This is a genomic window from Cohnella hongkongensis, assembly GCF_042654645.1.
In the GTDB taxonomy this organism is placed as follows: Bacteria; Bacillota; Bacilli; order Paenibacillales; family Paenibacillaceae; genus Cohnella; species Cohnella hongkongensis.
The window spans coordinates 1-99364 of record NZ_JBHSEP010000026.1 but is presented as its reverse complement, the minus strand read 5'-3'; the positions used below and the strand labels follow the sequence as shown (position 1 = coordinate 99364).

The 99364-nt window shown below is 59.2% G+C and carries 80 protein-coding genes, 7 tRNA genes and 1 rRNA gene; 70 read left to right on the top strand and 18 right to left on the bottom strand.

Annotated elements, in window-relative coordinates; translation table 11 throughout:
- From ACFO3S_RS24845 to ACFO3S_RS24685, 33 genes are all read left to right on the top strand, one after another.
- Positions 1 to 228: ribosomal RNA gene (locus ACFO3S_RS24845) — 23S ribosomal RNA — on the top strand; the annotation flags it as partial.
- A 170-nt stretch (positions 229 to 398) separates the two neighbouring features.
- Positions 399 to 475 (top strand) — tRNA-Met (locus ACFO3S_RS24840).
- Between the two features lie 17 nt (positions 476 to 492).
- Positions 493 to 568: transfer RNA gene (locus ACFO3S_RS24835), tRNA-Val, on the top strand.
- Positions 569 to 581: 13 nt separating this feature from the next.
- Positions 582 to 658, top strand: a tRNA-Asp gene (locus tag ACFO3S_RS24830).
- A 47-nt stretch (positions 659 to 705) separates the two neighbouring features.
- Positions 706 to 781 (top strand) — tRNA-Phe (locus tag ACFO3S_RS24825).
- A gap of 62 nt (positions 782 to 843) precedes the next feature.
- Positions 844 to 927: transfer RNA gene (locus ACFO3S_RS24820), tRNA-Tyr, on the top strand.
- Positions 928 to 933: 6 nt separating this feature from the next.
- A tRNA-Lys gene (locus ACFO3S_RS24815) sits at positions 934 to 1009 on the top strand.
- A 178-nt stretch (positions 1010 to 1187) separates the two neighbouring features.
- Positions 1188 to 3806 carry a zinc-binding metallopeptidase family protein gene (locus ACFO3S_RS24810; RefSeq protein WP_378101602.1) on the top strand — a complete coding sequence of 873 codons (2619 nt, stop codon included), beginning with the start codon at positions 1188 to 1190 and terminating at the stop codon, positions 3804 to 3806.
- A gap of 144 nt (positions 3807 to 3950) precedes the next feature.
- Entirely contained in the window at positions 3951 to 4898 is a 948-nt protein-coding gene (locus ACFO3S_RS24805; protein ID WP_378101600.1) for an MraY family glycosyltransferase, read from the top strand.
- A 69-nt stretch (positions 4899 to 4967) separates the two neighbouring features.
- Positions 4968 to 6059 carry a PucR family transcriptional regulator gene (locus ACFO3S_RS24800; protein ID WP_378101597.1) on the top strand — a complete coding sequence of 364 codons (1092 nt, stop codon included), beginning with the start codon at positions 4968 to 4970 and terminating at the stop codon, positions 6057 to 6059.
- 91 nt (positions 6060 to 6150) lie between these two features.
- Complete coding sequence (locus ACFO3S_RS24795; protein ID WP_378101595.1) at positions 6151 to 7272, top strand: ABC transporter ATP-binding protein; 1122 nt, start codon at positions 6151 to 6153, stop codon at positions 7270 to 7272.
- Positions 7273 to 7524: 252 nt separating this feature from the next.
- Complete coding sequence (gene hprK, locus ACFO3S_RS24790; RefSeq protein ID WP_378101592.1) at positions 7525 to 8457, top strand: HPr(Ser) kinase/phosphatase; 933 nt, start codon at positions 7525 to 7527, stop codon at positions 8455 to 8457.
- 17 nt (positions 8458 to 8474) lie between these two features.
- A complete protein-coding gene (gene lgt, locus ACFO3S_RS24785; RefSeq protein WP_378101589.1) occupies positions 8475 to 9512 on the top strand; it encodes a prolipoprotein diacylglyceryl transferase in 1038 nt (345 codons plus the stop codon).
- Positions 9436 to 10143, top strand: a complete 708-nt coding sequence (gene ppaX, locus ACFO3S_RS24780; protein ID WP_378101587.1) for a pyrophosphatase PpaX — start codon at positions 9436 to 9438, stop codon at positions 10141 to 10143. The genes lgt and ppaX overlap by 77 nt, the downstream gene beginning before the upstream one ends.
- Positions 10144 to 10145: 2 nt before the next feature.
- The gene (locus ACFO3S_RS24775; RefSeq protein WP_378101585.1) at positions 10146 to 10619 is read left to right on the top strand and encodes an acyltransferase; all 474 of its coding nucleotides are present in this window, start codon (positions 10146 to 10148) and stop codon (positions 10617 to 10619) included.
- Between the two features lie 253 nt (positions 10620 to 10872).
- Entirely contained in the window at positions 10873 to 12096 is a 1224-nt protein-coding gene (locus tag ACFO3S_RS24770) for an ATP phosphoribosyltransferase regulatory subunit (RefSeq protein WP_378101582.1), read from the top strand.
- 3 nt (positions 12097 to 12099) lie between these two features.
- A complete protein-coding gene (gene hisG / locus ACFO3S_RS24765; RefSeq protein WP_378101580.1) occupies positions 12100 to 12738 on the top strand; it encodes an ATP phosphoribosyltransferase in 639 nt (212 codons plus the stop codon).
- Positions 12739 to 12834: 96 nt separating this feature from the next.
- Entirely contained in the window at positions 12835 to 14124 is a 1290-nt protein-coding gene (gene hisD / locus ACFO3S_RS24760; RefSeq protein WP_378101577.1) for a histidinol dehydrogenase, read from the top strand.
- A complete protein-coding gene (hisB, locus tag ACFO3S_RS24755) occupies positions 14121 to 14729 on the top strand; it encodes an imidazoleglycerol-phosphate dehydratase HisB (protein ID WP_378101575.1) in 609 nt (202 codons plus the stop codon). Before hisD ends, hisB begins: the two co-directional genes overlap by 4 nt.
- On the top strand, positions 14730 to 15356 hold the full coding sequence (hisH, locus tag ACFO3S_RS24750) for an imidazole glycerol phosphate synthase subunit HisH (RefSeq protein ID WP_378101572.1): 627 nt from the start codon (positions 14730 to 14732) through the stop codon (positions 15354 to 15356).
- Complete coding sequence (gene hisA / locus ACFO3S_RS24745; RefSeq protein WP_378101569.1) at positions 15346 to 16113, top strand: phosphoribosylformimino-5-aminoimidazole carboxamide ribotide isomerase; 768 nt, start codon at positions 15346 to 15348, stop codon at positions 16111 to 16113. The genes hisH and hisA overlap by 11 nt, the downstream gene beginning before the upstream one ends.
- Positions 16114 to 16280: 167 nt before the next feature.
- Positions 16281 to 17039, top strand: a complete 759-nt coding sequence (gene hisF / locus ACFO3S_RS24740) for an imidazole glycerol phosphate synthase subunit HisF (RefSeq protein ID WP_378101566.1) — start codon at positions 16281 to 16283, stop codon at positions 17037 to 17039.
- On the top strand, positions 17036 to 17710 hold the full coding sequence (hisIE, locus tag ACFO3S_RS24735; protein ID WP_378101563.1) for a bifunctional phosphoribosyl-AMP cyclohydrolase/phosphoribosyl-ATP diphosphatase HisIE: 675 nt from the start codon (positions 17036 to 17038) through the stop codon (positions 17708 to 17710). The genes hisF and hisIE overlap by 4 nt, the downstream gene beginning before the upstream one ends.
- A gap of 29 nt (positions 17711 to 17739) precedes the next feature.
- Positions 17740 to 18543 (top strand): histidinol-phosphatase HisJ, encoded by an 804-nt coding sequence (gene hisJ / locus ACFO3S_RS24730; RefSeq protein ID WP_378101606.1) that lies wholly within the window; start codon positions 17740 to 17742, stop codon positions 18541 to 18543.
- Between the two features lie 87 nt (positions 18544 to 18630).
- Entirely contained in the window at positions 18631 to 19584 is a 954-nt protein-coding gene (locus tag ACFO3S_RS24725) for a ribose-phosphate diphosphokinase (protein WP_378101560.1), read from the top strand.
- A gap of 163 nt (positions 19585 to 19747) precedes the next feature.
- Positions 19748 to 21478 carry a tetratricopeptide repeat protein gene (locus ACFO3S_RS24720; RefSeq protein ID WP_378101557.1) on the top strand — a complete coding sequence of 577 codons (1731 nt, stop codon included), beginning with the start codon at positions 19748 to 19750 and terminating at the stop codon, positions 21476 to 21478.
- Positions 21479 to 21544: 66 nt separating this feature from the next.
- Positions 21545 to 22492 (top strand): thioredoxin-disulfide reductase, encoded by a 948-nt coding sequence (gene trxB, locus ACFO3S_RS24715; RefSeq protein ID WP_378101554.1) that lies wholly within the window; start codon positions 21545 to 21547, stop codon positions 22490 to 22492.
- Positions 22493 to 22519: 27 nt separating this feature from the next.
- Complete coding sequence (locus ACFO3S_RS24710) at positions 22520 to 23473, top strand: ROK family glucokinase (protein ID WP_378101551.1); 954 nt, start codon at positions 22520 to 22522, stop codon at positions 23471 to 23473.
- A gap of 100 nt (positions 23474 to 23573) precedes the next feature.
- Entirely contained in the window at positions 23574 to 24461 is an 888-nt protein-coding gene (rapZ, locus tag ACFO3S_RS24705) for an RNase adapter RapZ (protein ID WP_378101549.1), read from the top strand.
- Between the two features lie 9 nt (positions 24462 to 24470).
- Entirely contained in the window at positions 24471 to 25457 is a 987-nt protein-coding gene (locus ACFO3S_RS24700; RefSeq protein WP_378101547.1) for a gluconeogenesis factor YvcK family protein, read from the top strand.
- A 7-nt stretch (positions 25458 to 25464) separates the two neighbouring features.
- Positions 25465 to 26400, top strand: a complete 936-nt coding sequence (whiA, locus tag ACFO3S_RS24695; protein WP_378101545.1) for a DNA-binding protein WhiA — start codon at positions 25465 to 25467, stop codon at positions 26398 to 26400.
- A 102-nt stretch (positions 26401 to 26502) separates the two neighbouring features.
- On the top strand, positions 26503 to 26772 hold the full coding sequence (locus tag ACFO3S_RS24690; RefSeq protein ID WP_094042918.1) for an HPr family phosphocarrier protein: 270 nt from the start codon (positions 26503 to 26505) through the stop codon (positions 26770 to 26772).
- A gap of 202 nt (positions 26773 to 26974) precedes the next feature.
- A complete protein-coding gene (locus ACFO3S_RS24685) occupies positions 26975 to 27739 on the top strand; it encodes an SIMPL domain-containing protein (protein ID WP_378101543.1) in 765 nt (254 codons plus the stop codon).
- Between the two features lie 164 nt (positions 27740 to 27903).
- On the opposite strand, the gene sda is transcribed toward ACFO3S_RS24685, so the two are convergent.
- The 3 genes from sda to ACFO3S_RS24670 all read right to left on the bottom strand — a co-directional run bounded on the left by sda (position 27904) and on the right by ACFO3S_RS24670 (position 30198).
- Positions 27904 to 28164: a sporulation histidine kinase inhibitor Sda gene (sda, locus tag ACFO3S_RS24680; protein ID WP_378101539.1), complete on the bottom strand. Its 261-nt coding sequence runs from the start codon at positions 28162 to 28164 to the stop codon at positions 27904 to 27906.
- A 240-nt stretch (positions 28165 to 28404) separates the two neighbouring features.
- Positions 28405 to 28986 carry an ATP-dependent Clp endopeptidase proteolytic subunit ClpP gene (gene clpP, locus ACFO3S_RS24675; protein ID WP_378101537.1) on the bottom strand — a complete coding sequence of 194 codons (582 nt, stop codon included), beginning with the start codon at positions 28984 to 28986 and terminating at the stop codon, positions 28405 to 28407.
- 1137 nt (positions 28987 to 30123) lie between these two features.
- Positions 30124 to 30198 (bottom strand) — tRNA-Arg (locus ACFO3S_RS24670).
- 208 nt (positions 30199 to 30406) lie between these two features.
- Here ACFO3S_RS24670 and ACFO3S_RS24665 point away from each other — a divergent pair.
- The 16 genes from ACFO3S_RS24665 (at position 30407) to eno (ending at position 56294) form a co-directional block, all read left to right on the top strand.
- A complete protein-coding gene (locus ACFO3S_RS24665) occupies positions 30407 to 31342 on the top strand; it encodes an AraC family transcriptional regulator (RefSeq protein ID WP_378101534.1) in 936 nt (311 codons plus the stop codon).
- A 94-nt stretch (positions 31343 to 31436) separates the two neighbouring features.
- Positions 31437 to 34115: a glycosyl hydrolase gene (locus ACFO3S_RS24660; RefSeq protein WP_378101532.1), complete on the top strand. Its 2679-nt coding sequence runs from the start codon at positions 31437 to 31439 to the stop codon at positions 34113 to 34115.
- Complete coding sequence (locus ACFO3S_RS24655) at positions 34112 to 36472, top strand: family 78 glycoside hydrolase catalytic domain (RefSeq protein WP_378101530.1); 2361 nt, start codon at positions 34112 to 34114, stop codon at positions 36470 to 36472. Before ACFO3S_RS24660 ends, ACFO3S_RS24655 begins: the two co-directional genes overlap by 4 nt.
- A gap of 220 nt (positions 36473 to 36692) precedes the next feature.
- Positions 36693 to 38015, top strand: a complete 1323-nt coding sequence (locus tag ACFO3S_RS24650) for an ABC transporter substrate-binding protein (RefSeq protein WP_378101528.1) — start codon at positions 36693 to 36695, stop codon at positions 38013 to 38015.
- Between the two features lie 63 nt (positions 38016 to 38078).
- Positions 38079 to 38963, top strand: a complete 885-nt coding sequence (locus ACFO3S_RS24645) for a carbohydrate ABC transporter permease (RefSeq protein WP_378101526.1) — start codon at positions 38079 to 38081, stop codon at positions 38961 to 38963.
- Positions 38960 to 39784: a carbohydrate ABC transporter permease gene (locus tag ACFO3S_RS24640; protein WP_378101524.1), complete on the top strand. Its 825-nt coding sequence runs from the start codon at positions 38960 to 38962 to the stop codon at positions 39782 to 39784. Before ACFO3S_RS24645 ends, ACFO3S_RS24640 begins: the two co-directional genes overlap by 4 nt.
- Positions 39785 to 39820: 36 nt before the next feature.
- A complete protein-coding gene (locus ACFO3S_RS24635) occupies positions 39821 to 41599 on the top strand; it encodes a cache domain-containing sensor histidine kinase (protein WP_378101522.1) in 1779 nt (592 codons plus the stop codon).
- Positions 41574 to 42809, top strand: a complete 1236-nt coding sequence (locus tag ACFO3S_RS24630) for a response regulator transcription factor (RefSeq protein ID WP_378101520.1) — start codon at positions 41574 to 41576, stop codon at positions 42807 to 42809. The genes ACFO3S_RS24635 and ACFO3S_RS24630 overlap by 26 nt, the downstream gene beginning before the upstream one ends.
- A gap of 83 nt (positions 42810 to 42892) precedes the next feature.
- A complete protein-coding gene (locus ACFO3S_RS24625) occupies positions 42893 to 45580 on the top strand; it encodes a hypothetical protein (protein WP_378101518.1) in 2688 nt (895 codons plus the stop codon).
- Between the two features lie 13 nt (positions 45581 to 45593).
- Positions 45594 to 48242 carry a glycosyl hydrolase gene (locus ACFO3S_RS24620; RefSeq protein ID WP_378101516.1) on the top strand — a complete coding sequence of 883 codons (2649 nt, stop codon included), beginning with the start codon at positions 45594 to 45596 and terminating at the stop codon, positions 48240 to 48242.
- 301 nt (positions 48243 to 48543) lie between these two features.
- Positions 48544 to 49566: a sugar-binding transcriptional regulator gene (locus ACFO3S_RS24615; protein WP_378101514.1), complete on the top strand. Its 1023-nt coding sequence runs from the start codon at positions 48544 to 48546 to the stop codon at positions 49564 to 49566.
- Between the two features lie 116 nt (positions 49567 to 49682).
- Positions 49683 to 50693 carry a type I glyceraldehyde-3-phosphate dehydrogenase gene (gap, locus tag ACFO3S_RS24610; RefSeq protein WP_378101513.1) on the top strand — a complete coding sequence of 337 codons (1011 nt, stop codon included), beginning with the start codon at positions 49683 to 49685 and terminating at the stop codon, positions 50691 to 50693.
- A 783-nt stretch (positions 50694 to 51476) separates the two neighbouring features.
- On the top strand, positions 51477 to 52658 hold the full coding sequence (locus ACFO3S_RS24605; RefSeq protein ID WP_378101511.1) for a phosphoglycerate kinase: 1182 nt from the start codon (positions 51477 to 51479) through the stop codon (positions 52656 to 52658).
- Between the two features lie 11 nt (positions 52659 to 52669).
- Positions 52670 to 53425 (top strand): triose-phosphate isomerase, encoded by a 756-nt coding sequence (tpiA, locus tag ACFO3S_RS24600; RefSeq protein ID WP_378101509.1) that lies wholly within the window; start codon positions 52670 to 52672, stop codon positions 53423 to 53425.
- 1 nt (position 53426) lies between these two features.
- Positions 53427 to 54962, top strand: coding sequence for a 2,3-bisphosphoglycerate-independent phosphoglycerate mutase (gene gpmI / locus ACFO3S_RS24595; RefSeq protein WP_378101507.1), 1536 nt, complete (start codon positions 53427 to 53429; stop codon positions 54960 to 54962).
- A 39-nt stretch (positions 54963 to 55001) separates the two neighbouring features.
- A complete protein-coding gene (gene eno / locus ACFO3S_RS24590; RefSeq protein WP_378101505.1) occupies positions 55002 to 56294 on the top strand; it encodes a phosphopyruvate hydratase in 1293 nt (430 codons plus the stop codon).
- Between the two features lie 155 nt (positions 56295 to 56449).
- Here the strand turns inward: eno and ACFO3S_RS24585 are convergent, their stop codons facing one another.
- Positions 56450 to 58231: an alpha-glycosidase gene (locus tag ACFO3S_RS24585; protein ID WP_378101503.1), complete on the bottom strand. Its 1782-nt coding sequence runs from the start codon at positions 58229 to 58231 to the stop codon at positions 56450 to 56452.
- Between the two features lie 94 nt (positions 58232 to 58325).
- Positions 58326 to 60299 (bottom strand): glycoside hydrolase family 15 protein, encoded by a 1974-nt coding sequence (locus ACFO3S_RS24580; RefSeq protein ID WP_378101501.1) that lies wholly within the window; start codon positions 60297 to 60299, stop codon positions 58326 to 58328.
- 605 nt (positions 60300 to 60904) lie between these two features.
- Between ACFO3S_RS24580 and ACFO3S_RS24575 the strand changes: the two genes are divergently transcribed.
- The 3 genes from ACFO3S_RS24575 (at position 60905) to ACFO3S_RS24565 (ending at position 64434) form a co-directional block, all read left to right on the top strand.
- Positions 60905 to 62206 (top strand): sugar ABC transporter substrate-binding protein, encoded by a 1302-nt coding sequence (locus tag ACFO3S_RS24575; protein WP_378101499.1) that lies wholly within the window; start codon positions 60905 to 60907, stop codon positions 62204 to 62206.
- Between the two features lie 87 nt (positions 62207 to 62293).
- Entirely contained in the window at positions 62294 to 63604 is a 1311-nt protein-coding gene (locus tag ACFO3S_RS24570; protein ID WP_378101497.1) for a carbohydrate ABC transporter permease, read from the top strand.
- Positions 63601 to 64434 carry a sugar ABC transporter permease gene (locus tag ACFO3S_RS24565; protein ID WP_378101495.1) on the top strand — a complete coding sequence of 278 codons (834 nt, stop codon included), beginning with the start codon at positions 63601 to 63603 and terminating at the stop codon, positions 64432 to 64434. The genes ACFO3S_RS24570 and ACFO3S_RS24565 overlap by 4 nt, the downstream gene beginning before the upstream one ends.
- A gap of 119 nt (positions 64435 to 64553) precedes the next feature.
- Here the strand turns inward: ACFO3S_RS24565 and ACFO3S_RS24560 are convergent, their stop codons facing one another.
- Complete coding sequence (locus ACFO3S_RS24560; protein WP_378101493.1) at positions 64554 to 65630, bottom strand: LCP family protein; 1077 nt, start codon at positions 65628 to 65630, stop codon at positions 64554 to 64556.
- Between the two features lie 218 nt (positions 65631 to 65848).
- Between ACFO3S_RS24560 and ACFO3S_RS24555 the strand changes: the two genes are divergently transcribed.
- The 3 genes from ACFO3S_RS24555 (at position 65849) to ACFO3S_RS24545 (ending at position 69473) form a co-directional block, all read left to right on the top strand.
- Positions 65849 to 66613 carry a sugar phosphate isomerase/epimerase family protein gene (locus tag ACFO3S_RS24555; RefSeq protein WP_378101491.1) on the top strand — a complete coding sequence of 255 codons (765 nt, stop codon included), beginning with the start codon at positions 65849 to 65851 and terminating at the stop codon, positions 66611 to 66613.
- A gap of 262 nt (positions 66614 to 66875) precedes the next feature.
- Positions 66876 to 68000, top strand: a complete 1125-nt coding sequence (locus ACFO3S_RS24550; RefSeq protein ID WP_378101489.1) for an NAD(P)/FAD-dependent oxidoreductase — start codon at positions 66876 to 66878, stop codon at positions 67998 to 68000.
- A 279-nt stretch (positions 68001 to 68279) separates the two neighbouring features.
- On the top strand, positions 68280 to 69473 hold the full coding sequence (locus ACFO3S_RS24545) for a GNAT family N-acetyltransferase (RefSeq protein WP_378101487.1): 1194 nt from the start codon (positions 68280 to 68282) through the stop codon (positions 69471 to 69473).
- A 67-nt stretch (positions 69474 to 69540) separates the two neighbouring features.
- Here the strand turns inward: ACFO3S_RS24545 and ACFO3S_RS24540 are convergent, their stop codons facing one another.
- The 10 genes from ACFO3S_RS24540 to ACFO3S_RS24495 all read right to left on the bottom strand — a co-directional run bounded on the left by ACFO3S_RS24540 (position 69541) and on the right by ACFO3S_RS24495 (position 78995).
- The gene (locus tag ACFO3S_RS24540) at positions 69541 to 70425 is read right to left on the bottom strand and encodes a fumarylacetoacetate hydrolase family protein (protein ID WP_378101486.1); all 885 of its coding nucleotides are present in this window, start codon (positions 70423 to 70425) and stop codon (positions 69541 to 69543) included.
- Positions 70426 to 70429: 4 nt separating this feature from the next.
- The gene (locus ACFO3S_RS24535; protein ID WP_378101484.1) at positions 70430 to 70792 is read right to left on the bottom strand and encodes an L-rhamnose mutarotase; all 363 of its coding nucleotides are present in this window, start codon (positions 70790 to 70792) and stop codon (positions 70430 to 70432) included.
- Positions 70793 to 70865: 73 nt separating this feature from the next.
- The gene (locus ACFO3S_RS24530) at positions 70866 to 71678 is read right to left on the bottom strand and encodes an amidohydrolase family protein (protein WP_378101482.1); all 813 of its coding nucleotides are present in this window, start codon (positions 71676 to 71678) and stop codon (positions 70866 to 70868) included.
- The gene (locus ACFO3S_RS24525) at positions 71668 to 72855 is read right to left on the bottom strand and encodes a mandelate racemase/muconate lactonizing enzyme family protein (protein ID WP_378101480.1); all 1188 of its coding nucleotides are present in this window, start codon (positions 72853 to 72855) and stop codon (positions 71668 to 71670) included. The genes ACFO3S_RS24530 and ACFO3S_RS24525 overlap by 11 nt, the downstream gene beginning before the upstream one ends.
- Positions 72856 to 72873: 18 nt before the next feature.
- Positions 72874 to 73857 (bottom strand): Gfo/Idh/MocA family protein, encoded by a 984-nt coding sequence (locus ACFO3S_RS24520; protein ID WP_378101477.1) that lies wholly within the window; start codon positions 73855 to 73857, stop codon positions 72874 to 72876.
- Positions 73858 to 73878: 21 nt separating this feature from the next.
- Positions 73879 to 74796: a dihydrodipicolinate synthase family protein gene (locus ACFO3S_RS24515; protein ID WP_378101476.1), complete on the bottom strand. Its 918-nt coding sequence runs from the start codon at positions 74794 to 74796 to the stop codon at positions 73879 to 73881.
- Positions 74797 to 74811: 15 nt separating this feature from the next.
- Positions 74812 to 75825, bottom strand: a complete 1014-nt coding sequence (locus ACFO3S_RS24510; RefSeq protein WP_378101474.1) for an alcohol dehydrogenase catalytic domain-containing protein — start codon at positions 75823 to 75825, stop codon at positions 74812 to 74814.
- Between the two features lie 18 nt (positions 75826 to 75843).
- Positions 75844 to 76677: a carbohydrate ABC transporter permease gene (locus tag ACFO3S_RS24505; RefSeq protein WP_378101472.1), complete on the bottom strand. Its 834-nt coding sequence runs from the start codon at positions 76675 to 76677 to the stop codon at positions 75844 to 75846.
- Positions 76674 to 77543: a carbohydrate ABC transporter permease gene (locus tag ACFO3S_RS24500; protein WP_378101470.1), complete on the bottom strand. Its 870-nt coding sequence runs from the start codon at positions 77541 to 77543 to the stop codon at positions 76674 to 76676. The genes ACFO3S_RS24505 and ACFO3S_RS24500 overlap by 4 nt, the downstream gene beginning before the upstream one ends.
- A 126-nt stretch (positions 77544 to 77669) precedes the next feature.
- The gene (locus tag ACFO3S_RS24495; RefSeq protein WP_378101468.1) at positions 77670 to 78995 is read right to left on the bottom strand and encodes an ABC transporter substrate-binding protein; all 1326 of its coding nucleotides are present in this window, start codon (positions 78993 to 78995) and stop codon (positions 77670 to 77672) included.
- 139 nt (positions 78996 to 79134) lie between these two features.
- Here ACFO3S_RS24495 and ACFO3S_RS24490 point away from each other — a divergent pair, with 139 nt between their 5' ends.
- From ACFO3S_RS24490 to pyrB, 6 genes are all read left to right on the top strand, one after another.
- On the top strand, positions 79135 to 80898 hold the full coding sequence (locus ACFO3S_RS24490) for a sensor histidine kinase (RefSeq protein ID WP_378101466.1): 1764 nt from the start codon (positions 79135 to 79137) through the stop codon (positions 80896 to 80898).
- Complete coding sequence (locus ACFO3S_RS24485) at positions 80891 to 82495, top strand: response regulator (protein ID WP_378101464.1); 1605 nt, start codon at positions 80891 to 80893, stop codon at positions 82493 to 82495. Before ACFO3S_RS24490 ends, ACFO3S_RS24485 begins: the two co-directional genes overlap by 8 nt.
- A 147-nt stretch (positions 82496 to 82642) precedes the next feature.
- Positions 82643 to 82879 carry a preprotein translocase subunit SecG gene (gene secG, locus ACFO3S_RS24480; protein WP_378101461.1) on the top strand — a complete coding sequence of 79 codons (237 nt, stop codon included), beginning with the start codon at positions 82643 to 82645 and terminating at the stop codon, positions 82877 to 82879.
- A gap of 135 nt (positions 82880 to 83014) precedes the next feature.
- On the top strand, positions 83015 to 85804 hold the full coding sequence (gene rnr, locus ACFO3S_RS24475; protein WP_378101604.1) for a ribonuclease R: 2790 nt from the start codon (positions 83015 to 83017) through the stop codon (positions 85802 to 85804).
- Positions 85805 to 86182: 378 nt separating this feature from the next.
- Positions 86183 to 87058 (top strand): patatin-like phospholipase family protein, encoded by an 876-nt coding sequence (locus tag ACFO3S_RS24470; protein WP_378101460.1) that lies wholly within the window; start codon positions 86183 to 86185, stop codon positions 87056 to 87058.
- 127 nt (positions 87059 to 87185) lie between these two features.
- Positions 87186 to 88121: an aspartate carbamoyltransferase gene (gene pyrB / locus ACFO3S_RS24465; RefSeq protein WP_378101458.1), complete on the top strand. Its 936-nt coding sequence runs from the start codon at positions 87186 to 87188 to the stop codon at positions 88119 to 88121.
- Positions 88122 to 88267: 146 nt separating this feature from the next.
- On the opposite strand, the gene ACFO3S_RS24460 is transcribed toward pyrB, so the two are convergent.
- Entirely contained in the window at positions 88268 to 90049 is a 1782-nt protein-coding gene (locus ACFO3S_RS24460) for a 5'-nucleotidase C-terminal domain-containing protein (protein ID WP_378101456.1), read from the bottom strand.
- 284 nt (positions 90050 to 90333) lie between these two features.
- Here ACFO3S_RS24460 and ACFO3S_RS24455 point away from each other — a divergent pair, with 284 nt between their 5' ends.
- The 9 genes from ACFO3S_RS24455 (at position 90334) to ACFO3S_RS24415 (ending at position 98554) form a co-directional block, all read left to right on the top strand.
- Positions 90334 to 90804 (top strand): hypothetical protein, encoded by a 471-nt coding sequence (locus ACFO3S_RS24455; protein ID WP_378101454.1) that lies wholly within the window; start codon positions 90334 to 90336, stop codon positions 90802 to 90804.
- Complete coding sequence (locus ACFO3S_RS24450) at positions 90801 to 91796, top strand: CehA/McbA family metallohydrolase (protein ID WP_378101452.1); 996 nt, start codon at positions 90801 to 90803, stop codon at positions 91794 to 91796. Before ACFO3S_RS24455 ends, ACFO3S_RS24450 begins: the two co-directional genes overlap by 4 nt.
- A gap of 14 nt (positions 91797 to 91810) precedes the next feature.
- The gene (locus tag ACFO3S_RS24445; protein WP_378101450.1) at positions 91811 to 92551 is read left to right on the top strand and encodes a glycerophosphodiester phosphodiesterase; all 741 of its coding nucleotides are present in this window, start codon (positions 91811 to 91813) and stop codon (positions 92549 to 92551) included.
- Positions 92541 to 93560, top strand: a complete 1020-nt coding sequence (locus tag ACFO3S_RS24440) for a LacI family DNA-binding transcriptional regulator (RefSeq protein WP_378101448.1) — start codon at positions 92541 to 92543, stop codon at positions 93558 to 93560. Before ACFO3S_RS24445 ends, ACFO3S_RS24440 begins: the two co-directional genes overlap by 11 nt.
- A gap of 59 nt (positions 93561 to 93619) precedes the next feature.
- Positions 93620 to 94567, top strand: coding sequence for a hypothetical protein (locus ACFO3S_RS24435; protein WP_378101445.1), 948 nt, complete (start codon positions 93620 to 93622; stop codon positions 94565 to 94567).
- A complete protein-coding gene (locus ACFO3S_RS24430; RefSeq protein ID WP_378101444.1) occupies positions 94564 to 95403 on the top strand; it encodes an ABC transporter permease in 840 nt (279 codons plus the stop codon). The genes ACFO3S_RS24435 and ACFO3S_RS24430 overlap by 4 nt, the downstream gene beginning before the upstream one ends.
- Positions 95404 to 95423: 20 nt before the next feature.
- Positions 95424 to 96395, top strand: a complete 972-nt coding sequence (locus tag ACFO3S_RS24425) for an ABC transporter ATP-binding protein (RefSeq protein WP_378101442.1) — start codon at positions 95424 to 95426, stop codon at positions 96393 to 96395.
- Positions 96396 to 96475: 80 nt separating this feature from the next.
- Positions 96476 to 97621, top strand: coding sequence for an extracellular solute-binding protein (locus tag ACFO3S_RS24420; protein WP_378101440.1), 1146 nt, complete (start codon positions 96476 to 96478; stop codon positions 97619 to 97621).
- Positions 97622 to 97705: 84 nt separating this feature from the next.
- Positions 97706 to 98554 carry an ABC transporter permease gene (locus ACFO3S_RS24415; RefSeq protein ID WP_378101438.1) on the top strand — a complete coding sequence of 283 codons (849 nt, stop codon included), beginning with the start codon at positions 97706 to 97708 and terminating at the stop codon, positions 98552 to 98554.
- A gap of 159 nt (positions 98555 to 98713) precedes the next feature.
- On the opposite strand, the gene ACFO3S_RS24410 is transcribed toward ACFO3S_RS24415, so the two are convergent.
- Positions 98714 to 99031, bottom strand: a complete 318-nt coding sequence (locus tag ACFO3S_RS24410) for a hypothetical protein (protein WP_378101436.1) — start codon at positions 99029 to 99031, stop codon at positions 98714 to 98716.
- Between the last annotated feature and the right edge of the window lie 333 nt (positions 99032 to 99364).

Genomic DNA, 99364 nt, shown 5'->3' with positions numbered 1-99364 from the left:
GACCGGGATGGACGCACCGCTGGTGTACCAGTTGTTCCGCCAGGAGCACCGCTGGGTAGCCAAGTGCGGAAGGGATAAGCGCTGAAAGCATCTAAGCGCGAAGCCTGCCTCAAGATGAGATTTCCCAATTCGTAAGACCCCTGGAAGAACACCAGGTTGATAGGCTCGGGGTGGAAGCGCGGCAACGTGTGGAGCTGACGAGTACTAATCGGTCGAGGGCTTATCCTAAGCGGATTGGCCTAGCAAGGCAATTCACCTTCTTCTTCGCGCGGAGACCGGCTTCTTGGCCGCGTCGACGACAACGTTTGGTTCGCATCCGGTTTTCAAGGCGCAAGCCTTGTCTGCATAATGAGGAATGGATGTCGGTTCTCAGAGCTTTGGAACCGAGCACCCGATATGGCGGCGTAGCTCAGCTGGCTAGAGCATTCGGTTCATACCCGGAGGGTCGGGGGTTCAAGTCCCTTCGCCGCTACCAACTTTATCATGTCCCATGGAGGCTTAGCTCAGCTGGGAGAGCATCTGCCTTACAAGCAGAGGGTCGGGGGTTCGATCCCCTCAGCCTCCACCATTTTATCTCGCGCGGAGCCGTGGTGTAGAGGCCTAACATGCCTGCCTGTCACGCAGGAGACCGCGGGTTCGAATCCCGTCGGCTCCGCCATTTTCATTCCGATTTCGCATCAGATTCCCTTGATCGGGAGCAAGTAAGGCTCGATAGCTCAGCTGGTAGAGCAGAGGACTGAAAATCCTCGTGTCGGCGGTTCGATTCCGTCTCGAGCCACCATTCGTTTTATCCGGTATTGGCAAGCCCATCTCAGGTGCGTGTTCTACCGGCGGGTCATTCATGGAGGGTTAGCGAAGTGGCCAAACGCGGGAGACTGTAAATCTCTTCCTTCGGGTTCGGTGGTTCGAATCCATCACCCTCCACCATTGCCCGAGCCATTAGCTCAGTTGGTAGAGCACCTGACTTTTAATCAGGGTGTCGTAGGTTCGAGTCCTACATGGCTCACCAGTTTTTGAATCGGCAGCAGACGTCTAGGCGTCTGCTTTTTTGATGATTCAGAAAGGATCAAATTCGCTATCCTTATCTGAATCCCCTCCGACATAAACGTTATCCCGCCGATCCTAAGGACGGCGTAAGCCGTTTATGCTTGGGTTCAAATCCGACTTGCGATCATGGAGGAATTCTGATGAGCTTGAAGACGGGCAAGTACGTAATTGCATTCATTTCCTTGACGCTTATCGCCAGTCTGATGAATGCGCTTCCGACAGCGAAGGCGTCCGTTCGCTTGGACAGCTTCAGCGTCATCGAGGAGTGGGCCGGGAAGGCGTATCAGGGCAGGCAGGCGGGAACGCCGGGGTATGCTAAGACCGTCGACGATCTGGAGCAACGAATGCGCGAGGTCGGAATGCTCCCGGTTCTCGATGAGGAGCAATATCGCCAGAGCTACGAGGCGGGCACCGCGACCTTGAAGAAGGAGAAGGTAGCCCTGAACAAGACTTCGCTGAAGCTGATGAAGGATTATATGCCCTATGCCAGATCGGCTTCCGGAGCTTACGCTTTTCGCAGCGCGTTTTACGCAGGGGCTGGCTTGGCCAAGGATTACAAGTCGAAGGTCGAAGGGCTCGTTCTGTTCCGCTGGAACGACAGGGACGGAAAGTTTCCGGAAGGAATTCAGGACCGGATTCAACGGGCGGTGGCGCAAGGAGCGAAAGGCGTCGCGGTCATTGCGGACGGCGAGCTGAAAATCGGCAATTACGAGCATCCGCTGAGTGCCGAACAGCTGAAGGTGCCGGTCATCTACATATCGGAAAAAACGGCCGAACGGGCCGGAGTTCCCAGCGGCTATACTCCGGCCGTACTGAATAAGACGGAGTTTCAAATCGATCTCTCTATCGAACGGTCTGTTACACAGGCCGACAACCTGGTCGGCGTTATCCCGGGCAAGTCCGAAGAGAAGGCCATTCTATGGGTGACCAACATCGACGGCTTCGGCAGCCTCCCGGACGGAACATGGTATGAGAGCGCCAAAGCCGGATCCGCTTCGGCGGCCATGATGCTTGATCTCGCTCGTTATTATAAGGACCATGCGCCCGAGTACACGATGATCTTCGCTTTTGTCGGAAGCAAGTGGAAGGGGCAGGAAGGGATCGAAGCGCTGGCGGACAAGCTCAGCTTTGACCGCATTGCGTGCACGGTCGATCTCTATGCCATGGGAGGAACGGGGCAGCTGGACGAGCTGTACGTCAACTACATGGACCCTTCGTTCGAGGCTTTCGCCAAAGCGGTGACGAGAACCCCGATCCGCAACGTGGATCCGGGCAACGCCTTGTCTTCCGTGCTCCGCAAGAAGACCAATCGGCTTCTTCTCGTCCGGGACCGGGATACGTGGGTGGACGACTCTTCCGCGGATAAGGCCGCGAGCCTTTCACGGGCCCGCTACGCGAGCGGCGTGGAATCGCTCCTCGCTCTGTCCGGGCGCATCGCCCAAAGAATCGGGGAGGAAGAACGGGTTTCTTTCGATTATTCCAAGCTTCCGGTTTCCAAGGCGGCGTTTCAAAATTCGAAGCTGACGCTTCACCGGATCGATACCCGCTATTTTCACGTCTACGCCGACGATGTCTATCTTTCCCGGATCACCGCCGAGGTGCTTGAAGAAATGGACTCCATCTACAGGAGGGTGGCGAAGTATAACTACTATCCCCAACCGCAGGCCAAAGTGAACGCGCTGTTCATGGAGGACGGGAACGCCGCCGCGGTCCTTTCGGGAAGAAAGGATTTGGAGAACCGATCGGAAGAAGCGGGAGGAGGATTCGCCAATCTCAAGGACGGCCAAATGTACATCTACATGAGGAGCGGTCCGATCTACGAGACGATCGCGCACGAGCTGAATCACGCTCTGGCTTCGGCGAACGCCTATGCCGGCGACCGCTTCGAGCTTCAGGAGTGGCAGGGACAAAGCCATTTTGTTCGGTATTCGGAGCCAAGAGGAACGTATTCGAATGATATTCGGGCCACGATCCGCCGCAGCTTCCTGGAGCACCATGAGGTGCCCAAGCTTAGGCAGCTTGTTTCCGATTACAAGACTGCGATCGACTGGTCCTGGTACACGAAGGACGCGCCCAATCCGGACGGCCATCTCTATACCTATTATGTGATGGGCTCGATGTACGCCTTTCTGGAGGACCAGTACGGAGAAAAGGCGGCCCGGCGGGCGATGTATCGAAATTATTTGAACGTGGCCGACATTCAGAACAACCTTGTCAGAGAAACCGGACTGTCGGTGAACGCGTTTATGGACAAATGGAGCGGCTGGATGCTGCATTCGGGGACTTCTGTCGCGGCTGTGGAGCCGATTGTCCGCGAGTCCGGCAATACCGCCTTCGACTATATGCTGCTCTATACGAATCCCGATCGGCGGGAAGACGGGGGCGAAGCCGGCGGCAGCCCGGCAGGCGACGGAGAGACGATCACGAACGGGACGGTCCGCTATGCGCTTAGCGTTCAGAGCGGAGATCTGCACATAACGGCGTTGAATCTGTACAAGACGAAGGACGGGGCGAAGGTGGACATTTCCTATGAAAGCGGGAAAAACCGTTCCGTTAGTCTGTTCGACCCGCCGGACGGAGACCGGATCATGCTGCACCGGGACAAAGCCATCGTGCCCGGGAAAGGCAAAGTCACGATTACGCTGAACGAGGAGCAGGTCCGAATCGTTCGGAGCGCGCAGATTATGACGCTGCGCTTCGGAGAAGGCGAAGACTTTGCGGTGATCGAGGGCGCAGAATTCGAGAAGCTATTGAAATAACTCAACGGAAGAACGAATCGAAGGCGGTTGCCGATCGGTTCGTTCTTTTTTTCTCCGCTTGTCGACAGGCGAACAGGGGGTGTTTTGGACCGGTTTTGGGAAAAGTAAGGGAAACCGCCGATCAACCGATCAGGAGGATTCCCGATGATCTATCTTTACGCGCTTGGTCTGTCCTTTCTCCTCGTTCTCATGACGGTGCCTGCCGTAAGGGCGCTCGCGCTTAAAATCGGGTTCGTGGATCGGCCCTCCAAACGGAAGGTGCATTCGAAGCCCGTCCCGCTCAGCGGAGGATTGGCCATCTACTTGGGAGTCATCGCAGTCGTCTGGGCGTGTCTCGGCGTCGGCCCGCTGCTGGGCGCGCTGGCGCTCGGGGGCGGGCTGCTCGTCGCGATCGGCCTGGTCGACGACGCGTACAAGTCTTACGGCAAGGAGTTTCCGGTCTGGCCCAGACTGATCGCTTACCTCGGCGTGTCGATGATTCCGTCCGCGTTCGGGATCTCGATCGCCGGCATTTCCGTCCCCGCCCGTTCGTCGATGATTTTATTCCCGCCGGGGTGGGCCGTGTTTTTCACGCTGCTGTGGGTGTTCGCTCTTATCAATATGCTGAACTTCATCGACGGAATCGACGGGCTTGCTTCCGGCGTTACCGCGATTTCCTCCATGACGCTGTTCGCCGCTTCGCTGATTTTCTCCCGGGACGACACGGCGATCGTGGCGGTAGCTCTCTCGGGAGCGTGCCTGGCTTTCCTCGCCTATAACTTCCACCCTGCCCGTATTTTCATGGGGGACGCGGGAGCGACTTTTCTAGGGTACTCGCTTGCGGTCACGGCCGTAGACGGCACTCTCAAGGGAGCGACGCTGCTCTCGATATCCGTCCCCATGCTGGCGCTCGGCGTGCCCATTCTGGATACGATGATCGTCTTCTCGCGCAGGCTGCTCGAGGGCAAAGGGCTGCACCGGGCCGATAACCTGCACACCCATCACAGTCTGATGAAGTGGGGACTGACCCAGGTTCAGACGGTAAGCTTCCTATATTTAATCGCGGCGGTGTTCTCGCTGCTGTCTATCGTCGTTCTGCTCCTCCTGCGATGAGTGCTCCTTCAGTGCGTCAAATATGGTACAATGACGCATATCGCTATCTACTGACAAGGGGCTTCAACGATGAACAAAACCAAGCTGCAGGAGCTGAGCAAGCTGCTGAATGCGCCGGTGACCGCGAAGGTGCTGACGGGAGACGAGTGGGAGAAGGCTGGCGGGGCGAAGCATCCCGAAGTCGGAGACGCCATCGAGGCGAATGGCGGATGCTTGGTGATCGCGCGGGTTAACGGGTCCGAGCTGCACGGCGTGGAGATTGCGTCTTCCCTGACCCCGCTCGAGAAGCGGCTTCTCGGCTGGGCGGTCCGGCAGGGGAGCATGAGGCCGGTCTCCGCGGCTTCCGATCTGGAGCGGCAGGCCAGGCGGTTCGGAGAATGGATTCAGCAGTCGGTGGCTGCAGGGGAGTGGCGGGCGGAGGTGCCCGACCGCATGGAGCTGCGCAATCGGTTGTTCGAGGGAATGGTGCCCTTCCTTCTTTCGTGCGAGCAGGAGGAGGACAAGGAGCCGTCGTACAGCGAGCTGGACAAGACGATTCGCACTTATATTTCGGACGAGACCTTGCTCATCCCGCTGCGGGAGCATGAATGGCTGGTGCTGACCAGCGACAGCGTGCTGTCCGAGGCGGACGCGGACGGGGACGAGGAGATCGGGCACGAGGAGACGAAGGAGCTGCTCGCCTCTCTGGCGGAGGGACTGCACGAGCTGATCACGAGCGAATGGGGCGGAGAGTGCCACATCGCCGTGGGCGAGCCGATCGTCCCGTCGGAGAACGTCGTGCGCATCGTGGCCACGCTGAGGGAGACGATCTTCCTCGGACGCAAGTTCCATGTGGGCATGCAGATACACCTGCCGTGGCTCGTGCATCTCGAGAGGCTGCTCAGCGGCATTCCCGAGACGGTGCGCTCGCGGTTCGTCGAAGAGATGATGGGCCGGCCCGATCTGTTCACCGATTCGGAGACGGTCGCGACGCTCGACGCGTTCTTCTCGATGGACTGCAACGTCAGCGAGACCGCCAAGAAATTGTTCATCCACCGCAACACGCTGCTGTACCGGCTGGATAAGATCAAACACGAGGCCGGGCTGGACGTGCGTTCGTTCAACGATGCGGTGCTTGTACGGATTTTATTGCTATTGTACAAAGTCACGAAAAGGAAATGAATTTTTTGTACGCTTTGTGCATAGTCATCCGGCCCGCCCGTAAGGTAAGATAGGAATGTACCTTCAAACGAAGTTTAGGGGGAAATGCACAATGGCAGGCGTACGTTTAGAAAGCGTGTATAAAAAATACCCAGGTTCCGACAAAGCATCGGTTACCGACTTCAATCTGGACATCCAGGACAAAGAGTTTCTCGTTCTCGTAGGTCCTTCCGGCTGCGGGAAATCGACCACGCTGCGGATGATCGCAGGTCTTGAGGAGATTTCCGAAGGCAAGCTGTACATCGGCGATCGCGTCGTGAACGACGTTGCGCCGAAAGATCGCGACATTGCAATGGTTTTCCAATCCTACGCTCTGTATCCTCATATGAACGTGTATCAGAACATGGCGTTCGGTCTGAAGCTGCGTAAGTTCCGTAAGGACGAGATCGACCGTCGCGTCCGCGAAGCGGCGCGCACGCTGGAAATCGAGCACTTGCTCGACCGCAAGCCGAAAGCTCTCTCCGGTGGTCAACGTCAACGGGTTGCCTTGGGCCGCGCAATCGTTCGCGAACCTCAAGTGTTCCTGATGGACGAACCGCTTTCCAACTTGGATGCCAAGCTGCGTACTCAGATGCGCGCTAACATCTCCAAGCTGATGAAACGTCTTGAGACGACTTGTATCTACGTTACCCACGACCAGACGGAAGCGATGACGATGGGCGATCGGATCGTCGTAATGAAGGACGGCTTCATTCAGCAAGCGGCTACGCCGGACGTGCTGTACAACCATCCGATCAACCTGTTCGTTGCCGGCTTCATCGGCGCTCCTGCGATGAACTTCGTTACCGGACAGCTGGTGGAAGAAGGCGGCTCCGTACGGTTCCGCGCAACGGGCTTCAACGTCGAAATTCCGGAAGGCAAAACGAAAGTGCTTCGCGCAAAAGGCTACATCGGCCGTGAAGTTATTCTCGGAGTGCGTCCGGAGGACCTGCACGAAGAGCCGGTATTCATCGAAGCATCCCCGAACTCCGTTGTTAACGCGACGATCGAGGTTGCCGAGAATCTGGGTCACGAGCAGTACCTGTACCTGAACGGTCTGGGCAAAGAAAACGTCATCGCTCGTGTGGACGGACGCTCCGGCCTGCGCGAGAACCAAAACGTTAAGCTCGCGATCGACATGAACAAGATTCACATTTTTGATGTGGAATCCGAACTGAACGTATTCGAGAACTAATATCCGCTTGGGCTCTGACCGCTCGGCCATCGGCCGGGCGGTTTTTTGCGCGTGATGGAGGAAGTATAAGTTCGCTATCCTTATCGGAGTCACCTCCGACCTAAGCGTGATCCCGCCGATCCTTAGGACAGCGTAACCCGTTTATGCTGGATTGAAACCAAGAAATGGGGAACGAGGCGCTGAAAGTATAAATTGATTTGTCCGTTTATTTTCGATACGATAAATAGGGGAATTCAGGAAAGGAGCTGTACGATGGCCAAGAAAGTGAGAGTATCCGAGCTCGTGCAGCAATTTCACCTCGAAATTGTCGCCGGCGAGGACGGATTGCGGCGCACCATTGTTACGGACGATCTCAATCGGCCGGGCCTGGAGATGGCCGGCTATTTCAATTACTATCCCGCGGACCGCGCGCAGATGCTGGGTCGCACGGAGCTTGCGTTCCTAGATACGTTAACTTCGGAAGAACGTCGCGATCGGATGGAGAGATTGTGCCACGAGGAAACGCCATGCATCATCATTACGAGGGGATTGGAAGCTCCGGCGGAATTGGTGGAGATCGCCAACGAGCGCAACTTTCCGGTACTGAGAAGCTCCGTTGCGACGACGATATTGCTTAGCCGGATTACGAATTTTCTGGAGAAAAAGCTGGCGCCTTCCGCGACGATTCACGGCGTTCTCGTCGACGTGTACGGCCTTGGCATGCTCATTACCGGCGGAAGCGGCATCGGCAAGAGCGAGACTGCGCTCGAGCTCGTCAAGCGAGGCCATCGACTGATCGCGGACGATGCGGTCGAAATCCGTCAGACGGCCGACAATCTTCTGTTCGGCTCGTCTCCGGAGCTCATCCGGCATCTGCTTGAAATCCGCGGCCTGGGCATCCTGAACGTCATGACGCTGTTCGGAGCCGGCGCGGTCAAAAATCAGACAAGCATCAGCCTGGTCGTTCGTCTGGAAAACTGGCAGCAAGACAAGCAGTACGATCGTCTGGGGCTGGACGAGGAAACGACCAAGATTATCGAGACCGAGGTTCCCCTCCTTACCGTTCCTGTCCGGCCGGGCCGGAATCTCGCGGTTATTCTGGAAGTGGCGGCGATGAATTATCGCCTGAAGAGAATGGGCTACAACGCAGCTCTGCAATTCACGAATAAGCTCACCGAAGCGATATCCGAGGACGATTACGAATAATCGAGTGGGGGAAAACGATGTTTACGATGTTGCTCAATCCGGTCGCGTTCTCGATTGGAAGCCTTGATGTCCACTGGTATGGCATCATTCTGGGGGCAGCGGCTCTCGCGGGTCTTCTGCTCGCCGTTCAGGAAGGGAAGCGCTTCGGACTGAACGCCGACTTTTTCCTGGATTTGCTGCTGATCGGAGTCCCTTCGTCCATCATTGCGGCCCGCCTGTATTACGTCGCGTTCAAGTGGAGCTATTATCAGCAGCATCCGGTCGAGATTTTCCAAATCTGGAACGGCGGCATCGCCATCTACGGAGCGTTAATCGGCGCGCTGCTCAGCGGCTTCTTCTATATCAGGGCAAAAGGCTACAGCTTCTGGCGAATCGCCGATATTTGCGCCCCCTCCCTGCTGATCGGGCAGATGATCGGGCGGTGGGGCAACTACGTCAATCAGGAAGCCTACGGCGGTGAGGTCGAGGAGTCGTTCTTGCGAGAGACGCTGAACCTCCCGGCTTTTATCGTGAATCAGATGAACGTCGAAGGCGTGTTCCATCATCCGACCTTCCTGTACGAGTCGATGTGGAGCCTTGTCGGCCTCGGGGTTCTGTTCGTGATCAGACGCCGCCGCTTCCTGAAAGCGGGAGAACTGCTGATCACCTATTTTATCTGGTACTCGATTGGACGGTTTTTCATCGAGGCGCTTCGCACCGACAGTCTGGCTTTCCGCGGACCGGAATGGCTGAAGTCGTTCCTGGACGCATTATGGTCGCCGATGACGGCTCTGTTCGAGCAGGGCTACCTGAATCCGGCGGAAGGCAATATTCGCATCTCGCAGCTGCTGGCGCTGCTGCTTGTCGTGGGCGGCATCGTGCTGATCGTCGTGCGGCGCAAGCTGGGGCTGGCTGCCGAGAAGTACGGCGACCCGCTGGTGAACTTCAAGACAGGGAAAACCGCGTCCGAGGCGCATGAAGAAACGGAGAGCAGCAAGAATGACGCCAATTCAAACCAAGCAGACGATGGAGACGGCAAGGACGGGACAGGGGACAATCAGGACCGTTCTGTTTGACCTCGACGGCACGATCATCGATACGAACGAACTGATTATTCAATCCTTCCTGCATTCGCTTAAAGGGCACGTGCCGGAAAGCTTCGGAAGAGCGCAGATCATTCCGTCGATGGGCGAGCCACTTACCGTGCAGATGCAGCATTTCACCGGTCTGGAGGACGTCTCGGCTTTCGTTCGCGCCTACCGGGAATACAACCTCGCCAAGCATGACGAAATGGTGAGCCTGTTCCCCGGGGTCAAGGAAACGATCCGCCTTCTGCGCCGGGAGGGCATTCGGCTCGGCGTCGTCACGACGAAAATGAGGGGAACGACGATTCGAGCGCTGAAGCTTCTGGACATCTATTCGGATATGGATACGCTGGTCACCCTGGACGACGTAGAGCATGCGAAGCCGCATCCCGAGCCGGTCGAGAAGGCGATGGCCGCGCTCGGCGCCCGGCCGTCCGAGACGTTGATGGTCGGAGACAGCTCGGTCGATATGCAGTCGGCGATTCGGGCGGGGGCTGTCCCGGTGGGCGTGGCTTGGTCGCTGAAGGGAGAAGAGCTGCTGCGCAAATCCGGAGCCGTCCATGTCTTGGGGACAATGGACGAGCTGCCGGCTCTGTGCGGAATCGGGAATGAGGGTGCTTAAGGTTGAGGAACGTAGAACGGTATCCGGTGGAAGGGCCGAATGCGTTGTGGCAGGTGTACCGGACGGTATCCCGGTTTAAGGCCGTGCGCAATTTTATTTTTATCCAGCTCGCGCGTTATTGTCCGATTCTGCCGGTCAAAAATTGGATATACAGACGCGTGCTCGGAATGAAGGTGGGACGTCATACGGCGTTCGCGCTCATGGTGATGGTGGACGTCTTCTTCCCCGAACGGATCACGGTCGGAGACAATACGATCATCGGATACAATTCTACGCTTCTGACGCATGAATATTTAATCAAGGAATATCGTCTGGGGGATATTCGAATTGGCGCGAACGTCATGATCGGCGCGAACGTGACGGTGCTGCCCGGAGTGACGATCGGGGACGGCGCCGTGGTCGCGGCCGGCTCGGTCGTTCACAAGGATGTCGCCCCGGGCTCCCGAGTCGGGGGGAATCCTCTTCGCGAGCTCTAAACCCCCTGCGCTTCCAGCCGCTTCGCTACCGGATACGGTACGGGGCGGTTTTTGCCGTTGTGCCGCCGCTTAGCAGGTAAGCCGGTCCAAGCGCGTCATGAGGATTGACGAGGAAGGAAGGCTCATGGTAATATACGACTAATCTCTTTATTTTGGCAGTATGGTAACATGGTAGCACTTTAATGCACAGAAGCAACAGGGACGTCCGCTGTTCCGCTTGATTATAGAGGATAAAATGGAGAAGGTGCGCAGGATGACGAAACCGAAGGTATTCGAAAAGCCAACCGGGGTAAAGGATTACTTGCCGCATGCGGTAGCCAAGCTGAGGAAGATCGAGCACAGCGTGCTGGCCTGCATGCGCTCGTGGGGCTACGAGCAGATCATAACGCCTACGATCGAATATTACGATACGGTCGGGATGGCCAGCTCGACATCGGATCAGAAGCTGTTCAAGCTGCTTAACCGCCGCGGGACGACGATCGTGCTGCGCTCGGACATGACGGCGCCGATCGCGCGCGTCGTCGGATCGCTGCTGAAGGATGAGCCTTTCCCGATCCGCCTCAGCTATCACGGCAACGTCTTTCGGGCATTCGAGGAGGAAGGCGGCCGCGACTCCGAGTTTTATCAGACCGGCGTCGAGCTCGTCGGGGACGCTTCGCCTGAGGCCGATGCGGAGGTGATCGCCTTGGCTGTCGCTTCGCTGAAGGCGGCGGGAGTGCCGGCGTTCAAGATCGCCATGGGTCATGTCGGCTTTCTGAACGGCTTGTTCGAAGAGACGCTGCCGGGGCTGGAGAGCGAGCAGGAAGCGCTGAAGGCTTGTCTGCTGCAGCGCGATCATGTCGGCTATCGGGATGCGATCGGCAGGCTGTCTCTGGATGAAGCGTGGAAGCGGGAGCTGGAGGATATATTGCGTCTGCGCGGCGGCCAGGAGGTGTGCGCGCAGGCGATGGAGCTCAGCAAAAACGAGGGCGCTCGGGCGGCGATCCGGCATCTGTGCGAGGTATGGGACGTGCTGGAGGCTTACGGCATTCAGGAGGACGTGCTGATCGATCTGACGATGATCGGAGATTTCTCTTATTATACGGGCTTGACCTTCGAAGGCTATGCTTCGCATCTGGGCTTCCCAGTGTGCAGCGGCGGACGCTACGACAATCTGCTCGCCCAGTTCGGACGCCCGGCTCGCGCGACGGGCTTCGCGCTGAAGACGACGCGGATTCTCGAGGTCGTGGAGGATGCGGCGGAAGAGAGCAAGCGAACGCTCGTCGCCTATGAGAGGCCGCGGCGGCAGGCGGCTCTGACGAAGGCCAACCGGCTTCGCGAGCAGGGCGAGACCGTCGTGACGGCGCTCGTGTCGTCCGCAGAGCTGCAGGAGCTGCAGGCTTCGGATCTGGAGAGGCACATGGGCAGAGGCCGCCTGCTGTATCGGGGCAAAGCGTACGACAACCTGGTTTCCCTGGAAGCGGAGAAGGAGGAATAGGGCATGACGGATAGCACCGCGTTAAAAGTCGCGATGCCCAAGGGGCGCATCTATAAGCAGGCGAGCAAGCTGTTCCGGCAGGCGGGTCTGCCGATTCCGGAAGATTTCGACGATTCCCGCAAGCTGATCATTCCGGTTCCCGAGGCGAACATGGAGTTCATCATGGCGAAGCCGGTTGACGTGCCGACGTATGTGGAGTACGGCGTAGCCGATATCGGGATCGTGGGCAAGGACGTGCTGATGGAGGAAAACAAGGACGTCTACGAGCTGCTCGATCTCGGCATCGCCAAGTGCCGGATGTCGGTCATCGGACTGCCTGACTGGAAACCGGTGATTAATCCGCGCGTGGCGACGAAGTATGCGAACGTGGCTTCCCAATATTTCCGGGAGCAAGGCCAGCAGGTGGAAGTGATCAAGCTGAACGGCTCGATCGAGCTGGCGCCGCTGATCGGCCTGGCCGACCGAATCGTCGACATGGTGGAGACCGGGCAGACGCTGAAGGAGAACGGGCTTGTCGAGATGGAGACGCTGTTCCAGGTGACGAGCCGGCTGATCGCCAACCGCGTGAGCTACAGGCTGAAAAATACGGCAATCCAGGAGCTGTGCGACAGACTGAGCGCGATGATCGGCGCTGCGGTTTAAGGCGGCGGAGATCCGGGCGAGGCTGCGAGAACGTTGGCGTGGGGTCCCGGGTCGGCGAAGAGCGGGAGAGAACGATTGATGCGAGGAGGGTGCGGGATGTATATAGGCAAAGCGGACGGGTTTCGGCTGGAACGGGAGAGCGAATACGGCTCGCCGGAGCAGAATGAGACGGTTCGGGAAATCGTCGAGGCGGTGCGCAGGGAAGGCGACGAGGCGCTGCTGCGGTATACGGCGGCGTATGACCGAGTGACGTTGACGCCCGAACAGCTTCGGGTGACGGAGGAGGAGATTCAGGGCGCGTACGCCAAGGTGGAGCCGGAGTTTCTGACGGCTCTGCGGCAGGCGGCGGCGAACATTACGGCATTCCACGAGAAGCAGAAGCGCGGGTCGTGGATGGATACGGCGCCCGACGGCACGATGCTGGGCATGGCCATTCGCCCGCTCAGACGGGTCGGGCTGTACGTTCCCGGCGGCAAGGCGGCGTACCCGTCGTCGGTGCTCATGAACGTGCTGCCGGCCAAGGTGGCCGGCGTGCCGGAGATTGCGATGGCGACTCCGCCGGCGACCGGCGGCCGGGAAGGCATCGACCCGTACATCCTGGTGGCGGCCGCGGAAGCGGGCGTGACGGAGATGTACCGGGTCGGGGGAGCGCAGGCGGTGGCTGCGCTCGCTTACGGGACGGCGAGCATTCCCGCCGTCGACAAGATTTGCGGGCCCGGCAACATCTATGTGGCGCTGGCGAAGCGCGCCGTCTACGGCGCGGTCGACATCGACAGCATCGCGGGCCCGAGCGAGATCGTCGTGCTGGCGGACGACAGCGCCGATCCGCGATATGTCGCTGCGGATATGCTGTCTCAGGCGGAGCACGACGAGATGGCTTCGGCGGTGCTGGTGACGCCGTCGCAGGCTTTGGCTTCGGCGGTGCAGGCGGAGCTGGAGCGGCAGGTCGCGGCCCTGCCGCGGGTCGACATCGCCCGCAGCTCGCTGGAGCGGCACGGGGCGATCCTGCTTGTCGACAACCTGGACGAAGGGCTGGACGTCGTCAACATGCTGGCCCCGGAGCATCTGGAAGTGATGACGGAGGAGCCGATGGAACTGCTCGGCCGCATCGAGACGGCGGGGGCGATCTTCATCGGACCGTACAGCTCGGAGCCGGTAGGGGATTATTTTGCGGGACCGAACCACATCCTGCCGACGAACGGTACGGCGCGGTTCTCGTCTCCTCTGAACGTGGACGATTTTCTGAAGAAGTCGAGCTTGATCCGATACAGCAGGCAGGCGCTGCTGAGAGACGCCGCGGGGATCGCGACGCTGGCCCGTCATGAAGGGCTGGAGGGGCACGCCCGCGCGGTGGAAATCCGATTGGAAGGCAGGGAGACGAAGTGAGCGAAGAGAACGTGCAAGGCGGCCGTTCGTCGGCCGTATCCCGCAAGACGAACGAAACGGACATCCAATTGTCCCTGGGAGTGGACGGAAGCGGCGAGGTGTCGATCGAGACCGACGTTCCGTTCCTGAACCACATGCTGGACCTGTTCGCGAAGCACGGCCAGTTCGATTTGAAAGTCGAAGCCCGCGGAGACGTGGACATCGACGACCATCATACGGTCGAGGATATCGGAATCTGCCTGGGACAGGTGCTGCGGGAGGCGTTGGGAGACAAGAAAGGCATCAGGCGCTACGCCAGCGTGTTCGTGCCGATGGACGAGGCGCTCGCGCAGGTCGTCGTCGACATCAGCAACCGGCCGCACTTCGAGCTGCGCGGCGAATTCCCGGCGGCTAACGTGGGCAGCTTCACGGTGGAGCTCGTGCACGAATTTCTGTGGAAGCTGGCGCTGGAGGCGAGGATTACGCTGCACGTCATCGTCCACTACGGACGCAATACGCATCATATGATCGAGGCCGTGTTCAAGGCGCTCGGACGCGCGCTCGACGAAGCGACTTCGATCGATCCGCGCGTGAAGGGCGTGCCTTCCACCAAAGGGGTGTTGTAAGTGATCGCGATTATCGACTACGGCATGGGCAATCTGCACAGCGTCAGCAAAGCCGTCGAGCGGCTCGGCTGCGAGGTGCGGGTCACCTCCGATCCGCGGGAGATTCTCGCCGCGGACGGCGCGATTCTGCCGGGCGTCGGCGCGTTCGGCGATGCGATGGCCAACCTGCGGGAGACCGGCCTGGAGGAAACGACAAAACGGTTCGCGGCTTCCGGAAAGCCGCTTCTCGGCATTTGCCTGGGGATGCAGCTGCTGTTCACGGAGAGCGAGGAGCACGGCGCGCATCGCGGACTCGATCTGCTCCCGGGGCGGGTCGTCCGGTTCCAAGGGGACTACAAGGTTCCTCACATGGGCTGGAACGAGCTGACGTTCAAGCGGGAAAGCCCTCTGTTTGACGGCTTGAAGCCGGGGCACGTGTATTTCGTGCACTCCTACCATGCGCTGCCGGAGCTGGAGACGGATTTGCTGGCGGTGACGGACTACTACCAGCCGGTGAGCGCGATCGTCGGCCGGGGCTCGGTGTACGGCATGCAGTTCCATCCGGAGAAGAGCGGCGAGCTGGGCATGGCGCTGCTCCGCAAGTTCACGGATATGGCGTCGGGAAGGACTGAGAGCTTTGAAGTTTAGACCTTGCATCGATATTCACCAGGGCAAGGTGAAGCAGATCGTCGGGGAAACGCTTCAAGCGGACGCCTCGAAGGTCGTGGAGAACTTCGTCTCCGAACGGGGGGCGGATTACTACGCTTCGCTGTATAAACAAGACGGGTTAACCGGCGGGCATATTATCATGCTCGGCGAAGGCAACCGGGAGGCTGCGTTATCCGCGCTTAGAGCCTATCCCGGCGGTCTGCAGATCGGCGGAGGCATTACGGCGGATAACGCGGCGGCCTACTTAAGCGAAGGGGCTTCGCACGTCATCGTCACTTCTTACGTTTTTCGGGACGGCCGCCTTCAGATGGACAATCTGCGGCGTATCGTTTCGGAGATCGGCCGGGAACGGCTCGTGCTTGACCTCAGCTGCAAGGAACGGGACGGCAAATGGTACGTGGTGACCAACCAGTGGACGAAGTTTAGCGATCTGGAAGTTAACGAAGCCACTGTTCGGGAGCTCGAGAGCTACTGCGCCGAATTTCTGATCCACGCGGTCGATGTCGAAGGGAAGCGGGAGGGCATTCAAGAGAAGCTGGCTGTCAAGCTCTCCGAATGGGCGACGATTCCGGTCACATACGCAGGCGGCGCGCGATCGCTCGCGGATTTGGCCCGATTCCGCGAGTTGACACGCGGCAAGCTGGACATTACGATCGGCAGCGCTCTCGATCTATTCGGAGGGACTCTTCCCTATAGCGAAGTCGTGGCCTATTGCGATCCGTCGCGGGCGTCATAGCGGATAACGCAAGCAAAAGCGCCTTCGACATCCCAGGATGCATACCCGAGCAGTCGGCAGAGCCGACGACCAAGGGCGGACAACGGAGAAGCTTGGCGAAGACGATTCAGACAAGGAGATACGTGAACGTAGACTTTCCGAATCGTTGTGAAAAGGGGGAACGCTGCATGTTAGCTAAAAGAATTATCCCTTGCCTGGACGTGAAGGACGGGCGAGTCGTCAAGGGCGTCAATTTCGTGAATTTGCGCGATGCCGGGGATCCGGTGGAGCTGGCCGCGATCTACGACCGGGAAGGCGCGGACGAGCTGGTGTTTCTGGACATCTCCGCATCGGTGGAAGGCCGGGCGACGATGGTGGACGTGGTGCGGCGGACGGCCGGGGAGATTACGATCCCGTTTACGGTCGGGGGAGGCATCTCGGCGGTGGAGGATATGAAGCGGCTGCTGCGCGCGGGGGCGGACAAAATTGGCATCAATACCGCCGCCATTCGCAATCCGGACCTGATTACGGACGGTTCGCGGACGTTCGGCGCGCAGTGCATCGTAGTGGCGATCGACGCGAAGTTCAACGCGGAGTGGAGCGAGTGGGAAGTATTCACCCACGGCGGGCGCAATGCGACAGGCATTCGCGCGCTGGAGTGGGCGAAGGAGGCGGAGCGCCGGGGAGCGGGAGAGATTCTGCTCACCAGCATGGACGCGGACGGCACGAAGGACGGCTTCGACGTCGCGCTGACCCGAGCGGTGTCGTCGAGCGTGGGCATTCCGGTCATCGCTTCGGGAGGAGCGGGCAACGCCCGGCATTTCGCGGACGTGTTCGCGGAAGGGCAGGCGGACGCGGCGCTGGCGGCGAGCATTTTCCACTACAAGGAAGTAACGGTCCAAGAGGTTAAGCAAATGTTACGCGGCAAAGGAGTGAACGTCAGATGACGCAGCAAGAGCAAGGGCAGTGGCAGGATCAAATCAAATGGAGCCCCGACGGGCTGGTGCCGGCGGTCGTGCAGGACGCCCTAAGCAAAGAGGTGCTCATGCTCGCATATATGAATAAGGAGTCGCTGCAGAAGTCGCTCGAATCCGGGCAAACGTGGTTTTGGAGCCGGTCTCGCGGCGAGCTGTGGAACAAAGGGGCGACCAGCGGCCATACGCAGCAGATCGAATCGCTGCATTACGACTGCGACGGGGATACGCTGCTTGTGAAGGTGCGCCAGAACGGACCGGCGTGCCATACGGGAGCGTACAGCTGCTTCTACCGGGAAGGCGCGTTGAAAGCGGCCGAAGCCGCTCCGAGGCAGGAGGAGGATCGCTTCGGACCGCTCAGCCGGCTGGAGGCGACGATCGCGCAGCGGGACGCGGAGCGTCCGGAAGGCGCCTATACGACGTACCTGTTCGAAAAAGGGCTCGACAAGATTTTGAAGAAGGTCGGGGAGGAAACCGCGGAAGTGATCATCGCCGCGAAAAACCGCGACGGCGAGGAGCTGCGCTGCGAGTCCGCCGATCTCATTTTCCATCTGATGGTGCTTCTCCGCGAGCAGGGAATTCCGTTCGACGACGTGCTGAAGGAACTGGAGTTCCGTCATCGGAAGCCGGTCAAGAAGGATTAGGTGATGCGGCTATGACACAAGCGCCCGGCATGCTCGTCGACTATCATACGCATCATGTTCGCTGCGGCCATGCGGTCGGCAATATGGAGGACTACATTATTAGCGCGATGAAACAGGGCATGGAACAGATCGGCTTGTCCGATCACATGCCCCTGCTTCACGTTCCCCATGAGGACAATCCGGATTCCGCCATGCCGATGGACGAGCTTCCCCGATATGTCGAGGAGGCTCTTGCCCTGAAGGAGAAGTACAAGGGGAGCATCGAGGTGCGCGTCGGTCTGGAGGGCGACTACGTCGAGGGATACGAGGAAAAGATCGAATCGATCGTGAACGGGTACCCTTGGGACTACGTGATCGGCTCGGTTCATTTTCTCGGAACGTGGGATGTAACGGATTATCGCCAGGTCGGCCGCTGGGAGGGCCGGCGGATCATCGACGTCTACGCGCAATATTTCGAAGCGATCGCGAAGGCGGCGGCGACCGGCTTCTACGATTACATCGGCCATATCGACGCGATCAAGCGCTTCGGCTACCGGCCGGAGGAAGACGCGACCGCACTGGAGGACATGGCGCTGCAGGCCGTGCTGAAGCACGATCTCGCGTTCGAGCTGAATGCGGCCGGCTTCTATGCGCCCTGCAAGGAAATGTACCCGTCGATATCCATGCTGGAGCGGGCCGCGGCTCTCGGCATTCCGGTCACGTACGGCTCCGACGCTCATCATCCCGACAAAGTCGGACAAAAAGGGGCAGAGGCGCAAGCGCTGCTGAAAAAAGCCGGATATACGCATCTGGCTACGTTTTCGGAACGTAAACGGGAAATGAAACCTTTTTAAAATCCGTCCGTACTCATGTATAATGGGTGTGACGACTGACGGATTTCGACATATGGAGCGTCGAATTGCCAAAATATGGAGGGGCACATGTACAGCAGCAGTAAGCTTCGTATCTTTTCGGGATCATCCAATCCGCTATTGGCAGGCAAGATCGCTGACAATCTCGGAGTGCCGCTGGGGAAAATCAAGCTTTCCCGATTCAAGAGCGGCGAAGTGTACGTTCACTACGAGGAGACGATTCGCAACTGCGACGTTTTCCTGGTCCAGTCTTTATCTCATCCGATCAACGATTACTTCGTAGAATTGCTGGTCATGATCGATGCCGCCAAGCGGGCCTCGGCACGGACGATCAACGTCGTGCTGCCGTACTACGGCTACGCCAGGCAGGAAAGGAAAGCCGCTCCCCGCGAGCCGATCTCCGCGAAGATGGTGGCCGACGTGCTGACGACGGTCGGCGCGCACCGCATCGTGACGATCGATCTTCACGCTCCCGCCATTCAGGGCTTCTTCGACATCCCGGTCGATCACCTGACCGCGCTGGATCTGATCAGCGATTACCTGAAGTCGAAGAATATCCGCAATCCCGTTGTCGTCTCGCCGGACGCCGGACGAGCCTCGACGGCCGAGAAGCTGGCGAATCAGCTGGACTGCTCCTTCGCCATCATGATTAAGAAGCGCCCCGCGCACAACGAATCCGTCATCACGCACGTCATCGGGGAAGTCGAGGGCTTCACGCCGATCATTATCGAGGATATGATCGATACCGGCACGACGATCGTTAATGTCGTAGAAGGCTTGAAGGAACGCGGCGCGGAGGATCCTTTCGTATGCGCGACGCATCCTCTGTTCTCCGACCCGGCTTTGAAGCGGCTCGACCATCCGAGCATTAAGGAAGTGGTCGTGACCGATTCGATCCTGCTGCCGGAGGAACGATCCGACCGGTTTAAGGTGATCTCGGTCGCGCCGATGCTGGCGGAGGCGACGCGTATCATTATGGAAGGCGGCTCCATCAGCACGCTGTTTAAGACGAAAGGCGTGTAACACGAATAGACGGAAGCTTCGTCCGAAGGACTGTGTCCGGTCGGTCGCGGGCCTTGTTCCGACTCCGGGGGAATCGTTCCCCCGGAGTTTTATTTTATGGATCGCGCAGGCTGTGTTATAATCGTGGGTGACGAGTTCACAGAACAGTAGGAGGTGCCTTGCGATGAACCAGCGAAAACGCGCGGCGAAAAACCGGCGTCCCAAAGTCATCCCGATGAGATTGGATGCGACTTTCTTTTTCGAGCGTGCCGTACAGTCGCTGGACCGGTACCATTACGACAAGGCACTGAAATATTTCCGCCGCGCGGTGGAGTACGAGCCGGAGAATCCGGTCAACCACTGCAACATGGCCGGCATTCTGTCCGAGATGGGACGGTACGAGGAATCGAACGTCATTTTACGCTCGGTGCTGGATCAGATCGATCCGGCGATGACGGAGTGCTACTACTATTTAGCCAACAATTACGCCAATATGGAGCTGTTCGAAGCGGCGGAAGAAGCCCTTGTCCGTTATTTGGAGAACGATACGGAAGGCCAGTTTCTGGAGGAGTCGGACGAACTGCTCGACTTGCTGCACTACGAGCTGAACCGTCCGGCGAAGCTGTCGACGATCAAGGCCAAGGAAAATATTTATGCGCACGACAAAGCCCGGGAGCTGCTGGAGGCCGGCCGGTTCGCCGAGGCGGTCAAAATGCTGGAGGAAATCATCGAGCGTCAGCCGGATTTCCTGGCGGCCAGAAACAATCTGGGGCTGGCTTACTATTACATGGGGCTGTTCGACAAGTCGGTCGCGACGATTACGGAGGTGCTGGAGGCCGAGCCGGGCAATCTGCACGCGCTGTGCAATCTGGCGATATTCTATCAGCATTCGAACCAGCAGGAGCAGCTGCAGGAGCTGATCGCCAAGCTGAACAAGACGGTTCCGTTCCATCCGGAGCACGTGTTCAAGATGGCGACGACGCTGGGCATCGTCGGAGAGCATCGCGAGGCGTATCAGCATTTCCGCCGGCTGCTCCGCACGGGGGAGCTGTCCGGAGAGCCGAGCCTTCATCATTTCGCGGCGATCGCGGCGGTGAACCTGCAGCGCTACGAAGACGCGAGGAAGCACTGGCAGCATGCCGAGCGTCTCGATCCGGCCTCCCAGGTGCCTCCGTTCTACCTGAAGCGGCTGGATCGGGTTCGGACGGGCGAGGAGAGCCCGCCGACGCATTATCATTACCACCTTCCGTTCGAGGAACAGTTCAAGCAGTGGGATAACCGTCCGGGACAGGTGACGGAAGCGCTCAAGAACGATCCGCTCATTCGCTCGTCCTTCTTCTGGGCGCTCAGGCACGGCGATCGGCGCACGAAGGTCCAGGTCATTCAGGCGCTTGGGCTGGTGGCGGACGACGAGGTGGTCGAAGCGCTGAAAGCTTTCCTGATCGATCCGGACGAAGAGGATGAGCTGAAGCGGGTAGCGGTGCTTGTGCTTCGTTCCATCGGCGTGCAGGACGCGTTGACGGTTATCTTCAGCGGCCGAACGCTGACGCTGGAGGCCCGGCGAAAATCGGCGCAGCTTCCGGTCTGGGACAGCGCTTGGCAGACGGTGCTGGAGCAGGCGCTGGAAGGCATGTCGGGACGTTACGACGTCGTGCAGCAGCACGACATGATGACGCTGTGGGTCGATTACTTGTCACGCGTATACCCGGATGTGCCGAAGCTGCACAAGTCGACGGGCTGGGCCGCCGCGCTCGAATACTGGACGGCCAAGATGCATCGCCGGACGGTCACCTATGCCGATCTGGTCAGCCGTTACGGGGTATCCCAGGCAAGTATCAGCCGATATGCGAACCGGATTGATGAAGCATGCGGCATTCGGGAGAAGCTAGACTTGACGAGACCGTCGTTTCACTAAAATGATCTACTATCGCGCCATGACGAACGATCGGGACATCGTTTCGCGCTCGAGGAGGAAGCATCCATGCATAAGACGATCGTAATCGGAACGGGACCCGCTGGACTAACGGCGGCTATCTACCTGGCCAGGGCCAATCTGTCGCCGCTCGTTATCGAAGGACCGGAGCCGGGCGGCCAGCTGACGACAACGACGGAGGTCGAGAACTTCCCCGGATTTCCGGAAGGCATTATGGGGCCGGAGCTGATGGCGAACATGCGCAAGCAGGCCGAACGCTTCGGCGCCGAATTCCGCACGGGCTGGATTAACGAAGCGGATCTGTCCAAACGGCCGTTTACGCTTTCGCTGGAGGGCGGAGAGACGCTGCAGGCGGAGACGCTGATCCTCTCTACGGGAGCGTCGGCCAAATATTTGGGAATTCCGGGAGAGAAGGACAATGTCGGACGCGGCGTCAGCACGTGCGCGACCTGCGACGGCTTCTTCTTCCGCGGCAAGAAAATCGTCGTCGTCGGCGGGGGAGATTCGGCGATGGAGGAGGCGAACTTCCTAACCCGCTTCGCTTCGCAGGTTACGCTCGTTCACCGGCGCGGAGAACTCCGGGCGTCCAAGATCATGCAGGAGCGCGCCCGTCAGAACGGCAAGATCGCATGGGAGCTGAACAAAACTCCGATCGAGGTTATCGCCGGGGAGCAGGGCGTTACCGGACTGAAGGTCCGCAACAATGAAACCGGAGCGGAAGAGATCGTCGAGACGCAGGGGCTGTTCGTAGCGATCGGCCATACGCCGAACACGAAGTTCCTCGGCGGGCAGATCGATACGGACGAACTCGGGTACATCAAGGTCAGCCCGGGCTCGACGGAGACGAACGTGCCCGGCGTGTTCGCTTGCGGAGACGTACAGGATCACAAGTACCGTCAAGCGATTACGGCGGCTGGCAGCGGCTGCATGGCTGCGCTCGATTGCGAGAAGTTCCTTGAGGGCTCGGCTACACACGATTGGAGCCAGTCGCTGTAACTATAATGTTTATGAGGTGTCGGCAATATGTCAGATTCATTGTTCGTAGGCGTTGATTTGGGCGGGACGTCGATCAAAGTCGGCTTGTGCAATGCGGAGGGAGATCTGCTTCGCACCTACGAGGGCGCTACGCAAGGCTCCGAGGGACCGGATACCGTTCTGTCCAATATCGCGGCCTATGTTCGGGAGCTCGTACCTCCGGGAACCGCGGAGTGGGAGGAGGTCGGCGGCATCGGGATCGGTATAGCCGGCTTCCTGAACATTCCCGAAGGAATCATCACCTTCTCTCCCAATCTTCCTTTTCGCGACGTGCAGGTGAAGCGCATCATGGAGGAGAAGCTGGGCAAGCCGGTCAAGATTAATAACGACGCCAACGTAGCCGCGTTGGGCGAAGCCTGGGGCGGAGCGGGCAGAGGGGTGTCGAACGTCGTCTGCTACACGCTCGGAACGGGAGTCGGCGGCGGAATCATCCTGAACGATCGGCTGATCGAAGGCGCTTCCGGCATGGCCGGGGAGCTGGGGCACATCTCGATCGTGGCCGATCTCGAAGCGATCCAGTGCGGCTGCGGCAAGACAGGCTGCCTGGAGACGGTGTCCTCGGCCACAGGGATTATCCGCATGGCGAAGGATGCCGTCGACCGCGGAGACAAGACGTCTCTTGCCCTCGTGGAAGGAGAGCTGACGGCCAAGCACGTCATCGACGCGGCGAAGGAAGGGGACGAAGCGTCGGCGCGCATCGTCAGCCGGGCCGCCTTCTACCTCGGCAAATCGATGGCGGCCGTCGCGGTCGTCGTGAATCCCGAGCGCTTCATTATCGGCGGCGGAGTAAGCAAGGCGGGAGAATTTCTGTTCTCGCAAATTCGCGAGGTTTTCCACAAGCTGACGCCGGCAAGGGCCAGCGAAGGAGTGGAGATCGTGGCGGCCGAGCTGGGCAACAATGCCGGAGTCGTCGGAGCAGCGGGTTTGTTCCTACGAGCATAAGTCAGCAAGCGCTCGGCCCCCGCACGCTCTCAGGCGGTCCGAGCGTTTCGCATTTACAGCCTGACGAGAGCCAACAGGACCGCAGAGAGAGGGGATACGGATGGAGACGATTACGACGCAGCCGAGACTTGTCATCATTACGGGAATGTCGGGCGCAGGCAAGACGATTGCCGTTCAAAGCCTGGAGGACTTGGGCTTTTTCTGCGTCGATAACTTGCCGCCGGTGCTCATTCCGAAGTTCGCAGATTTGATCGACCAGTCGCAAGGAAGAATCGCCAAGGTTGCCCTGGTGATCGATCTGCGCGGGCGCGAATTTTTCACCGCGCTGTCCGAATCGCTTAACCATATTCGCGAGCATAACACGATTCATTACGAAATTCTGTTTCTCGACGCGACCGATTCGGTGCTCGTACAGCGTTATAAGGAGAGCAGGCGCAGGCACCCGTTGGCTCCGGATGGACTGCCGCTGGACGGGATACACTTGGAGCGTAAGCTGCTGGAGGATCTGAAGGGCTGGGCCAATCAAGTCATCGACACGAGCAATCTGAAGCCGGCGGCGCTGAAGGAAAAGATCGTCGCCCGGTTCACTAACCTGGATCAGAACCATATTTCGATCAATGTGACGTCGTTCGGGTTCAAGTACGGCGTGCCTATCGACGCCGATCTCATTTTCGACGTCCGCTTTTTGCCGAACCCGCATTATATCGACACGCTTCGCCCGAAGACGGGCGTCGACCCGGACGTGTACGACTACGTCATGAAGTGGCCGGAGACCCAGGCCTTCTTGACGAAGCTGCTGGACCTGCTGCAGTTTTTGATCCCGATGTACCACAAGGAAGGCAAAAGCCAGGTCGTTATCGGAGTCGGATGCACGGGGGGCAAGCACAGATCGGTGGCGCTGGCCGAATATTTGGGACGAAGACTGGGCTCCAGCGACACGGAGACCGTGAGAGTGAGCCATCGCGATTCCGATCGGGATCGGCATTGAGGTGAAGGAATGAGCAAACCAATCCCCCTCGCCCGCAATCCGCGAATCGTCGTGATCGGCGGGGGCACCGGGCTGTCCGTCATGCTGCGCGGCTTGAAGCGGAAGCCGCTAGACATTACGGCCATTGTGACGGTCGCCGACGACGGCGGAAGCTCCGGCATATTGCGGGAAGAGCTTCAAATCCCGCCTCCCGGCGACATCCGCAACGTGCTGACCGCCTTGGCGAACATGGAGCCGCTGATGACCAAGGTGCTGAAATACCGATTTCAGAACGGGACGGCCCTGGCCGGACACAGCCTCGGCAATCTGATCCTGGCGGCGATGACCGATATTACCGGAGATTTCGTCACGGGCATTACCGAATTGAGCCGCATATTGGCCGTCAGAGGCCGGGTGCTGCCTGCGGCGAACCAGGCGATCGTGCTGAAGGCCGAGATGGAGGACGGCTCGACGGTCGTCGGCGAATCTGCGATTCCGAAGTCGGGCCTCGCCATCCGAAGGGTCCATCTCGAGCCGGCCGACGTCAAGGCGCTCCCGGAAGCGGTGCAGGCGCTTCAGGAAGCGGACGCGATTCTGATCGGACCGGGCAGCCTGTACACGAGCATTATACCGAACCTGCTCGTGCCGGAGCTGGCCGAAGCGATCGTGCAGTCGGATGCGGTCAAGCTGTTCGTCTGCAACGTCATGACTCAGCCCGGGGAGACGGACAACTATTCCGTCAGCGACCATCTGGCCGCCGTTCACGCCCATATCGGCCATCATTTATTCGATTATGTCATCGTGAACGACGGGGAGATTCCTCCGCAGGTGGAGAGCCTTTACGCCGAGCAGGGAGCTAAGGCGGTTCATCTGGACCTGGAAGAGGTCACTCGCAGAGGGTACAAGGTCATCGCGGACAAGCTTGTCCTATTCCGGACCTATCTGCGGCATGACGCCAGGAAGCTAAGCGAGCATATTTATCAGTTGGTCGAGAACTGGATGCTGAGAAAGGGGTGAGAAGGGCATGTCTTTTGCGGCGCAAACGAAGAAGGAGCTCACGATGCTGGAAGGCGACAGCTGCTGCGAAAGGGCGGAGCTGTCGGCGCTCATCCGGATGAACGGCACGATCTCGCTGTCCAACCGCAGGGTCGTACTGGACATCGCTACGGAGAACGCCGCCATATCGCGCCGGATTTACACGCTGCTTAAGCGCCATTTTACCGTCGTGACCGAGCTTCTCGTTCGCAAAAAAATGCGGCTGAAAAAAAACAACGTGTACGTCGTCCGGATTCCGGTCGGAGCCGAGGCGATTCTGAACGATCTGTCCATCGTCTCGGAAGGGTTTCTGTTCCATCCGAGCATCGACAAGGAGCTCGTCCGCAAAGCCTGCTGCAAGAAAGCCTACTTGCGGGGAGCCTTCCTGGCCGGCGGCTCGGTGAACAACCCCGAGGGGTCTTCCTACCATCTGGAGATCTCGTCGATGTATGAGGAGCATTGCAAGGCGCTCGTCGAGCTGGCGAACAAGTTCCATCTGAACGCCCGGTTCATCGAGCGGAAAAAAGGCTTTATCCTGTACATCAAGGAAGGCGAGAAGATCATCGAGTTTCTGAATATTATCGGCGCTCATCAGGCGCTGTTCAAATTCGAGGACGTTCGCATTATGCGGGACATGCGCAATTCCGTGAACCGGATCGTCAATTGCGAGACGGCCAACTTGAATAAAACGATCGGAGCCGCGGTTCGCCAGATCGATAACATCAAGCTGCTCGAGAAGGAGATCGGTCTGCACAACCTGCCCGACAAGCTGCGCGAAGTCGCCGAGGTTCGGCTTCAGCACCCGGACATTAATCTTAAGGAAGTCGGGGATCTGCTGAAGGGACAGGTGAGCAAATCAGGCGTCAACCATCGGCTTCGCAAGCTGGACGAGTTGGCCGAAAAAATCCGAAACGGCGGGGCATAATGCGTATGGCGCATTTGTTCATAACAATGTTATAATAATGAAGAACTGGAGCACGGGAGTCCCGATACGCGGGACGAATTAAAGATAGGGGGTATCCGGTCCATGACGAGACAGCCGGTAGTCGTTCGGCTTAAAACAGGTCTTCACGCCAGACCGGCGGCACTATTCGTGCAAGAGGCCAATAAATTCTCTTCCGACGTCTTCGTGGAAAAGGATGAGAAGAAGGTTAACGCGAAGAGTATCATGGGCATCATGAGCCTGGCGATCAGCTCCGGCACGGAGGTCGCGATCAGTGCGGAAGGTTCGGACGCAGAGCAGGCTGTAACCGCTTTAGTCCAACTCGTGAGCAAAGAAGAACTGGAAAATCAATAAGATTTTTTTGCATGAAGCCCCTCGATCGAAGGGGCTTTTTGCACGTTTCCGATTGTCCTATCCTCACGTGTTCGCGCCGCCGAGCGTGCGGGTTCTCGCCGAAAACGGATATTTGTTGCTTTTTTGTTCCTGGTTGTGAAACATTTGACTGCATGGGAGCGTTATAGAGGACGAAGACAAACCGTTAGAGAGGGGCTTGTTCATGAAAAGAAGCGCTTTGCAGGTGTTGTCGGTCGTGTTGGCGGCAGCGGCGATTGGCTGGTTCGGATTCTCGAAGGGGGAGGGGAATACGGTGTCGGCTGAGTCAGTGGCGGCGGGAACGGCGCCTTACACGATAACGGTGGGGGCAAGCGGCTCGGTGAAGGTGGAGCCCGACGTCGCCTATTTGCATGTAGCGGTCGAGACGCGCGGCTCGAAGGCGACCGACGCGCAGCAATCGAACGCCAAACAGTTTGCGGAAGTCGAGAAGGTGCTGTACGATACGTTCGGCATCGATAAGAAGGACGTCCAGACGACCGGGTTCGACGTTCAGCCGGAGTACAACTACACGGAGAAGGACGGGCGAGTGCTGAAGGGCTATCTGGCGGTGCACTCGATTCAGGTCACCTACCGCAAGCTGCCGGAGATCGGCAAGCTGTTCGACGCGCTGACGGCGTCCGGAGCGAACCGGCTGGACGGCGTGCAGTTCTCTACGGAAAAAAGGGACCAATATGAGCTGGAGGCGCTCAAGAAGGCGATGGCAAACGCGGCTGCCAAAGCCGACGTGTTGGCGACGTCTGCCAACCGTCAGCTGAAGGGTGTCGTGAACATCGTGCAGGGCGAGGTGTCGAACGCCCCGGTTCTGTTCGCCCGCGAGCAGGCGAAGGCCGTCATGGCCGATATGGCGTCCAGCAGCGCATCCTCTTCGGTGCAGTCCGGCCAGATCGAGATTCGTACTCAGGTGACCGTTCAATACGAAATGCAGTAACGAAAAGCAGGGAGAGGCGGTTCTCCGGCGCTGCGGGTTGCTCCAAGCAGCCGGGCGGGCGGACGAACCGCCTCTTTGTTGCGAGGGGAGGCAAAATAAAAACCGCCCGCCAGTACGGCGAGCGGATCAAAGATCGCTGCGGAAACCAAGAGGTCGGTTCTGGGTCAAGCTTCTTTGTAATGGCTTAACTGGCGAATGGAGAGCGCCTCTTCCAGCAGTTCGATAAATTCGTGAGACAAATTCATCTTCTTGGCCTCTCTATAAACTTCCAACAAGTGCTCATCTTTAAGCGGGCGAAGCAAGGATGCTTTATCGCTCAACCGACGAGCTGCAACCATATCTACGGGAGGCGTGTGGGTGCTGCCTGGTACGGAAGCTTCCTCGGACGACGTGGCTACAAGATACGGATAAGATCTTTCAAGCATACATAATTCCTCTCTTCCAAAGTTCCTAAGAGATCGCTAGAATTGGGTCTAAATGGAATTGTTATATATGTAACAGAATATCATGGTTTGGCGGACTAGCAGAGAGGGCATTCAAAGTTTTGAATTTTTGTTGACATAAAAGCGGAATTGTGTTAATAGAAGGGCGAATCGAAAGAGGCCGTTCCCCGTCATCGCGGGATGACAAGGAACAGCCTCTATGGAGCGGCGTCATTCTGCACTTTAAGCTTTCTCGATCACTTTGTCGATCAGGCCGTATTCTCGAGCGACTTCGGCTTCCATGAAGTTGTCGCGATCGGTATCCTTCTCAATTCGCTCCAACGGCTGGCCCGTACGCTCGGCAAGAATGCCGTTCAGCTTATCCCGAAGCTTCAGAATTCGGCGGGCGCGAATCTCGATGTCGCTGGCCTGCCCTTCGGCTCCGCCCAGCGGCTGATGAATCATCACTTCGCTGTTAGGCAGCGCGTAGCGCTTGCCCTTGGCGCCGGCCGCCAGCAGGAATGCGCCCATCGATGCGGCCATGCCGACGCAGATCGTGGAGACGTCCGGCTTGATGAACTGCATCGTATCGTATATGGCCATTCCGGCCGTTATCGAGCCGCCGGGGCTATTGATGTAGAGGTGGATGTCCTTATCCGGATCCTCGGCCGTCAGGAACAGCAGCTGGGCGATGATGGAGTTGGCGACGACGTCATTCACCGGTGTGCCCAGAAAAATGATTCGATCTTTGAGTAAGCGGGAATAAATATCATAAGCCCGTTCTCCTCGATTGGTTTGCTCGACAACCATAGGTACAAAACTCATGCTTGGCGTCCCTCCTCATGTACTGTGGTTTTCTTATCATAGCGAATCCGCGAACAAAAGTCAAAGAAAGTCAAAGAAGGCGCAGAAGATCGGATTGCAGTGGCGGAAACCGGCGTTTCCGAGAAGCGGACGGGGCTTTGTCGCCGGGCCGAACGACGGGACCGGGACGGGGGAGGCTCAATGTTGTCAGGCTAAGCAAACGTTCCGGCGACGGAGTCTCGACGACCATCGCGAACAAAGCCCAACTCGCGCCAACTTGCGCCAACCTACCGCCCCCCCGCTAGCCCACCGACCCACGCCAGCCCATTAACCCACGCCAACTCACCGACCCACATTAGCCGACCAACCGACGTTAGCCCACCCAACCCCTGTTAGCTCACAAACCGACGTTAGCCCACCAACCGACGTTAGCCCACCAACCGACGTTAGCCCACCAACCGACGTTAGCCCACCCAACCCCTGTTAGCTCACCAACCGACGTTAGCCCACCAACCGACGTTAGCCCACCAACCGACGTTAGCCCACCCAACCCCTGTTAGCTCACCAACCGACGTTAGCCCACCAACCTGCGCCAGCCGACCAGCCCGCGCCAGCCCCACCAACCCACGTTAGCCCACCGATCCACGCCAGCTCACCAACCTGCGCCAGCCCACCAACCGACATTAGCCCACCAACCCATGTTAGCCCGACCCACGCCAGCTCACCAACCTGCGCCAGCCCACCAACCGACATTAGCCCACCAACCCATGTTAGCCCGACCCACGCCAGCTCACCAACCTGCGCCAGCCCACCAACGTAACGGTTGCCAGCGACGCTAATCGTGCCGTTTTTGCAGTACGGAGATTGTAACGGTTGCAGCAGCGGCTATTTCAGCCGAAAACGCGCCGTTTCGCTCGATAACCCCAAAATAAGCGCGGTGGCAACCGTTAGCTTTTTCTTTTTCGAGAAAACGATCGATTAAGCGCCACTGTAACCGTTAGAATGTTATCGGCAGGTGCGCGCATATCGATCGCATACCACCGATCGCATACGCCAACCGCTTAACCTGGCAGCATTGGGGGAAGCCTCCCTCTCCCGAGAGTAAGCACACGAAAAAACCGGCCGAGAAACCGGCCGGTTATCAATTGTAGGCGTTAGTGGCGCGCCCGTGAGGAATCGAACCTCAATCTCAGCCTTCGGAGGGCTGCGTCATATCCGTTGGACCACGGGCGCTCGTTAAGTACAGCAAGAGTTATTATAGGGGATGGCGGCCCAAAATGCAAGAGAGTTAGCCACGAATATTTTCATCAAACCGGGACGGGGCGAGAGTAAGGGATGCCGAACGGTCGAAGGCGTCAGGGGAATCGGGAAGGAAATCCGGGCGGATGCTGCGAAAATCTTAAGGAGGACCAATATTCAAACGGTAGGAGAATGAGTGACGATGCTGCCCTTCGTTCAACTGGCGCAATTCAGGGAGATCAGGCCCTATGTGCGCTTCGCTCACTATACAGATTTCCCGTTAAAGGTGCCCTCCCGCTATATTCGCGACCACGAGTTTATTCTGGTCGACAAGGGACGGGGCGTTCTCTATACGGAAAGCGGGTCTCACGCTTACGAGGAAGGGAGTCTGCTGATGATTCCTCCGGGGGTGCTGCACTCCTTCCGGGACGAGCCTGAAGCTTCCGGCTACGCGCACTGGGCCATCCATTTCGACTGGGAGCCTCGTTCGGAGGAGGAGCTGCTGCAGATCGTCGGAGAGGAGGCCGGGCCGATTCGCTCGAGCGACGTCCTGGGAGAAGCGTCAAGGTTGAGTTCTGTCTGGCTGCCTAATCTGGTGAGGATGGACGACGTCGGAGAGGAAATCCGCCAGCGGATCAAGAGCGTCGTCGAAGCGTTCCGCGTGGAGCGGCCCTTTCGCAAGCTTGAGCTGCAGTCTGCCATGCTGCGGCTGCTGCTGGTTCTGGCGGCGGGGCTTCGGGAAGGAAGGTTGACGTACGCGTCGCTGAGCGACAGGAAGACGAAGACGGAAGCGAAGGGCAGGGCGGAAATTACCGATTACGTCTTGAGGATCCACGATGCCGTAAGGGACAACACGGATGCGGGCGAGATCCACAATCGCTGGCGAGAGGAAGTGTTCTTCAGCGCGCCTCATTTCCATCGCCTGTTTAAGGAGCAGACGGGACTTTCGCCGCTGGAGTACGCGACCAAGCTCAGAATGGAGAAAGGGGCGCGGCTGCTGCTCGGAACGGATTTGCCGGTGAAGGAGATCTCTTACGCCTGCGGCTACGAGGACAGCAAGTATTTCAGCCGCCTGTTCCGGCAGCGCGAAGGGATGAGCCCCAGCCAATACCGCGAGCACTTCCTTGCCGGAAGATGATCGTATTGTCCACCTCATCCGATAGCTGCGCCCTCCCGGGTCGAGTCGGCCGACGGTTACAATCGGCTTATGATCGACGAAGGAGGGGATTTTCATGCCATCATCCGAACGGCTGCGAGAGCAATTCGGTTCCGCTGAACCGCCGCGAAGCTTATTTCCGCTGCTGTGGCTGCATGGGGCGTCCGGGGAGACGGAGGAGGCGCTGCGCCGGGAAATCCGGGCGATGGAGGAGGCCGGCTGCGGCGGCTTCGTCATCGAGTCGCGTCCTCATGCGGATTATCTGGGCGACGGCTGGTGGCGAGACGTCGGCATCTGCCTAGACGAAGCGAGAAGGCTCGGCATGGACGTATGGATGTTCGACGAGGAATATTACCCGTCCGGCATTGCCGGGGGCAAAGTGCTGGAGCGAATGCCCGATTACCGAATGCAGGTGCTGACGAAGGCGAGCTTCTTGTGGAGCGTCGAGGGGGAGGAGGAGCCGGAGGCGTTGCCTCTGGACGTGAAGCTGTTCAAAATCGTCTGCGTTCCTGAGGCGAAGGGAGACCGGATTGCATTCGCGCAGTGGCCGGAATGGCAGGCGTGGGCGCGAGAGCGTCGAGAAACGGGCGATACGGGAACGTGGACGATCCACGTTGTCGGAGTCAAGCCCTCCTGGAGCGGGCGCATGTTCGACAAAATGGTCGATTATCTGTCGCCCGAAGTAACGGATTGCTTTATTGAGCTTACCTACGAAGCGACCAAGCGCCGGTTCCCCGAGTATTGGGGCTCGACCTTGAAGGGCTTCTTCGGGGACGAGACCAGCTTCGAAAACTTCGGATCCTACGACGTGCTGTTCGGGGAGGAGACGCCCTGCTTTCCGTGGCCGAGTCGGGTTCGTCAAACCTTCGAGGAGCGATGCGGATACGACTTGTATTCCTGCGTCGAAGCGCTGTGGCTGGATGAAGACGAGGAGAAGAGCGCGAACGTTCGGACCGATTTTATGGATCATCTTACGAAGCTGTTCTCGGAAAATTTCTTTGCCCGCATTCAGCGCTGGTGCCATGCGAACGGCGTGCAGTTCATCGGACACGTCGTCGAGGATAACCGGGCGCATATGAATCACGGCTTCGGCGTCGGGCATTTTTTTCGAGCGACGAAGCATTTCGATATGGGCGGCTATGATTTCGTGCTGCGCCAGGTCGATTCGGAGCAGAAGAGCTCTTCTTACGAGGAGCATTTTCCCCAATTCAAAACGTATCGGGACCGTCCCTACCCGGACTTCTTTCATTATACGTTGGCCAAGCTGGCCCAGTCGGCGGCGCATCTGGAGGTAGGCACGAGTCTGGTCATGTGCGAGAACTTCGGCGCTTACGGCTGGGACCTTGGCCTGAGGGAGATGAAATGGCTGACCGACTGGATGACGGTCCGGGGTACGAATTGGTATGTGCCGCATGCGTTTTCCCCGATTTTTCCGGACCCGGACTGCCCGCCTCATTTCTATGCAGGGGGACGCAATCCGCAGTGGCCTTATTTCAGGCAGTGGGGGAATTATGCGAACCGTTCCTGCCTCATGCTCAGGGAGGCGCGGCATGTCGCTCCGATCGCCGTTCTCTATCCGGCCGAGGCGCATTGGGGAGGAGACGAGAACGAGCTGGACGGGGTGTGCAGGGCGTTGATGCGGAGCCAGTACGACTTCGATATTCTGTCGATGGATCTGCTCGTCGACGAGGAGCGCTGCGAGATTGGGGGAGGAATGCTGAGCATCCGCGACGAGCGCTTCTCCGTCGTCGTGCTTCCGGGAATCGTCCGGCTTTCGGCGCCGGTCCGCAATCGGCTGCGGGCATTTATTTGCTCGGGAGGAAAGGTCGTATCGGTGAATCGGGCCGCCGTGGAAGGCGGGGAGCCCGTTCGGCTGGACGATTTGGCGGAGCGTTTATCCCTCTGGCTGGCGCCCGGCGTCGGAACGACGAAGCCGTTCCCCGAGCTTCGCTTCTGTCATTACGAGAAAAGCGGTCTGCACATTTTTTTCCTCAACAACGAAAGCGTCGAGGAGACTTTCGAGGACATCGTCGAATTTCCGGCCGGCGGAGTGCCTGAGCGCTGGACGCCAATGGATGGAAAAATCGAGGAGCTGCCTCTGTACGAACGCTCGGGTGACCGGGTCCGCGTTCCGATCCGTCTGGGGCCGTACGAATCCTGCTTTATTGTCGTCGATCCGGACCGGGTCGGACGCGGGGAGAGTGCGGCGGAGCTGGAGCTCTCCCCGGAAGAATGGCATCGGGCGCAGCGGTCGGAGGATGGAGGCCTGCGGGTGGCGATGCCGGTCGGGGATCGGCGCGTGCAGGAGTGGCGCGCGGCGGCCGTTCGCAGCTCGCTCCCGGAGTCTCCGGCACCGGACGCGGCTTGCTTGCCCGGGCTAGGGGATTGGGGCCGCATTGAGGGAATGGAGACATTCTGCGGAAGCGTCGATTATGAGGCGTCGTTCGAGCTGGACAGCATGGCGGAGAGCTACTCGCTGGATCTGGGGGAGGTCGGAGAAATCGCCGCGCTCGCGGTTAACGGCCGGGAGCTAACTCCGAGGCTGTGTCCTCCCTATCGCTGGGCGCTTCCAGCCGAGGCTCTCAGACTCGGTGACAACCGGCTCAGGGTAACCGTGACGAACACGCTCGGCCCCTATTTCAGGGAGGATGAGTTTCGCAGGGACGTACCGGCCGCGGCCGGTCTGATCGGCCCGGTGACGCTGACGGCTTGGGAAAGCTGCGCAGCATTCGAAGAGAGGAAGGGATTCGCATGATCGACGTTCCTTGTCTATGGCATCCTGCGCCCAGCCGGCCGCAGAACGTCTACGTGCTTTTTCAGGCGCGAATTTCCGGTCAGGCTGCCGGCGCAGGTCGGCTGCGGCTGCGTGTTTTCGGCGTCAGCTTGTATCGGCTTTACTGGGACGGGGAGGAGATCGGGGAAGGCCCCGCACGCTTCTCCCCGGATCGTCCGGAATACGACGAGCTGGAGTTGGCGCTGGACGGAGGAGAGCACGTCCTCTCCGCCCTTGTCCACGATTACGGCGTGCACACGCGCATTCTGATGGGCGGACTCCCCCCTTTCCTGCAATGCGAGGCGACCGGGCCGAACGGGGCGCTGCCGCTTGAGTGGAGGTGCCAGGAGCTGTCCGCCTTCGAGCCGACCGAGCGTAGGGTGAACGGGCAGCTCGGCTGGATGGAAAGCTGCGATACCCGGCTTCTGCCGGACCTGAGGCAGGCTTTCGAGGGCGCCGGCTGGAGGGAGCCGGTTGTTGTGGAGAGGCCGCTCGGAGAAGCGATATACGGGCTCAAGACAATCGGTGATTGCCTGAGTCTGCCCGTGGAAGCCGAAGAGATCGCCCGGGGAGAGTACGCCGACCGGTTCGGCTATGTCGACGACGATCCTCCGCTGCGCTTTCTTAGCCGCGATCTTCGGCCGGCCGTTCCGTCCGACGGCTTCTGGGTGCGCTACGATCTTGGCCGAATCGGCCTGTACCGGCCGAGTCTCGAGATCGAGGCGCCTGCCGGGGCGATCGTGGAGGCGGGGTACAGCGAGTCGTTAACCGACGGCAGGGTGCACCCCGTCATCACGCTCTCCGCCAGCACCTCCTGCAATATGGACCGCTGGGTCGCCAAGGGAGGGCGGCAGGCGCTGCAGACGTTCGTTCCGAGGGGCTTCCGGTATTTGGAGGTCCACGTCGCCGCTTCTCCGTCCGAAGCTCGGGTGTGGCGGGCGGAAGGAGAGATGCGGACGCTGTACGATCGCCCGGCGGGAAGCTTTCAGTGCGCCGATCCGCTCTTGAACGAAATTTGGAGCATGGGTGAAGCGACTTTGCAGGCCTGCTGCGAAGACGCTCTGATCGATACCCCGACGAGAGAGCGTGGACAGTGGCTGGGAGATGCGGCGGTCGCCGGGATGGAAACGCTGAGCGTCGTCTACGGCAATCTGGAGCTGGTGCGGAGAGGGCTGCTGCAGGCCTCTTACCGCAGAAGGATCGAGGACGGACTGGCGGCAGGGCTGTGTCCGGGGCAGGAGGCGTATTTGACGTCGTACGCGCTGTACTGGATCATCGGCTGCGTTCGTTACAGCCGGTTGACCGGGAGCTTGGAGCTGCTGCGGGAATGCAGCGATACGGCCGAGCGGACGCTCGCTTTCTTTGTCTCGCACATGGGAACTAGAGGCACGTGTCCGCCCCCGGGCACGTGGGACTTTCTCGATTGGGGCCATTCGGTTCCCCCGGGAGAGATCAACGTGAGCTTGAATCTGCTGCTGCTATTGGCGCTGAAAGAGATGGCGGCTTGGGAGCGGGCGCTCGGCAGAGCCGACCGGGCCGAGCTGCGGCTGTCGCAGGCGGAGAAACTGCGGCGGATCGCCGGGGAGAGCTACTCGACGGAGGAAGGGCTGCTCGCCAAGTCGGTTCCGACGGAAGGGGAGAGCGCGCCCGAAGGGCGCAGGGCGGGTTTTCACGCCACGGTTCTCGGCTTGCTGAACGGCTTGTTCGACGAGCGGACGAAGCCTCTTGCAATCGAATTCGTCAAACGGCACATGGCAAGCTGCTTTCCGAACGATCCGCAGGCCCCGAGACTGTCTCATCCGGATGCGGCGAGCGATCGGCTGATTACCCCCAGCTTTGCCCATTTTTCGCTGCAGGCGTTATGGGAGGCCGGGGAGGCCGATTTTGTTCTGGAGCAGTATCGGAGCTGCTGGGGCTGGATGCTGGAGCAGGGCGCAACGACGCTGCTCGAGGTGTTCGACACTCGCTGGAGCCACTGCCACCCTTGGTCAGCGGCTCCGACCTGGCAGCTGTCGAGGTATTTGCTGGGGCTGGTCCCGGAGCCGGACGAGGAGGACGCCCTGCGGTACCGTCTGTTGTTCCAGCCGGGCTCGGTAACGTCCGCTTCCGGCGTATTGCCGCTGCTGACGGACAAGGGGTCGTCGATCTGCATCGAATGGTCGCGAGAGGAAGCGGGCGGCTGGACGTACGCGCTGACGACCGATCGGCCGGTCCGCATCCGGATGGAGAACGGCAACATCGTCCGGCAAGAAATCGACGGAAAGGAGGAGGCGGCAGGAGAGCAGCAGGAGAACGACTGGATCGAAGTGAGCCGGAGCCTGACGCTGTCGTTTGCGTAAGACGACATAACGGGGGGCGGGAATCGCGTGCGTTATCGCGCGGTTTCCGCCCTTTTCAGCATGGTCTGCAGCCGATAACCGCTACCTAAAGCCGACTGTTCGCAAAACTCTAAGCCGATGTCCATCTTTGCCAAGCTGGCGTCCTGTTAGCCGCAGCAAGGCGGGTGATAAAATAAGCAACAGAAAGACCACATAGCACATCTGCGAGGGGGTACACCTGTTGTACAAAAAATCGGCTTATCTCATGACGGTCATTCTTGCCGCCGCGGTTATGGCTTCCGGATGCGGTTCTTCCGGCAATACGGGCGGGCCGAACCCGACTTCAAGCGGCACTCCGGCTGCCTCGCAATCTGCGAGCCCGTCTTCGGAGCCGGACGGGGAAAAGCAAGTTACGCTCAAGGTGCTCAGCTTTAAGTCGGGTCAGGAAATCGGCAATATGGAACAGCTGAACGAGAAATTCGAGCAGGAAAATCCGGGCGTTCAAATCGAGCTGGAGGCAAAGGGGGGGACCGCGTATAGAGAGCTGCTAAAGGCGCGCGCGGCTTCCGGAGAGCTGGCCGACGTCGTGATGGTTCATCCCGGCTATTCCAGCCTGGCGCCGTATGCCGAGGCGGATTATTGGCTGGATCTGTCCGGCGAGCCTTGGGCCGGCGACATTGCGGAAAGCGCGAAGTCGGTCGCGAGCTTCGACGGGAAGCTGTACGCCCTGCCGAACGATTTGGCGGCGCTTGGCGTGTACTACAACAAAGAGGTTTTCGACAAGCTGGGATTGGCCGTTCCGAAAACGTACGACGAGTTTTTGGAAATTTGCGAGAAGATCAAAGCTTCCGGCATGAACGCCATCGCTTTGAATAAAGATTGGCAGATTTTCGATACCTACACGTTCGCGCCCTCATGGATTTATGCCCATCATCCGGATTTCGACGATAAGATGAACGCGGGCGAAGGCACATTTGCCGGAGTGTGGGAAGAGATGTTTCAGGCGTATGAGGAACTCTACAAAAATTATGCGCCGAAGGACGCGCAGGGCTTATCCGGCGATGCGGCGCAAAACAATTTCGCCAACGGCAAAGCCGCAATGATGATTAACGGAAGCTGGGCGTATCCGTCTCTGAAGCAGGCCAATCCGGATTTGCAGTTCGGCATGTTCCCGCTTCCGAACCGGGACGGCGCGATCTGGGCTGCCGCAGCCGTCGGCACGACGTGGGCGATCAACAAGGATTCCGCGCAGCTCGAGGCGGCGAAGAAGTATTTGGAATTTTGGGCGGACCCGGCCAATCAGGCGTCCTGGGCTCAAAGCCAGAATTCGTTCCCGACTCATAAGCAGGCCAAGCTGGATGTGGACGAGGGATTGAAGCCGATCGCCGATGCGATTGCGCAAGGAAACTATTGGAGATTCCTCGATCAGGGGTGGATCAATCCGAATTTGCAGCCGGAATTCCAAACCAACACACAGAAGCTGCTGTACGGACAATTGACGGTCGAGGGCGTTACTCAAGCGCTGGATGCGGAAATGAAGAAGTATGTGGAGCAAAATCGCTAAAGAATCACGTAGCGCGACAGCGGCAATCGTCGCTGTCGCGCTTTTAAGATGGGATGTGCCCGAATGCTGCTAAAGAAAGAAAAAAGGCTGCCGTTCTATGCGGTATTCCTACTGCCCGGATTTGTATTGTTTCTTCTGTTTTTTATGTACCCGAACTTAAGCAGCTTCTACTATTCGCTGACCAATTGGAACGGGTTATCCGCTCCTCAATATATCGGGTTTTCCAACTACAGCTATTTAATCTCGGACGATAAGTTTTTTCCCGCGCTGCTTCACACTTTGCGCTACGCGCTGATCGTGACGTTGGGCTTAAATGCGCTCGGACTGGCGCTGGCATTGGCGCTGGATAGTGGAATTCGGTTTCGCAACGTGCTGCGTACGATTTTCTTCGCTCCGGCCGTGCTGAGCATGCTGGTCGTTTCTTATGTTTGGATACGCATATTCGATCCTGACGGTTCTCTGAATACGTTTCTGCGTTTTCTCGGCCTGGACGGGCTGACGCATTTATGGCTCGGAGATCCCGCGACGGCGCTATATTCGATCACGGCGGTCAATATTTGGCAGTTCGCCGGGAAGTCAATGGTGATCTTTCTGGCCAATCTGCAGACGATTCCCGTCGAGCTGTCGGAGGCCGCGGAGTTGGACGGAGCGACCAAATGGCAGCGTTTCGTTCACGTTACGTTTCCGCTGCTGGCGCCTTCCGTGACGATCACGACCGTACTGACGGCGATCGATTCGATGAAGGTGTTCGATTACGTATATGCGATGACGGAAGGCGGGCCGATCGAGTCGACGACCACGATCACGTATTTCCTGTACATGCAGGGCTTGAAGGCCGGTCAAGTCGGGTATGCTTCCGCCGGGGCGGTCATCAATTTCTTCGTCGTTGCGGCTATTGCGGTTGCGATGCTGGGGTATCTCCGCAGAAGGGAGGGGCGGATGCAGTGAAGCGAAGCTATCGAACGCGCTTAATGGAGCTTGCGATCTGGGCGTTTGCGGCGATCATGTCTTATCCCGTGTTCCTGGTCGTGAACAGCTCGCTTAAGAGCCATCAGGAATTGAGCCTGGAGCCGTTTTCTCTGGTTCGCTCCGTTACCTTCGAGCATTACGAACGAGTGATCCAGGAAGCGAATATCTTTCTTTCATTCGGAAATTCCGTGCTGGTGACCGTGCTGACGATCGCCTTGGCGATTGTATTGAGCGCGATGATCTCCTTCTCGATTTATGCCGGTAACCAAAGGTTTGGGCGAATCGTTTTCATGATTATGATCGCCTCCATTATGATTCCGGGCCAGCTCGGAATGCTCCCGCTCTACAAGCTGGCAAGCTCTCTGCATCTGACCAATACGTACGCCGGGTACTGCTTGATTACGGCCGCGTCGCAACTGCCATTTCTCGTCTTCCTCTACGTCGGCTTCCTCGGGACGATATCCAAGGAAATCGTGGAGGCCGCCGCATTGGACGGCTGCTCGGTGTACCGGCTGTTCGGCCGCATCATAATGCCGCTGCTTAAGCCGATTACGGCCACCGCCGTCATTCTGCTTACTCTCGGCATCTGGAACGATTTTCTGGGCCCGCTGCTGTACTTGCAGGACAGCTCCAAGCAAACGGTAATTTTGATGGTTTTTAACTATGTGCACTTCTATACCAAGGACTGGGCTTCGATCTTCCCGCTGATCGTATTGGTCATGCTGCCTAATCTGGCCGTCTATTTGGCCTTGCAGTCTTATATCGTAAAAGGAATTGCCAGCGGGGCGCTTAAGGGCTAGACTATCAAGGACAATAATGCGGCAGGGGTGGCGCTTTTGCTTCATTCCGTTCTTACTAACGTTTCCTTGCGACAGAAGCTGCTGTTCTCGTTCGTGATTCTCGTTCTTGTTCCGCTAAGCGCGATCAGCTATATCTCCTATCAAATTTTCCGGGCGAGCCTGTTCGACAATATCTCAACCTCGACCGCGGAGGTGCTGCGTCAGACGGGCAACAATATCGATCATTATTTGCGTCAGCTGGCTGAGCTTACGGAAAGGCCGTACTTCGACCCGAACGTGCTGGACATTCTGGCCGAAGCCCGGGACGGGAGGCTGTCGCCCGACAGCGACGCTTATTTGTCCGACTTTTTCAAGCGGATCATGGTTCCTCGCAACGATGCGGAAGGCATCTTTCTCTATCCGATGTCCGGATCGGCGTATTTCGCCGCGCGAAATTCGGCCCATCAGCCGGATTTCGATCCGTCGGAAACGACGTGGTATCGGGAAGCGGTGACAAGAAAAGGACAGATCGTACTTACCCCAACGCACGTCCAAGAGCAAATCGGTTATCAGCCGGCCCGTGTCTTCTCACTGACTCGGGTCATTAACGACTTTTCCACGCGGCAGCCGCTCGGCGTCCTGACCTTTGACTTCAACGATACGGAATTGCAGAAAATTCGCGAAGATGTCGCGCTCTTTACCGACGGCCGTCTTGGTTTCTACACGAAATCCGGCGAAGCGATTCTGTCCGGCGGAGGCGATTCGGACGAGCATGCCGCCGAGTATTTGCGCCTTCCGCATCATAAGTATCGCCTGTTGAACGACTTTTGGATGGCCTCCTATACCACGCCCTATTCAGACTGGATCGTGCTGTATCAAGTGCCCGTTGACGTCCTGAACGAGAAGCTGGAGACGATCAAAACATATATCGTTCTCATAGCGACTTGCGGTTTGCTGCTGGCTTCCGCGTTCTATGGCTGGATTGTCGTCCGCCTGACCGATCCTTTGCTATCGCTGCGCAAAATGATGACACGGGTCGGCGCGGGGGATTTCTCCGTTCAAATGCCGCAGCGGGAAGTGAAGGATGAGATCGGGCAGATTACGGCGCATTTCGTGAAGGTGACGGGAAGACTGCAGGAAACCATCGAGGCGACGCACGTTCTCCAGCTCAAGAGAAAACAAGCTCAGCTGAATGCGCTGCGGACGCAGATCAACCCGCATTTTCTCTACAATACGTTGGAGTCGATCTACATGATGGCGATTATGAACGAGGACGAGGAAACCGCGCGCATGATCGGATTGTTAGGGGACTTCTTCAAAAAAACGCTGCGGCTGAATACGGATTTCGTTACGCTTCGCGAGGAAGTCGATAATTTCAACGTGTACTGGGAGCTCCAGCGGGTTCGCTTCGCCAGACGCATTGAGGTCGCCGTCCATTATCCCGAGGAGTATGCCGACGCCATGATCGTGCCGCTGATCTTGCAGCCGCTGGTTGAAAACGCGATTTCGCACGGACTGAAGGAGAATGTAGGACAGATCTCGATCTTCATTTTCCCGGAAGGACGCCGGTTATGCATTCGGGTGACGGATAGCGGGCAGGAGCTTACGGAGGCGAAGCTGTTGGCCGCCCGGAGCCGGCTGAACGGCGTGGAGGCGGACGAGCCTCATGCCGCGCGTATCGGGCTTCGCAACACCCACGAGCGGATTCGTCTCGTATGCGGCGACGAGTACGGGCTGGAGATCGATCGCGCTCCGGAAGGCGGGCTGATGGCGAAGGCCGTGCTGCCGATCAAGCTGAAGGAGGAGCATGATGCACCGGATTCTGGTCGTAGATGACGAGCCCGTCGTACGCAAGGGAATTGCGTTCATTATCGAGCATTCCGCGCCCGAATGGGTGGAGGTCGCTCAGGCCGAGAGCGCGACGGAAGCGCTGCGGCTGATGCGAAATAGCGAGTTCCATCTGATCGTGACGGACATTCATATGCCGGAGATGGACGGCTTGCAATTTCTTGCCGAGGTTCGGCAGCTCTCGCCGGACATTCGCGGCATTATTATTAGCGGATATAACGACTTCGACTACACCCGTCGCGCCCTTCAATTGAACTGCCTCGATTATTTGGTGAAGCCGGTCAAAAAGGAAGAGCTGGAGGAGATGGTTCGAAAGGTTGTTCGGCTGTGGAAGGAAGAGAGCCGGACGAGGAAAAAACTGGACGAAACGGAGCAACTGGCCGACCAATACCGATTCCTGAGGCTGTTGAACGGCGAATTCGACACGGTCGCCGAAATGTACGATTGCGCTTCGGCAATCGGACTGTATCCGAAAGCGCAGCTGATCGCCATGCTGACCCTCGAGGTCGAAACGCGCTCTTATCAATTGCCGCTGTACTTGTTCGCCGAGGAGCTGTTTCGAGAAAACGACGCCAGCGTATATCGCGTGAACAACGATGAGGTCATCGTGCTGATGCGGCACGACTGCGAGGACGAAGCCGATTTCTGGGCCGACTGCGTGCGGCAGGCGGAGCGCTTGCTCGCTCGTTGGCGTCAGTCCTCCCAAGCCAGATTCCGGGCCTCCCTCTGCCTGCTGCGCGACGTCTCCGAATTTCCTTCCTGTCGGCGCAAAGCGAAGCAGGGGCGGGAGGATCAGACGGAATGGCTGACGCTGCAGCTGCTTGAGGCCGGGCACGACGCGCAGAGCGAGGTCGCGACTCCGGCGATTCGCAAGGCGCTGCGGATGATCGAAGAGCGGTTCGATCAGGAACTGTCGGCTACCGGCGTGGCGAATGCCGTTCATTTGAATCCGGACTATTTTTCGTGGCTGTTCCATAAGGAAGTGGGCAAAACCTACACCGAGCATGTCACCGAGATTCGGATGGAACGAGCGAAGCAGCTGCTAGCGAAAAGAACTATTCCGGCCTATGAGGTAGCGGAAAAAACCGGCTATCAGAGCGTTCGCAACTTTAACCGGGTGTTCAAGGCTTGGGTGGGGCTGTCCCCGATCGAATTCCGCAAAAAATACCAAGCAAACGTCCAGCAAGACCCCGGCTGACGTCCTGTTCCGGGCGCTTGGCGGGTGATAGGATGAAGGATGAATCGACCCAAAATATCGAAGCTAAACAAGGAGGAGAAAGGATGGCAAAATGGGCTCAGAGAGCCTTGGGGCTCGTCCTGGCAGGGGGGCTGGCAGCGGGAACGGTTCCGCAAACGGTCGGCGCCTCGGGAATCGGAAAATTCGAAGTGGGCGGCTTCTGGCAGCCTCCGATCTATGTCGGCGGCGATTACAACACCTCTTCGCATTATGCCAATATTACGGGCGCACACATAGACAGCGTCGTTGGGGTGCGGGTGCCGCAGGGCGTTACGTTGGACAAGGCGGCCAATGAATCGGGTATCGCAGCAAGCCACGCCAACGGGGTCAAGCTTTATGTCAGCGATTCGAGCATCAGCGGCAAGAGCGTCTACACCGCGGAGGATGAAACGGCTTTGGAGAATGCGCTGCTTCCCTATAAGAACGATTCGCGGGTCAAGGCGATCACGCTTAAGGACGAGCCTGCGGCTTGGGAGCTGGAAGGGTATGCGAACGCCTACAAAAAAGCGAAAGCGTTTGCACCCGACATGGACGTCTACGTTAATCTGCTTCCCTCCTATGCCGGGGGCGCTTACGTCGAAGGAAAGCCGGGCAAGCTGGTCCTTTCGAATTCGGGAGCGAGAGGAAGCCGCTCTGCGGTTTCGTCCGGCAGCGCCCTGGGGCAAACCTTTGTCGTGCCGGCCGGAATGACAATGCTGCACGGGATTGAGCTGACTCTCGATCCTTCTTCGGCCTGGTCTTCGTCGGAAACCTTGACGCTGAAGCTGTGGGACGGTCCAGCCAAAACGACGCTGCTCGGGCAGGCGTCTTTGACGGGAAGCGGTACGGCCAGCCCATGGACCTACCATCCTTATTTTACCCTTAACGCACCCGTGACGCCGGGTTCGGCCTTATTTATGGAGCTTACATCGAACAGGGATGGCGGCGAATCCGGCCGGCGCCTGTCCGTATCCAACGAGGGGGCGCAGCAGAACGGGTCCTATGTGACGCCGACTAACCGCTTGGGGCAGACTTTTAAAGTCCCGGCCGGGGTTACGCGGATTCACGGCATCGACCTGTTCGTCGATCCGAATCAGTGGAGCTCGTCCGAGACGCTGACGCTGAAGCTGTGGGACGGTCCGGCGAAAACAACGCTGCTCGGGCAGGCTTCTCTTACCGGCGGAGGCGCAGGCGCGCCTTGGGGCTCGTTCCCGTACTTTGCGCTGAATGCGGCGGTGACGCCGGGTTCGACCTCGTATATGGAGCTGACCCATGACGGGGGCGGGGACAACTCGGTCGGCTGGGTGGTCCGATCCGACGCCAATTTGTACTCGGACGGCACTGCGTATGAAAACGGCGTCGCCAAGGCTTACGACTTCTTCTTCCGGGTTTATGAATCGACGGCGCGTTTGGTCGTGTCCAACGAGGGCGCGCAGCAAAGCGGCTCCAACGTAACGCCGACTGCCTCGCTGGGGCAGACTTTTAAAGTCCCGGCCGGGGTTACGCGGATTCACGGCATCGACCTGTTCGTCGATCCGAATCAGTGGAGCTCGTCCGAGACGCTGACGCTGAAGCTGTGGGACGGTCCGGCGAAAACAACGCTGCTCGGGCAGGCTTCTCTTACCGGCGGAGGCGCAGGCGCGCCTTGGGGCTCGTTCCCGTACTTTGCGCTGAATGCGGCGGTGACGCCGGGTTCGACCTCCTATATGGAGCTGACCCATGACGGGGGCGGGGACAACTCGGTCGGCTGGGTGGTCCGATCCGACGCCAATCTGTACTCAGACGGCACTGCGTATGAAAACGGCGTCGCCAAGGCTTACGACTTCTTCTTCAGAGTCTACGAGGCAGGAGGGACGAACGGCACGTCGGTGCTCCGATCCGACACGAATGTGTATGCGGATGGCGCTGCATACGAGAATGGCGGGGCCAAGCCGTATGACTTGAACTTCAAGCTGTACGCCAACCGGGACGTTAACGGCACGCCTTACGAGAATTACTTGGACGACTGGCTGGAGATGAGCGGCGCGGACGAAATCATTGCCGACAATTATACGTTCCGCAACGGGTATGACGAACCGTCTTATTTTTCGGACGCCGAGGCGATCCGCAGCCGGGCTTTGGCGCACGACGCGCTTTACGGCGGTTTCCTGCTCAGTCTGGGCCTTCAGAACAACCAAGGCCAGACCGTTTTCCGCGCTCCGACGATGGGAGAGATGAGATGGAACGTCTACACCTACTTGACCTACGGGTTCAAGAAGCTGATCTGGTTCACCTACTGGCAGCCGGACCCGGCGGGGGGAGAGCATTTTCTGGACGCGCCGGTGGATATGCAGGGGAATTTAACGGCCCGGTATGCGCAGATCCAGACCTTGAATGCGGAAATGCAGCATCTGGGCGAGACGCTGAAGGACTTGACCTCTGTAAGCGTGTATCATACCGGTGCAACGCTGCCGCTAGGAACCTGGGCTCTTCCCGCAAGCTTTTTCGTTCAGCCGACCGATTCGTCCCGCCCGCTTGTTATCGGCTACTTTACTCATGCGTCCGGACGAAAGTATGTCATGCTGACCAACCGCGATTATACGAATGCCAACACGGTCGATTTTGTTTTTAATCCGAAGCCGGCGACGTTGACCGAGATTTCCAAGGCAACCGGTCTCGAGACCGCCGTTCCGGGATACGTTCCGACAACGGGCGGGCTGACGATTACGCTGCAACCGGGAGAGGGCCGGCTGTTCGCTCTGCCGCAACCATGAGGAGGATCATCCGGTGGATAACAAAGCTCTGACCAAGCCCGCTTTTCCGTTCGATCGCCCTCCCCGGCATCTTGGCGCGCTGTTCTGGCTGCACGGCACCGAAAGCGAGGCCGAGCTCCGCCAAACGTTCGATTCGGCGGTCGGGGCGGGGATCGGCGAGCTGACGCTGGAGTCGCGCCCCCATTGGGATTATCTTGGACCGAAATGGTGGAAGGATCTCAAGCTCATTCTGTCCTGGTGTCAAGAAAGCGGCGTGGACGCGTACCTGTTCGACGAAAAATGGTATCCGAGCGGGGTCGCGGGAAACACGATCCAGCATATGGACCCGGCTTTCCTCCGCTCCTCGATTCGTCTGCAGTACATCCGATATCGCGGACCGATCTCTCGCGTCAGTCTTATGCCTCCGTGGACGTCCGCGCCTCGCAGCACGATTCTGTCGGCTTACGCTTATCCGATCGAGGAGGGGCTCCTCGGTTATGAACGGGGAGAGGCGCTGGCGCTAAGCCGTCCCGACTCGCCGCATATGCACGGCATTATGCACGCAATCGATTGGTCGGTGCCGCCGGGGGACTGGATCGTCTGCTTCGTCGTCGAAGACCGGTCGGACAATTATATCGATCCGCTGCACCCGGGGGCGGTGGAGGCTTTTCGCGAACGGGTCTACGAATCGTCGAAAACGGAGCTCGGTCATTTCTTCGGAGGGCCGTTAAAGGGGTTCTTCTTCGACGAACCGCTCTACTACAACGAAGAGCAGCAGATTCCGTGGGGCTATGAGCTTCGTCGGCGATTTATCGAAGCGCAAGGGTACGACCCGATGCGCTGGCTGCCGGCGCTATGGCTGACGAAGGAAAGTCCTGCCGCGGCCTCGTTTTTGTACGACTATTACGAGGTTTTGAACGGTCAGTATGCGGAAACCTATTGCCGGCCTTTGTACGAATGGTGCGAGCAGAACGGATTGAAGTATATCGGGCACTGGTACGAGCACGAGGCCTGCCCCGCCCACGGCGAACGGTACATGTTTCATACCCGGACGGGTGAAGGACCGGGGGATTTCTTTAAGGTGTCCAAGTATGCGCATGAGGGCGGAATCGACGTCGTCGGCAATCAGGTGCTTCCCGGCTATCGGAACCGGGACTATTGGGGACTGCCGAAGCTGGGCAGCTCCGCCGCGCATATTTACGGCCTGGAAGGGGACTTGGCGCTGTCGGAATCGTTCGGGGCGTACGGCTGGCATCTCGGACTGCGGATGATGAAGTGGCTGACCGACTGGCAGGTCGCCAAAGGGATCAACCATTTCATTCTGCACGCCTTCAACCCGCAGTGGCCGGATTTGGACTGCCCGCCGTACTATGCCGATGGCGGCTGCAATCCGCAATGGCGTTACTTTTCCGATTATACGAATTACGCGAACCGTCTGCAGGCGATCTTCCGGGGAGGTCGTCATGTCGCTTCCCTGCTGCTGCTTTACCCGGGATCGCTCGCCTATGCCGGGGAATCGACGCCGATCGAGGACATTCAGCAGGCGCTGTGCGAGCATCAATACGATTATGATTTGATCCCGGAAGAGGAATTTATTCGGGGCGTCCGGTCGGAGGACGGCTCTCTGGCGATAGGCAAGGAGAAGTATCGGGGACTCGTCATCCCTGGCGTTTCATGCCTCTCAGTCTCGCTGCTTCATAAATTGGCGGCCATCGCGGAAGCGGGAATTCCTGTGCTAATCGCCGATCGTTATCCGGAGCGGGTTGTAGCGGCAGAACCGGGACGGGAGGAGGCTAACGAGGCCAAGCTGGTCGAGCTTCGAGGCATACCTCCTGTCGGCTTGGTCGACTGCGCGGCGAAGCTGCCTGCGGCATTGGCGGCGGCCGGGATTGAACCGCAGCTTCTGCTGGACGGTTCGGGCGGGGAAGGCTTGCGTGTACTGCATCGCGTCGGCGATGCGGGGCCGGTGTGGTTCGTTAACAACGAAAGCCTGACCGAAACGGCCGAGGGTTGGTTCCGCATGACGGATGAAAGCGGAGACAGGCCGACCCTTGCTTGGGAGCCGTTGACCGGCGAACGGTGGAGACCGGTCGCTCGCGGGGAGGATTTGTGGCTTAGCCTTCCTCCCTATCGGTCTCTTATTTTGACGACGGATTCCGTTCTGCTTTCGGACGATGGGGACGCAATAGGGGGAATTGTACCTGCGCCTTACCGAAGCGATGCCGATGTCCTCAGGAGGCAGGGCGTAAGCGGGGAAACGATCTCGTTCGAATGGAACGGGACGAATCGCGCGGGGCTCGTTCATTGGCTTGAGCTGGATCCTTCTTTTTCGGGAACGGTCGTTTATCGATGGAATGTGGAATTGGAGGCGGCAAATCAAGGAGAACGGCTGCTGCTCGATCTCGGTCAAGTAGAAGAAATCGCTGAAGTCTCCGTAAACGGAACGCCGGTCGGACGCTCGATCGCACCGCCCTACCGGTTCGATATAACCTCGGCGCTTCGGGCCGGCTCGAATGGATTTGAGGTTCGGATTACTAACGTCGTCTCCAACCGGATGAGCCGGGAGCCGGCCCTCGACCCGCTGCCGGAAGCGGCCAAAGCGGCGCGAAGCGTATATGCGGTCCCGCAGGAGGGCGGTCTGCTCGGTCCGGTCTCGCTGGAATGGCTGCGCGAGGCGGATTAAGACAAGATGCGTTCTGTTCGAATAAACCCCGATTTGGGGTTTATTCTATTTTTCAAGGGCGCTCTCCGAGGGGGAAGCGGGGGCTCAGCTTCATTTCGCTGACGTGTCGGAATTAGCCGTATGATGAGAGGATGGCCTTTGAGCAGAGAATTCGCGCAGCTCGGCCCTTGCAACAAACGGGAAAATTCGCTAAAATAGAGGTGGGACTCAAAGTGGAGATGCGGGACGTTTTTCGTCCAACCAAATCATTCGCATCGTAGCCGACGATGACCGTTCGGTCTCAGGAGGATAGGCGGAAGGAATGCGAAAAATTATCGATATTCAGAAGAAGCTGCTTCCGGATCTTCTCCGGGTGATGGAGAAGAGGTACGATATTTTGCACCGGATTTATCTTGAGGGCTCGATTGGACGGCGCACGCTGGCGGCGAGTCTGGAGATGACGGAGCGCGTGCTTCGCTCGGAGTTGGAGCTGCTTAAGTCCCAAGGGCTGCTGAATACGGCGACGACAGGAATGACGTTGACCGCCGGCGGCATGCAGCTGGTAGAAGAAATGGAGCCGATCGTCAAGGAGCTGTTCGGCCTATCCGATCTGGAGGACAGAATTCGCGAAGCCTTCGGGCTGAAGCGAGTCATCGTCGTTCCGGGAGATTCGGACGAATCCGCCCATGTCAAGATGGAATTGGGCAGGGCAGGCAGCCGGGTGCTTCGGGAAAGCCTTTCTCCGGGCGACGTGGTGGCGGTCATGGGAGGGTCCACGATGGCCCATATGGCTCAGCAGTTTTCCTCGCTTTCCCAGCTGAAGGAGAATTGGTTCGTGCCGGCCAGAGGCGGATTGGGAGAAAGCGTGGATTACCAGGCGAATACGATCGCTTCGGAGCTGGCCAAGCGAGCGGGCGCCCGATACAGAATGCTTCACGTACCCGATCATCTGAGCGAAGAAGCCTATCAAACAATCATGCAGGAGCCGAACGTCCGGGAAGTGGTCGACATGATCCGCAGCGCGCGAATCGTCGTTCACGGAATCGGGGATGCGGTTACGATGGCCAGACGGCGCAAGCTCAAGGAAGAGACCAAGGACGAGCTGGTCAAGGACGGAGCGCTGGCGGAGGCTTTCGGCTATTACTTCGATCGCCACGGCAAGGTCGTGCACCGTATGGCGACGGCGGGACTCCGGCTGGAGGATATCGAAGCCGCGGAGATGGTGATCGGAATCGCCGGAGGCAAGAGCAAGGGCGAAGCGATCGCTTCGGTGATGCGTTTCGGTCACGACGACGTGCTTGTCACGGACGAAGCGGCGGCGACGGAAGCTCTGCGCCATATTTAACCGGCAGGAGAGCTTAAAGCCCGGATTTCGGGCAATCCTTACTTAATAGCGGTCTCGGCGCTTTCGCGCCTTGATATAGCATCAATCATTTTTCTCAATCCAAGGAGGAAATCAACATGGCAGCAGTAAAAGTGGGTATTAACGGATTCGGACGTATCGGACGCAACGTGTTTCGCGCAGCACTGAACAACCCTGAAGTCGAGATCGTCGCGATCAACGACCTCACGGACGTTAATACGCTTGCTCACCTTCTGAAATACGACACGACGCACGGCAAGCTGGACGGAACGGTTAAAGTCGGCGAAGGCGCGCTGATCGTTAACGGCAAGTCGGTAAAAGTATTCGCAGAGCGCGATCCGGGCAACCTGCCATGGGCTTCCGTTGGCGTCGAGATCGTCGTTGAATCCACGGGTATTTTCACGGCGAAAGAGAAAGCCGAGCTTCACCTGAAGGGCGGCGCGAAGAAAGTCATCATCTCCGCTCCGGCTACGAACGAGGACATCACGATCGTAATGGGCGTCAACCAGGACAAGTACGATCCGGCTTCGCACACGATCGTCTCCAACGCTTCCTGTACGACGAACTGCCTGGCTCCGTTCGCGAAAGTTCTGAACGACAAGTTCGGCATCGTCAAAGGCATGATGAACACGATCCACTCCTATACGAACGACCAGCAGGTGCTGGATCTTCCGCACAAGGATCTGCGCCGCGCCCGCGCTGCCGCAGAGAACATCATCCCTTCGACGACGGGCGCCGCGAAAGCCGTCGCTCTCGTACTGCCAGAACTGAAGGGCAAGCTGAACGGCATGTCCATGCGCGTTCCTACGCCTAACGTATCCGTAACGGACCTCGTTGCCGAGCTGAAAGTCAACGTAACGGTTGAAGAAGTGAACGCAGCGCTGAAGGAAGCTTCCGAAGGCGCGCTGAAAGGCATCCTGAACTACTCCGAAGAGCCGCTCGTATCCAGCGACTACAACGGAGATCCGGCATCCTCCACGATCGATGCGCTGTCCACGATGGTCATCGAAGGCAACATGGTTAAAGTCATCTCCTGGTACGACAACGAGTGGGGCTACTCCAACCGCGTTGTTGACTTGGCTGCTTATATCGCTAGCAAAGGCCTCTAAGAGTCGCTCTCTCTTTGAATTGGGGAGCGCAACCCCCTAGGTGAACGCAACCCCCCTAGGTGAACGCAACCCCCTAGGTGAACGCAACCCCCTAAATCCCCCTTCCCGAAGGGGGGACCCCAAAGGGCTCCGCCCTCTGGACACCCGGCGCTGTCGGAGGCGTTGCAGAGGACGGAGGAGGGGGACTGCCTGCTGAGGATCGCTCCGTCCCGGATTTGCTCCGCAAACCCGGGACTACGCTTAACTATGGAGCGGGAAGGACGGCCGCGGGCCGGAAGGAAGGCGGCTCTCCTCTGCGCATGACTGCGCTGCTTGAGGAGAGGAGGCTGAAGGCCGAGGCTCCCCCTGCAACGACTGCGCTGCTCGGGAACCAAGGTCAAGAGCGAGGTTCCCCCCGCAATGACTGCGCAGCTCGGGAACCAAGGTCAAGAGCGAGGTTCCCCCCGCAATGACTGCGCTGCTTGGGAACCAAGGTCAAGAGCGAGGTTCCCCCCGCAATGACTGCGCTGCTCGGGAACCAAGGTCAAGAGCGAGGTTCCTCCCGCAACGACTGCGCTGCTCGGGAACCAAGGTCAAAAGTGAGGGTTCCCCCCGCAACGACTGCGCTGCTCGGGAACCAAGGTCAAAAGCGGGGTTCCCCCCGCAATGACTGCGCAGCTCGGGAACCAAGATGATAAGAAGAGCTTCCCTTCGGGGGAGGAAGAGATACAGAAAAAGGCGGGCTCCCTACAGGAGCCTAACTTTGCGCAAGGAGATAGACAGCCATCTGAGGAGGTATGACCCGTGAACAAGAAAAGCGTAAGAGACGTAGAGGTTGCCGGGAAGAAAGTGTTCGTGCGCGTTGATTTCAACGTGCCGCTGGAAAACGGTGCGATTACGGACGACACTCGGATCCGCGAGACGCTGCCTACGATCAAGCTCCTGATCGAGAAGGGCGCGAAAGTCATTCTGGCGAGCCACCTGGGCCGTCCGAAAGGCGAAGTCGTCGAAGAGCTGCGCCTGACGCCGGTCGCGGCTCGCCTGTCCGAGCTGCTGGGCAAGCCGGTGGCGAAAGCCGAAGAAGTCGTCGGGGCATCCGTGCAAGCGAAGGTTGACGAGCTGAAGGACGGAGACGTGCTGCTGCTGGAAAACGTTCGGTTCGAAGCGGGCGAAGAGAAGAACGACGCCGAGCTGGCCAAGTCGCTGGCCTCGCTCGCGGACCTGTTCGTCAACGACGCCTTCGGAGCGGCTCACCGCGCCCACTCGTCGACGGAAGGCATCGCGCACCACATTCCTGCGGTCGCGGGCTTGCTGATGGAGAAAGAGCTCGACGTCCTGGGCAAAGCCCTGAACAACCCGGAGCGTCCGTTCACGGCGATCGTCGGCGGCTCCAAGGTCAAGGATAAAATCGACGTCATCAATAAAATGATCGAGATCGCGGACAATATCCTCATCGGCGGAGGTCTTTCTTATACGTTCCTGAAGGCGCAGGGCAATGAGATCGGCTTGTCGCTGTGCGACGATTCCAAGCTGGACCTGACGCTCGAATTCGTCGAGAAGGCGAAGAAGCTTGGCAAAAACTTCTATCTTCCGGTTGATATCGTGGTATCTGAAGATTTTAAATCGGCCGTCAACATGGATATTGTTGGCATCGACGGTATCCCAGCTAACAAGGAAGGCGTCGATATCGGTCCGAAAACGCGTAAAATCTACGCGGAAGTCATCAAAAACTCCAAGCTGGTTCTCTGGAACGGACCGATGGGCGTATTCGAAGTGGATGATTTCTCACACGGTACTCGTGAGGTGGCGCAAGCTTGCGCGGACTCGGACGCTTACACCGTGATCGGCGGCGGAGATTCCGCAGCGGCGACGGAGAAATTCCAACTGGCAGACAAAATGAACCACATTTCCACGGGCGGCGGCGCCTCCCTGGAATTCATGGAAGGCAAGGCGCTTCCGGGCGTCGTAGCCCTTAACGACAAATAGAGGTGACAACGATGAGCAGAACTCCGATTATTGCGGGCAACTGGAAAATGTTCAAGACGGCGGGCGAAGCGGCTTCCTTCGCGGCCGAAGTCAAAGGCAAGGCGGAAGTCTCCGGCGTGGAGAGCGTCATCTGCGCTCCGTTCACGGCGCTTCCGGCTCTGGTCGAAGCGGTTAAGGGCACGACGATCAAGGTCGGCGCGCAAAACCTCCACTTCGAGGACAGCGGCGCCTATACGGGCGAGATCAGCGGCGTCATGCTGAAGGATCTCGGCGTCGATTACGTCATTATCGGCCACTCCGAGCGCCGTCAATACTTCGGCGAGACGGACGAGATCGTGAACAAGAAAGCCCATGCGGCGTTCCGTCACGGCCTCGTGCCGATCGTATGCGTCGGCGAGAAGCTGGAAGAGCGCGAAGCGGGCACGACGAACGAGGTCGTGCGAGTGCAGACGGAAGGCGCGCTGGCCGGTCTGACGGCCGAGCAAGTCGCGGCGACGGTGATCGCTTACGAGCCGATCTGGGCGATCGGCACCGGCAAGTCGTCTACGTCCGCCGAAGCGAACGAGACGATCGCCTACATCCGCAGCGTCGTAGCCAAGCAGTTCGGCGCGGAAGCGGCGGAGAAGGTGCGCATCCAGTACGGCGGCAGCGTTAAGCCGAACACCGTAGCGGAGTATCTCGGCCAATCCGATATCGACGGCGCATTGGTCGGCGGCGCCAGCCTGGAGCCGGCCTCCTACGTGGCGCTGGTCGAAGGAGCGAAGTAAAATGGCGGCTCCCAGACCGGTTGCGCTAATTATTCTGGACGGCTTCGGTCTTCGCGAGGAGACGCACGGCAACGCCGTCGCGCAAGCGAAAAAACCGAATTTCGACAAGTATTGGAGCGTCTTCCCTCATACGACGCTGACGGCGAGCGGGGAAGCGGTCGGCCTTCCGGAGGGCCAGATGGGCAACTCCGAGGTCGGCCACCTGAACATCGGCGCGGGCCGCATCGTGTATCAGGACTTGACCCGGATTTCCAAGTCGATCCGCGACCAGGATTTCTTCGAGAACCCGACGCTGGTCGGCGCGGTGCGCCACGCGAAGGAGAACGGCAAGAAGCTGCACCTGTACGGCTTGCTGTCCGACGGCGGGGTTCACAGCCATATCGATCATCTGTATGCGCTGCTGGAGCTGGCGAAGCGGGAAGGGCTCGAGCAAGTGTACATTCACGGCTTCCTGGACGGCCGCGACGTCGCTCCCGACAGCGCGGTCGGCTACCTGAACGAATTGCAGGGCAAGATCGCAGAGTACGGCGTCGGCAAAATCGCGACGCTGCAGGGCCGATATTACGCGATGGACCGCGACAAGCGGTGGGAGCGCGTCGAGAAATCGTACCGCGCCATGGTGTATGGAGAAGGGCCGACGGCGTCCGATCCGGTCGCCGCGGTCAAAGCCTCTTACGAGCAAGGCGTTTACGACGAGTTTTTCGTGCCGACGGTGATCGTCGGAGCGGACGGCCAGCCGAACGCCCTGGTCGAATCCGGGGACTCGGTCGTATTTTTCAACTTCCGTCCCGATCGCGCGATTCAGCTGTCCAACGTGTTCACGAACGACGATTTTCGCGGCTTCGATCGCGGTCCCGGTTTCCCGGCGAAGCTGCATTTCGTGTGCATGACGCTGTTTGCGGAAACCGTCGGGGGCCTGGTTGCGTATAAGCCTAAAGAGTTGGATAATACATTTGGCGAAGTGCTCGTGCAGCACGGGAAAAAACAGCTCAGAATCGCCGAGACCGAGAAGTATCCGCATGTGACGTTCTTTTTCAGCGGCGGACGGGATCACGTCCTGGAAGGCGAAACCCGGATTCTCATCAATTCGCCGAAGGTCGCCACCTACGACCTGCAGCCGGAGATGAGCATCTACGAGGTGACGAAAACGCTGGAGAAGGAAATCGCCGCGGACAACCACGACGCGATTATCCTGAACTTCGCGAATCCGGACATGGTCGGTCACTCCGGCATGCTGGAGCCGACGATTAGAGCGGTGGAAGCGACCGACGAATGCTTGGGCAGGGTGGTCGACGCGGTGACGGCCAAAGGCGGCGTCTGCGTCATCATCGCCGACCACGGCAATGCGGACATGGTGCTGGACGACAACGGCCGGCCGTTTACGGCGCATACGACCAACATCGTTCCCTGCATTGTGACTCAGGCCGGACTCACGCTTCGCGAAGGCGGCATTCTGGCTGATGTCGCGCCGACGCTTCTCGCGCTGCTGCAGCTGCCGCAGCCGGAGCAGATGACGGGCCAATCGCTGATTGTTTGACCGAATTAAATATTAACCAACCGAAGGAGTGTTCTATCTATGACGATCATTACTGACGTATATGCACGCGAAGTGCTGGACTCTCGCGGCAATCCGACCGTCGAAGTCGAAGTTCAACTGGAGTCCGGGGCCAAAGGGCACGCCATCGTTCCGTCCGGCGCCTCTACCGGCGCGTACGAAGCGGTCGAGCTTCGCGACGGCGACAAAGGGCGCTACCTGGGCAAGGGCGTTCTGAAAGCGGTCGAGAACGTCAACACGGTCATCGCTCCGGAAATCATCGGTTACGATGCTCTTGATCAAGTCGAGATCGACAGAAAAATGATCGAGCTCGACGGTACGCCTAACAAAGCGAACCTGGGCGCAAACGCGATCCTTGCAGTCTCTATGGCTGTCGCTCGCGCTGCTGCCGATGCGCTCGACGTTCCTCTCTATACTTACCTGGGCGGCTTCAACGCCAAAACGCTGCCGGTTCCGATGATGAACATCGTCAACGGCGGCGCTCATGCCGACAACAACGTCGACGTTCAAGAGTTCATGGTGCTGCCGGTCGGTCTGCCGACGTTCTCCGAAGCGCTGCGCGCGGGCACGGAAATCTTTCACGCCCTGAAAGCCGTACTGAAAGCGAAAGGCTTGAACACGGCGGTCGGCGACGAAGGCGGCTTCGCTCCGAACCTCGGCTCCAACGAAGAAGCGCTGTCGACGATTCTCGAAGCGATCGAGAAAGCGGGCTACAAAGCCGGCGAAGAAATCTTCCTCGGCATGGACGTCGCTTCCACGGAGTTCTTCAAGGACGGCAAGTACCACCTCGAAGGCGAAGGCAAGTCCTACATGCCTGCGGAGTTCGTGGACCTGCTGGCCAGCTGGGTCGACAAGTACCCGATCATCTCGATCGAAGACGGCTGCTCCGAAGACGATTGGGAAGGCTGGAAGCTGCTGACCGAGAAGCTGGGCGGCAAAGTTCAGCTCGTCGGCGACGATCTGTTCGTTACGAACACCGAGCGTCTGGCGGACGGCATCGAGAAGGGCGTAGGCAACTCCATCCTCGTTAAAGTCAACCAAATCGGTTCCTTGACCGAGACGTTCGACGCGATCGAGATGGCGAAGCGCGCAGGCTACACGGCTGTCATCTCCCACCGCTCCGGCGAATCCGAAGACAGCACGATCGCCGACATCGCCGTTGCGACCAACGCCGGCCAGATCAAGACGGGCGCTCCGTCCCGTACGGACCGCGTGGCGAAGTACAACCAATTGCTCCGCATCGAAGACCGCCTCGGCTCCACGGCGAAATACGGCGGCAAAGCGGCGTTCTATAACCTGAGCAGCCTGAATTAAAGATTGGCTCTCAGCGGCATGCCAAGAAGGACGGACCTTGTGCCCCGGCACGGTCCGTCCTTCTTGGCATGCTTGCGGGTAAGGCGGAACAGCGCCCCGCCGCGGCGGCCGACGCCGTCGCAGGACGGGCTGCCGCCGGAAGGGCGCGCCTCCTGTTAGGACTCCGTCCTCCAGACGCCGTAGCCGAAGGCCGGCAGCTTGACGCGAAGGAGGCCGCCTTCGGCCGAGACGGAGGCGGAGGCGCTGCCGAATAACAGCCGCCCGCCGAGCGCCGGCGAGCCTGCTTCCCGGACGTCTCCCGAGGCGGCCGAGAGCTCGGCTTCGATCGGCTGCTCCGAGACGTTCATCGCGACGATCAGCCGTTCCGAACCGTCGGCAGACAGCCGTTCGTACGCCAGCAGACCGCCCTCGGCCTTCAGGAAGCTGAAGCTCGCGCTGCGCAGCGCCTCGTAATCCTTGCGAAGCCGAATCGCCGCCGTAAAAAAGGCGAACAGCTCCCGGTCCTGCTTCTCTTCCTCCCATACCATGCACTGGCGGCAGCCGGGGTCTCCGCCGCCCTTCATGCCGATCTCGTCGCCGTAATAGATGCATGCCGTTCCCGGATAAGTCAGCTGGAACAGCGTGGCCAGCTTCATACGGCGCGCGTCCTCGCCGCATACGGTAAGAAGTCTGGGCGTATCGTGGCTTCCGAGCAGGTTAAACGTCGTTTCGGCGACCTGCCGGGGATAAGCCGCCAGCTGGCCGCCGATCGCATCGGCGAACGAAGCCGCGTCGATTTTGCCGAAGGCGAAGAAATCCAGCGCGGCGTTCGTGAACGGGTAATTCATCACGGCGTCGAACTGATCCCCCTGCAGCCACATCGCCGAGTCGTGCCAGATTTCGCCGAGAATGTAGACATCGGGCTTTGCCCGCTTCACAACGGTCCGGAATTCCCTCCAGAAAGCATGGTCGACCTCGTTGGCGACGTCCAGCCGCCAGCCGTCGATGCCGGCCTCCTCGATCCAGTAGAGGGCCGCGTCGAGCAAGTAGCGTTTGACCTCGGGATTCTCCGTGTTCAGCTTCGGCATGATCGGCTCGAAGCCGAACGTATCGTAAGTCGGGACCCCGTTCTCAACCCGCAAAGGGAATTCCCTGACATGGAACCAATCGGCGAAGGGAGAGTCCGCGCCTTTCTCCAACACGTCGACGAAAGGGGGGAACTCCTTCCCCGAATGGTTGAACACGGCGTCCAGCATAACCCGGATTCCGCGGGCGTGACAGGCGTCGACCAGCTCTTTAAGCTTCTCGTTCGTGCCGAATTGAGGATCGACCTTCCTATAATTTTTCGTATCGTACTTATGATTGGTCGTCGCCTCGAACAGCGGATTAAAATAAATCGCGTTGACGCCCAGCTCGACCAGATGGTCCAACCGATCGACGACGCCCTGCAGATCGCCTCCGAAGAAATTCGTCGGAGTCGGCTCGCCGCCCCACGGAAGCGTGCCTTCGGGGTTCAAGGAGGGATCCCCGTTGGCGAACCGTTCCGGGAAAATCTGATAGAACACCGCGTCCTTCACCCAAGACGGAGGCGTAAATACGTCCGCCGGGTTGATGAAAGGGAAGTCGAACATCGTCAGACAGTCCTCCGGCTCAGCACTGGAGAAGCCTTTTTCCGTCATGTACAGATCCTTCCCGCCGGAGCGGAAGTGAAAGCCGTACCTCATCCGGCGAAAGGGAGGAACGACCTCGGCCTCCCAGTAATCGAACAGCTCGTCGGATGCGAGCCGCCTCATCGGAACGCTGTGCCGGGTTTGTTCCCAGGCATACTTGTCTCCGGTCAGGACGAGCACCTCGTCCATCTCGCCTCGCTTGGCCCGGACGCGGAGATGAACGGTTCTTCCGTCGTAGGCGTAGGCCCAGTTTTGTTTCGGGCGGTGATAGATCGCTTCTCTCAGCATGGAACAGGTCTCCTTTGTTTGGATAGGGATAAAAAAAAGTACAGCCTCGTAAAAGCGGGACGAGGTTGTACCAGTGGGTAACAGTGCCTTTAAGTTAAGACTCGCTCGCGCGAGCGGCCGTTTCTTCCGCCAGCTGCCCCGCGTCCGCCAGCATGCGAACGGTTAGGACGTACATGGCGTGGGACCAGGTGAGCGGGACGATCCATGCCGGCCGGCCGGTCGACTTGTCGACCTGCTCCGGCAGCAAGCCGGTCTCGGTGCGATGCTCCGTGGCCCAGCGGAGCAGCCGGCGGGCCGCCTCGAATTGACCGGCGGAGGCTCGGTATTGGGCCAGCCACAGCGTCGTTAGAATCCAGGGGTTGCCTCCCGCGTACTGGTCGTCCTCGTAGCGCTTGATGCCCCCGACGGTCGGAGAGAGCAGCCGTTCCTCGACCGTGTCCGCGAGCCGCGTCATATACTCGTGCTCGGGCGGCAGAACGGCGAACGGGACCGATACGCCGAGCAGGCTGATGTCGACGACCCGGTCGTATTTCAGCCGATAGACGGGATAGCCTTTCGAAGTATAGGCGACGCTTCCTTCCTGGCCCGCCTCCAGCGCTTGTTCGAAACGCCGCTCGTCGACCTTCAGGTGCAGGCCCCGGTAGAAGCTGCCGTCCGCTTCGTTCCAGCAGCGGCGGACGATGGCGTCGGCGATTCCGCTGGCCGTCGTCTCCCAGTTCGACGCCGATTCCGAATCTCCTGCCAGCCTAGCGAAGGAGGCGGCCGCGCGAATGCCGCCGCAGACTGCCGCAGCGGAATACGTATGCTCGCCGTTTCGCTCCTCCCACAGGTCTATGCTCGGGGAGGGCAGACCCGTCTCCGGATCCAGGAACGAGACCAGGTATTCGGCGCCTTGGCGCACGGCCGGCCAAACCGTGCGGGCGAAGCCTTCGTCCCTCGTCGTCTCGTAGTGCTGCCACATTCCCCACAGAATCGAGGCGCCCTCGTCGATCTGCAGACCCCAGGAAGGGGCGAGGCTGCCGTCGTGGTAATGACGCTGCTGCCAGGAGCCGTCCGCCTCCTGAGCGCGGAGCGTCCACTCGTAGAAGCGGCGGGACGCGTCGGTCAGTCCGCACCGGTCCAGCGCCGTCGTGATGAAGGCGGCGTCCCTTCCCCAGCAGTAAGCATACCCGCCGCAGCGTTCGTGCCTCTCGTCCGCTTCCGGCGCGGCCAGCAGACTGCCCGTTTCCCGGTCCGCCATCAGCTTGAACATGAGCACGGAGCGTTCGTAGAGCTCGACGACGTCCGGTGCCGCTTCCGGACTTGGAGCGGCTCGGCGCAGTTCTTCCCGCCAATAGCTTGCGGTATGGCGCAGCCAATGCTCGGGGGACTCCCCTTTAACGAAGGAGAGAAGCTCGAGCGACTCGCGGAGATCGGCGCCCGCCGCGATGTAGACGGCGATCTCAGCGCTCTCTCCCGCCGCCAGCCGGTCGAACTCCCAGAGGAGCGCGCCGTCCGGCTGCATGTCGATCTCGCTGCCGTTCGGTTCCCCGCTTTCCGCGGCTTCCCCCGCGTGGCCGCACTGGAATTTCGCGCAGTCGCGGGAGCCGGAGACGGCAAAAAACGAGCGATGATGATAATGGACGAGGGCGTCGTTCGCTTCGTCGAACATCGTCGTATTATAGAGGCCGCTCTCGTTGACATGCATCGACGAGTGCCAGACGAACCGGAAGGAAAGCTCGGCATCCGTCGCGTTCGTGAACGTATATCGTCTGACCAGCGCATCCTTGTCCGGCAAGGCGAAGTCGTGCTGTCGAACGGTAAGGGCGAAGCCGGGGAGCGAGGACTCGGCGACCGTGATATTCGTTCCGGGCAAATACGAGAAGCGGCGTTCCCAACGGCCGTCGTCCTCGTCGAACCAGACCGTCCGTTCTCCGCCGAGCCTTACGCCTGTGCGAATGAGGTCGACGTGCTGCGGATGATCGATGTGCGGCCACCATAGCCGGTGCAGGCGGCCGGCGCGTCCGAGCGATCCGAGCATCCGGCCGTTGCCGACGATGGCATCGATGAGATAAGGTTTATTGGCCATGCTTTCAGCTCCTCAGTTGCAGTTAAAGGTGCAATCGTTTGCGCGATCGGAAATACAGTTGCCCTAACATTTGCTTTCATGTTATCTCAGATCGCCCGATCTGTAAATGGGCAGAGAAAGACGAACAAAAAAACGGTGAGCCCGATTAAAAAACAAAGAAATGCAGATCATTTCGTTGAGAGGATAAGATTTCCAAGGATTTATTGCGGATTTTGCCCAGTAATTAGCCGATATCGACTGAATAATGAATTTGCTAACCTTTCCGTCCATCGTATATGATGAACTTGTGCAATCGTTTTCATGATCGATCGGAAGTTCGCTCTTCAACATTTTGAAGGCAATGCTACCCTAAGGGTACAACCTCGCGAGCAAGTCGCTTGTCGAGGGTGTGCCTTTTTTTGTGACTCAGAAAGGATCAAATTCGCTATCCTTATCTGAATCACCTCCGACAAAAACGCGATTCTGCGTCTAGAGGACTCCGAAGGCGTTTTTGCTTGGTAGCCATCGTAAGGGATTGGGGGCGATTGACACGCGTAGTTGCCGCCGGGAAAATCGTTTGCACTAAAAAGGGGAAAGCACGAAAAAAAACGGGAGGATGGTTCACCATGAAGCTTAGAAACTGGAGTGTCGGATGTCTCTGCGCGCTGCTGATCGCAGCCTTGACCGCCTGCGGGGGAGGCGACGGCGCCAGCCCGGCGCCGAGCGAAAGCCCTTCGGCGACGGCTCAGGGCTCCGCCCCGCCGACTGAGGCCGAGGAGGCGCCGTTGGAGCCGGAGGCCGGAGCCAAGCTGAAGGTGTGGGAGTCCAAAGAACAGATTCCGTACATGCAGGAGCTCGCGGCGGCCTTCGAGAGGGAATACGGAGTTCCCGTCACGCTGGAAGAGGTCGCCGGAGGAGACCAGGGCGGAAGGCTGACGACGGACGGTCCCTCCAAGCTGGCGGCCGACGTTCTGACGCTGCCTCACGATCAGATCGCCCAGGCGGTTAAGGCGGGCCTCCTTCTCCCGAACGACGTGTTCGAGGAGGAGACGCGCGCGTCGATGGCCGAAGCGGCGGTCCAGGCGTCCTCTTACGAGGGGGTGCTGTACGGCTATCCGAAGTCGGTGGAGACGTATGCGCTCTTCTATAACAAGGACCTGTTTCCGGAGCCGCCCAAAACCTGGGAGGAAGTCGTGAATTTTGCGGAGACGTTCACGAATACGAAAGAGAACAAATACGCCATCATGTGGGAATTCGTCGGATACTACTCTTATCCGTTCGTCGGCAGCTTCGGCGGCTATTTCTTCGGTCAGGACAATACCGATCCGAACGATATCGGTCTGAACAGCCCGGGGGCGGTGGAGGGCTTCGAATTCCTGAGGTCGCTCAAGCCGATTCTGCCGATGAACGCGGCGGACGTCACCTACGACATTAAGACGCAGTTGTTCACGGATGGCAAGCTTGCGCTGAACATTGACGGCCCATGGTCGGTCAGCGCCTTCAAGGACAAAGTCAACTTCGGCGTCGCGCCGCTTCCCGACGTTCCGGGCGGCCGCCCGTCGACCTCGTTCTCCGGGGTCAAGTCCTACTACGTCAATTCCTATACGCCGTATCCGATCGCCGCACGGCTGTTCGCGAACTTCGCGGCAAGCAAGGAAAATCAGTTGAAAAACTACGAGATGACCGGAGCGATTCCGGCGAACAAGGAAGCCGGGGAAGACCCGCAGATCAAGAACGATCCGTACATTAGCGGCTTCTTCCAGCAGTTCGCGAATTCCACTCCGATGCCCAGCATCTCTGCGATCGACGCGGTGTGGGATCCGCTTAAGGCGGCGTTCACCACGCTGTGGGACGATCCGAAGGCCGACGTCCAGACGACGCTGGACGGCCTAGTCGAAACGGCGAAGACGGCTATCGCATCCCAATAGAGAGAAGGCCCGCCGCGCGCGGCTTTCACCCGACCGCTCCGGCCGTCGGGTGAAAGCCGTCCGGGGCGAGAAAGAGAGGAATCGCGCATGCGCAAATCAACCGCGGGAGCTCTGCTGTCGGCGCTATTCATAGGTTTGGGACAGCTTTATAACAGGCAATGGATGAAGGGGACGATTCTGCTGGCCATCGGCGCCGGACTCGCGAGCGGAGCCGTCGTCCTCGATCTGCCGGAGCATTTGCGGGGGCTATGGACGCTGGGAGAGCAGCCGAGCGGCATGGTCAAGGTCGGCAGGCTGACGCAGATGGTGGAAGGCGATCACTCCGTCTTCCTCCTGATCAAAGGATTAATGGCCCTAATCGCCCTGCTGCTGGCTGTCGCGCTGTATGCGGCAGGCATTCGAGACGCATACAAGACCGGATTGCAGCGAGAAGCGGGACAGAAGGTCCGTTCGTTCAGCCAGACGATCGGCGCGATCGGCCAGAGAAACTTCGCCTATCTCGTTCTGCTCATTCCCGGTCTGTTCATTTTGTTTCTGACTGTGCTTCCCCTGATCTTCTCGATTCTGCTCGCCTTTACGAACTATGCGGATCCGATCCTTCCGCCGGCCAATCTAGTCGATTGGGTCGGCTTCGCCAACTTCGTTAAGCTCGTAAGCTTAAAGGTATGGAGCGATACGTTCTTCGGCGTGCTGCTCTGGACGGTGATCTGGGCGGCGATCGCCACGGCCACGACGTATGTGGGAGGCGTGTTCGTCGCCGTGCTCATTCATCAGCCCCGCATTCGCTTCAAGGCGTTCTGGCGCACGGTCATGATCGTTCCGTTCGCCATCCCGAGTCTGATCTCCCTGCTGGTCATGCGGAATATGTTCAACAACAAGTTCGGGCCCGTCAACGACATGCTCCGCATGATCGGCCTGGAGGGCGTGCCTTGGCTGACGGATCCGTTCTGGGCCAAGCTGACGCTGATGGTCGTCAACATGTGGATCGGCATACCGATCACGATGATTCTCGCCTTCGGCATTCTGACGACGATCCCCCGGGATCTGTACGAAGCCGCCGAGGTCGACGGCGCCGGCTCGTACCAGAAATTCCGCCGCATCACGCTGCCTATGGTGCTGTTCGCGACGGCGCCGGTGCTCATTATGCAATTCGCCGGCAATATCAACAACTTCAACGTCATCTATCTGATGACCGACGGGGGACCGGTCAACACCCGTTATCAGTATGCGGGGCACACCGATCTGCTCGTCACCTGGCTGTATAAGCTGGCGCTGGACCAGGCGCAGTACAGCTTCGCGTCGGTGATCGGCATCATCATTTTCCTGATCATCGCTTCGCTGTCCATCTGGAGTTATCGCCGAACCCGATCTTACAAAGAGGAGGACATGATCGCATGAACGGCTCCAACGCCCGCTTGAAGCTCGGTCTCAGCTACGCTATTCTCGTCGTGCTGACGATCGTCAGCCTGTATCCCGCGCTGTGGATCGTCTTGTCCTCCTTGAAGGAAGGGAACAGCCTGTACAGCGAGACGCTTATTCCGAGAAACTTTACGTTCGATCATTACCGCGAGCTCTTTCGCGCCACCAAGTACCCGCTTTGGTTCATGAACACGCTTAAGATCGCCGCGCTGTCGACCGTGCTCGGCACGTTCCTGCTGCTGCTCACCTCTTACGCCGTATCCCGGTTCCGCTTCGTCGGTCGCCGGTTCTCGCTGAACGCTCTGCTCGTGCTGCAGATGTTCCCGGGCTTCATGGCGATGATCGCCGTCTACGTCGTGCTGAATTCGGTGGGTCTGCTCAATTCGCATACGGCGCTTGTGCTCGTCTACAGCTCCGGGGCGATCGTGACTAACGTTTTCGTGGCCAAAGGCTTCTTCGACACCGTTCCCAAAAGCTTGGAGGAGGCGGCGCGGATCGACGGGGCCAGCCATCTGACCGTCTTCTTCCGGATTATGGTTCCGCTGGCGAAGCCGATGCTGACCTACGCCAGTCTGATGATCTTCAACGGCTGCTTCGTCGACTTTATTTTCGCCGATCTGGTGCTCCGTTCGGAGGATCAGCGAACGCTGGCCGTCGGCCTGTACAAGATGGTCAGCCAGCGCAACTCGACGGAATTCACGCTGTTCGCCTCCGGGGCGGTGCTCGTGGCGCTTCCGGTCATGACGCTGTTTCTCGTGCTGCAGCGCAATCTGGTCGACGGGCTGACGGCGGGAGCTTCCAAGGGATAGGAGGACGGAGGCGGGCCACAAACAAGCGGCCGCAGCCGGCTTCCGCTGGTGCGGAGCGCGGCCGCGGCCGCCGGTCTGCGCCGGACGTTGCGCCCGTTGTACCCGTTGCGCCCGCGCCTCTAGTCCGATTGCGCGGCCTGCGCGTAGGGCGGAGCGCCTCCGGCTTTTTCGCCTTCCAACGTCTCTTCGACGTGCTGCCGGACCTTGTCGAGATCGGGAACGAGGACGTCCATGCCGCGAATTCTTTCGTTTCTGAACGCGTTCGTCTGCGGAATCTGAATGCCCGTCAGCCGGCCCGTATCCAGCTTGAGGCCGAGCCGGGCCAGCTCGAACAGCTCGCCAGGCGGAATGCTCGTCTCGATGTAGGGGGCAATTCCGTTCAGCAGCTGCGGCAGCTTGAACAGCGTCGTCGTCGACTTCAGCTTGGCCGCGACGGCCGAGAGAAAGTTGCGCTGCCGCTCAGATCTGGAGAAGTCGGACATGGCGTCCCCTCGGAAGCGGACATACTGCAGGGCGGTCAGTCCGTCGAGCTTCTGCAAGCCCTTCTCCAGATCGATGTTGTACCTCGGATCGTCCCGCTTGTCGATATGCCTCATCCTTTTCTCGATGTCCAGCTCGATGCCGCCCAACTCGTCGATCAGGGAGATGAAGCCCTCGAAATCGGTGTAGACGTAATGGTGGATGGGCTGATCGATCAGATTCCGCACCGTCTCCATCGCCAGCTGCGGTCCCCCGAGCGTGATCGCGGCGTTCAACCGGTTCGGCCCGTAACGAGGAATCTCCACGTAGGTGTCCCGCAGCAGAGAGAAGAGATGCGCGCTCATGGAGACCGGATCTATGGATACGACGATTATCGTATCGGATCGGGGCTTGGCTTTGCTGCTCGTCCCGCGCGAATCGCCGCCAAGCAGCAAAATGTTGATCCGCTCGTCTCCGAACCGGTCAGGCGGTTCGATGGACGCGATCGGAGTCGGCTCGCTTCCGTCGAGCGGGAGGCTCGCGCTCGGCGGAGGGTCCGCGGGCGGCTGATAGATGCGGTCCGCGAAAGAATAAATCGAATACGCATAGTACGCCGCAATTAATGCGATGGCAAGAAAGACGCCGAGGCTGCCGTAGAGCAGCTTTTTTTTACCGCTCAGGCGTTTCCTGGGCGCCGGCGATCCGGCGAGGTCCGTTTCTGCCGTTTCCCGCTCCATAACGTCGTCCATCCTTTCCGTAGGTTCTTCAACAATAATACGAGAGAAAGGGGAGGAAAGTTGTTCCAGTGCGCCGATCGTTCTCCAAAATGCATATAAAGAAGACAAAAACTCCTATCGTGAGAACGCATTCGCGCGCCTATAATAGAGATGAACAGGCATACAAGGCGTGCGGGTCTCCGTGCGAACTACCAAACCATAGGACGGTGGAAAATAGAATGAGCAAACCTCAGCTTGGCATTCAACTGTATTCCGTGCGCGACCGCTGCGAGAAGGACTTCCTCGGCACGATCAAGGAGATCGGCGAAATCGGGTACAAGAACGTGGAGCTGGCCGGCTACTACGGTCATGCCGCGAAAGAAGTGAAGCAAGCGCTGGCCGATGCGGGCTTGAACGCGCCTTCGGCGCATGTCGGTCTGACCGTCAACGATCCGGCGATCTGGGATAACTTGAAGAAGCAGGTGGAGTACGCGCAGGAGCTGGGGATTAAGCGGTTTATCGTGCCGTGGTATCCGCTTGGAGACAACCCGACGCTCGAAAACGTGTACAAAATGGCGGATCATCTGGAGCAGGCGGCGAGAATCGTGAAAGAGGCGGGCCTCGAGTTCGGCTACCATAACCATGCGTTCGAGTTCAAGCCGGTCGGCGACAAGCTGGTCATCGATCACATCCTGGAGAGAGTACCGGCCGAGCTGCTGTTCGCTGAGTTCGATCTCGGCTGGGTGCAGGTGGCGGGGCAGAACCCTGCGGCATACGTCAAAAAATACGCGGGACGTCTGCCGGTCGTTCATGCCAAGGATTTCCGAGAGGACGGCAAAGACTCGGAGATCGGCAAAGGAACGGTGGATTGGGATTCGGCGCTGGCCGCTTGCGAGGAAGCCGGCGTGGAGTACGTCATTATCGAGCAGGAGCAGTACGAGGTGTCTTCGATCGTCAGCGCGAAAAACAACTTCGAGTGGTTCAAGGCGCGCGGTTGGAATTAAGGCATGAGCGGAGGGATCGGTCCGAACCCTCCGTTCCTATTGCCGACTGCTGGCGGGGGCCGGACGGAACAAGCGGAAGCGGCAGCGCATTCATCGAACGGAAGCGGCCTTCGTCTCGGCGGGATGAGACGAACGGCCGCTTGTTGGCGTTGAAGGGAGGGGAGGGGCGAGCTTTGCCGCGACTTCCCTGCATTGACTTTCTACATGGAATTCCATACCATTGTCCATAAATTGACGGAGGAACGGCAGAGGGGACGCAAGAATGAACACGTACATCGTCATTGGGGCGGGAATTCTCGGAGCGTCAACCGCCTATCAGCTGGCCCGGAGCGGGGCAGGCGTCACGCTGATCGATCGCATGGACCCGGGACAGGCGACGGACGCCGCGGCGGGCATCATCTGCCCTTGGCTATCGCAGCGGCGCAACCGGGCGTGGTACACGCTGGCCAAGGCGGGGGCGCGTTATTACCCGGAATTGATCGAACAGCTGCGGCAGGACGGGGAGACCGACACGGGGTATGCGCGAGTCGGGGCGCTTAGTATTCATACGGATCCGGAGCAGATCGGCAGGATCGAGGAGCGGGCGCGTCTTCGGAAGGAGGAGGCGCCGGAAATCGGCGAAATCGCGGCGCTGGACGAGCGGGAAACTCGCGAGCGGTTCCCGCTGCTGGCCGAAGGCTACCGGGCCGTTCGGATCGGCGGAGCGGCGAGAGTGGACGGCCGCGCGCTTCGCGACGCGCTCATCCGGGCGGCGGTTCGGCATGGAGCCGTTCTCGTTCGGGGGGATGCCGAATTGACCTGCGAGGGGAAGCGTGCGACCGGGGCGCTTGCCGGCGGGAAGAGCTACCCGGCGGACGCCGTGATCGCCTGCGCCGGAGCGTGGGCGAAGGAGCTTCTGCTGCCGCTGGGCATCCGCTTTAACGTGAGCTTCCAGAAAGCGCAGATTATGCATCTCGAGCTGAGGGAAGATCCGGGCACCGGGAACTGGCCGGTCGTCATTCCGCCCAGCGACCAATACCTGCTCGCATTCGGGCAGGGGAGGATCGTGATCGGAGCGACGCACGAGAACGGCGTCGAAGGCTACGATACGAGGCTGACGGCGGCCGGCATGCAGGAGGTTCTCAATAAAGGCTTGGAGGCTGCGCCGGGTCTGGCCGACGCCGCTTACGCGGAGGCGCGGGTCGGCTTTCGACCGTATACCCCCGGATTTCTGCCGGTCATCGGTCCCGTGCCGGGGTGGAAGGGGCTGCTCGCGGCCAACGGACTCGGAGCATCCGGGCTCACCGTCGGCCCTTATCTGGGCAGCCAGTTGGCGAGGCTGGCTCTCGGGCGGGGGACGGACATCGATCTGAAGGAATACGACATCGGGAGCGCGCTGGAAGTCTGATCGCCACGGCTCCCAGCAGGAAGGAGACAGCTCGCATGCAGATCCAAGGCCGGCATCATCGGAACGGAAGGTTCGTCGGTCAGGTTCATCGGGTGACCGGGTGATCAGCAGGGGCAGGGGTTGTTTTGCTTCGGGGCCGCACTGTCCCATTTGCAATCTGACGGGAATCCCTCCGACATCGTCGTAGTGCCTCCGATCTTCGGAGAGAGCGGTTTCGGCGGAAGCTTCTTTTTGTTAGGATGGAGGGAGGCGTTACGAAAAGAAACGAGGTGGATTCCGTTGGAAATCCGACAGTTGACGACGCAAGATTACGACGAGAGAATGGCGCTGTCCCAGTTCGCCTTCCAGCTCCGCTGGACGGAAGAGCAGTTGGAGCAGCGAAGGCGGACCTATCGCCCCGAGCAGGACTGGGGCGTCTTCGACGGGCAAAATAAGCTGTTGTCGGCGTTGACCGTGCTTCCTCTGGAAGTCTGGGTTCAAGGGAGAAAAATGGCGATGGGCGGCGTGGCCGGCGTCGCGACGTGGCCGGAAGCGAGAAGGCAGGGATGCGTCGGCCGGCTGCTCTCTCAGGCGCTGGAAACGATGAGGAAAGAGGGCCAAAGCTTGAGTATGCTGCATCCGTTCTCTTTCCCGTTCTACAGGAAATACGGGTACGAGCTGACGATCGAGCGCAAGAAGTACGCGATCGAGACCCGCCTGCTGCCGTCCCGCAAGGAAACGCCCGGCGAGGTGCGGCGAATGAAGAAGCCGGACGCGGCCGTTCTGGACGCGGTCTACTCGGCTTACGCCTCCCGGTATAACGGAACGTTGGCGCGTTCCGGCGAATGGTGGACGGAGCGCTCGCTGCGCGAGGAAGGGCCGGCAGCCGTCTACTTCAATGAAGAGGGGACTCCGGAAGGCTACGTGTACTACAACTGCCTCGACGGCAAAATGACGGTGCACGAGATGGCCGCGTTGAGCGAAACGGCCCGGACGGCGCTATGGACGTTTATCGCCAATCACGACTCCATGATCGGCGAAACGACGCTGATCGCTCCGGTCGACGACGGTCTTCCTTACTTGCTGGGCGACCCGAGAATCGGTCAGGAGCTGATTCCGTACTTCATGTCTCGAATCGTCGACGCGGAAGCGTTCGCGAAGCAGTACGCCTGGGAGAAGGGGGCGAGCGCGGAGTCGGCGCTGCTGCAATTGGAGGACCGGCATGCGCCGTGGAACGCCGGAACGTTCCGGCTGTCTTGGAGCGAGGACGGGGAAGGGACGCTGGAGCGGCTTGATTCCGGCACGGGACAGGACTCCGAGAGCGGCAGCGAAGCGATCGTCTGCGACATTCAGACGCTGACGGCTATGCTGCTCGGAGGCCGAAAGCCGACTTGGCTCGCTTCGGTCGGACGTCTCTCCGGCCCGCACGAGAGCCTGCGGCGGCTGGAGCGCCGTATTCCGGAAAGAACGCCGTTCTTGATGGATTTCTTCTGAATACGAACGACAGCCGGACACTCAGCGCTCCCAGGGAGCGACGGTGTCCGGCTGTCGTTCGATCAGGTCAAACGAAGCGATTCGTCAGCCTGCCCAGCTTGTCGATCTCCACGCTGACGACGTCGCCCGGCTTCAGGTAGACGCGCTGTTCGGGCGGAAGCCCGAAGACGACGCCTTCCGGGGTGCCGGTCAGAATCAGATCTCCCGGCTCCAGCGTCATGTGGCGGGAGATGTAGCTGACGATCTCGGCGCAGGAGAAAATCATATCCTTCGTACTCGAGTTTTGCCGCAGTTCTCCGTTCACCCAGGTGCGCAAGCCAAGATTTTGCGGATCGCCAACCTCGTCGGCCGTCACCGTGTAAGGGCCGATCGGGCAGAAGCCGTCCGCCGTCTTGCCGAGCATCCACTGGGACGTGCGCATCTGCCAGTCCCGGGCGGAGACGTCGTTGACGGCGCAGTAGCCGTGCACGTAATCAAGCGCGGAGGCTTCGTCGACGGAGGCGGCCGTGCGGCCGATGACGATGCCAAGCTCGACCTCGTAGTCCACTTCCGCCGTGCCATCCGGGATGCGGACGTCCGCGCCCTGTCCGGCGATCGCGTTGCCGAACTTGCTGAACAGCAGCGGCACGGCCGGATAAGGCAGCTTCGATTCGTCGGCATGCTTGCGGTAATTCAGGCCGACGCAGATGATTTTGCCGGGATTCGGCACGCAGGCCGCCCAGGCGACCTCGTTCTCCTGAAGCAGCTTCGGCAGGCCGCTGCGGCGAAGATCGGCGATATAATCGGCCAGCGCCCGAAGGCCTGAAGCGCCGGAGCGAAGCAGAGCGAGCGGCTCTGCGGGAACGCCCTCCGCCGGGCGAGCGGCCAGCGCCGCCTCGACGTCCAGCACGCCCTCCTCCAATTGTACGCCAAGCCGATAAGCCCCGTTTTTGTTCATCGTTAACCATTTCATCGTGTTAATCTCCTTTCCCGCTGCCGTCCATATGGAAGATTTCCTGCATATCGGCCCACAGGGAGCCCGACGAAGGGGAGAGCGGAAGCTGGCACGGATCGGTCAGCTCCAGCCAGCGGCGCATGAGAGGCTCTTCCGCCAATCGGGCCATATCCCGCTCGTAGTCCTCGCCTACATATTCCTTGTAGCTGAAGAGCAGCTGCTCGTAATGGAAAATCGTGAAGTTGCGGACGCCGTACGTCCGGAACAGCTCCAGCAGCTCCGGCCATACGGCTTCGTGCAGCCTGCGGTACTCCTCCCAGCGCTCCGCGCGGACGCGGACGGCGCTGCCGAAGCGGCGCGGCTGCGGCGATCTCTCTTGACTCATAACGGCTCCTTTCCGCCGGACGTCGTTCGTTCGCCTTCGTTCGCCCGGTAGGCGGACAGACGGCGGCAGCCGGCTATAAACGGTAAAACGCCATGGCCGTTCCTCCAAGGAGAGCGTCCAGATCCTCCCGGGAGAGGTCTCCGGCGGCGCGGACGAGACGATCCAGCGCTTCCCCGTAAGGAAGACCGGAATTGGAGATCGGCCAGTCGCTGCCGAGCATGAGACGGTCGGCTCCGAACAGGCGAAGCGCGGTTTGAACGGCGGTCTCGATCGGACCGGCGGCGTTCAAGCCGGACAGCTTGCAGTAGACGTTAGGGAGGGCGGCGGCGCGAGCCAGCTCCGCTTCCCAGGCGGCCCTCTCCAGTTCGCCGACAGGGGGCTTCGCCAGATGGTCGATGACGATCCGCAAGCCGGGCACGGCCCGGGCGATCGTCTCCACGTGCTGCAGATGCTTCGGGAATTCCGCGCCCGCGTCGAAGGAGAAGCCGGAATCAGCCAGCGCGCGAAGTCCTTCCAGAACGTCGGGGCGGACGAGCCAATCGTTGTCCGGCTCGACCATGATCAGATGACGGACGCCCTTGAACTTCGGATGCCGGCTCAGCGCCTGAAGCTGCAAGGCGGCCCGATCCGCGGAGGTCAGATCGACCCAGCCGACGACGCCGGCGATCCAGGGATACCGATCCGCCAGCTCGAGCAAATACTCGGTCTCGTCCAGGCCGTCCTTCGCCTGCACGACGACGGTGCCTCCGATGCCGGCCTCCTGCAGCAGCGGCTCCAGCTCCGGCGGCTCGATCGTGCGGTACAGCGCTCCGAACGCTTCCGGGCTCAGAATCGGATAGTGCAGCCGCTCGATGTTCCAGAAGTGCTGATGCGCGTCAATACGCATGATCGCAGGTGAACGGGCCCTTGCTCAAAATTTCGCCCGGAATGAACTTGAATTTCTCGATCAGCTCGTCCGTCAGGTTGACGCCGAGGCCCGGAATGCCCTTCGGGTACGTGACGAAGCCGTTCTCGTATTTCAGCGGCTCGACGAGCAGCTCGTCGCGCAGCGGATTGATCGTGCGGTCGTACTCCATAATGATCGCGTTGGGCGAGGAGACGATCAGGTGAAGGTTCGCCATGAGCGACACGCCGGACGTGAAGATGTGCGGCGCCATGCGCATCTGGAACGCGTCCGCGATGGCGGCGATTTTCTTGCATTCCATAATGCCGCCGCTGCGGGTGGCGTCCGGTTGGACGATGTCGACGGCGCGCCGGGCGATCAGCTCCTTGAAGCCGTATTTCGTATATTCGTTCTCTCCGGCAGCGATCGGAATGTCGACCTCGGCCGCGAGGCGGGCGTACCCGTCGATGTCGTCGTTAATAAGCGGCTCCTCCAGCCAGAACAGATCGGCCGGCTCCAGGCCGCGGGCCACCCGCAGCGCCGTGTTGAAGTCCCATGTCGCGTCCACGTAGCTCATGCCTGCGTCGGCCATCAGATCGATGTCCTTGCCGATGGCGTCGCGCACTTTGCGCACTTTCTCCACGTCGCCGCGAGGGCTGCTGCCGATCCGCATTTTCAGCGCCGTATAGCCCTCTTCCTTATGCCGCAGCATTTCTTCGATCAGCTCGTTCTCCTCGTTGCTCATGCCCGCGCTCGCATAGACGCGGATCCGGTCGCGGCAGACGCCGCCGAGCAGCTCGTACACCGGACGGTTCAACGCCTTGCCGACGATGTCCCACAGGGCGATCTCCAGACCGCTGATGATTTTGATCGCGCCGCCCTTGCGGCCCCAGTGCAGGGAGCGGACGAACATTTTGCGCCACAGCTTCTCGATGTCGAAGGGGTTCTCTCCGATCAGCATGCCGCGGAAGTGCTCGTCGATAATCGAGGAGACGGACTGCGGAATGCAGGAATCCTCGCTGACCTCGCCGATGCCGTGAATGCCTTTATTCGTCCAGATGCGTACCAGAGTCGCGTTGCGCTGCAGCGTCGTCCAGCCCGGACATTGCCAGCGCTCTTCCTCGCTATAGCGATAGGACAGGCGAATCGTCTCAATATTCGTAATGACCAGTTCGCTCATATCTGTCACCGTCTTTCGTTAAAATGTCAAAGCTTCTACCGTTCCGTTCCGGAAGGAGCGCCGCACCGCGGCGGCAATCTCCATCGTGCGCAGCGCGTCGGACATCGTCGACAGGGGCGGTTCGCCGCCCAGAATGCAGCGCCGGACGAGATGCTCCGTCTGCCGCTCGAACATCTCCAGATACAGCGGATATTCCCTCTGAACGTCCACGGAGCCGTTCACCTGGTCGCGCCGGGAGAAGTGCATGCCTCCGGTTTCTCCAAGCACCTTAAGCTTGAAGGTCCACGGATCGGCGGTCTCGTCCTCTCCCGCCCAGGATACGTACAGGTGGGCAAGCGCTCCGCTCTCGAACTCGGCGTTGACCGTCACCTGCTCGTCGCCGTCCGGGAACAGCTCGCGCCGGATGGCTCCGGCGAACGACTGAATCCGGCGCGGCGCCCCGAGGAAGGCGACCATCAGATAGATCTGATGGCACAGCACCTCGATGGACGGCCCGTGATAGAGGCGGGCCCGGTCGTCCGGCATGCGGTAGATCTCGCTCATGAACATCGACAGCGGCTGTCCGACGGCGCCTTCTCCGATCAGACGCTTCATGCGCGCCAGCTCCGGCAAGTACAAGTAGCTGTGGCCGGGAACGCACCATTTGCCCTGGCGCTCGGCCAGATCGATCAGCCGGCGGATCCCGTCGAGATCGTAGCTGACCGGCTTCTCGACCAGCACGTGCTTGCCGCGCTGCAGGACGGCCTCGGCCAGCTCAATATGGCTTTCCATGGGGGTCAGCACATAGACGACGTCGATGTCGTCCGCCTGCAGAAGCTGCTCCGTCGCACGCGCGTCCGCTCCCCAGTCGGCGGCCTTCGCGGCGGCCAGCTCGTCGTTGCGGTCGCTGACGGCGACGAGGCGGGCGGCGGAGCAGCGGGCGATCGCCCGGGCATGCAGGTCCGCTACGCCTCCGCATCCGATGAAGCCGATGCGCACGGTCGATAGGTCGCTAACGCTCATCCTTGTCACTTCCTTCCCGAGTTAGGGCATCAGCGGAGCGCCGAAGCGCTCCTTCATCACATCGCTGTAGCGCCGCAGCATCGCCTGCATCGCTTCGTCCGGAACGGCGTTCGGACGGCGGCAGACGTCGTTCTTGACGACGCCGCGGGCTTTCAGAATCGTTTTCTCGAATTGGACGAACAGCTCCGCCGCCTGCGTCGTATGGTTCAGAACCGGAAGCAGGTCGTTGAACAGGCGGAACGCGGACTCGCGATCCCCGCGAACGAAAGCGTCATAGATGGCCAGATACGGGGCGACCATCGCCGCTCCGGGCATCAGCCCAACCGCTCCGCGCTCGAGCGCGTCGTAGGTCTGGACGCCGCCGTTGCCGATAAATACGCCCATCCGGCCTTCGGTCTGCTCGACGATCGCGCTGATCATCGGCCCCGGAGGCACGGATTCGGCTTTTATATACAGCTCGCCGCCCCTCTGGCGCTCGATGTCCAGGAAGGTGGACACCGGAATGGAAACGCCGGTCACGTTCGGGGCATACTGGATGACGACCGGCAGCTTAACGCTGTCCGCGACGGCGTGAATATGCTCGATGATGGCCGCGTTGCCCGGCGGGATGAAGGACGGAGGCACGATCATGACCGCGTCCGCTCCGACTTCCTCCGCATGGCGCGCGTCCTTGACGGCCAGCTCGGTGGCGTTGCGCGTAATATTGACGACGACCGGCACGCGGCCTGCGACGTGCTCGACGGTCGTCTCGATCATCAGCCGTCTCTCGGCGTCGTCGATCTTATAGAACTCGCTGGCGACCCCGAGCAGGGCGACGCCGTGCACGCCTTCGGCGATAACCGTATCGATGATGGAGCGCAGGTCGGCGTAATCGACGCTCGCGCCGTCGTCGGTGAACGGAGCCGGCAGAATCGGAATGACTCCATGAAGCTTCTTCATAGGGGGGAACCTCCTTTAGATGGACAGCAAAATTTTGGCGACGGGGCCCGGATCGGACAGCAGCAGCTCGAAGGAGGCTTTGCCCTCCGACAGCGGGCTGATCTTGAACCAGTCGTCCAGGCCGACGCTGCCGTCGGCCAGCCAATGCAGCGCGGTTTCGAAGTCGCCGTCGGCATAGCAGAAGGCGCCCTTAAGCTTCAGCTCGTTGCGGATGATGACGTTGACCGGCAGCAGGCTGTCCGCCTCGTGCAATCCGGAGAACACGACTCTGCCGCCGAGGCGGGCGCGCATTGCGCTTTGCATCCGGGTGGCGGCCGCGCCGACCGCGTCGGCGACGACGTCGAAGCCGCCTTCCGGCATCGCGGCGTTCAGCTCGTCCTCGCCGGAGACGGCGATCGCGCCAAGCGCCTCCGCGATCTGCCGGCGGTGCGGATTCAGCTCGGCCAGCACGATGCGGCTCAGGCCGAAGCGTCGCGCCGCTTGCAGGAGCAGCAGCCCGATCGGTCCGCCGCCGTAGATGAGCAGCCGATCGGCCGGGTCGAGCTCGGCCAGCCGGGCCGCGTGAATGGCGCAGGCCAGCGGCTCCGCGAGCGTGCCCGCCTCCATGGAGACCGATTCCGGCAGCAGGTAGACGCTCGCCGCCGGGGCCGTCGTATATTCGGCGAACGCGCCGGGACGGTGAACGCCGACGATCTTCCGGCTCTCGCACAGCTGCGGAGCGCCCTCGCGGCAGCTGCGGCAGACGCGGCAGGAGAGGAGCGGATTGACCGTGACGCGGTCGCCGGGTTTGAACCCCTGCACGCCGCGTCCGAGCGCGGCGATCGTGCCGGCAAATTCATGTCCCATGACCAGCGGCGGCTTGCGCAGCGAATTGTGGCCGAGGTAGCCGCTCAGCTCGGAGCCGCAGATGCCGGCTTTGGCGACGCGGATCAGCACCTCGCCGTCGGCCGGCTCGGGGATCGGCGTGCCCCGGACGTTCATTTCTCGCGGGCCCTCGTAGACGAGCGCGCTCATAAGCGTTTTTCCCATTGCGAATCATCCTTTCGGTTATCCTTTGACGGCTCCGTCTGCGAGGCCGGAGACAAAATAGCGCTGCAGCAGCAGGAAGACGATCAGCACCGGCAGCGAGGCGAGCACGACAAGGGCGAAAATCTGATCCCAGTTCGTGCTGTACTGGCCGACGGCCATGTAGATGCCGGTCGTTACGGTGTAGCCCTTCGTGGAGCCGAGCAGCACGAGCGGGTTCAGGAAGTCGTTCCAGACGAACAGGAACAGGAAGATAACGACCGATGCGGTCGGCGGCTTCAGAATCGGGAAGATGATGCGCCAGAAAATCTGAAATCCGTTCGCGCCCTCCATCATGGCCGACTCGTCAAGCTCCTTCGAGATGGTGCGAATAAATCCGGTATAGATAAAGGCCGTAAACGGGATATACCATCCGGTGTTGTACAGAATGAGCCCGGTCTCGGAGAACATTAGGCCCAGCGCCCGCAGCAGCTTGATGATCGGAATGAGAATCACCTGCGGAGGGATCATCATTCCGGCCAGAAGCAGCAAGTAAGCGAAGGTGAAGAAGCGATGCTTCGTTCTCGCCAGCACGTAGGACATCATCGAGCCTAACGCGACGAGGCAGACGATGGAGGCGATCGTAATGAGCGCAGTGGTCCCGTACGCCTTAAAGATGTTGAAGGTCGGCGTGAACGCCGCCTCGGCGAAGTTCCGCAGCGTCAGCTGCGCGAACGGAATGCCCATCGGATCGGCGACGATCGCGTCCTTCGGCTTAAAGGCGTTAACGACGGCGATATAGAACGGAACGAGCAGCACGAGGCAGAGCAAAATCAGAAAGACGTGCCGCAGCCGGTTGGCCAAGCGTTCGCTCATAGGATCCGCTCCTCTCTCTTGCGCAAATAAAGGGTCATGACGATGGAAATGAAGGCGACGAGCGCCATCAGAATGACGGCCAGCGAAGCGGCGTAGCTGAACCGGTTCGTGTTGATGCCGAGCTTGACGATCGTGAAGGCGGCCGTCTCCGTCGCCCCGCCCGGTCCGCCGTTCGTCAGCACGGCAATCCGGTCGTACTCCCGCGCCAGCGTCGTGAAGATGAAGATCATGCACATCGTCATGCTGGGCGCCAGCATCGGGAAGGTGACGCTGCGGAACGTCTGCAGCCGTCCGGCTCCGTCGATCTTGGCCGCTTCGTACAGGTCGTTCGGAATGCCCTGCAGGCCGGCGAGATAGAGGACGATGACGCCCCCGACGTTCTGCCAGACGATCAGAATCGTGATGGTCAGGATGGCGGTGCTCGGGACGCCGAAAATCTCCAGCTTCTCGAAGCCGAGCTGCTCCAGCACGCCGTTCAGAATGCCGTTGTAGTTCAGAATCGCCTTCCAGAGGAAGCCGACGACGACGGCGCTCAGCAGCAGCGGGAAAAAGAAGACGGAGCGGTACAGGTTGATCATGCGGCCCGGCTTGTTGAGCAGCACGGCGAACAGCAGGCCAAGCGCGTTAATCGCGATCGTGCCCGCGATCGTGATGACGGCGGTCACGCGCAGGGCGCGCTGAAAGTCGGTGTCGGACAAAGCCGAGATAAAGTTGTCCAGCCCGATGAAGGCGTAGGCCGGACTAAGGCCGTCCCAATCGTGCAGACTGTAGTAGACGCACATGCCGATCGGAATCATCATGAAGACCAGGTAGACGAGGAAGCCGGGGCCGAACAGCAATCCCCGCGTCCAAACGTCTTTTCTCATAATCGGTTCACTCCCTTGCTTGCGGTCCGGAGGGAAAAAGCAAGGGTACAGGCGACGGTCGCGTGTACCCTTGGCTTTCGGTTCGGGACTGCGGTGTGGGCGATCCGGACCGGAGTCCGGCGCCTGTTACTTGTTTTTCTCCCAGTATTCGTCGAGGCTCTTCATTTCCTTGGCGAGGTCGCTGTTGTCGAGCAGCAGATTCTGGCCGACCTTGGCCAGCTGGTTGCCGAGCCCGTTCACCGGGAAATCTCCGGCGCGCTGCGTCTCGTAGCCCGACATCGTGCCCGCTTCCTTCAGCAGATCCGCAATCTCCTGCTGCAGCGGGGAGAACTCGTCGTTCACCGGCTCGACGAGACCGGAGAACATGCCGTCGCTGGCGGCGAACGCCTTGTGGAAATCGGGATCGAGCGCCAAGTACTTGGCGAACTTCAGCGCCGCCTCCGGATGCGCGGTCGTATTCGATACGGCGAAGCTCGTTCCGCGGGAGCCCGACATGTACGTCTTCTCTCCGTCCAGCGTCGGCGGTGCGAATACGCCGGCCTCGAAGTCCGGATTAGCCGCCGCGTAGGCGGCCGTGAACCAGGAGCCCATCGGATACATCGCGCCGTTGCCCTTGAGGAATTCCTGCTCGACCTGCTCGTAGCCGATGCTGAGCGCGCCTTTGTTGAAGTAGCCTTTGGACGCGAAATCCTTGTAGCGGCTGGCGACGGTCATCCAGTTCTCGTCCTGGTAGCTTACCGTTCCGGCGTTCTTGTCCGCGTACCAGCTCGGATTTTTGCCGAAAATCTCCGGACCGGTCAGAATGGAAAACGTCAGCGTCGTCATCCAGTCTCCGGCGGTGAGCAGCGGCGTGATGCCGGCCTGCTTCAGCTTCTCGGCGACCGCTTCGAGCTCGTCCCACGTGCGGGGCAGCTGTTCGATGCCGGCTTGGGCGAACAGATCCTTGTTGTAGAAAATTTGCGTGTGCGGCTGCAGGTAGGCTTGCAGCGTGTAGAGCTTGCCGTCCAGCAGCAGCGATTCGTAATCGTTGATCTTCTTGATGTCGTCGTCGATCGGAATGTCCATCAGAGCGCCGGCCTTGGCGAAATCCTGATAGGAGATGTTGCTCAGCACGTCGGGGAAATCGCCGGAGGTCAGCAGCGTCTTGGCGTAGTTGTCGTTCAAGCCTTCAAGAGAAGGCGCCTGAATCCGCTTGACTTTGATGCCGGGATTTTTCGTCTCGAAGTCGGCGATCCACTTGTCCCAGAACTGCTCGGTCAGGTTGGTCGTGATCAGGGACAGGAAGGAGATTTCCACCGTTTCCCCGTTCGCCGGGGACGGAGACTGGCCCGGGGAGGCCGAAGGGCTGCCGGAAGCGGCCGGCTCGCTGCTGTTGCCGCAAGCCGCAGTCAGAGCCAAGGACAGAACAAGCGTCGAAGCAGCGGCCAAGCGCGGCCATTTTCTAGTTTTCATCTAATGATCCCCTTTCGAATCTTGTTGAGATTTGCTACAGTTCTAGTATATTTCGGAGCGGAAAACGCTCTCTACAGGAATAAGTTGCGATTCGCTGGACGAATTAAACGATTTGCCGCTGCACGGCCGGGAGGGTTCCATGTTAGTCAGAATCTATCGCAACTTGATCGGACGGTTCGTCTTCCGCAAGCTGACGCTCGGAATCGGCGCGGCTCAGCTGCTCGTGTTCGTGCTGATCGGACTGCTGACGTATTACCGTTTTTACGGCTTGCTGGAGGAACGGGAGAACGATTTGCTTAAAATTCGCACCGATCTGCTTCGGGAGGAGCTGGCCGATCTGATTACGCAGTTCAAGCGGGAAACGATCGCCGTCTACCCGCTGAGCGGAGATACGCCCGGCTATTATTCCCGCTTTCTGCCGGAAGGCGTGCCGCACACGGAGGAGGAAGCGATCGCCGAACGCAAGTACTTCACCGGGCTGCAGTCTTATATGCTGGAGCGCAATGCGAATGTTATGTCGGTGCTGATGTACCGGAGCGCGGACGGGGAATTGTTCCACAAGAGCCGTTATCCGTCGGCGGCGCTCGATCGCGAGTTCGAGCTGGCGGGCCTGCTCGCTTCGATGCCCCGCACGTTCGAGTATCCGTTTATCGGGCGCGCCGACGGGCTGTACGGCAACATCGACCGTCCGCTGCTTTATTTGACCAATCCGCTCTTCGATTTCTCGGATATTCGCAACGACAACGTGACAGGTTATTTTATGACGATCATCGATTCCCGCACGCTGTTCGCGAAATTCATGCCAGAGGGGAATCGGGACGGCCGGGTCGTCATCCTTCAGTCCGGCGTCACGCTGCTGGACAGCCGGGAGGGGGAGGCGCTCCGGGAAGAAGGCATGCTGCGGGCTTCCGCGGATATTCCCCAATACGGGCTGAGCGTCGTCGGCATGGTCAGCAAGGCGAGCATTCAGGGCAGATTGTCGGAGATCGGGCTGCTGATCATCGGCGGCCTGTTCGCGATCTGGATCGTCTGCATGCTGCTGATGCACTACATTCTCGGCTTCGTCATCAAGCGGCTCCGAAGCATGACCCAGCACTTCAAGCGCGTTCAGGCCAATCCTTTCGCCGAGCCGATGGAGCGGAGCGGGAACGACGAGATCGGGGATTTGATCGACCGCTTCAACCGGATGACCCGGGAGCTGCAGGATTATATTAACCGGGTGTACGTGGCGGACGTTCAGAAGAGCAATGCGGAGTATTTGGCGCTGAAAATGCAGATCAATCCCCATTTTCTGTACAATACGCTGGAATCGCTGCGCATGCAGGCCGTCGTCGGCAAGCAGCCGGAGATGGCGAACAAGCTGTTCTACCTCGGCCGGCTGTACCGCTGGCTGCTCAAGACGGAGAGCGAAGAGATTCCGGTCGAGGAGGAGCTTCGGTATACGCAGTATTATCTCGATCTGCTGCTCATGGGCAAGACGAAGCAGATTGAACTGGAGGCGGAGAGCCAGGAGGACCTGCGAGACTGTCTGATGCCGAAGTTCAGCCTGCAGCCGATCGTCGAGAACGCGATTTTGCACGGAGAGCTGGAGAAGGCGGACCATCCGGTCATTCGCCTGAAGATCGGGCGGGAGGAAGAAACGGGAGCCCGGTTAATCGAGATTTGGAACAACGGCAAGGGCGCGACGCTCTCCGAGCAGGCCAAGCTGAACGATTGGCTGACCGCCAAGCACGTCATTCCGACGGAGCATCTCGGTCTTAAAAACATTCACGAGAGAATCCGGTCCTATTACGGGGACCCTTACGGTCTATTCGTCAACCCGCTGCCCCCGGAGAAGGGCTTCGCCTTGACGATGAAGCTGCCGGCCGATTCGACACCTAGGGGGACGCAAGAGCATGCCTAAGCTGCTGATCGTCGATGACGACGAATATATCCGCAACGGACTGAAGCATCTGATCGACTGGGAAAATCTCGGCATCGAGATCGTGGGCGAGGCCGAGGGCGGGAACGAGGGCTACGCGATGTTTCTGAGCAAGGCGCCGCAGCTCGTTCTCACCGACATTCGCATGCCCGACGGCAACGGGCTGGAGCTGATGGAGAGAATTCGCGAGAAAAACTGGAATACGCATCTGATCGTGCTGAGCGGCTACGACGATTTCTCCTATGTCCGACAGGCCATGAAATACCAGGTGGAGGATTATCTGCTCAAGCCGGTCGATCCGGGGGAGCTGGAGGAGATCGCCAAATCCTGCGTGGCGCAGATCGAGAGCCGTTGGATGGACGAGCAGATTCGCCGGGAGACGTTCCAGCTGCTGCGCAACAACGTGCTGAACCGCTGGGTGGAAAACCGGATCGAGGACGAGCAGCTGCGGGAGAAGCTCGATTTTCTGAAAATCCGGGTGGCGCATACGCGTCTCGTTCAAGCTGCGGTAATCGGATGGAAGGACGCGAGAGAAGGCGAGCTGACGGAAGCGGAAAGCAACTTCCGGTCGTTCGCGATCTACAACGCGATGGACGAGCTGCTCGCGGAAACCGGCAGGGGAGCCGCATTCCTTAATGCCAGCCAGCAGATCGTCTGCCTCATGTTCGGCGAGGGGAAGGACGCGGAGGCGTTCGCGGACGCGAATCTGGCCTGGATGCGAAGCGCTTCGGACAGATGCGCAGCGCTGCTGAAGACGCCATGGTACTGCGCGCTCGGGAAGCCCTCGGATCGGCTGCATCTGGCTCATGTATCCTACAATGACGCGCTGCGGCTGCTGGACGGCATGGAGCAGACGGGACCGGTGCAATGCTCGGACCGCCGTTCGCTGGCCGCCGCCTCGCCTGGAGCCGGAAGCGCGGCCGGCGATCGCGAAAGCCTCGCGCCGGCGTTGGCAGGCGGCCGCCGGGAGGAATGGGAGGCGGCGCTGGAGCGGGATTTCGCCGCCGCTCTGGAGCAGGCCGATCCGCTCGCTGCGGCGAAGTACGCCGCCTCGGAATGGATCGCGGCCGTGAAGGAGACGCTGCGTCTGCTGCGGGCCGAGGAAGCGCGGAGGCGCCTGCCGGAGGAGCTGTTCGCCAGACCTTTCGCGTCCGCGTCGATTCCGGCGATCCGGCAGGACGTGCTGCGGCTGCTGGAGGAGGTCGACGCGATCGTCCGGGAGCTGTCCGCGCACGAGAAAAACCGGCTGACGGTGGAGACGGAGCGCTATTTGCTCGAGCACTATCGCGAGGAGCTGACACTGCAGATGGTCGCCGGCGAACTGCACGTAAGCCCGATCTATCTGGGACGTCTCTTCAAGGCGGAGACGGGGGAGTTTTTCAGCGACTACCTGAACCGGCTTCGCCTCGAGGAGGCCAAGCGGCAGCTCGTTCAAACCTCGCTGAAGGCTTCGGAGATCGCGTCGCTGTGCGGGTTCTCCGACTCGAACTATTTTTTTCGCAAGTTTAAGCAGAAGGTCGGGCTTTCTCCGACGGAATACCGGGCGGCGGCCGGGGCCGGGGAACGGCTGCGGGAATAAGGGGCGCGCGTGCGGAGCGGCTTCGCAGCCTGTCGAACGGGGGAAAGCGGGCGGCGGCAAGGTTATGATCTCAAGGTTGTCAACCTGCCTGCGGTTGTGTTAGAATAAAAATACTGTTTTTGTAACGGGGTTTAGGGGGTGTAAGCGATGGACGTCGTACTTAAAATTATTTTGATCATCTTCTCGATCGGATTGATTGCGGTCGTGCTGCTGCAGCGCGGGAAGAGCGCAGGCTTGTCGGGAGCGATCTCCGGAGGCGCTGAGCACTTGTTCGGAAAGCAGAAGGCTCGCGGGATCGACCTGTTCCTGCAGCGCTTGACGATCGGGTTGGCGGTTGGTTTCTTCATCCTTTCTTTGGTGGTTGCTTATTTCGTGAAAAACTAATGCGGGATGAGATCAGGCAGGGAGCGAGAGCTTCCTGCCTTTTTGCGCATAGAGGGCGCGCAGACGGATATTCGTCCGATTGCCGAGGCCGTAAACTGTGTATACTATAATGGGACGAGGTGATTTCGGATGCCGCTGTGCACGGAGCAGGAACTGCTCGATTTTATGCGGGAGACCGCTTATAAACCATTGACTTACAAAGAGTTGGAAAAGCATTTCGGCATTGAGGACGCGGCGGAATTCAAGGAGTTTCTCCGTCTGCTGACCGAGCTGGAGCAGGAGGGCAAGGTGCTGCTGACGCGCTCGAACCGTTACGGCGTTCCGGAACGGATGAATTTGCTGCGCGGACGCATTCAGACGCATCCCAAGGGCTTCGCATTCCTCATCCCGGAGGATAAAGAGCATCCCGACTTATATATTCATGCCAACGACATGAAGGGAACGATGAACGGAGATATCGTGCTGGCGCGGGTATCCTCGAAGAACGAGAACGGCAAGCTTGAGGGCGAGATCGTCCGTATCGTCAAGCGGGCGGTGACCCAGGTCGTCGGCCTGTTCCACAACCACGACAGCTTCGGGTTCGTCGAGCCGGACGACAAGCGGATTACGAAGGATATCTTCATCCGCGCCGAGAACTTCAAGGGAGCGGTAACCGGCCAGAAGGTCGTCGTGAACATCTTGACGTATCCGGAAGGCCGTACGGCGGCCGAAGGCGAGATCGTCGAAATTCTCGGCCACAAGGACGATCCGGGCGTCGATATTCTGAGCATCATCCGCAAGCACGGCTTGCCGGAGAGCTTCCCGGAAGAGGTGCTGGCCGAGGCCGAGGCTGCGCCCGACACGATCTCGGAGGAGGAGATCGTGCAGCAGGGGCGGCGCGATCTGAGACATAAGGTGATCGTGACGATCGACGGCGAAGACGCCAAGGATCTGGACGACGCGGTGAACGTGGAGCGGCTGCCGAACGGCAATCTGCTGCTCGGCGTGCATATCGCGGACGTCAGCTATTACGTGCGCGAGAAGTCGAAGCTGGACGAGGAAGCCTACAATCGGGGCTGCAGCGTCTATCTGGTCGACCGCGTCATTCCGATGCTGCCGCACCGGCTGTCGAACGGAATCTGCTCGCTGAATCCGCAAGTGGACCGGCTGACGATGTCCTGCGAGATGGAATTCGAGCCGGCGACGATGAAGCGGGTTCGCTACGACCTGTTCACGAGCGTCATTCGGACGAAGGAGAGAATGACGTACACGAACGTGCGGAAAATTGTGAACGAAGAAGACCCGGAAGTGGCCGAGCGTTACTCGGAGCTTGCGGATACGTTTAAGCTGATGAAAGAGATGGCGTTGGGGCTGCGGGCGATGCGGATGCGCCGGGGCGCGATCGACTTCGACTTCCAGGAATCGAAGGTGATCGTCGACGCCGAGGGCAAGCCAATCGATATCGTCAAGCGTGAGCGGTCGATTGCGGAGCAGATTATCGAGGAGTTCATGCTGGCGGCGAACGAGACGGTGGCGGAGCATTTTCACTGGCTGAAGGTGCCGTTCGTCTACCGGATTCACGAGGAGCCGACGAGCGAGAAGCTGATGACGTTCATGCAGTTCGCGGGCAACTTCGGCTACGCGGTTCGGGGCAAGGGCAATACGGTGCATCCTCGGGCGCTGCAGACGCTGCTCGAGGAGATTCGCGGCACGAAGGAAGAGACGGTGCTCAGCACGATGCTGCTGCGTTCGATGAAGCAGGCGAAATACGATGCGGAAAGCGTCGGACACTTCGGGCTGGCGGCGGACTACTATACCCATTTCACGTCGCCGATTCGGCGTTATCCCGATCTGATCGTTCACCGCGTCATGCGCGAGGTGCTGGAGAACGGCGGCGCGCTTCCGGAGCAGCGGTTCGATCCGCTGAATGCCCGCATGCCGGACATCGCGCTGCAATCGTCGGAGCGGGAGCGCGTGGCGGTCGACGCCGAACGAGACACGGAGAAGCTGAAGAAGGCCGAGTATATGCTCGACAAGATCGGCGAGGAGTTCACCGGCATCATCAGCGGCGTCACGAGCTTCGGCATGTTCGTCGAGCTGGAAAACACGGTCGAAGGCCTTATTCGTCTCAGCGATATGACGGACGACTATTACCATTTCCACGAGCTCCATATGGCGCTGATCGGCGAACGTTCGTCGAAAATATACCGGATCGGCGACGAGGTCGAGATTCGCGTGGTCCGGGTGAACATGAGCGAGCACACGATCGATTTCGAGCTGGTCAACATGAAGCCGCGCAGCGCGGAACGCGTCAGCTTCGTCGATGCGCGTGGGCCGGGCGTCGGCCGCAACGCCGCGCGCAAGCGCAAGAAGCTGAACGCCGCGGGCCGCTGGGTCGGCGTCGGCGGAGGCTCCGGCGAGCCGGGCGGACGCCGAGGCGGCAAAGGCGGAGCAGCGCCAGGAAAGAGCCGCGAGCGCGGGGAGCGCCGAGGCGCCGGAGGCCGATCGGGCTCCGGACGCGCCGAGGCGGTGCCGGCGGAGCTGGACGGCGGCTTCTACAGCAGCGTCGTCTCCGGCGGCGGAAAGCGGAAGAAGAAGCGCCCGACAGCCGAGGCGGAGCCTGTCCGCGTCCCGGCCGAGGGAAGCGCCGCGCCGGTACGGGCGACGCTCGCGATTCCGGAAGGCGGCGGCCAGGAGAACGGCAAGGCGGCCAAAGCCGCCAGAGGCAAGAGGCGGGGGCCCGAGCTCGACATGTGGGGGCTGCCCCGTTCCGGCAACTACAAGACGATCGACGACGAGGCGGACGGCGGCAAGCCCCACGGCAAGCGCAAGGGGCGGGGAGAGGGCGGAAGAGCCTCGAAGCCGCTCGTCAAGCCGGCTGCTTCGCTGCCAGACCGGAGCGCCGCAGCCGAGAAGCCTCGCAAGCGCAAGAAAAAGAAGGATTAGCGGCTCGGGAAGATCCGTGCGGCGGGCCGGAAGCTTCCCGGCCGGCCGCCGGATGTCTGACGCGCGGCCGCGTGCATACACTGCCGTCATGGCGCAGGAAACCTCCGTTTGGGAGGTTTTTTTGGTGATTCTGAAAGTATCAAATTCGTTATCCTTATCTGAATCACCTCCGACAACGTTATCCCGCCGATCCTAAGGACGGCGTAAGCCGTTTATGCTTGTCAGGACGGTAAGAAGGGCTCGCTTAACCGAAGCGGTGGCGGCCAGGTAAGCTCGATCCCGATCCGGATCGAGCCGTTTGCATGTGCAAGGGATCGGTGCTAGTGTAATAAAAAGTGTAATCAAACAGGAAGAAACTTGCGGAGGAGGCGCCGTCTAGTGGAGAAGATCGGTCTGGTGCTGGAGGGCGGCGGCATGCGGACGGCTTATACGGCCGGAGTGCTGGAGTATTTTGCGGAGCAGGAGCTGTATTTGCCTTACACGATCGGAGTATCGGCAGGGGCGTGCATCGCGGCAAGCTACCTGTCGAGACAGCGGGGACGCAATAAAATCGTCAACATCGATTGGGTGTCCGATCCCCGGTATTTGTCTTGGAGAAACTGGTTGAAGAGCCGGGAGCTGTTCGGAATGGATTTTATTTTCGACGAAATTCCCAACTCCCTCGTTCCGTTCGACTTCGACGCGTTCGCCGCAAGCCGGGAGGAGCTGGTCGTGGGCTTGACGGATTGCCTGACGGGGGAGTCCGTCTATCGGTACAAAAGCGAGCCCGGCTTCGACGTGCTGAAGGCGCTTCGCGCGTCGAGCTCGCTGCCTTTTATCGCCCCGATCGTCGAATACGAGGGCAGGCCGATGCTGGACGGAGGCATCGCCGATCCGATCCCGCTGCGCAAGGCGGAACAGGACGGCTGCGAACGCAATATTCTGGTGCTGACTCGCAACGACGACTACCGAAAGTCGAGGAACCGATTTTCCTTGTTGGTTCGCGCCGGCTACGGTCAATATCCCGCTTTCGTCCAGACGATGCTGCGCAGGCACGAGATCTATAACGGCACGCTGGCCTACATCGACCGGCGGGAGCGCGAGGGCGCGTCGTTCGTGATTCGGCCCAGCGCGCCGATCGACGTCGGACGGATGGAGAGAAATCCGGCGAAGCTTCTTGCCTTGTACAACCGGGGATACGAGGACGCTCGGTCGCGTCTGCCCGCGCTCCGGCAATGGATGGCCGAAGGGGGCGCGGGGCCCTCCGGGAAGTAGCGGAGAAGGCGGAGCGTGGACGGGGCGCTGCAGTCCGGGGCGGGCGGATTCCCGATTTACATTCTTATCCGTATCCTATAGGATAATACTTGGTGTGCATGGACAGGTCCGGGGAGGATGACAATAGATGAAACAGCTTTATCACGTGCTTGGGGCGAAGCAATTCGAGAGAAGCGAGCTTGAGCTACTGTTTGACGCGGCATTGGATATGGAGAAAGTCGTCGCCCGAGGGGGAGATCGCCGCCACGAGGGGCGGATCATGACGACGCTGTTCTTCGAAGCGAGCACGAGGACGAGGCTGTCCTTCGAATCGGCGATGCACCGGCTGGGCGGGGGCGTTATCGGAACGGAGAACGCCGCGCAGTTCTCCTCCGCGATTAAGGGAGAGACGCTGGAGGATACGATCCGCATCGTGAGCGGCTACAGCGACGTTATCGTCATGCGCCACACCGAGATCGGCGCGGCCAAGCGGGCGGCCAAGGTGGCCGCGATCCCGGTCATCAACGCCGGCGACGGTGCGGGAGAGCACCCGACGCAGGCGCTGCTCGACGCCTATACGATTCGCAAGGAGTTCGGCCGGATCGACGGACTCAAGATTGCGATGGTCGGCGATCTGGCGTACGGGAGGACGGTTCATTCGTTAAGCTACATGCTGGCGAACTACCAGGACGTCATGATCTACTACATCTCGCCGGACAATGTGCGAATTCCGGACAACGTAAAAAATTATATGGACGAGAAGGGCATTCGGTACGCGGAGACCAGCGATCTGAACTCGGTGGCGGGATCGATCGACGTGCTGTATCAGACGCGGATTCAGAAGGAGCGGTTTCCCTCGGCCGAGGAATACGAGAAGGCTTCCGGCCAATATATCGTCGACGCCGAGCTTCTGTCTCGGATGAGCAAGCAGGCTATCGTGCTGCATCCGCTGCCCCGCGCAGGCGAGATTACCGAGGAGGTCGACGAGGATCCTCGAGCCGCGTATTTCCGCCAAGCCGTCAACGGCCTGTACATTCGGATGGCGCTGATCGACAAGTGCATCGTGGAGTCGGGTAGGAAGTAATGCTCAAGAAGGCCAATCGATTAAAAGCCAGGAATGGCGGTGCAGGGATAACCCCTAGCACCGCCATTTCTTCATTTTTGCCGATTTCCTGCAAGCGAGCAGACCTGCTGCTGGGACAGCCTCTTATGATGGATTTGGAGAGGAAGTTAGGGCAGAATAATGCGCTGTCCTGGGAAGATCAGGTGAGGATTGGCCAGCTTGTTCAGCTTGCTGAGCACCTGCCAGGTCGTGCCGTGGCGCTGGGCGATTTTCGAGAGATTGTCTCCCGATACGACCACATAGGACTTCGGCGATTCGCTCGGCGCCGGAGTCGGCTTGGCTTCTGGCTTGGTTTCAGGCTTAGCCTCGGGCTTGGCTTCTGGCTGGGTCTCAGGCTTGGCCTCCGGAGCCGGCTGCGGCTGGGCCGGGGCCGAGCTTGTCGGCTTGATGCGTCCTTCCGTCTGCGGGTTCAGTTCGCCTGCGGAACGAACGTATTGAATGACCGCTTCCTCCAACGACGCAAAGTCGTTTTCGATCGGGTAATCCTTGAACATCGTATAGTTGTCGCCGCCAGCCGCCATAAAGTCGTTGGTAGCCAACAGGTAGGTCTCGTTGCGATCCAGGGGCTTGCCGCCGACGAGAACGGACTGAACGCGCTGCCCGGCAGGCTTGCTTTCGTCGAAGGTGAACGTCATGCCGGCGACGTGCGGGAATCCGCCGAGCGATTCCGGATAGGAGCCTACGCCGAGCTCCAGCGCCGCCAGCAGATCGGAGCCCTTCACGCGTTTCGTTTGGATATAGTTGCCGAACGGAAGAACGGTAATCACTTGACCGACCGTAATGTCGCCGGCCGGAATCGAAGCGCGGATGCCCCCCCCGTTCGTCAGCGCGACGTCGGCGCCGCTCTCCGCGAGCATGGCGTCGGTGATCAGATTGCCGAGATTCGTCTCGGAGGTCCGCACGAACTCTCGCTCGCCTTGAAGATGAACCTTCGTCGAGCCGACGACCTCGGACAGAACGGAGAGCTGGTCGTCTTTGACCTTCTGAATGATCGCAGAGATGGACGCTTCAGCTTCGATGTCGTCGGCGGCCGATCTGGCGATCAGGCGCGCTTCGCGGTTGACGACTTTCTTCGAGTCGTCGATCGTCAGCTCCACGACGCCAAGGTTGTTGCCGTATTCCCCTGTTTGCACGATGAGCGTATCGCCGGCCTTCAGGCCCTGCTCCAACACGGTGTGGCTGTGCCCGTCCACGATCAGATCGATGCCGGGTACGCCTTCGGCGACTTGTCGGCTGGTTTCCAGACTCGATTCGTCCAGCCCCAGGTGGCTGAGCGCGATGATGACATCCGCGCGGGACCGGAGCTCCTCGACCATTTTCCTCGCTTCTTCCACCGGATCGGCGAACGTTAATCCTTTAACATTGTTAGGGTGCGTCTTGAACAGCGTCTCCGGCGTCGCCAGTCCGAAGATCGCTACGCGAATGTCGCCGACCGTCCGAATCGTATACGGCTCCAGCAGCCGGGTTCCGTCCGCTTGGTAGACGTTGGCGGCGAGAATAGGGAAGCTGGCCTTCTCCGCCAGCTCGGACAGTCTCTCGTGTCCATAGTTGAAGTCATGGTTGCCGGCAACCATCGCATCGATTCCGAGAATGTCGAGAATTTCGACGATGCTTTCTCCCTTGACCAGGTTGGCGATCGTCTGCCCGTGGAGCGTATCGCCGGCATCCAGGACAAGCGTATTAGGATTGCTGGCTTTCAACTGCTCGATCAGCGCGGCGATCTTGGCATAGCCGATGCTGGTGTCGCTTTCCTCGACGCGAGAGTGAACGTCGTTAAAGTGGACGATCTGCAGCTTGACCGAAGCCGCCTGCACGCTGGAGATTCCGACCGGAATCAGCAGCATGAGGGCGGTAAGTCCGGCGATCAGCTTCTTCATAAATCTGTTCATTCCATAGCCTCCCAAATAGAGTAATAGATTTAGCTCTACGTTAGCACATATTTGTTTGCGGAAATCGCAGGAATGATGATTGGGAGGTAAATTAGGGAGCGAAGGAGGGGCGGAGGCGAGCGCATAGCCGGATCGCGTCTTCGCGATTTTTTATAAACCTTTAATATAGCGAAGATACTTTGCGAATATTCTCACAGTACATTAGAGGTGTGGGATCGCTCTCACTTACGAAGCGGTTCGCTTGTGGGATCGCTCTCACATGCTTGTGAAGGAGGCGCTTGGCCATGCTGCTTAATATCGAAAATGAAGTGACGCCTGCCGACAGCCGTTCCCATCTTCGCTATCATTTCAAGCTCGATCGCCCGTGCCCCGGTCTTCGGGTCAGATTCGAATATTCTCCCAAAATATTGGAGGAAAGAAAGCTGGCGATAGAGTTGATCCAGCGGAGCATCGAACGTTATGTCGAGCCGGAACGGCAGAAGCCGATGCTGGAGCGAGCGGAACAGTATGCTCCCCTCCGCAATTTGATCACGGTGTCGATAGACGACAGCCGCGGACACCGAGGAGCCTGCCACCGTCATGATCCGGTTCAGGAGCTTTATCTTTCCGAACGGGAAGCTTCACCCGGATTAAAGAGAGGGACAATTCCCGCAGGGACATGGACCGTCACGTTGAGCCTCCATTCCATCGTAACGGAACGCTGCGCCTACCGGTTGAAAGTATGGGCCGCCGAGGCGGAGGAGGGATGCCGATGAAGTGGATCGCCTGCGAGCTTCATACGCACACCTATCATAGCGACGGCAGGCAGTCCTTGCTTGAATTGGCCAAGGGCGCGTCCGAGTTAGGCTTCGATTGCATTGCGCTTACCGATCATAATACGATGTCCGGTCTCGCCGAGCAGGAAGCGGCGGAGGCGGAGACGGGCATTACCGTCATCCCCGGGATGGAGTGGACAACGTTCTATGGACATATGGTTACCGTCGGGCTGCGACAGTTCGTGGATTGGAGGCAGGCGGACATTCGCGGCGCCGGCGCGGGGGCGGCCGAAGTGCGGAGGCATGGCGGGGCGGCCGGAATGGCCCATCCGTTCCGGCTGGGCAGCCCGATCTGTACCGGATGTTACTGGGAGTTTGAAGTCGAGAATGGGCAAGACCTCGATTATGTCGAGGTGTGGTCCGGCACGTTCGCCCCGATCAAAGCCGACAACAGGCGAGCGTTCGCCTTCTGGACGGATCGGCTGAACGAGGGCGTGCGGATCGCGGCGACCTCCGGACGGGACTGGCATGAGCAGAGCGCGACGGACGAGCCGATATCCGTCACGTATCTCGGCCTGGAAGACGAGACGGCTCCCGTCGCGCAGGAGGCTGTCCGGTCGCTCAAGCATGGCCGGGCTTCCGTCACGCTCGGACCGCTCGTGACGCTGGAAGCGGAGAGCGACGGCTTCGTGTATGGAATCGGCGACGCGATTCCGGCTGCGCGGAGCGGGCAGCTCCGGATGCGCGTCACGGTCGATTCCACGGCAAGAGCGGGAAAATGGGAGCTTTCCTCCCGGAACCGCAAGCTGATCTTGACGGGAAGCGCCGGCACGGTGGCGGAGCAAACGCTGGAAGGGCCGAACGGTTCCGCCGTCGCCTGTTCGTTCACTGTTCCGGATCGCGGTTTGCGCTGGATCCGAGCGGAGCTGTGGGGCGAATGCCGGGGCGTACGAACGATGATCGCTTTTACGAATGCCATTTATTTGGACTAAGGAGTTACTTGCCGATGAACGATTTCCCTCTCCTCACCGCCCATACCGGATGTATGGGGACGCCCGACAATTCGGCCGAATCCGCCAGAATGGGCATCGCGCACAGTGCGGACATCGTGGAGGACGATATCCGCGCGACCCGCGACGGCATTCTTGTGCTGAGCCATGATGACGGCGTGACGTTCGCGGACGGGACGGAAGGCCGCATTTCCGGCATGACGCTGGCGGAGCTGAACGCGCGCTTGGACAGGCCGCTGCAGCTGCTCGAACCGGTGCTGAAATTTGTCGCGGACGCCGGCAGAAGAATGAATCTGGACGTCAAGGCGGACGACAGCATCCAGCCGTTGTCCGACCTGATCGAAAGGCTGGGCTTCCTTGACCGGGTATTCCTGACGGGCTGCGAGTTTTCGCGGGCGATTGCGGTTTCGGAGTGCAATCCGCGATTGCGCAAGCTGCTGAATGTCAATATCCGCGCCTTTAACGACGCCTCCTATTCGGATGCGGTCGGCAGGATGTGCGAGCAAGCGCTCGGCGCCGGATGTTTCGGACTTAATCTGCCCTACCAGGCGGTGCAGCCTTCTCTATTGGAGGCAGCAGGAAATGCCGGTCTGGACGTCTACGTATGGACTTTGAACGAAGAGCCGCTGATGAGAACGTTCGCCGGAATGGGCGTCCGCTCCATTACGACTCGGAATGTGGACGCGCTGGCGCGGTTGAAGCGAAATTGGAGCCGGGAGGGCCAGGATGGGTCTTAACATCGAGGGAATTGCCAAGCTCGCCGGCGTGTCGCGATCGACCGTGTCCCGAATCATTTCGGGCAAAGGGTACGCCAGCCCGGAGACGCGCGAGCGCGTGCTGGCGGTTATCGAACAGATGCAATATAAACCGAATGCCGTGGCGAGGGCCATGGTATCGCAGCGCACGAACAGCATCGGAGTCATCGTGTTTCGCGAACGGCAGCCTATCGTCTCTCACCCGTTGTACGGCAAGCTGATCGACGCCATCCTGCCGGCCGCAGAGTCGCTGGGCTACTCCGTTTTCCTGGAGACCGATCAAGAGATGTCGCTGCGTTCCACCGATTTCATGCTGGAGAAGCGGGTCGACGGCCTCATTCTGATCAGCCGGCTGCGCAAAAACGTCATCGATTACGTCAAAAAATTCGACGTTCCCTACGTGATGGTCAACGGTTCGACGGACGATCCGGACGTCATCCATCTGGTCAGCGACGACGAATCCGGCGGAAGGCAGGCGGCAGCCCATCTGTACGGCCTGGGACATCGCAAAATAGGGATTCTCGCGGGCCCTCAGGAGCATCGGAGCCACAACCTGCGTCTGGAGGGCTTCCTCGCCTGGTTCGAGGAGCGGGGCGGTCTGGAAGGATTAACGGTCGTTTATTCTCCGGAGTCCAACTTTGAACAAGGGCGGCGACTGATGGCCGAGCATTGGGAGGATTTCCAGCGTCAAGACTGCACCGCCGTGTTCGCGACCAACGATATGCTGGCGCTGGGAGCGATGCGGGTGCTGTCCGAGCGGTCCGTAGCCGTTCCCGGGCAAGTGGCGGTAATGGGCTTCGACGGCACCGATTATGCCGCCGTTTGCTCGCCGTCGCTCACGACCGTTCAAGTGGATACGCAGCGGATGGGAACAGACGCGGTAGCGATGCTCGACGGCCTCGTGCGCAGAGAAGATGAGCTGCCCCGGCTGAGGGAGTACGAATGCAAGCTGATCGTTCGGCAATCGACGTCCCTTCCTAACGAGGGATAGAGTACGACCGGAAGGTGCGCATGCCAAGCCGATAACGCAGCGAAATGGGGGATAGGAAGATGTTGGTGGAGAAAGCCATTGGTCGCTACGGGGATAAGATAAAAGCTTTTCTTCCGCCGGAGCCATGGGAATATCATCTGGACAAGCTGATGCTCCCACTGATACGCGAAATCGATTTATTCCATTTGGCGCTAGCGGGGGAAGACGGGGAACTGCTCGAGCGGATCGGCGAAAGCTATCATGTCGAAAGGAATCTGATGCTCGCCGGAAGCTATTATCAGAAGGCGATCGCCGCACTGCCGCCTGAGCCGGTCACGAACGAGATGAGAGCGGCCGTGCTGCGTTACGCGCCTCTGCTGCAGCTTACGGAGACGGAATTTTTCCCGCTGAAGGACGTCATCGCCGTTCATCACCCTAACGAACCCGTGATTGCCTACCATTTGTTCTGGGAAGACGACTATGATTTTCCCGACGACTACGATCCGTGCGATCACGAGCAGGTATGGGTCGCTTACGACCGGAGCAGCGAACGGTTAACGGGAGTATGGGCCTTTTATCACGGCAGGATCATCACCACCGCACGCGCCGTTGAGATGGCCAACGATATGGACGGCAGAGCCGTCATCCGCGTGCAATGGGGGAAGCACGGTTCAATACCGGCGGGTGGGGAGCATGTTCGACTGCCCGGAGGCACCGTGCTTGAAGATATGCATGAAGCCTATCACCAGGTTGCTGCGGGGGGACGGGCGAGCCACCATCCGATTAAACAACGAAGCTGGCCGAAAGCCTATCAAGGCACATGGCAGGATTTCATGAATTTTCCGGTCGCCGTCGACAGTCGCAGCTACCTTGAGGACAAAGATTACATCATCTGTTCGCAGCTCTCCAATGCCGTGATCCAACAGTATTTTTTAACCTACAACTTTGCCGCTAAATATGGCTGGCCTTGGCACGCCCCCGTGTATAACGAATCGGGATGGGTTGCGGAAACGGGTGAATCTTCATGAGATGGCTGTCGCCCAAAGGGTTCTATTTCGCGGTCGGACGCAAGAAGTTTATCGAGTTCGTCATTCTGTCCGTATTCCTGTTGTTCTTTTATTTGCCGCTGCTCAATCTGTTTATGCTGGCTTTTGCCAACAAGTACGAGGCGCCGGCCTTGTTCCCTCAGCAATGGGGCTTCAAGTGGTGGGATTACGTTCTGGGCCAGAACAGTCTGGTCAGCTCGATTGCCTTGTCCTTTACGATCGCCATCGTGACTACGATCATCTCGATGTGCATCTGCATTCCCGCTGCCTATGCGCTTGCGCGGTTTTCTTTTCCGGGTCGCAAAGTGTTTTTCTTATCGTTTCTGTTAAGCGACGCTTTCCCTAAGATGGGGCTTTATATCGCGATCGGCATTATCTTTTACAAGCTGAATCTCATCGGAACCTTCTTGGGCGTCGTGATCATCCACGTTCTGAATTCGATCATGTTCATGACCTGGATTCCCGCCAACGCCTTCCGCAGCATTCATAGGCAGCAAGAGGAATCCGCCAGGGACGCGGGCGCCGGTCCGATCCGCACCTTCATTAAAGTGACGTTCCCGCTGGCGCTGCCCGGCATTATCGTCGCTTCTCTGTTTACGTTTCTCGGGTCTCTGGAAGAGGCTCAAGGAACGCTGCTCGTCGGTTTTCCGCAATTTAAGACGATGCCGGTCGAGATGTACGGCATTATTATGCAGTATGCGACGACTGCCGGTCCGGTATTTTCCATCCTCTTAATGATTCCAACCGTGATCGTCTTGTTCCTCATGCGTCGTTATTTGTCTCCAGACACCATTGCCAACGGATTCAAGATGAAATAAGTTCCGGGGAGGATGCTGCAATGAGCCAACGGGCGGTTAAGCTTGAGATCAAAAATATGAGCAAGCAGTTTAAAAATGGCGACGGCGTTAAGGACGTCAATCTGGCCGTGTACGAAGGCGAGTTTCTGACGATGCTGGGGCCTTCCGGCTGCGGAAAGACGACGATACTGCGCGCGATCGGCGGTTTCTCGGACGTGGATCAAGGGGATATTCTGATCGACGATCGTTCCGTGACCCAGCTGCCGCCGGAGAAGCGTCCTACGGCTATGGTGTTCCAAAGCTATAATCTATGGTCGCATATGACGATCTTCGATAATCTGGCATTCGGCTTGCACATTCGCAAAGTGCCGAAGAAGGAGATTCGGAAGCGAACGCAGGAAATGCTGGAAATGGTCAAGATGAGCGGCGTGGAGAAGAAATATCCTGCGCAGCTGTCGGGCGGTCAACAGCAGCGGGTTGCCATCGCGCGAGCGCTGCTGCTGCAGCCGTCCGTGCTGCTGCTGGACGAGCCGTTCTCCGCGCTGGACGCCAAAATTCGTTCGCAGATGAGGGCCGAGCTCAAGAAGATTCAAGAGGACTTGAATATTACGGTCGTCTTCGTTACCCATGACCAGGAAGAGGCGATGGCCATCTCTCACCGGATCGTCGTCATGAACAAAGGCGTATTCGAACAGATAGGCACGCCTACCGAAATCTACGACAAACCGGCTTCCCAATATGTGGCTTCCTTCATTGGGGATATGAACTTTATTCAAGAGCCGGACGGTCAAGTTCTCGCCGTGCGCCCGGAAGCGATCACGTTGTCCAAGGCAGGCGGAGAAGGAAAATGGAGCGGCTTCATTCAAACGATCATGGTATTGGGCCATTATGCGGAAATCGTCGTGCGGGTAGGCGATCAAATGATCAAAGTATTCCAGCCGCGGCTTGTTTCCGATACGTTCAGCCAGAACGACCGGGTGACCCTTAGCTTTGACAAGTATCACGTGTACTGACGGACCAACAATTAGCGTCAAGCTATTGACATAGACGGGGAAAATTCCATTTTAATCCTATTCCTGGGAGGCTAAGGTCAATGAATTTTAAGAAAATGGGTATGATCGCTGCGGTATTGGCATTGGCTGCAACGATGATGGCTGCATGCGGCAATTCAAGCGGCGGGGACAGCAAGAAAATAACGCTATGGGCGGGCGGCTCCGACAACGTTAAGGTGATGTTTGAAAAGCAAATCGAAAACTTCAACAAGTCTAATCCGGACGGCTATCAGGTTCAGCTTGAGTTTATTACCTCCGGTACGGGCGCCCAAAGCTTGTCGGACCGTATTATCGCCGCCAAGAAAGCCGGACAGAAGAATACGGATTTTGACCTGATCGAGCTGGGCGGCGACGAGGTCTTGAAGTATGTCACGGACGGCGGCGAAGACATCTTCGTTCCGCTCGACAAAAGCAAAATTCCCAACATCCAAAATCTGAAGTTCCCGGCCACCTTCCGGGACGATCTGGTCGTTCCTTATCGCGGCACAACGGTTGTTCTGGCGTATAACTCGGACACGGTAGCCGAGCCGCCGACAACGACGCAGGAACTGTATCAATGGATTAAAGACCACCCGGGCCGGTTCGCCTATAATACGCCGGGGTCCGGCGGAGCGGGCGGTTCCTTCGTATTTACTTCCGTATACAACCTCATGCCGGAAGAATCGATGACTTCCGTGGATGCCAAGTGGAAGGATCAGTGGAAATCGGGCTTCGACCTGATGACAGAGCTTCATCCTTATCTGTATAAATCCGGCGGCAAAGTCGTATATCCGAACAAAAACCAAGGCACGATCGATCTGCTTGCCAACAAGGAAGTCGATATGATCCCGGCGTGGGCGGACATGATTATTTCTCAGGTAAGACAAGGAGCCATTCCGGAATCCATCAAAGTGTCGCAGCTGGACCCGGCCTTCACCGGTTCTACGGTGACGCTCGCCATCCCGTCTACGGGCCGCAATCCGGAAGGCGCGTATGCATTCATCAATTACATGTTAAGCCCGGAGGCGCAAAATATTGCGCTGGACAGTATGGCCGCGATTCCGGTGATCGATTTCGCCGACTTGGATCCCGAATTGACCAAGACGATATCGTCTCTCAAAATCGACAGCTTCCGGATCGGCAGCATCGGCTCGCTAAGTTCGGAATTGAACAGCCAATGGGACGAACAAATCGGAACGTTGAAATAAGGTCATAAGATAGACGAAGCCGCCGTGAACCTAACCGGAATCGATTTCCGGTTAGGTTCGATCATATAGGGAGGCCTGGCGAGAATGGCAAGCAGAAATAACGTGCAGCAACGGGTATTGGCTTATTTATTCATAGCACCTGCTCTTCTGATTACCCTTGGCGTGGTCGCTTATCCGATTTTGAATGTGGTGGTCAGGAGTTTTCAGGTAGAGAACGGGTACGGATTAGATCATTATATTTACCTGTTTACGAACCCCATCGCCCTCAACAATTTGTATTATACGTTATATATCGTCGTCATCACGGTCGTTCTTTCAATAACGGCAGCCTACGGGCTTGCCTTATTCATGAGGTTCTCGAATTCCGCGATCAGCAGAACGATTGGCGCTCTGTATCTTATTCCGCGGTTTATCCCCGGATTGGTGGCCGTTAACGCCATGATCACCGTCATCCGCGATTCGGGGCTGCTCAATCGCATTGCGCTCGCGTTCGGATACGATTTCAAGCCAGGTCTGATGTTTAACGAGAAAGGCATTATTTTAATGAACCTCTGGTTTAACATTCCATTCGCGACCATGCTTATCTTAGCGGCATTATCGAATATACCGGATTCCGTGATCGACTCCGCCAGGGATGCAGGGGCCTCGCGTCGGGTTCTCTTCACGAAGATGATTATTCCGCTTACGAAGAAAGACGTCATGATCGCGGCAACATTTATTTTCATGGGCAATGTCGGCTCCTTTACGACCCCGTATCTGATGGATTCCACTTCGCCTCAGATGATCGGGATCACCCTTTTCACCCAATTTAACAATCTGAATTACGAGTACGCTGCGGCGCTCTCCGTGGTCATGTTCTTGCTGTGCTCCGTATCGGCAGCGGTGTACATCTACACGAATATGAAGGATAAGGCATGGGAGAAGCAGGAGTAAGTGCTATTTCTATATTCGCTTGACGGGAAGAGGAAGAGGCTGTTCCAAAGGTTTACTTTTGGGATTGCCTCTCATAATATTGGCTCTGTTCAATTCTAATGGCGATAATTGACCATTATAAAACCGCCTTGGTGAAAAGGCGGTTATTGAGCATCGAGTTCATTTATAGATGATGTCATGACTCTCCACTCTGCCATTCTCATCTAAATGAAGCTGCAATAAAGTAACCTTTACCCCCAATCCTGCACTCCCGATGTAGTACAAAAATTGTCGTGATGGTTCAGTTAACTTTTCCGCTGGTTCTCCAAGCAAGTCAATAATTTCATTCTCTGTCATCCCCTTAAGTTTGTACTTGCTTGTTAAGCTGCTCACCATATCGTATCTCTTTTCCGGCTCCTTTAGCCACGTTTCTTGGTCAAAGCGGCTGCATGAACAAAGAACGAGTACCATCAAAATCGAGATTATAATTTTCTTCATCGGAGCATCCTTTCAGTGAAACCTATTTTTCTTATACGATGAGGTACTCTCATAATCTTTGCTGTCCATATAACGGAACCAAGCCAAACAAAGTTGCAAATATTTGGCTGCGAAACAACATGAAGCGGTTCATCCATTTCTTCAAGTAGTAGTACCTAAGCTTCCGTATTAAAAACGAAAGTCTGGACGCGTTGTTGGCCCAAACTCAGGCTCCACGCACCTGAATCAAAAATGAATCGTTAAAGCCATGTGGGAGTAAGGTTGCGAGGGTATTGTCGAAAATAAAGAAAATCCAAATTTTACTGGCAATTTTGGAGGAGGAAACGGCTTAAA

Bases quoted from the DNA above. Each gene is read 5' to 3' on its own strand.
- ACFO3S_RS24575 (WP_378101499.1), top strand. From the start codon at position 60,905: ATGAAGCTTAGAAACTGGAGTGTCGGATGTCTCTGCGCGCTGCTGATC.
- ACFO3S_RS24645 (WP_378101526.1), top strand. From the start codon at position 38,079: ATGCTGCTAAAGAAAGAAAAAAGGCTGCCGTTCTATGCGGTATTCCTA.
- ACFO3S_RS24795 (WP_378101595.1), top strand. From the start codon at position 6,151: ATGGCAGGCGTACGTTTAGAAAGCGTGTATAAAAAATACCCAGGTTCC.
- ACFO3S_RS24415 (WP_378101438.1), top strand. From the start codon at position 97,706: ATGGCAAGCAGAAATAACGTGCAGCAACGGGTATTGGCTTATTTATTC.
- tpiA (WP_378101509.1), top strand. From the start codon at position 52,670: ATGAGCAGAACTCCGATTATTGCGGGCAACTGGAAAATGTTCAAGACG.
- rapZ (WP_378101549.1), top strand. From the start codon at position 23,574: ATGGAGACGATTACGACGCAGCCGAGACTTGTCATCATTACGGGAATG.
- ACFO3S_RS24445 (WP_378101450.1), top strand. From the start codon at position 91,811: ATGAACGATTTCCCTCTCCTCACCGCCCATACCGGATGTATGGGGACG.
- ACFO3S_RS24665 (WP_378101534.1), top strand. From the start codon at position 30,407: ATGCTGCCCTTCGTTCAACTGGCGCAATTCAGGGAGATCAGGCCCTAT.
- ACFO3S_RS24570 (WP_378101497.1), top strand. From the start codon at position 62,294: ATGCGCAAATCAACCGCGGGAGCTCTGCTGTCGGCGCTATTCATAGGT.
- lgt (WP_378101589.1), top strand. From the start codon at position 8,475: ATGTTTACGATGTTGCTCAATCCGGTCGCGTTCTCGATTGGAAGCCTT.
- clpP (WP_378101537.1), bottom strand. From the start codon at position 28,986: ATGAGTTTTGTACCTATGGTTGTCGAGCAAACCAATCGAGGAGAACGG.
- ACFO3S_RS24510 (WP_378101474.1), bottom strand. From the start codon at position 75,825: ATGGGAAAAACGCTTATGAGCGCGCTCGTCTACGAGGGCCCGCGAGAA.
- hisF (WP_378101566.1), top strand. From the start codon at position 16,281: ATGTTAGCTAAAAGAATTATCCCTTGCCTGGACGTGAAGGACGGGCGA.
- ACFO3S_RS24500 (WP_378101470.1), bottom strand. From the start codon at position 77,543: ATGAGAAAAGACGTTTGGACGCGGGGATTGCTGTTCGGCCCCGGCTTC.
- ACFO3S_RS24660 (WP_378101532.1), top strand. From the start codon at position 31,437: ATGCCATCATCCGAACGGCTGCGAGAGCAATTCGGTTCCGCTGAACCG.
- ppaX (WP_378101587.1), top strand. From the start codon at position 9,436: ATGACGCCAATTCAAACCAAGCAGACGATGGAGACGGCAAGGACGGGA.
- secG (WP_378101461.1), top strand. From the start codon at position 82,643: ATGGACGTCGTACTTAAAATTATTTTGATCATCTTCTCGATCGGATTG.
- ACFO3S_RS24800 (WP_378101597.1), top strand. From the start codon at position 4,968: ATGAACAAAACCAAGCTGCAGGAGCTGAGCAAGCTGCTGAATGCGCCG.
- ACFO3S_RS24615 (WP_378101514.1), top strand. From the start codon at position 48,544: ATGCGAAAAATTATCGATATTCAGAAGAAGCTGCTTCCGGATCTTCTC.
- eno (WP_378101505.1), top strand. From the start codon at position 55,002: ATGACGATCATTACTGACGTATATGCACGCGAAGTGCTGGACTCTCGC.
- hisD (WP_378101577.1), top strand. From the start codon at position 12,835: ATGTATATAGGCAAAGCGGACGGGTTTCGGCTGGAACGGGAGAGCGAA.
- ACFO3S_RS24495 (WP_378101468.1), bottom strand. From the start codon at position 78,995: ATGAAAACTAGAAAATGGCCGCGCTTGGCCGCTGCTTCGACGCTTGTT.
- ACFO3S_RS24440 (WP_378101448.1), top strand. From the start codon at position 92,541: ATGGGTCTTAACATCGAGGGAATTGCCAAGCTCGCCGGCGTGTCGCGA.
- ACFO3S_RS24425 (WP_378101442.1), top strand. From the start codon at position 95,424: ATGAGCCAACGGGCGGTTAAGCTTGAGATCAAAAATATGAGCAAGCAG.
- ACFO3S_RS24655 (WP_378101530.1), top strand. From the start codon at position 34,112: ATGATCGACGTTCCTTGTCTATGGCATCCTGCGCCCAGCCGGCCGCAG.
- pyrB (WP_378101458.1), top strand. From the start codon at position 87,186: ATGAAACAGCTTTATCACGTGCTTGGGGCGAAGCAATTCGAGAGAAGC.
- ACFO3S_RS24710 (WP_378101551.1), top strand. From the start codon at position 22,520: ATGTCAGATTCATTGTTCGTAGGCGTTGATTTGGGCGGGACGTCGATC.
- ACFO3S_RS24430 (WP_378101444.1), top strand. From the start codon at position 94,564: ATGAGATGGCTGTCGCCCAAAGGGTTCTATTTCGCGGTCGGACGCAAG.
- ACFO3S_RS24525 (WP_378101480.1), bottom strand. From the start codon at position 72,855: ATGAGCGAACTGGTCATTACGAATATTGAGACGATTCGCCTGTCCTAT.
- ACFO3S_RS24555 (WP_378101491.1), top strand. From the start codon at position 65,849: ATGAGCAAACCTCAGCTTGGCATTCAACTGTATTCCGTGCGCGACCGC.
- ACFO3S_RS24725 (WP_378101560.1), top strand. From the start codon at position 18,631: ATGTACAGCAGCAGTAAGCTTCGTATCTTTTCGGGATCATCCAATCCG.
- gap (WP_378101513.1), top strand. From the start codon at position 49,683: ATGGCAGCAGTAAAAGTGGGTATTAACGGATTCGGACGTATCGGACGC.
- ACFO3S_RS24565 (WP_378101495.1), top strand. From the start codon at position 63,601: ATGAACGGCTCCAACGCCCGCTTGAAGCTCGGTCTCAGCTACGCTATT.
- ACFO3S_RS24810 (WP_378101602.1), top strand. From the start codon at position 1,188: ATGAGCTTGAAGACGGGCAAGTACGTAATTGCATTCATTTCCTTGACG.
- gpmI (WP_378101507.1), top strand. From the start codon at position 53,427: ATGGCGGCTCCCAGACCGGTTGCGCTAATTATTCTGGACGGCTTCGGT.
- whiA (WP_378101545.1), top strand. From the start codon at position 25,465: ATGTCTTTTGCGGCGCAAACGAAGAAGGAGCTCACGATGCTGGAAGGC.
- ACFO3S_RS24410 (WP_378101436.1), bottom strand. From the start codon at position 99,031: ATGAAGAAAATTATAATCTCGATTTTGATGGTACTCGTTCTTTGTTCA.
- ACFO3S_RS24690 (WP_094042918.1), top strand. From the start codon at position 26,503: ATGACGAGACAGCCGGTAGTCGTTCGGCTTAAAACAGGTCTTCACGCC.
- ACFO3S_RS24455 (WP_378101454.1), top strand. From the start codon at position 90,334: ATGCTGCTTAATATCGAAAATGAAGTGACGCCTGCCGACAGCCGTTCC.
- ACFO3S_RS24460 (WP_378101456.1), bottom strand. From the start codon at position 90,049: ATGAACAGATTTATGAAGAAGCTGATCGCCGGACTTACCGCCCTCATG.
- trxB (WP_378101554.1), top strand. From the start codon at position 21,545: ATGCATAAGACGATCGTAATCGGAACGGGACCCGCTGGACTAACGGCG.
- ACFO3S_RS24770 (WP_378101582.1), top strand. From the start codon at position 10,873: ATGACGAAACCGAAGGTATTCGAAAAGCCAACCGGGGTAAAGGATTAC.
- ACFO3S_RS24540 (WP_378101486.1), bottom strand. From the start codon at position 70,425: ATGAAATGGTTAACGATGAACAAAAACGGGGCTTATCGGCTTGGCGTA.
- ACFO3S_RS24530 (WP_378101482.1), bottom strand. From the start codon at position 71,678: ATGCGTATTGACGCGCATCAGCACTTCTGGAACATCGAGCGGCTGCAC.
- sda (WP_378101539.1), bottom strand. From the start codon at position 28,164: ATGCTTGAAAGATCTTATCCGTATCTTGTAGCCACGTCGTCCGAGGAA.
- ACFO3S_RS24520 (WP_378101477.1), bottom strand. From the start codon at position 73,857: ATGAGCGTTAGCGACCTATCGACCGTGCGCATCGGCTTCATCGGATGC.
- ACFO3S_RS24805 (WP_378101600.1), top strand. From the start codon at position 3,951: ATGATCTATCTTTACGCGCTTGGTCTGTCCTTTCTCCTCGTTCTCATG.
- ACFO3S_RS24435 (WP_378101445.1), top strand. From the start codon at position 93,620: ATGTTGGTGGAGAAAGCCATTGGTCGCTACGGGGATAAGATAAAAGCT.
- ACFO3S_RS24560 (WP_378101493.1), bottom strand. From the start codon at position 65,630: ATGGAGCGGGAAACGGCAGAAACGGACCTCGCCGGATCGCCGGCGCCC.
- ACFO3S_RS24720 (WP_378101557.1), top strand. From the start codon at position 19,748: ATGAACCAGCGAAAACGCGCGGCGAAAAACCGGCGTCCCAAAGTCATC.
- ACFO3S_RS24450 (WP_378101452.1), top strand. From the start codon at position 90,801: ATGAAGTGGATCGCCTGCGAGCTTCATACGCACACCTATCATAGCGAC.
- ACFO3S_RS24685 (WP_378101543.1), top strand. From the start codon at position 26,975: ATGAAAAGAAGCGCTTTGCAGGTGTTGTCGGTCGTGTTGGCGGCAGCG.
- hisG (WP_378101580.1), top strand. From the start codon at position 12,100: ATGACGGATAGCACCGCGTTAAAAGTCGCGATGCCCAAGGGGCGCATC.
- hprK (WP_378101592.1), top strand. From the start codon at position 7,525: ATGGCCAAGAAAGTGAGAGTATCCGAGCTCGTGCAGCAATTTCACCTC.
- ACFO3S_RS24585 (WP_378101503.1), bottom strand. From the start codon at position 58,231: ATGCTGAGAGAAGCGATCTATCACCGCCCGAAACAAAACTGGGCCTAC.
- ACFO3S_RS24625 (WP_378101518.1), top strand. From the start codon at position 42,893: ATGGCAAAATGGGCTCAGAGAGCCTTGGGGCTCGTCCTGGCAGGGGGG.
- ACFO3S_RS24515 (WP_378101476.1), bottom strand. From the start codon at position 74,796: ATGAAGAAGCTTCATGGAGTCATTCCGATTCTGCCGGCTCCGTTCACC.
- ACFO3S_RS24420 (WP_378101440.1), top strand. From the start codon at position 96,476: ATGAATTTTAAGAAAATGGGTATGATCGCTGCGGTATTGGCATTGGCT.
- ACFO3S_RS24505 (WP_378101472.1), bottom strand. From the start codon at position 76,677: ATGAGCGAACGCTTGGCCAACCGGCTGCGGCACGTCTTTCTGATTTTG.
- ACFO3S_RS24580 (WP_378101501.1), bottom strand. From the start codon at position 60,299: ATGGCCAATAAACCTTATCTCATCGATGCCATCGTCGGCAACGGCCGG.
- hisJ (WP_378101606.1), top strand. From the start codon at position 17,740: ATGCTCGTCGACTATCATACGCATCATGTTCGCTGCGGCCATGCGGTC.
- ACFO3S_RS24550 (WP_378101489.1), top strand. From the start codon at position 66,876: ATGAACACGTACATCGTCATTGGGGCGGGAATTCTCGGAGCGTCAACC.
- ACFO3S_RS24535 (WP_378101484.1), bottom strand. From the start codon at position 70,792: ATGAGTCAAGAGAGATCGCCGCAGCCGCGCCGCTTCGGCAGCGCCGTC.
- hisIE (WP_378101563.1), top strand. From the start codon at position 17,036: ATGACGCAGCAAGAGCAAGGGCAGTGGCAGGATCAAATCAAATGGAGC.
- ACFO3S_RS24630 (WP_378101520.1), top strand. From the start codon at position 41,574: ATGCACCGGATTCTGGTCGTAGATGACGAGCCCGTCGTACGCAAGGGA.
- ACFO3S_RS24700 (WP_378101547.1), top strand. From the start codon at position 24,471: ATGAGCAAACCAATCCCCCTCGCCCGCAATCCGCGAATCGTCGTGATC.
- ACFO3S_RS24485 (WP_378101464.1), top strand. From the start codon at position 80,891: ATGCCTAAGCTGCTGATCGTCGATGACGACGAATATATCCGCAACGGA.
- ACFO3S_RS24490 (WP_378101466.1), top strand. From the start codon at position 79,135: ATGTTAGTCAGAATCTATCGCAACTTGATCGGACGGTTCGTCTTCCGC.